Annotated in this window: 98 protein-coding genes and 4 pseudogenes; 67 read left to right on the top strand and 35 right to left on the bottom strand. The window is 71.4% G+C overall.

Going from position 1 to position 110,134, the window contains the following annotated elements; translation table 11 throughout:
* Positions 1-32: 32 nt before the first annotated feature.
* From ACFVYS_RS27760 to ACFVYS_RS27750, 3 genes are all read right to left on the bottom strand, one after another.
* Positions 33-1,103, bottom strand: a complete 1,071-nt coding sequence (locus ACFVYS_RS27760; protein WP_389506274.1) for an iron-siderophore ABC transporter substrate-binding protein — start codon at positions 1,101-1,103, stop codon at positions 33-35.
* A gap of 82 nt (positions 1,104-1,185) precedes the next feature.
* Complete coding sequence (locus ACFVYS_RS27755) at positions 1,186-2,901, bottom strand: ABC transporter ATP-binding protein (protein WP_389506272.1); 1,716 nt, start codon at positions 2,899-2,901, stop codon at positions 1,186-1,188.
* A gap of 143 nt (positions 2,902-3,044) precedes the next feature.
* Positions 3,045-4,793 (bottom strand): ABC transporter ATP-binding protein, encoded by a 1,749-nt coding sequence (locus tag ACFVYS_RS27750; protein WP_389506270.1) that lies wholly within the window; start codon positions 4,791-4,793, stop codon positions 3,045-3,047.
* Positions 4,794-5,004: 211 nt separating this feature from the next.
* Here ACFVYS_RS27750 and ACFVYS_RS27745 point away from each other — a divergent pair, with 211 nt between their 5' ends.
* The 3 genes from ACFVYS_RS27745 (at position 5,005) to ACFVYS_RS27735 (ending at position 7,255) form a co-directional block, all read left to right on the top strand.
* Positions 5,005-5,760: a cobalt-precorrin-6A reductase gene (locus ACFVYS_RS27745; protein ID WP_389506268.1), complete on the top strand. Its 756-nt coding sequence runs from the start codon at positions 5,005-5,007 to the stop codon at positions 5,758-5,760.
* Between the two features lie 296 nt (positions 5,761-6,056).
* Positions 6,057-6,971, top strand: a complete 915-nt coding sequence (locus ACFVYS_RS27740) for a HipA family kinase (protein ID WP_389506266.1) — start codon at positions 6,057-6,059, stop codon at positions 6,969-6,971.
* Positions 6,968-7,255 carry a SelT/SelW/SelH family protein gene (locus ACFVYS_RS27735; protein WP_389506264.1) on the top strand — a complete coding sequence of 96 codons (288 nt, stop codon included), beginning with the start codon at positions 6,968-6,970 and terminating at the stop codon, positions 7,253-7,255. The genes ACFVYS_RS27740 and ACFVYS_RS27735 overlap by 4 nt, the downstream gene beginning before the upstream one ends.
* A gap of 21 nt (positions 7,256-7,276) precedes the next feature.
* Here the strand turns inward: ACFVYS_RS27735 and aceB are convergent, their stop codons facing one another.
* A complete protein-coding gene (gene aceB, locus ACFVYS_RS27730) occupies positions 7,277-8,911 on the bottom strand; it encodes a malate synthase A (protein ID WP_389506263.1) in 1,635 nt (544 codons plus the stop codon).
* A 183-nt stretch (positions 8,912-9,094) separates the two neighbouring features.
* Positions 9,095-9,706, bottom strand: coding sequence for an NTP transferase domain-containing protein (locus ACFVYS_RS27725; RefSeq protein WP_389506261.1), 612 nt, complete (start codon positions 9,704-9,706; stop codon positions 9,095-9,097).
* A 169-nt stretch (positions 9,707-9,875) separates the two neighbouring features.
* On the opposite strand from ACFVYS_RS27725, the gene ACFVYS_RS27720 reads away from it, so the two are divergent.
* Positions 9,876-10,190 carry a DUF5955 family protein gene (locus tag ACFVYS_RS27720; RefSeq protein WP_389506260.1) on the top strand — a complete coding sequence of 105 codons (315 nt, stop codon included), beginning with the start codon at positions 9,876-9,878 and terminating at the stop codon, positions 10,188-10,190.
* A gap of 44 nt (positions 10,191-10,234) precedes the next feature.
* Here the strand turns inward: ACFVYS_RS27720 and ACFVYS_RS27715 are convergent, their stop codons facing one another.
* Positions 10,235-11,032: an IclR family transcriptional regulator gene (locus ACFVYS_RS27715; protein ID WP_389506258.1), complete on the bottom strand. Its 798-nt coding sequence runs from the start codon at positions 11,030-11,032 to the stop codon at positions 10,235-10,237.
* A gap of 269 nt (positions 11,033-11,301) precedes the next feature.
* Here ACFVYS_RS27715 and allB point away from each other — a divergent pair, with 269 nt between their 5' ends.
* Positions 11,302-12,639 carry an allantoinase AllB gene (gene allB / locus ACFVYS_RS27710; protein ID WP_389506256.1) on the top strand — a complete coding sequence of 446 codons (1,338 nt, stop codon included), beginning with the start codon at positions 11,302-11,304 and terminating at the stop codon, positions 12,637-12,639.
* Positions 12,640-12,725: 86 nt separating this feature from the next.
* On the top strand, positions 12,726-13,841 hold the full coding sequence (gene alc / locus ACFVYS_RS27705) for an allantoicase (RefSeq protein WP_389506254.1): 1,116 nt from the start codon (positions 12,726-12,728) through the stop codon (positions 13,839-13,841).
* A 233-nt stretch (positions 13,842-14,074) separates the two neighbouring features.
* Here alc and ACFVYS_RS27700 read toward each other — a convergent pair whose 3' ends face one another.
* Positions 14,075-14,821, bottom strand: coding sequence for an SDR family oxidoreductase (locus tag ACFVYS_RS27700; RefSeq protein WP_389506252.1), 747 nt, complete (start codon positions 14,819-14,821; stop codon positions 14,075-14,077).
* 147 nt (positions 14,822-14,968) lie between these two features.
* Between ACFVYS_RS27700 and ACFVYS_RS27695 the strand changes: the two genes are divergently transcribed.
* The gene (locus ACFVYS_RS27695) at positions 14,969-15,802 is read left to right on the top strand and encodes an AIM24 family protein (protein WP_389506250.1); all 834 of its coding nucleotides are present in this window, start codon (positions 14,969-14,971) and stop codon (positions 15,800-15,802) included.
* 182 nt (positions 15,803-15,984) lie between these two features.
* Here ACFVYS_RS27695 and ACFVYS_RS27690 read toward each other — a convergent pair whose 3' ends face one another.
* On the bottom strand, positions 15,985-16,371 hold the full coding sequence (locus tag ACFVYS_RS27690) for a ribonuclease domain-containing protein (RefSeq protein ID WP_020125489.1): 387 nt from the start codon (positions 16,369-16,371) through the stop codon (positions 15,985-15,987).
* 110 nt (positions 16,372-16,481) lie between these two features.
* Positions 16,482-16,682, bottom strand: a complete 201-nt coding sequence (locus tag ACFVYS_RS27685) for a hypothetical protein (protein WP_389506248.1) — start codon at positions 16,680-16,682, stop codon at positions 16,482-16,484.
* A gap of 201 nt (positions 16,683-16,883) precedes the next feature.
* Here ACFVYS_RS27685 and ACFVYS_RS27680 point away from each other — a divergent pair, with 201 nt between their 5' ends.
* The 3 genes from ACFVYS_RS27680 to ACFVYS_RS27670 all read left to right on the top strand — a co-directional run bounded on the left by ACFVYS_RS27680 (position 16,884) and on the right by ACFVYS_RS27670 (position 20,173).
* Entirely contained in the window at positions 16,884-18,146 is a 1,263-nt protein-coding gene (locus tag ACFVYS_RS27680) for a histidine kinase (RefSeq protein WP_389506246.1), read from the top strand.
* An 85-nt stretch (positions 18,147-18,231) separates the two neighbouring features.
* Complete coding sequence (locus ACFVYS_RS27675) at positions 18,232-18,912, top strand: response regulator (RefSeq protein WP_389506244.1); 681 nt, start codon at positions 18,232-18,234, stop codon at positions 18,910-18,912.
* Between the two features lie 76 nt (positions 18,913-18,988).
* Complete coding sequence (locus ACFVYS_RS27670; RefSeq protein WP_389506242.1) at positions 18,989-20,173, top strand: cytochrome P450; 1,185 nt, start codon at positions 18,989-18,991, stop codon at positions 20,171-20,173.
* 66 nt (positions 20,174-20,239) lie between these two features.
* Here the strand turns inward: ACFVYS_RS27670 and ACFVYS_RS27665 are convergent, their stop codons facing one another.
* On the bottom strand, positions 20,240-21,256 hold the full coding sequence (locus ACFVYS_RS27665) for a Gfo/Idh/MocA family oxidoreductase (protein ID WP_389506240.1): 1,017 nt from the start codon (positions 21,254-21,256) through the stop codon (positions 20,240-20,242).
* Positions 21,257-21,385: 129 nt separating this feature from the next.
* Between ACFVYS_RS27665 and ACFVYS_RS27660 the strand changes: the two genes are divergently transcribed.
* The 9 genes from ACFVYS_RS27660 (at position 21,386) to ACFVYS_RS27620 (ending at position 34,743) form a co-directional block, all read left to right on the top strand.
* Positions 21,386-22,123, top strand: a complete 738-nt coding sequence (locus tag ACFVYS_RS27660; protein WP_199876132.1) for a GntR family transcriptional regulator — start codon at positions 21,386-21,388, stop codon at positions 22,121-22,123.
* Positions 22,124-22,318: 195 nt separating this feature from the next.
* A complete protein-coding gene (locus ACFVYS_RS27655) occupies positions 22,319-23,323 on the top strand; it encodes a sugar ABC transporter substrate-binding protein (protein ID WP_389506238.1) in 1,005 nt (334 codons plus the stop codon).
* Between the two features lie 134 nt (positions 23,324-23,457).
* Positions 23,458-24,444, top strand: coding sequence for an ABC transporter permease (locus ACFVYS_RS27650; RefSeq protein ID WP_389506288.1), 987 nt, complete (start codon positions 23,458-23,460; stop codon positions 24,442-24,444).
* A complete protein-coding gene (locus ACFVYS_RS27645) occupies positions 24,441-25,256 on the top strand; it encodes an ATP-binding cassette domain-containing protein (protein ID WP_389506236.1) in 816 nt (271 codons plus the stop codon). The genes ACFVYS_RS27650 and ACFVYS_RS27645 overlap by 4 nt, the downstream gene beginning before the upstream one ends.
* A 309-nt stretch (positions 25,257-25,565) precedes the next feature.
* On the top strand, positions 25,566-26,714 hold the full coding sequence (locus ACFVYS_RS27640; protein WP_057606127.1) for an ROK family glucokinase: 1,149 nt from the start codon (positions 25,566-25,568) through the stop codon (positions 26,712-26,714).
* A gap of 72 nt (positions 26,715-26,786) precedes the next feature.
* Complete coding sequence (locus ACFVYS_RS27635; protein ID WP_389506234.1) at positions 26,787-27,380, top strand: sugar kinase; 594 nt, start codon at positions 26,787-26,789, stop codon at positions 27,378-27,380.
* A 147-nt stretch (positions 27,381-27,527) separates the two neighbouring features.
* A complete protein-coding gene (locus ACFVYS_RS27630) occupies positions 27,528-30,362 on the top strand; it encodes a DEAD/DEAH box helicase (protein ID WP_389506286.1) in 2,835 nt (944 codons plus the stop codon).
* 653 nt (positions 30,363-31,015) lie between these two features.
* Positions 31,016-33,175, top strand: coding sequence for an SWIM zinc finger family protein (locus tag ACFVYS_RS27625; protein WP_389506284.1), 2,160 nt, complete (start codon positions 31,016-31,018; stop codon positions 33,173-33,175).
* Between the two features lie 305 nt (positions 33,176-33,480).
* Positions 33,481-34,743, top strand: a complete 1,263-nt coding sequence (locus tag ACFVYS_RS27620) for a sulfite oxidase (RefSeq protein WP_389506232.1) — start codon at positions 33,481-33,483, stop codon at positions 34,741-34,743.
* A gap of 80 nt (positions 34,744-34,823) precedes the next feature.
* Here ACFVYS_RS27620 and ACFVYS_RS27615 read toward each other — a convergent pair whose 3' ends face one another.
* The 3 genes from ACFVYS_RS27615 to ACFVYS_RS27605 form a co-directional block, all read right to left on the bottom strand.
* On the bottom strand, positions 34,824-35,261 hold the full coding sequence (locus ACFVYS_RS27615; protein WP_384119341.1) for a Tat pathway signal protein: 438 nt from the start codon (positions 35,259-35,261) through the stop codon (positions 34,824-34,826).
* 115 nt (positions 35,262-35,376) lie between these two features.
* Positions 35,377-36,369: a helix-turn-helix domain-containing protein gene (locus ACFVYS_RS27610; protein WP_389506230.1), complete on the bottom strand. Its 993-nt coding sequence runs from the start codon at positions 36,367-36,369 to the stop codon at positions 35,377-35,379.
* A 153-nt stretch (positions 36,370-36,522) separates the two neighbouring features.
* Positions 36,523-37,557 (bottom strand): helix-turn-helix domain-containing protein, encoded by a 1,035-nt coding sequence (locus ACFVYS_RS27605; protein WP_389506228.1) that lies wholly within the window; start codon positions 37,555-37,557, stop codon positions 36,523-36,525.
* A gap of 352 nt (positions 37,558-37,909) precedes the next feature.
* On the opposite strand from ACFVYS_RS27605, the gene ACFVYS_RS27600 reads away from it, so the two are divergent.
* Positions 37,910-38,836, top strand: a complete 927-nt coding sequence (locus ACFVYS_RS27600) for a CPBP family intramembrane glutamic endopeptidase (RefSeq protein WP_389506227.1) — start codon at positions 37,910-37,912, stop codon at positions 38,834-38,836.
* A 378-nt stretch (positions 38,837-39,214) separates the two neighbouring features.
* A pseudogene (locus ACFVYS_RS27595) lies at positions 39,215-39,712 on the top strand (transcriptional regulator); the annotation flags it as partial.
* Between the two features lie 685 nt (positions 39,713-40,397).
* Here ACFVYS_RS27595 and ACFVYS_RS27590 read toward each other — a convergent pair.
* Positions 40,398-41,096, bottom strand: coding sequence for a response regulator (locus ACFVYS_RS27590; RefSeq protein ID WP_389506225.1), 699 nt, complete (start codon positions 41,094-41,096; stop codon positions 40,398-40,400).
* On the bottom strand, positions 41,093-42,262 hold the full coding sequence (locus ACFVYS_RS27585) for a sensor histidine kinase (RefSeq protein WP_389506223.1): 1,170 nt from the start codon (positions 42,260-42,262) through the stop codon (positions 41,093-41,095). Before ACFVYS_RS27585 ends, ACFVYS_RS27590 begins: the two co-directional genes overlap by 4 nt.
* A gap of 642 nt (positions 42,263-42,904) precedes the next feature.
* On the opposite strand from ACFVYS_RS27585, the gene ACFVYS_RS27580 reads away from it, so the two are divergent.
* On the top strand, positions 42,905-43,162 hold the full coding sequence (locus ACFVYS_RS27580; protein WP_389506221.1) for a hypothetical protein: 258 nt from the start codon (positions 42,905-42,907) through the stop codon (positions 43,160-43,162).
* Between the two features lie 62 nt (positions 43,163-43,224).
* Here the strand turns inward: ACFVYS_RS27580 and ACFVYS_RS27575 are convergent, their stop codons facing one another.
* Entirely contained in the window at positions 43,225-43,659 is a 435-nt protein-coding gene (locus ACFVYS_RS27575; RefSeq protein ID WP_389506219.1) for a nuclear transport factor 2 family protein, read from the bottom strand.
* A gap of 184 nt (positions 43,660-43,843) precedes the next feature.
* On the opposite strand from ACFVYS_RS27575, the gene ACFVYS_RS27570 reads away from it, so the two are divergent.
* The gene (locus ACFVYS_RS27570) at positions 43,844-44,743 is read left to right on the top strand and encodes a helix-turn-helix transcriptional regulator (protein ID WP_389506217.1); all 900 of its coding nucleotides are present in this window, start codon (positions 43,844-43,846) and stop codon (positions 44,741-44,743) included.
* A 434-nt stretch (positions 44,744-45,177) separates the two neighbouring features.
* On the opposite strand, the gene ACFVYS_RS27565 is transcribed toward ACFVYS_RS27570, so the two are convergent.
* The 3 genes from ACFVYS_RS27565 to ACFVYS_RS27555 all read right to left on the bottom strand — a co-directional run bounded on the left by ACFVYS_RS27565 (position 45,178) and on the right by ACFVYS_RS27555 (position 46,659).
* Positions 45,178-45,612, bottom strand: a complete 435-nt coding sequence (locus ACFVYS_RS27565; RefSeq protein WP_389506215.1) for a DUF2267 domain-containing protein — start codon at positions 45,610-45,612, stop codon at positions 45,178-45,180.
* Positions 45,613-45,725: 113 nt separating this feature from the next.
* Positions 45,726-46,121: a DUF2267 domain-containing protein gene (locus tag ACFVYS_RS27560; RefSeq protein WP_384119323.1), complete on the bottom strand. Its 396-nt coding sequence runs from the start codon at positions 46,119-46,121 to the stop codon at positions 45,726-45,728.
* A 103-nt stretch (positions 46,122-46,224) separates the two neighbouring features.
* Complete coding sequence (locus ACFVYS_RS27555) at positions 46,225-46,659, bottom strand: Hsp20/alpha crystallin family protein (RefSeq protein WP_389506213.1); 435 nt, start codon at positions 46,657-46,659, stop codon at positions 46,225-46,227.
* Between the two features lie 126 nt (positions 46,660-46,785).
* On the opposite strand from ACFVYS_RS27555, the gene ACFVYS_RS27550 reads away from it, so the two are divergent.
* Both ACFVYS_RS27550 and ACFVYS_RS27545 read left to right on the top strand, forming a co-directional pair.
* A complete protein-coding gene (locus ACFVYS_RS27550; RefSeq protein ID WP_389506211.1) occupies positions 46,786-47,436 on the top strand; it encodes a type III effector protein in 651 nt (216 codons plus the stop codon).
* Between the two features lie 695 nt (positions 47,437-48,131).
* Positions 48,132-48,482 carry an STAS domain-containing protein gene (locus ACFVYS_RS27545; RefSeq protein WP_389506209.1) on the top strand — a complete coding sequence of 117 codons (351 nt, stop codon included), beginning with the start codon at positions 48,132-48,134 and terminating at the stop codon, positions 48,480-48,482.
* Between the two features lie 322 nt (positions 48,483-48,804).
* Here the strand turns inward: ACFVYS_RS27545 and ACFVYS_RS27540 are convergent, their stop codons facing one another.
* On the bottom strand, positions 48,805-49,275 hold the full coding sequence (locus ACFVYS_RS27540) for an ATP-binding protein (RefSeq protein ID WP_389506207.1): 471 nt from the start codon (positions 49,273-49,275) through the stop codon (positions 48,805-48,807).
* 262 nt (positions 49,276-49,537) lie between these two features.
* Between ACFVYS_RS27540 and ACFVYS_RS27535 the strand changes: the two are divergent.
* Positions 49,538-49,642 (top strand): annotated as a pseudogene (locus tag ACFVYS_RS27535) (anti-sigma factor antagonist); the annotation flags it as partial.
* Complete coding sequence (locus ACFVYS_RS27530) at positions 49,640-49,867, top strand: hypothetical protein (RefSeq protein WP_389506290.1); 228 nt, start codon at positions 49,640-49,642, stop codon at positions 49,865-49,867. The pseudogene ACFVYS_RS27535 and the gene ACFVYS_RS27530, both read left to right, overlap by 3 nt.
* A gap of 93 nt (positions 49,868-49,960) precedes the next feature.
* On the opposite strand, the gene ACFVYS_RS27525 is transcribed toward ACFVYS_RS27530, so the two are convergent.
* From ACFVYS_RS27525 to ACFVYS_RS27515, 3 genes are all read right to left on the bottom strand, one after another.
* On the bottom strand, positions 49,961-50,800 hold the full coding sequence (locus ACFVYS_RS27525) for an RNA polymerase sigma factor SigF (protein ID WP_389506206.1): 840 nt from the start codon (positions 50,798-50,800) through the stop codon (positions 49,961-49,963).
* A gap of 294 nt (positions 50,801-51,094) precedes the next feature.
* The gene (locus tag ACFVYS_RS27520) at positions 51,095-51,448 is read right to left on the bottom strand and encodes a PRC-barrel domain-containing protein (protein WP_385557194.1); all 354 of its coding nucleotides are present in this window, start codon (positions 51,446-51,448) and stop codon (positions 51,095-51,097) included.
* A gap of 339 nt (positions 51,449-51,787) precedes the next feature.
* Positions 51,788-51,958 carry a hydrophobic protein gene (locus ACFVYS_RS27515; protein ID WP_067385923.1) on the bottom strand — a complete coding sequence of 57 codons (171 nt, stop codon included), beginning with the start codon at positions 51,956-51,958 and terminating at the stop codon, positions 51,788-51,790.
* Between the two features lie 176 nt (positions 51,959-52,134).
* On the opposite strand from ACFVYS_RS27515, the gene ACFVYS_RS27510 reads away from it, so the two are divergent.
* The 3 genes from ACFVYS_RS27510 (at position 52,135) to ACFVYS_RS27500 (ending at position 54,365) form a co-directional block, all read left to right on the top strand.
* Positions 52,135-52,311, top strand: coding sequence for a CsbD family protein (locus tag ACFVYS_RS27510; protein ID WP_389506204.1), 177 nt, complete (start codon positions 52,135-52,137; stop codon positions 52,309-52,311).
* A 319-nt stretch (positions 52,312-52,630) separates the two neighbouring features.
* On the top strand, positions 52,631-52,855 hold the full coding sequence (locus tag ACFVYS_RS27505) for a hypothetical protein (RefSeq protein WP_389506202.1): 225 nt from the start codon (positions 52,631-52,633) through the stop codon (positions 52,853-52,855).
* 331 nt (positions 52,856-53,186) lie between these two features.
* Positions 53,187-54,365, top strand: coding sequence for a PP2C family protein-serine/threonine phosphatase (locus tag ACFVYS_RS27500; RefSeq protein WP_389506282.1), 1,179 nt, complete (start codon positions 53,187-53,189; stop codon positions 54,363-54,365).
* 34 nt (positions 54,366-54,399) lie between these two features.
* Here the strand turns inward: ACFVYS_RS27500 and ACFVYS_RS27495 are convergent, their stop codons facing one another.
* Positions 54,400-54,690 (bottom strand): hypothetical protein, encoded by a 291-nt coding sequence (locus tag ACFVYS_RS27495; RefSeq protein WP_389506200.1) that lies wholly within the window; start codon positions 54,688-54,690, stop codon positions 54,400-54,402.
* Positions 54,691-54,695: 5 nt separating this feature from the next.
* The gene (locus tag ACFVYS_RS27490; protein ID WP_389506198.1) at positions 54,696-55,286 is read right to left on the bottom strand and encodes an isochorismatase family protein; all 591 of its coding nucleotides are present in this window, start codon (positions 55,284-55,286) and stop codon (positions 54,696-54,698) included.
* A gap of 357 nt (positions 55,287-55,643) precedes the next feature.
* Here ACFVYS_RS27490 and ACFVYS_RS27485 point away from each other — a divergent pair.
* Positions 55,644-55,767: pseudogene (locus ACFVYS_RS27485) on the top strand (helix-turn-helix domain-containing protein); the annotation flags it as partial.
* Positions 55,768-55,924: 157 nt separating this feature from the next.
* Here the strand turns inward: ACFVYS_RS27485 and ACFVYS_RS27480 are convergent.
* Together ACFVYS_RS27480 and ACFVYS_RS27475 are read right to left on the bottom strand one after the other, a co-directional pair.
* The gene (locus ACFVYS_RS27480) at positions 55,925-56,944 is read right to left on the bottom strand and encodes an NAD-dependent epimerase/dehydratase family protein (protein WP_389506196.1); all 1,020 of its coding nucleotides are present in this window, start codon (positions 56,942-56,944) and stop codon (positions 55,925-55,927) included.
* Positions 56,941-57,078 (bottom strand): hypothetical protein, encoded by a 138-nt coding sequence (locus ACFVYS_RS27475; protein WP_389506194.1) that lies wholly within the window; start codon positions 57,076-57,078, stop codon positions 56,941-56,943. Before ACFVYS_RS27475 ends, ACFVYS_RS27480 begins: the two co-directional genes overlap by 4 nt.
* A gap of 22 nt (positions 57,079-57,100) precedes the next feature.
* Between ACFVYS_RS27475 and ACFVYS_RS27470 the strand changes: the two genes are divergently transcribed.
* From ACFVYS_RS27470 to ACFVYS_RS27440, 7 genes are all read left to right on the top strand, one after another.
* Positions 57,101-58,948, top strand: coding sequence for an AMP-binding protein (locus tag ACFVYS_RS27470; protein WP_389506192.1), 1,848 nt, complete (start codon positions 57,101-57,103; stop codon positions 58,946-58,948).
* A 91-nt stretch (positions 58,949-59,039) separates the two neighbouring features.
* A complete protein-coding gene (locus tag ACFVYS_RS27465) occupies positions 59,040-59,345 on the top strand; it encodes an acyl carrier protein (RefSeq protein WP_389506190.1) in 306 nt (101 codons plus the stop codon).
* Positions 59,332-60,282 (top strand): acyl-CoA dehydrogenase family protein, encoded by a 951-nt coding sequence (locus tag ACFVYS_RS27460; protein ID WP_389506188.1) that lies wholly within the window; start codon positions 59,332-59,334, stop codon positions 60,280-60,282. Before ACFVYS_RS27465 ends, ACFVYS_RS27460 begins: the two co-directional genes overlap by 14 nt.
* Positions 60,283-60,311: 29 nt before the next feature.
* The gene (locus tag ACFVYS_RS27455) at positions 60,312-61,466 is read left to right on the top strand and encodes an acyl-CoA dehydrogenase family protein (protein ID WP_389506186.1); all 1,155 of its coding nucleotides are present in this window, start codon (positions 60,312-60,314) and stop codon (positions 61,464-61,466) included.
* A 21-nt stretch (positions 61,467-61,487) separates the two neighbouring features.
* A complete protein-coding gene (locus ACFVYS_RS27450; protein WP_389506184.1) occupies positions 61,488-62,747 on the top strand; it encodes an aminotransferase class I/II-fold pyridoxal phosphate-dependent enzyme in 1,260 nt (419 codons plus the stop codon).
* Between the two features lie 5 nt (positions 62,748-62,752).
* A complete protein-coding gene (locus tag ACFVYS_RS27445) occupies positions 62,753-63,898 on the top strand; it encodes a GNAT family N-acetyltransferase (RefSeq protein ID WP_389506280.1) in 1,146 nt (381 codons plus the stop codon).
* A 45-nt stretch (positions 63,899-63,943) separates the two neighbouring features.
* Positions 63,944-64,582, top strand: a complete 639-nt coding sequence (locus tag ACFVYS_RS27440) for a sterol desaturase family protein (protein WP_389506182.1) — start codon at positions 63,944-63,946, stop codon at positions 64,580-64,582.
* On the opposite strand, the gene ACFVYS_RS27435 is transcribed toward ACFVYS_RS27440, so the two are convergent.
* Together ACFVYS_RS27435 and ACFVYS_RS27430 are read right to left on the bottom strand one after the other, a co-directional pair.
* Complete coding sequence (locus ACFVYS_RS27435; RefSeq protein ID WP_389506180.1) at positions 64,546-66,795, bottom strand: MMPL family transporter; 2,250 nt, start codon at positions 66,793-66,795, stop codon at positions 64,546-64,548. The genes ACFVYS_RS27440 and ACFVYS_RS27435 overlap by 37 nt on opposite strands.
* A gap of 237 nt (positions 66,796-67,032) precedes the next feature.
* Positions 67,033-67,914: a helix-turn-helix domain-containing protein gene (locus tag ACFVYS_RS27430; protein ID WP_389506178.1), complete on the bottom strand. Its 882-nt coding sequence runs from the start codon at positions 67,912-67,914 to the stop codon at positions 67,033-67,035.
* 183 nt (positions 67,915-68,097) lie between these two features.
* Between ACFVYS_RS27430 and ACFVYS_RS27425 the strand changes: the two genes are divergently transcribed.
* The 9 genes from ACFVYS_RS27425 to ACFVYS_RS27385 all read left to right on the top strand — a co-directional run bounded on the left by ACFVYS_RS27425 (position 68,098) and on the right by ACFVYS_RS27385 (position 78,438).
* Positions 68,098-69,114: a zinc-dependent alcohol dehydrogenase family protein gene (locus ACFVYS_RS27425; RefSeq protein ID WP_389506176.1), complete on the top strand. Its 1,017-nt coding sequence runs from the start codon at positions 68,098-68,100 to the stop codon at positions 69,112-69,114.
* Between the two features lie 188 nt (positions 69,115-69,302).
* Positions 69,303-69,968 carry an SDR family NAD(P)-dependent oxidoreductase gene (locus tag ACFVYS_RS27420; RefSeq protein ID WP_389506174.1) on the top strand — a complete coding sequence of 222 codons (666 nt, stop codon included), beginning with the start codon at positions 69,303-69,305 and terminating at the stop codon, positions 69,966-69,968.
* A gap of 16 nt (positions 69,969-69,984) precedes the next feature.
* Positions 69,985-70,503, top strand: a complete 519-nt coding sequence (locus ACFVYS_RS27415; RefSeq protein WP_389506172.1) for a cyclophilin-like fold protein — start codon at positions 69,985-69,987, stop codon at positions 70,501-70,503.
* Positions 70,504-70,682: 179 nt separating this feature from the next.
* Positions 70,683-71,939, top strand: coding sequence for an MFS transporter (locus ACFVYS_RS27410; protein ID WP_389506170.1), 1,257 nt, complete (start codon positions 70,683-70,685; stop codon positions 71,937-71,939).
* Between the two features lie 66 nt (positions 71,940-72,005).
* A complete protein-coding gene (locus ACFVYS_RS27405; protein WP_389506169.1) occupies positions 72,006-72,773 on the top strand; it encodes an SDR family oxidoreductase in 768 nt (255 codons plus the stop codon).
* A gap of 544 nt (positions 72,774-73,317) precedes the next feature.
* A complete protein-coding gene (locus ACFVYS_RS27400; protein WP_389506167.1) occupies positions 73,318-73,968 on the top strand; it encodes a (2Fe-2S)-binding protein in 651 nt (216 codons plus the stop codon).
* A gap of 12 nt (positions 73,969-73,980) precedes the next feature.
* Entirely contained in the window at positions 73,981-74,961 is a 981-nt protein-coding gene (locus ACFVYS_RS27395; RefSeq protein ID WP_389506165.1) for an FAD binding domain-containing protein, read from the top strand.
* Positions 74,958-77,153 (top strand): xanthine dehydrogenase family protein molybdopterin-binding subunit, encoded by a 2,196-nt coding sequence (locus ACFVYS_RS27390; protein ID WP_389506163.1) that lies wholly within the window; start codon positions 74,958-74,960, stop codon positions 77,151-77,153. The genes ACFVYS_RS27395 and ACFVYS_RS27390 overlap by 4 nt, the downstream gene beginning before the upstream one ends.
* A 154-nt stretch (positions 77,154-77,307) precedes the next feature.
* Positions 77,308-78,438: an XdhC family protein gene (locus ACFVYS_RS27385; protein ID WP_389506161.1), complete on the top strand. Its 1,131-nt coding sequence runs from the start codon at positions 77,308-77,310 to the stop codon at positions 78,436-78,438.
* A gap of 109 nt (positions 78,439-78,547) precedes the next feature.
* On the opposite strand, the gene ACFVYS_RS27380 is transcribed toward ACFVYS_RS27385, so the two are convergent.
* A complete protein-coding gene (locus ACFVYS_RS27380) occupies positions 78,548-78,688 on the bottom strand; it encodes a hypothetical protein (RefSeq protein WP_389506159.1) in 141 nt (46 codons plus the stop codon).
* A 288-nt stretch (positions 78,689-78,976) separates the two neighbouring features.
* Here ACFVYS_RS27380 and ACFVYS_RS27375 point away from each other — a divergent pair.
* The 6 genes and pseudogenes from ACFVYS_RS27375 to ACFVYS_RS27350 form a co-directional block, all read left to right on the top strand.
* A pseudogene (locus ACFVYS_RS27375) lies at positions 78,977-79,228 on the top strand (transcriptional regulator); the annotation flags it as partial.
* 766 nt (positions 79,229-79,994) lie between these two features.
* Positions 79,995-81,305 (top strand): 4-carboxymuconolactone decarboxylase, encoded by a 1,311-nt coding sequence (gene pcaC / locus ACFVYS_RS27370; protein WP_389506157.1) that lies wholly within the window; start codon positions 79,995-79,997, stop codon positions 81,303-81,305.
* 43 nt (positions 81,306-81,348) lie between these two features.
* Positions 81,349-81,984, top strand: a complete 636-nt coding sequence (locus tag ACFVYS_RS27365; protein ID WP_389506278.1) for an MBL fold metallo-hydrolase — start codon at positions 81,349-81,351, stop codon at positions 81,982-81,984.
* Between the two features lie 39 nt (positions 81,985-82,023).
* Positions 82,024-82,803, top strand: coding sequence for an exodeoxyribonuclease III (locus ACFVYS_RS27360; protein ID WP_389506155.1), 780 nt, complete (start codon positions 82,024-82,026; stop codon positions 82,801-82,803).
* Between the two features lie 119 nt (positions 82,804-82,922).
* Positions 82,923-83,342 (top strand): DUF6278 family protein, encoded by a 420-nt coding sequence (locus ACFVYS_RS27355; protein WP_389506153.1) that lies wholly within the window; start codon positions 82,923-82,925, stop codon positions 83,340-83,342.
* Positions 83,343-83,458: 116 nt separating this feature from the next.
* A complete protein-coding gene (locus ACFVYS_RS27350) occupies positions 83,459-84,202 on the top strand; it encodes an amino acid ABC transporter ATP-binding protein (RefSeq protein WP_389506152.1) in 744 nt (247 codons plus the stop codon).
* Positions 84,203-84,250: 48 nt separating this feature from the next.
* On the opposite strand, the gene ACFVYS_RS27345 is transcribed toward ACFVYS_RS27350, so the two are convergent.
* Entirely contained in the window at positions 84,251-85,804 is a 1,554-nt protein-coding gene (locus tag ACFVYS_RS27345) for an alpha/beta fold hydrolase (protein WP_389506276.1), read from the bottom strand.
* A 98-nt stretch (positions 85,805-85,902) separates the two neighbouring features.
* Positions 85,903-86,649: a hypothetical protein gene (locus tag ACFVYS_RS27340; protein WP_389506150.1), complete on the bottom strand. Its 747-nt coding sequence runs from the start codon at positions 86,647-86,649 to the stop codon at positions 85,903-85,905.
* Between the two features lie 143 nt (positions 86,650-86,792).
* On the opposite strand from ACFVYS_RS27340, the gene ggt reads away from it, so the two are divergent.
* A complete protein-coding gene (gene ggt, locus ACFVYS_RS27335; RefSeq protein ID WP_389506149.1) occupies positions 86,793-88,604 on the top strand; it encodes a gamma-glutamyltransferase in 1,812 nt (603 codons plus the stop codon).
* Between the two features lie 45 nt (positions 88,605-88,649).
* Here ggt and ACFVYS_RS27330 read toward each other — a convergent pair whose 3' ends face one another.
* The gene (locus tag ACFVYS_RS27330; protein ID WP_389506147.1) at positions 88,650-91,205 is read right to left on the bottom strand and encodes an ATP-dependent Clp protease ATP-binding subunit; all 2,556 of its coding nucleotides are present in this window, start codon (positions 91,203-91,205) and stop codon (positions 88,650-88,652) included.
* A gap of 497 nt (positions 91,206-91,702) precedes the next feature.
* Positions 91,703-92,473, bottom strand: a complete 771-nt coding sequence (map, locus tag ACFVYS_RS27325) for a type I methionyl aminopeptidase (protein ID WP_389506145.1) — start codon at positions 92,471-92,473, stop codon at positions 91,703-91,705.
* A 32-nt stretch (positions 92,474-92,505) separates the two neighbouring features.
* Here map and ACFVYS_RS27320 point away from each other — a divergent pair, with 32 nt between their 5' ends.
* The 9 genes from ACFVYS_RS27320 (at position 92,506) to ACFVYS_RS27280 (ending at position 103,684) form a co-directional block, all read left to right on the top strand.
* Positions 92,506-92,757: a helix-turn-helix domain-containing protein gene (locus ACFVYS_RS27320; protein WP_020125510.1), complete on the top strand. Its 252-nt coding sequence runs from the start codon at positions 92,506-92,508 to the stop codon at positions 92,755-92,757.
* A 141-nt stretch (positions 92,758-92,898) separates the two neighbouring features.
* Complete coding sequence (locus tag ACFVYS_RS27315) at positions 92,899-94,443, top strand: hypothetical protein (RefSeq protein ID WP_389506143.1); 1,545 nt, start codon at positions 92,899-92,901, stop codon at positions 94,441-94,443.
* A 180-nt stretch (positions 94,444-94,623) separates the two neighbouring features.
* A complete protein-coding gene (locus ACFVYS_RS27310; RefSeq protein ID WP_389506141.1) occupies positions 94,624-95,466 on the top strand; it encodes a nitrilase-related carbon-nitrogen hydrolase in 843 nt (280 codons plus the stop codon).
* Entirely contained in the window at positions 95,463-96,746 is a 1,284-nt protein-coding gene (locus tag ACFVYS_RS27305; protein WP_389506140.1) for an aspartate aminotransferase family protein, read from the top strand. The genes ACFVYS_RS27310 and ACFVYS_RS27305 overlap by 4 nt, the downstream gene beginning before the upstream one ends.
* Before the next feature lie 30 nt (positions 96,747-96,776).
* Positions 96,777-98,360, top strand: a complete 1,584-nt coding sequence (locus tag ACFVYS_RS27300; protein ID WP_389506139.1) for a PucR family transcriptional regulator — start codon at positions 96,777-96,779, stop codon at positions 98,358-98,360.
* A gap of 180 nt (positions 98,361-98,540) precedes the next feature.
* Entirely contained in the window at positions 98,541-99,383 is an 843-nt protein-coding gene (locus ACFVYS_RS27295; protein ID WP_389506137.1) for a nitrilase-related carbon-nitrogen hydrolase, read from the top strand.
* Between the two features lie 124 nt (positions 99,384-99,507).
* Positions 99,508-100,911, top strand: coding sequence for a dihydropyrimidinase (hydA, locus tag ACFVYS_RS27290; RefSeq protein WP_389506135.1), 1,404 nt, complete (start codon positions 99,508-99,510; stop codon positions 100,909-100,911).
* Between the two features lie 11 nt (positions 100,912-100,922).
* Positions 100,923-101,942 (top strand): TIGR03842 family LLM class F420-dependent oxidoreductase, encoded by a 1,020-nt coding sequence (locus ACFVYS_RS27285; protein ID WP_362570578.1) that lies wholly within the window; start codon positions 100,923-100,925, stop codon positions 101,940-101,942.
* A 203-nt stretch (positions 101,943-102,145) separates the two neighbouring features.
* Positions 102,146-103,684: an NCS1 family nucleobase:cation symporter-1 gene (locus tag ACFVYS_RS27280; protein WP_389506133.1), complete on the top strand. Its 1,539-nt coding sequence runs from the start codon at positions 102,146-102,148 to the stop codon at positions 103,682-103,684.
* Positions 103,685-103,769: 85 nt separating this feature from the next.
* On the opposite strand, the gene ACFVYS_RS27275 is transcribed toward ACFVYS_RS27280, so the two are convergent.
* Positions 103,770-104,438, bottom strand: a complete 669-nt coding sequence (locus ACFVYS_RS27275; RefSeq protein ID WP_389506131.1) for a hypothetical protein — start codon at positions 104,436-104,438, stop codon at positions 103,770-103,772.
* Between the two features lie 391 nt (positions 104,439-104,829).
* On the opposite strand from ACFVYS_RS27275, the gene ACFVYS_RS27270 reads away from it, so the two are divergent.
* The 4 genes from ACFVYS_RS27270 to ACFVYS_RS27255 all read left to right on the top strand — a co-directional run bounded on the left by ACFVYS_RS27270 (position 104,830) and on the right by ACFVYS_RS27255 (position 109,955).
* Positions 104,830-106,656 (top strand): gamma-glutamyltransferase family protein, encoded by a 1,827-nt coding sequence (locus ACFVYS_RS27270; protein WP_389506129.1) that lies wholly within the window; start codon positions 104,830-104,832, stop codon positions 106,654-106,656.
* A gap of 201 nt (positions 106,657-106,857) precedes the next feature.
* Entirely contained in the window at positions 106,858-107,715 is an 858-nt protein-coding gene (locus ACFVYS_RS27265; RefSeq protein ID WP_389506127.1) for an inositol monophosphatase family protein, read from the top strand.
* 282 nt (positions 107,716-107,997) lie between these two features.
* On the top strand, positions 107,998-109,410 hold the full coding sequence (locus tag ACFVYS_RS27260) for a phytoene desaturase family protein (RefSeq protein ID WP_389506125.1): 1,413 nt from the start codon (positions 107,998-108,000) through the stop codon (positions 109,408-109,410).
* Positions 109,411-109,445: 35 nt separating this feature from the next.
* Positions 109,446-109,955, top strand: a complete 510-nt coding sequence (locus tag ACFVYS_RS27255) for an O-acetyl-ADP-ribose deacetylase (RefSeq protein WP_389506123.1) — start codon at positions 109,446-109,448, stop codon at positions 109,953-109,955.
* Positions 109,956-110,134 lie beyond the last annotated feature (179 nt).

The raw sequence follows: 110,134 nt of genomic DNA, 5'->3' as shown, positions 1-110,134 counted from the left end.
CGTCATGCCGTCGCGTATCGCCGTGGAGCCGGTCAGGACGCCGGCTGCTCCACCTCGGTGCCGGTCTTGCCGTCCACCGCCGCGGTGAGCTGCGGCACCAGGCGGTCGATGACGTAGGGCAGGCTCAGCACGGTCGACAGCGACACCGCGTTGCCGTAGTCGCCGGTCTCCTGGATGAAGACCTCACGGCCCTGCTTCACCACGTTCAGGTCGGAGTAGATCTTGTCGCTGTGCAGCTTGGTGACCGCCGTGGTGAGGTCCGGCACGATCCACACGGCGACGTCCTGGTCGAGCAGGTCGAAGCGCTCCTTGCTGATGTTGGCGCCGAACGTGTCCCCGATCACCTTGTCCAGGTCCTTCGGCAGGGTGAAGCCGAGGCCGGACAGGATCCGCGAGCGGGTGTCCTGGCTGCCGTAGACGAACGTGCCCTCGTACGGGGTCGCCATGACGGCCGTGGCCCCGGCGAAGGCGGGGTTGGCCTTCCTGGCCGCCGCGAACTTGTCCTCGACGCCCGACACGAGCGTCTTGGCCTCGGTCCCCTTGCCGAGCGCCTTGCCGATCTCCTCGGTCTGCTGCTGCCACGGCACGCCGTAGTCGTTGTACGCCTTCGGCTGGGCGACCACCGGCGCGAACTTCGACAGGCTCTCGTACTGGGCCTTGGTCAGGCCCGAGTACACGGCGAGGATGAGATCGGGCTTCAGCGCGGCGATCTTCTCCACCTGGGGGCCGGTGCCGGTGCCGGTGAGGACGGTCGGCGCCGCCGCGCCGCCCAGCTTGTCCTCGGCCCACGGGCCGATGGCGCCCTGGTAGCCGCCGAGCCACTCGGTCGTGCCGACCGGCACCTTGCCCAGCGCGAGGACGGCGTCCTGGTCGGTGAGACCGACGGTGACGATCCGCTTCGGCTCGGACTCGATCGTCGTACTGCCGTACTTGTGGCCGAGGGTCACGGGGAAGGCGCCGGCGGCGGACGAGGAGTCCGACCCCTTCGCGCCGGAGGACGAGGAACCGGAGCCGGAGTCGCCGCAGCCGACGGCCGCGACGGCGAGCAGGACTACGGAGGCGAGCAGGCCGGACAGCCGTGAGGCTCTGATGGCGCGGGGCATCGGATGATCCTTCTGTTCGTCGCGGTGCGTTCGGCGGGGGGTGGCCGGTTCCGGGGCGGGGGGATGGCGGGCAGGGTTCTCGTCAGGGGCCGTCCGGGGCGGGGGAGCGGCTGCCGGACCAGGCGTGCCACAGGGTGGCGTACGCGCCGTCGGCGGTGAGCAGTTCGTCGTGCGTGCCGCTCTCCACGACCCGGCCGTCACTGAGGACGACCACCCGGTCGGCGGTGGCGGCCTGGCTGAGCCGGTGCGCCACGACCAGCGCCGTACGGCCCCGCAGCGCCTGCTCGGCGGCCTCGTCGAGCTGGCGGGCGCCCGAGCTGCCCGCCTCGGCGGTCGCCTCGTCGAGGACCACGACCGGTGGGTCGGCCAACAGGAGCCGGGCCAGCGCGAGTTGCTGGGCCCGGTCGGCGGTGAGCCGGTGTCCGCCGTCGCCGACGACGGTCTGAAGGCCCTCCGGCAGCGCCTCGGCCCAGCCCAGGGCGCCCACCGTGGCCAGCGCCTCGCGCAGCTCCTCGTCGTCCGCCTGGGGGCGGGCCAGCCGCAGGTCGTCGGCGAGCGGCCCGGCGAAGACGTGCACCTCCTGCGTGACGAGCCCCACCAGGCGGCCGGACTCGTCCGGTTCGACGCCGCCGACGTCGATCCGTCCGCTCTCCGGCCGGTGCAGCCCCGCCACCAGCTTCGCGAGCGTCGTCTTGCCCGCCCCGGTCGTACCGACCAGCGCGACCCGTTCCTTGGGCCGGATCTCCAGATCGACGCCGTGCAGCACCGGGCGGCCGGGCACATACGCGTGGGAGACGGCGGTCAGTGTCACGGACGGGGCACCGGCGGCGGTCGAACGGTCCTCCGCGTGCCCGGCGAACGTGGACACCGGCTCGTCCACCACCCCGACCAGCCGGGCCAGTCCCGCCGTCGCCGACTGGGCGTCGTCGAGCAGCACGAGCGCGGTGTTCACCGGTCCGAAGAGGCTGTGGAAGTACAGCGCGGCGGCCGTGGCGGTGCCGACCGAGGCGGAGCCGGAGCGCACCAGCAGGAACCCGGTGACCAGGACGGCGCTGAGGCCCGCGTACTCGGCGATGTGCAGACGGCTGTAGAAGCGCAGCACCAGCTGCACCCCGCGCATCGTCAGTTCCACCGACGCCCGCGAGCGGTCGGTGACCCGCCGGGTGTGGCCGGCCTGGAGCCGGTACGCCCGTACGGTCCGCGCCCCGCCGATGGTGTCCAGCAGCTGCTGCTGCTGGGCCCCGGTGGCGATGCGCTCCTTGGCGTACAGGGGCACGGCGTTGCGCACGTACCACCGCGCGGTGTGCGCCTGTACGGGCAGGGCGACGAGCGCGGCCAGCAGGAACCGCCGGTCCAGCACGGCGAGGGCGCCCAGGGTCAGCACGATCGACAGCGCGGAGCGCGCCAGTTCGGGCAGGGCGCCGCGCACCGCGTCGGCGACCCGGGACACGTCCCGGGTGACCCGGGCGTTGAGGTCGCCGGAGCCCGCCTTCTCCAGCCGTCCCAGCGGCAGGGAGAGCGCACGTTCCACGAACAGCTCGCGCAGCCGGGCGAGCACGGTCTCGCCGAGCCGGGACACCAGCGACATGCCCAGCGCGGTCGTGACGCCCTGCACCACGGCGACCCCGGCCAGCGCGAGGACGGGCAGGGTCAGCGCGTCGGGGGAGCGCCGCTCGGTGACCACGTCGACGATGTGACCGAGCAGGGGCTGGGTGAGCAGCCCGACGGAGGTGGCGAGCACCATCAGCCCGAACCCGGCCCAGGCCAGCCCCCGATGCGGCCGCAACAACTCACGCACCGCGGCCCGGGTACGGGCGGGACTCGCCGTCGGCAGCAGGGCCCGATCGGCTTCCCCCTGCCCGGCCGCTGTCTGCCCTGTCTCTGTCCGCCCTGTCTCTGTCCGCGCGGCTTCCTTCCGCGCGGCTTCCGTCTGTTCCGTCGTCACGCCAGCACCGCCGTCCGGTAGGTCGCGTCGGCCTGTACGAGTTCGGCGTGGGTGCCTTCGGCGCCGACCCGGCCGCCGTCGAGGAGGACCACCCGGTCGGCGACGGCGAGCAGCGCCGGGCTGTTGGTCACCACGACCGTGGTGCGGCCGCGCCGGATCTCGCGCAGCCCCTCGGCGATGCGTGCCTCGGTCACCGCGTCCACGGCCGTCGTCGGATCGTGCACGACCAGGACGGGCGGTTCGGCGCGCAGGGCACGCGCCAGCAGGACGCGCTGGCGCTGACCGCCCGACAGGGACCGGCCGCCCTCGCCGACACCGGTCGCGGCGCCGTGCGGCAGGGAACGGGCCACCTCGTCGGCGTGCGCGGCGGCCATGGCACGCTCCGTCCGCGGATCCGCCGCCTCGTCCGCCGTCCCGCCCGCCTCGGCGTTCTCCGCCGGGCCGCCGCGCGACTCCGCTTCCGGAGTCACGTTCGCGGCCAGCGAGCCGTCGAACAGCACGGCGTCATGGGCGGCCACCAGCACCGCCGCCCGCAGCCCCGCCGGATCGAGTCGGGTCAACGGCACACCGTCCAGTTCCACCGAACCCGACTCCGGGTCGGTCTCCCGTCCCAGGCAGCGCAACAGGGCCTCGGCGGAGGCCGGATCCGTCACGGCGATCCCGGTCAGCCGCCCGGCCGACAGGTCGAGGTCGACGCCGTCCGGCCCGCCGAGCCGCACCCCGCGCAGCCGCAGCTCCCCGCGCACCGGGTCCGGCACCGGGGCCTGACCGCCCACCACGGCGGGTGCCGCGGCGAGGACCTCCGCGACCCGGGCGGCCGAGGCCCGGCCCTGCGCCAGTTCGGCGTTGACCCAGGCGAACGTCTCCAACGGCCCCAGCAGGAACAGCGCGAGACCCACCGCGGACACCAGCTGCCCGAGCGTGAGCGAGCCGTCGAGCGCCAGCCGTCCGCCGACCAGCGCTATCAGCGCGATGAACCCACCGGTCAGGGCGAGGACGAGCCCGGTCTGCCAGGACTCGGCACGTGCCGCGCGCAGGGTGGCCGCGAGCGAGGCACGGCTGGTACGGCGGTACCGCTCGACGGCCGCCTGCTGAGCGCCCAGCCCCTTCAGCACCCGGAGCCCGGCCACCAGGTCGGCGGCCACGCCCGAGGCGTGGGCGGCCCGGTCCTGCTCGGCCTCGCTGCGGCGCTCCAGAGGCTTGCTCAGCAGATGCCCCAGCCACAGCAGCACCGGCGTGCCCAGCAGCACGATCAGCCCGAGCGGCACGGACGTCAGCAGCAGCCACACGGCGCTGGCGGTCATGCCCGCGACCGCCCACATCCCGCTCATCAGCGCCATGTTCACCGCGCCGACGCGCTTGGCGTCCTCGGTGGCGACGTTGGCCAGCTCGCCGGGCAGCCGTCCCTCCTCGGCGCCGCCGCGGGCGTCGAGCACCCGGCGCACGATCGCCAGGCGAAGGGTGTGCGCGGCCTCTTCGGCACCGCGCTCACCGGCTCGCGCGCCCAGCCGGAAACTCCACGACAGTGCCACGTACATCCCGGCCAGGACGACCAGCCAGAGGGCGAGCCGCCCGGCGTCCTGTCCGGCCACGGCCTGGTCGATGACGACACCGATGAGCACCGGTACCAGGGCTTCCCCCAGTTGGTGCACACACCCGAGCGCCGCCCCGAGGCCGACGCGCCGCGCCTGCCCCCTGACCGAGCGCGTCAGGACGTCCCGCCCCGACTGTTCCCCTGATCTCACCAGCCACCCTCCGGAAACCGGTCAACTTAGGCAAGGCTACTCTAAGTAAAGGCGGGCGAGTCAATGCCCTGGCGGCCCGCCGCACCGCGCGGAGTGCTCCCGGGCGACGAGACCGGCGGGGCCGGGCCGGGAGCCGGTGTGCTTCAGTGGGCGCCGTGACCATCCCCGGCCGCGCCGCTCGGGCCCTGCTCTCCGGAAGGGACCGGACGCCGTGCACGTACTGATCCTGGGCGGGACCACCGAGGCCCGTCGCCTCGCCGAACTCCTGGCGGCCGACGCCGTGCCCGGGCTCCGCGTGACGACCTCCCTGGCCGGACGGGTGGCCGCGCCCCGGCTGCCGCCCGGCGCGGTGCGCGTGGGCGGCTTCGGCGGGGCCGAGGGGCTCGCCGTGTGGCTGGTCGAGCAGAAGGTCGACGCGCTCGTCGACGCCACCCACCCCTTCGCCGGGACCATCAGCCGCAACGCGGCGAAGGCCGCGGCCGACGCCCGGGTCCCGCTGCTCGCGCTGCGCCGCCCGGGCTGGGTCCCGGTGCCGGGTGACGTCTGGCACGAGACCGGTTCCCTGGCGGAGGCCGCCGCACTGCTGCCCTCGCTGGGCCGACGGGTGTTCCTCACCACCGGGCGCCTGGGGCTGGCCGCCTTCGCCGCCCTGGACGACCTGTGGTTCCTCGTACGCTCCGTCGACGCACCCGGGGCGCCGGTCCCGTCCCGCATGCAACTGCTGCTCGACCGCGGGCCCTTCACGCTCGACGGGGAGCGCGAACTGCTGCGCCGGCACCGGATCGACGTGGTCGTGACCAAGGACAGCGGGGGAGCGGCCACCGCCCCGAAACTGGCCGCCGCCCGTGCGGCGGGGCTGCCCGTGGTCGTGGTCCGCCGACCTCCGGTCCCCGCGGGAGTCCAGGTCGCGGCAGCGCCGGAGCAGGCCCTGCAATGGCTCAGGAACGCCGAACGGGGAGTCGGGTAGCGGACGCTGATGCCGCGTCAGAGGGACGGTACGGCGCCCAGGAAGCGTATGTGCGGGCGGTCGTCGGGGGCCGTTGGCGGGGAAGGCGACCCGGACGCCGTAGACGCCGGCGATGAGGGCCTCGGTGAGGACGTCGTGCGGGCTGCCGCAGGCCACCACGCGCCCCTCCCCGAGGATGACGAGCCGGTCCCAGTACATCGTGGCCAGGTCGAGGTCGTGCAGCACGACCGGCTCGGGTCCTCTCCTCGGCCGTCGGGCCTGGTTACTATGCTCATTCAGGCCAGAGGGAGTACGTCATGCTGACCGAGGTCACAGCGACCCGCTACCTCGCTCCGCTGCGGGCGGGCGGCTCCGTGCCCGCCGTCGTCGAGGCCGACGACCTGGGCACCTACGTCGTGAAGTTCACCGGCTCCGCGCAGGGCCGCAAGGCGCTCGTCGCCGAGGTGATCGTGGGCGAGCTGGCCCGCGCCCTCGGGCTGCGCTTTCCCGAACTGGTCCTGGTCCGGTTCGACCCGGCGATCGCCGAGCGGGAACCGCACCAGGAGGTACGGGAGCTGCACGCCGCGAGCGCGGGGATCAACCTCGGGATGGACTTCCTGCCGGGTGCCGAGGACTTCACGCCGGAGGTCGCCGAGGCCTTCCCGGTGGAGCCGCTGGAGGCCGGGCGGATCGTCTGGCTGGACGCCCTGACCGTCAACGTCGACCGGACGGTCCACAGCTCCAACCTGATGGTCTGGCCGACGTTCGGCACGGTCCCGCCCCGGCTGTGGCTCATCGACCACGGCGCCGCCCTCGTCTTCCACCACCGCTGGGACGGCGCCGACCCCGAGAAGCGCTACGACTTCCGCCACCACGCCCTCGGCCGCTGCGCCCCGGACACCCGGGCGGCCGACGCCGAGCTGGCGCCCAGGGTGACCGAGGAGCTGCTGCGCCGGATCGTGGCGGAGGTACCGGACGCCTGGCTGGCCGGCGAGGCGGGGTTCACGACGCCGGACGCGGTCCGGGAGGCGTATGTGCGCTACCTCCACGCGCGGGTGCGGGCCTCGGCGGCCTGGCTGCCCACCGACTTCCCCGCCCCGGAGGAGCTCGCCGCCGACGAGGCCCGGCGCGCGGCGAGGACGCTGCAGGGACGGCCCGACTGGCTCAAGCGGGTCCCGGACCTGCACGGCAAGCCGGCCGCGGAACAGGATTGGTCGGTGCACCTCGGATGAACGAGACGCGTGACGCGAGCGGGCGGGTCGAGATCGAGTACTGCACCCAGTGCCGCTGGCTGCCGCGCGCCGCCTGGCTGGCGCAGGAGCTGCTCACGACCTTCGAGGCGGAGCTGACGGAGCTCGCCCTGAAGCCCGGCAAGGGCGGGGTCTTCGTCGTCCGGGTGGACGACGAGGTGATCTGGGACCGCCGCGAACAGGGGTTCCCGGAGCCGACCGCGGTGAAGAAGCTCGTACGTGACCGAGTGGCCCCGGGGCGGTCCCTGGGCCACTCGGACAGGTGAGCTTCCGGTCGGTGCCGGTGTTCAGCCCTTGAGCTGCTCGTACGCCGGCAGGGTGAGGAAGTCCGCGTAGTCGTCGTCGAGGGCGACGGTCAGCAGCAGGTCGTGCGCCTGCTGCCAGTGGCCGGCCGTGAAGGCCTCCTCGCCGATCTCCGCGCGGATCGCGGCCAGTTCCGCGGCGGCGACCTCGCGGGCCAGCTCGGGCGTGGCCTTCACCGTGGTCCCGTCGCGCTCGAACTCCACCCCCGCGTTGATCCACTGCCAGATCTGCGAGCGGGAGATCTCGGCGGTGGCCGCGTCCTCCATCAGGTTGAAGATGGCGACCGCGCCCAGGCCGCGCAGCCAGGCCTCGATGTAACGGATGCCGACCTGCACGGCGTTGACCAGGCCCGGGTAGGTCGGCCGGGCCTCCAGCGAGTCGACTGCGATCAGGTCGGCGGCCTTGACGTCGACGTCCTCGCGCAGCCGGTCCTTCTGGTTCGGCCGGTCGCCGAGCACGGCGTCGAAGGAGGCCATGGCGATCGGCACCAGGTCCGGGTGGGCCACCCACGACCCGTCGAAACCGTCCTCCGCCTCGCGGTCCTTGTCCGCCTTCACCTTCTCGAAGGCGACCTTGTTGACCTCCTCGTCGCGGCGGGACGGGATGAAGGCCGCCATACCGCCGATCGCGTGCGCGCCGCGCTTGTGGCAGGTGCGGACGAGGAGTTCGGTGTACGCCCGCATGAACGGGGCGGTCATCGTGACCGCGTTGCGGTCCGGGAGGACGAACCTGGCTCCGCCGTCACGGAAGTTCTTGACGATGGAGAACAGGTAGTCCCAGCGGCCGGCGTTCAACCCGGAGGCGTGGTCCCGGAGTTCGTACAGGATCTCGTCCATCTCGTACGCGGCCGTGATCGTCTCGATGAGCACGGTGGCGCGGACGGTGCCCTGCGGGATGCCGACATGGTCCTGCGCGAAGACGAACACCTCGTTCCAGAGGCGGGCCTCCAGGTGCGACTCCGTCTTCGGCAGGTAGAAGTACGGACCCTTGCCGAGGTCGAGCAGGCGCTGGGCGTTGTGGAAGAAGTAGAGGCCGAAGTCGACCAGCGCGCCGGGGACCTGGCGGCCGTCGGCGTCGACGAGGTGACGCTCGTTCAGATGCCAGCCGCGCGGGCGCATCACGACGGTGGCGAGCTCGCCCGCGTCCTTCAGGGCGTACGACTTGCCCGACCCCGGGTCGGTGAAGTCGATGCTCCGGGTGTAGGCGTCGGCCAGGTTGATCTGGCCGAGGACGACGTTCTCCCAGGTCGGCGCGGAGGCGTCCTCGAAGTCCGCGAGCCAGACCCGGGCGCCCGAGTTGAGGGCGTTGATGGTCATCTTGCGGTCGGTCGGGCCGGTGATCTCGACCCGGCGGTCGTCCAGGGCCGCGGGGGAGGGGGCCACCCTCCAGGAGTCGTCCGCGCGGATGGCCGCGGTCTCCGGGAGGAAGTCCAGGGTGGAGGTGCGGGCGATCTCGGCGCGGCGCTCCGCACGCCGGGCGAGGAGTTCGTCGCGGCGCGGGGTGAACCGCCGGTGCAGCTCGGCCACGAAGGCGAGCGCCGCCTCGGTGAGGACCTCCTCCTGCCGCGGCAGGGGCTCGGCGTCGACGATGGCCAGCGGGGACGGCGCTGGTGCGGACATGAGCGGTCACTTCCTTCAGCGGTGGCACCGGGTGCCAGTCGAACCGAGTACGGCGGGCGGGGCCCCGGACGGGCCGGGCCCTTCTGATCAGTGGATACTAGTTTCCTCATCGTGGAACTTCAATGATTTGTTGATGTCGAGATTCTCCGCGTCGAGGCAAGGTGGCGCTCGGTGCCAGGCTCTTCACTCAAGGTGCGCGAGATCCTGCGGGGTGTCGATGTCGAAGGGGCGGGCCACGTCCCCGCACTCGACGAGCGTGATCGCCTCCTCGTGCTCCTTCAGATAGGCGCGTGCCCCCCGGTCGCCGGTGGCAGTCGCCGCGATGTCTCCCCAGTGGGCGGCTCCGAACAGGACGGGATGGCCGCGTACGCCGTCGTAGGCGGCGCAGACGAGCGAGGACTCGTCCGCGTACGCGGCCAGCACCCGCGCCACGGCCTGCGGCCCGATGCCGGGCTGGTCGACGAGGGAGACCAGGGCGGCCCGCGCCCCCGTTCCGGCGAGCGAGCCGAGCCCGGCCCGCAGCGACGTGCCCATGCCCTGCTCCCACTCCGGGTTCGGCACGATCACGCACCCCGCCAGCCGTGCCCGCTCCCGTACGGTGTCGGCGGCGGCCCCGAGCACCACATGCACCCGTGCGCAGCCCGCCGCGCGCAGCACCTGCACCGCGTGTTCGACGAGCGGCCGTCCCCGGTGTTCGAGCAGGGCCTTGGGGCGGCCGCCGAGCCGGCGGCCACCGCCCGCCGCGAGGAGCAGGCCGGTCACCTGGTCCGCGGTCCGGTCTTCCTTGTGCGTCATGCGTCCTGCATACCTGACGTGGCGTCGGCCGCGCGGTTCCGTGGGGCTGAATTTCGGTCCGCGCAGTGGCGCGCGCCGCGTCGGGTGGCGTTTACTGACCCGCGCGTCCTCCGGTGCCCGGTGCCGGTACCGCGGGGCCGCGGGCGGCTGAGCGCGCGTGGGGGGAGCTGTGTTGCGGAGCTTGAGGCAGAGGGCAGTGACCGGCAGTTACGAGGATCCGAGGGTGGCGGAACTGCGGACCGCGGTGTCCCGGCTGCGCCGCGAACTCGCCACGTATCCGGTCGAGTTCCCGGACCGCGCGATCGCCGAGGACGAACTCGCCGCGCTCGCCGCGATGGTGACCCATGGCATCCCCGAAGTCCCCCGGTTACGCCGCTCGTTGCTGCTGATCGCGGGCGCTATCGGTTCGGTGAGCGCACTGGCCCGGAGCCTGTCGGAGGTGCGCCACGCCGTGGAGCTGTTCGGGGAGACGCCGCGCCGCTGAACCCCGGCGGCCGCGGCCGTACACGGTGCGATCCGGAGCCCGGCCTAGACCGCGGGACCGGGGCTGGTCAGCGCCTGTGACAGTTCCACCGCGACCTGGCGCAGTACCGGCACGATCCTCTCCGTGGCCGACTCCGTGACGCGGCCCGCCGGGCCGGAGATGGAGATGGCCGCGGGGGTGGGGGAGTCCGGCACCGGCACCGCCAGGCAGCGCACGCCGATCTCCTGCTCGTTGTCGTCGACCGCGTAACCGGCCTGCCGTACGTCGGCGAGGGCCGCGAGGAAACCGTCCGGGGTGATGATCGTCTTGTCCGTGGCGGCGGGCATGCCGGTGCGGGCGAGCAGGGCGCGCACCTCGGCGTCCGGGAAGCCCGCGAGCAGTGCCTTGCCGACCCCCGTGGAGTGCGGCAGGACACGGCGGCCGACCTCGGTGAACATCCGCATCGAGTGCTTGGACGGCACCTGCGCCACGTACACGATCTCGTCGCCGTCGAGCAGCGCCATGTTGGCCGTTTCGCCGGTCTCCTCGACCAGGCGGGCCAGGTAGGGGCGGGCCCAGGTGCCCAGCAGCCGGGCGGCGGACTCGCCGAGCCGGATCAGTCGAGGGCCCAGCGCATAGCGGCGGTTGGGCTGCTGGCGGACGTAGCCGCAGGCCACCAGGGTGCGCATCAGGCGGTGGATGGTGGGCAGGGGCAGCCCGCTGCTCGCGGACAGCTCGCTCAGGCCGACCTCGCCGCCCGCGTCCGCCATCCGCTCGAGGAGATCGAAGGCGCGCTCGAGGGACTGGACCCCGCCGCTGGCGGACTTGGCGGAGTCGGTGGTGCTGGCGCTGGACGTCGGCACGGCGCGTTCCTTTCGAAACTGGCGGAAGGGGTGAAGCCTAACCCGGCGGTCGGTTGACTCCTCGCTTGCGCGTAGTTAGATTCTGCTGGCCGGAATATTAATTCCATCATGTGGAAATGTCCAGAGTGTCGGGGGTGGGTGCACTCTGGGGGAGTGGGCTCTTGACGGCGCGAGGGCAGGAGGGGAAGACTCCTTCAACAGAACGTTGAATTCCGTTACGTGGAAGTTTCTTCCGCGTGACCGGAGGAGAACGGAAGAGAGGGGCCCGGGTGTCCGAGGCTGAACTGGTGCTGCGCTCGACGCGCGTCATCACTCCCGAGGGGTCACGGCCCGCCGCGGTCGCGGTCGCCGCCGGCAGGATCTCGGCGGTACTGCCGTACGACGCCCCCGTCCCGGAGGGAGCCCGGCTGGAGGACCTCGGCGACGACGTCCTGCTGCCCGGTCTGGTCGACACCCATGTGCACGTCAACGACCCCGGCCGCACCCACTGGGAGGGCTTCTGGACCGCCACCCGCGCGGCGGCGGCCGGCGGCATCACCACCCTCGTCGACATGCCCCTCAACTCCCTCCCGCCGACCACCACGGTCGACCACCTCCGGGTCAAGCGGGAGGTCGCCGCCGACAAGGCGCACATCGACGTCGGCTTCTGGGGCGGCGCCCTGCCCGACAACGTCAAGGACCTGCGCCCGCTGCACGAGTCCGGCGTCTTCGGCTTCAAGGCGTTCCTCTCCCCGTCGGGCGTGGACGAGTTTCCGCACCTCGACCAGGACCGGCTCGCCCGCTCCCTCGCCGAGATCGCCGGATTCGACGGCCTGCTGATCGTGCACGCCGAGGACCCGCACCACCTCGACGCCGCCCCGCAGCGGGGCGGCCCCCGGTACGCCGACTTCCTGGCCAGCCGTCCCCGCGACGCCGAGGACACCGCCATCGCGCACCTCGTCGCGCAGGCGAAGCGCCTCCACGCGCGCGTGCACGTGCTGCACCTCTCCTCCAGCGACGCGCTGCCGCTGATCGCCGCCGCCAAGGCGGAGGGTGTCCGGGTCACGGCCGAGACCTGCCCGCACTACCTGACCCTGACCGCCGAGGAAGTCCCCGACGGCGCCAGCGAGTTCAAGTGCTGCCCGCCCATCCGCGAGTCCGCCAACCAGGATCTGCTCTGGCAGGCCCTGGCGGACGGCACGATCGACTGCGTGGTCACCGACCACTCCCCGTCCACGGCCGACCTCAAGACCGACGACTTCGCGACGGCGTGGGGCGGCATCTCGGGCCTCCAGCTGAGCCTGGCGGCCGTGTGGACGGAGGCCCGCCGACGGGGCCACGGCCTCGAGGACGTCGTCCGCTGGATGTCCGCACGCACGGCCGCCCTGGTGGGCCTCTCCCACAAGGGCGCGATCGAAGAGGGCCGCGACGCCGACTTCGCCGTCCTCGCCCCCGACGAGACCTTCACCGTCGACCCGGCGGCGCTCCAGCACCGCAACCGGGTCACTGCGTACGCCGGGAAGACCCTGTACGGCGTCGTGAAGTCCACCTGGCTGCGCGGCGAACGCATCGTCTCGGACGGCGAGTTCACCGAGCCGAAGGGCCGGCTCCTCACCCGCACCCCCTGACCCGAAGGAGTGCCCGACCTGCCCGTTCACCCGCACCCGCACCCGCATCCGCACCGGCCGACTCCCGAAAGGCAGACCTGATCACCGTGACGGCGATAGAGAGCTTCACCGGCGACGCGAACCCCTACGGCGGCGGCGACCCGTACGCGGACTACCGCACCGCCGACTTCCCCTTCACCCGGTTCGTGAATCTCGCCGACCGGCAGCTCGGAGCCGCGGTCGTCGCCGCCAACGACGAGTTCTTCGCCCAGCGCGAGAACCTGCTGGTGCCCGGACCCGCCGAGTTCGACCCGGAGCACTTCGGGCACAAGGGCAAGGTCATGGACGGCTGGGAGACCCGCCGCCGCCGCGGAGCCTCCGCCGACCACCCGTGGCCGACCGCCGAGGACCACGACTGGGCGCTCGTCCGCCTCGGCGCGCCCGGGGTGATCCGGGGCATCGTCGTCGACACGGCGCACTTCCGCGGCAACTACCCGCAGGCGGTGTCGGTCGAGGGCGCCTCGGTGCCGGGCTCGCCGTCCGCCGAGGAGCTCCTCGGCGACCATGTGAAGTGGACGACGCTGGTCCCGCGCACGCCGGTCGGCGGTCACGCGGCGAACGGTTTCTCCGTCTCGGTGGAGCAGTGCTTCACCCACCTGCGGGTCAACCAGCACCCCGACGGCGGCATCGCCCGCCTGCGCGTGTACGGGGAGGTCGTGCCCGATCCCGAGTGGCTGACGGCGCTCGGCGCCTTCGACGTCGTCGCCCTGGAGAACGGCGGCCGTGCCGAGGACGCGTCCAACCTCTTCTACTCGCCGGCGAGCAACACCATCCAGCCGGGCCGCTCCCGCAAGATGGACGACGGCTGGGAGACCCGCCGCCGCCGCGACCGGGGCAACGACTGGATCCGCTACCGGCTGGCGGCCCAGGCGAGCATCCGCGCGCTGGAGATCGACACGGCCTACCTGAAGGGCAACAGCGCGGGCTGGGCCTCGGTGTCGGTCAAGGACGGCGAGAGCGGCGAGTGGACGGAGATCCTCCCGCGCACCCGTCTCCAGCCCGACACCAACCATCGCTTCGTCCTGCCGGCCCCGGCGGTCGGCACGCACGCGCGCGTGGACATCTATCCCGACGGCGGCATCTCGCGCCTGCGCCTGTTCGGTTCCCTCACGGAAGCGGGTACGGCGGTGCTGACGGCCCGCCACCAGGAGCTCGGCGGCTGAACCGACCGCCACCACCGTGGACACTCCGGGCGGGAGGGGGTGTGCACGGCGCTGACGGCGCGACAGCGGCCCCGCGCGGCTCCGGCCCTCGGCGAGGCCGCCGGTGCGAGCCCCGCGCTACCGCCTCCCGCGCGAGCCCCGCCCGATGCCGACCCCGGTCCCGATCCCGATCCCGATCGGGATCCGATCCTGATGCGAATTCCGGCCCCGGATGCGGATCCCGATCCGGATCTCTAGGCCGCGTGCCCGCCGTCCACGGCGAACTCCGCGCCCGTGACGTACGCCGCCACCGCCAGGTGTGCGACCGTCGCGGCGACCTCCTGCGCCGTGCCGAAACGGCCCAGCGCGGTCATCGTCGCCTGGCCGGCCGCGTACGGGCCGTCCGCCGGGTTCATGTCCGTGTCGATCGGGCCGGGGTGGACGAGGTTCGCGGTGATCCCGCGCGGGCCCAGTTCCCGGGCGAGCGCCTTGGTCAGACCGATCAGGGCCGACTTGCTCATCGCGTAGAGGGTCCCGCCGGGGCCGGGCACCCGCTGGGTCATACAGGTGCCGATGGTGATGATCCGGCCGCCGTCCGCCATCCGCCCGGCGGCCGCCTGCGAGGCCAGGAACACCCCGCGCACGTTCACCGCGAGCACCCGGTCGACGTCGGAGAGGCCGAGCCCCTCCAGCGGTCCGAGGACGCCGACGCCCGCGTTGTTCACCAGTACGTCGAGGCCGCCCAGCGCCCGGGCCGTACGGTCCACCGCCCCGGCCGCCTCCCCGGGGTCCGCGGAGTCCGCGCGCAGCGCCACCGCCCGCCGTCCCAGCGCCTCCACGGCCGCCACGACGTCCTCGGCCGCCTCCTTGCCGTTTTCGTAGGTCACCGCCACGTCCGCGCCCTCCCGGGCGAGCCGCAGCGCGGTGGCCGCTCCGATGCCGCGGCTGCCGCCGGTCACGAGCGCCACCTTGCCGTTCAGGGTTCCTTCGGTCGTTGTCATGGGTCCATCCCAGCGGCCGGCGCCCCCGCGCGCTGGCGGCGAACGGACGTCGAGATCGCCCGGGGCGACAGGACGGCGACGGGCGCGCGGATCGCGCGGTCGGCGGAAGACCGGAACTCTTTCCTCCGCCTTCCGCGTTCTCCCCATGTGACCCTTCAGCAAGAAATCGTCGGCAACGCCATGCAGATGGCGGTCGTCAACCTGTCCCCCGGCCAGACCGTGTACTGCGAAGCCGGAAAGTTCCTCTTCAAGACGGTCAACGTGACCATGGAGACCCGCCTCGGCGGCCCCTCCGGCGGCGCGTCCGGTGGCGGTGGCGGGCAGCCCCAGGGCGGCTCGGCCGGTGGCGGCATGGGCGGCATGCTGCGCCAGGCCATGGGCACGGCCATGCAGGTCGGCCAGCGCGCCCTCGCGGGCGAGTCGCTGGCGTTCCAGTACTTCACCGCCCAGGGCGGCGAGGGCACGGTCGGCTTCGCGGGCGTGCTCCCCGGTGAGATGCGCGCCCTGGAGCTGGACGGCACGCGCGCGTGGTTCGCCGAGAAGGACGCGTTCGTGGCCGCCGAGTCCACCGTCGAGTTCGGCATCGCCTTCCAGGGCGGCCGCACCGGGATGAAGGGCGGCGAGGGCTTCGTCCTGGAGAAGTTCACCGGACGCGGCACGGTGGTCATCGCGGGGGCCGGCAACTTCATCGACCTCGACCCCGCCGACTTCGGGGGCCGTATCGAGGTCGACACCGGCTGTGTGGTCGCCTTCGAGGAGGGCATCCGGTACGGCGTCCAGCGGGTCGGCGGTCTCAACCGCCAGGGGGTCATGAACGCGGTGTTCGGCGGCGAGGGCCTGTCCCTGGCCACCTTGGAGGGCAGCGGCCGCGTCATCCTCCAGTCCCTCACCATCGAGAGTCTCGCCAACGCCCTGAGGAAGGCCCAGGGCGGCGACAAGCAGGGGCCGACCGGCGGACTGTTCTCGACGAACGCGGGCTGAGCCGACGAGTCGCGGGTGCCGGTGGGGCGGTGCGGGCGGAGGCCCGGGGAACAGTTCCGGCACGCCGGCGGCCTGATCACCACGCCGGGCGGCTCCGTCCGGACGTGCCTCGCCCCGCGGCCTGGAGACGTGGGGGGTCCGCGGGGCGAGGGTCTGTGGATCGGACGGGCGAACGGTGTCGGTCAGCAGCCGTAGTTGATCAGGTTGAAGGTGACGTAGTGGTCCGCGGTGTAGTAGTCCTCGGCGGACTTCTTCCCGGTCACGATGCGTCGCGCGCCGCGCGTGGAGGAGCCCGGGGTCTTCACCGTGTACTCGTGGTAGTAGCCGGACGTCTGGCTGGGCAGGACGCCTTCCCGGTTCTGGAAGACCGCTCCGTCCTGCGAGTACGGGAACGGCCCGCCCGCATCGATCAGGTCGAGCGTGTCGTACGCCTGGGAGGGCAGCTTCGTGTAGCAGACGCTGCCGACGGCGGCGTGGGCCGTGGTGGCGGAGACGGCGCCGCCGACGAGGAGGGCGGACAGGACAGCCGCCGACGTGACGGTACGAGTGATCCGTGGGGGGAATCTCATGGCCTCATGATGACGCGCGTAGACAGTGTCATGTCAATGACAAGGTGCGGGAATTTGCCTGCGGGCCCGAGAAGTTTTCACGGCGTTAACCGGAGTCCGGCCTCCTGCCCTCAGCGCGGCTTCCGGCTCTCCGAGGCGGCGAACAGGGCGAACGCCAGCACGATCAGCGCGACGCTCACGTAGACCTCGTAGCCGTCGAGGAAGCCGAGGCGCTGCACGAGGCCCACGTGCCAGCGGGTGAACTCGTGCAGCAGGCCCAGGGCACCCTGCACCAGGGCGAGGAATCCGAGTAGTCCGAGCAGTTCCTTCATGCTCGTGACTCTCACCCCGCGGGGCCCGCACGGGCCATCGGCCGGCGGGCGGGACCCGTGCGACGGAAGGCGGCGGACAGGTGGTCCGGCCGCGCCGAAAGTAGGCGGCGCCGCGACGGTGGTCGGTCCTTCCCCGCCTTCGGTAGGCGATGCGTGTGGACGGGGGGTGTCAGGGTCCCGCGCTGCGTAGATTTGTCGACCATGAGGGCAGACGACAACACGGCACCGCCGGCACCCGGGTTCACGGGACGTCGATGGCTGCTGCCGTCGGCCGTGGTCGCGGAACTCGCCCCGGAAGCCGGGCGTCCGGGCCGGCCGCACCGGCGCACCGCGCGCGACTGGGTCGTCGACTTCCTCTGTTTCCTCGTGGCCGTGGGCGTGGGCCTGGCGGTCGCGGACTCCTTCCCCGGCGAACGTGACCTCCCCGAGGTCGCCGCCGCGGCCGACCAGCTCCTGGGCGCCCTCGCCTGCGCGGCGGTCTGGCTGCGCCGCCGGTGGCCCCTCGGCCTGGCGATCGCGATGGTCCCCCTCGGCTTCCTGGCGACGACCTCGGCCGGCGCCTGCACGGTCGCCCTCTTCACCCTCGCCGTGCACCGGCCGTTCCGGTACGTGGCCTGGGTGGGCGGCGCCCAGGTGGCCCTGATCCCGCTGCTGGCCTGGGCCCGCCCGGACCCCACCCTGGCGTACGGGCCCTCGGTGGCGTGGAGCGTGCTGTTCACCGTCACGGCCATCGGCTGGGGCATGTTCGTGCGGTCCCGGCGGCAGCTGATGCTGAGCCTGCGCGACCGCGCCCGGCGCGCCGAGACGGAGGCCCGGCTGCGCGCCGAGCAGGCGCAGCGGCTGGCCCGTGAGGCCATCGCCCGGGAGATGCACGACGTGCTCGCCCACCGGCTGACCCTGCTCAGCGTGCACGCGGGCGGGCTGGAGTTCCGCCCGGACGCGCCCCGCGAGGAGATCGCGCGGGCGGCCGGCGTCATCCGCGAGAGCGCCCACGAGGCCCTCCAGGACCTGCGGGAGATCATCGGCGTCCTGCGGGCCGCCGAACCGGACGACGCCGGCCGCCCCCAGCCGACGCTGGCCGCCCTGGACACACTGGTCGCCGAGTCCCGCGAGGCCGGCATGAAGGTCACCCTCGACCAACGCGTCACCGACGCCGGAGCCGTCCCCGCCTCCGTCGGCCGCACCGCGTACCGCATCGCCCAGGAGTGCCTGACCAACGCCCGCAAGCACGCCCCGGGCGCGGAGGTCGCGGTCACCGTCACCGGCGGCCCCGGCGAGGGCCTCGACGTCAGCGTGCGCAACCCGGCCCCCGTGGGAGAGGTGCCGCCCGTGCCCGGCTCCGGTCAGGGCCTGATCGGCCTGACCGAACGGGCCGCCCTGGCCGGGGGGCGCCTGGCGCACGGTACGTGGGGGGACGGGGGATTCGAGGTACGGGCGTGGCTGCCGTGGCGGGCGACGCCCTGACGGGGGCCGGGCGGGACCGTCCGGGCCGGCCCGTTCGCCGCGAACCGTGAACCCGCCCGCCCGCAACCGTGATTACGTGAGGTCCATGACTGCGATCAGACTCCTTCTCGTCGACGACGATCCCCTCGTGCGGGCCGGTCTGGCTTTCATGATGGGGGGCGCCGACGACATCGAGATCGTCGGTGAGGCCGCCGACGGGAGCGAGGTCGAGGGGCTCGTGGAGCGCACCCGCCCCGACGTGGTCCTGATGGACATCCGGATGCCGTCCGTGGACGGACTCACCGCCACGGAACGGCTGCGCGGACGCGAGGACGCCCCGCAGGTCGTGGTGCTCACCACCTTCCACGCCGACGAGCAGGTGCTGCGTGCGCTGCGCGCGGGTGCCGCCGGGTTCGTCCTCAAGGACACCCCGCCCGCCGAGATCCTCGACGCCGTGCGCCGGGTGGCGGCCGGTGACCCCGTCCTGTCGCCCACGGTCACCCGGCAGTTGATGGACCACGCGGCCGGCACCACGGCCGACACCCGGCGTGCGCACGCGCGCGTGCGTCTCGCGGCCCTCGGCGAGCGCGAACGCGAGGTGGCGGTCGCGGTCGGCCGGGGACTGTCCAACGCGGACGTCGCCGCGGAGCTGTTCATGAGCGTCGCCACCGTCAAGGCCCACGTCTCCCGGGTCCTGGCCAAGCTCGGCCTCAACAACCGGGTACAGATCGCCCTGCTGGCCTATGACGCGGGGCTCCTGGAAGAGGGAGCGGACGGGCCCGGCTGACGGCCCGCGAAGAAGGCGGCACGGCGGGCACCGGGCGGGCGTCCCGCTCGTTGGAGTCATGACGGGAGGGGGAGGCATGACCGAGGTGATCGATCTGGGGGAGTTCGGCGACGGCTTCCGGAGGAACCCGCATCCGGTGTACGCGCGACTGCGCGAGCGCGGCCCGGTGCACCGGGTGCGGCTGCCCGTGCCCGACGCACACCATGTGACCTGGCTCGTCGTGGGACACGAGGAGGCGCGCGCGGCGCTCGCCGACCCCCGGCTGGCCAAGGACTCCGAACGGATCGGGGTCACGTTCCTCGACGAGCAGCTGATCGGCAAGCACCTGCTGACCGCGGACCCGCCCCGGCACACGCGCCTGCGCGCGATGGTCTCCCGCGCCTTCACCGCGCGCCGCGTGGAGGAACTGCGGCCGAGGATCCAGCAGATCACCGACGGCCTGCTCGACGCGATGCTGCCGCACGGCCGCGCCGACCTCGTGGAGTCGCTCGCCTACCCCCTGCCCCTGACGGTCATCTGCGAGCTGCTCGGGGTCCCCGAGGCGGACCGCGTGGCCTTCCGCGAGCTGTCGAGCGAGGCCGTGGCGCCGACCAGCGCGGAGACCGAGTACGACGCTTTCGTGCGGCTCGGCACGTATCTCACCGAGCTGATCGAGGACAAGCGGAACGCCGGGCCGAGCGGCGATCTGCTGGACGACCTGATCCGCACCACCGCGCGGGACGGCGACCGGCTCTCGCCCGGCGAGCTGCGCGGCATGGCGTTCGTCCTCCTCATCGCCGGACACGAGACCACCGTCAACCTGATCACCAACGCCGTCCACGCCCTGCTCACCCACCCGGACCAACTGGCCGCCCTGCGCGCCGACATGACCCTCCTCGACGGCACCGTCGAGGAGGCCCTGCGCTACGAGGGGCCGGTGGAGAACGCCACGTACCGGTTCGCCGCCGAACCGCTGGAGATCGCCGGCACCTCCGTCGCGCAGGGCGAGGCGGTGATGATCGGCCTGACCGCGGCCGACCGCGACCCGGGGCGCTATCCGGCCCCCGACGGCTTCGACATCCGCCGGGACAGCCGGGGCCACCTGGCCTTCGGGCACGGCATCCACTACTGCCTGGGCGCCCCGCTGGCCCGCCTGGAGGCCCGCACGGCGATCCGGTCCCTGCTGGAGCGCACCCCCGCCCTGGCCCTCGACGGCCCGCCCGGCGACTGGCTGCCCGGCCCGCTGATGCGCGGGATGCGCAGCGTCCCGGTGCGCTGGTAGCAGAGGGAGCCGCCCCGCCCGTCCACCTGCCGGCCGGGCCCGGTGTCCTCCGAGGCCGGGCCCCGCTCAGCCCGTCCCGGAGGTCGCCGGGATCTCCGAGAGCCACACCGCGCGGCGGTCCCGCCGGGACACCTCGCAGGCCTCGGCTATCCGCAGGGCCTCCAGTGCCTCACGGCCGTCGCAGGGGTTGGCCCGCTCGCCCCGCACCACGTCCACGAAGGCGTTCAGCTCCGCCGTGTAGGCGGGCTCGAACCGCTCCAGGAACCCGGTCCACGGTTTGTCCGCGGCCGGTGGACCGGTGGGTTCGGTGGACGCGATCGGGGTGCGGTCGTCCAGGCCCACGACGATCTGGTCGAGCTCGCCGGCCAGCTCCATGCGGACGTCGTAGCCCGCCCCGTTCAGCCGCGTCGCCGTCGCCGTGGCGAGGGTGCCGTCGTCGAGGGTGAGGACCGCGGCCGCCGTGTCCACGTCCCCGGCCTCGCGGAACATCGCGGGCCCGGCGTCGGAGCCGGCAGCGTACACCTCCGTCACCTCGCGGCCGGTCACCCAGCGCAGACAGTCGAAGTCGTGCAGGAGCGCGTCCCGGTAGATCCCGCCGGACACGGGCAGCCAGGCGGCCGGCGGCGCCGACTGGTCGGACGTCAGCGCCCGTACGGTGTGCAGCCGCCCGAGCCGGCCCGAGAGCACCGCTTCCCGGGCTCCCGTGTACCCCGCGTCGAAGCGGCGCTGGAAGCCCATGTGCAGGATCGTTCCGGCGGTCTCGACCTCGGCGATCGCCTGTAAGGTGCCCGCCAGATCGAGGGCGATCGGCTTCTCGCAGAAGACCGGGAGCCCGGAGCGTGCTGCCCGACCGATCAGTTCGGCGTGGGCCGACGTGGCCGTCGTGATCACCACGGCGTCCACACCCCAGCGGAAGATCTCGTCCACCCCTGGGGCGGCCGTCTCGCCCAGCCCATGCGCGAGCTCCTGGGCCCGCGCGTGGTCCGCGTCCGTCAGGATCAGGGATCCGACCTCGCGGTGACGGCTGAGTGTGTTCGCATGAATGGTGCCTATGCGGCCCGTCCCGATGACCCCGATGCGCATGAAACCAAAGTGACGTCGCAGGCAGGGCGCTGTCAATGCGTATGTCCGGACAACCGAACTACACGACTTCCCGTCAACCGGTCGCGGAGCTACGCTCGGGCCGTGCCGAAACCAGAAGTGGACCCGACCGTGCAGCTAGAACTACGTGTGGACCGAAGTTCTCCGGTGCCTTTGTACTTCCAGCTCGCCCAGCAGCTGGAGGCCGCGATCGAGCACGGATCGCTGACCCCGGGCAGCCTGCTGGGCAACGAGATCGAGCTCGCCGCCCGGCTCGGCCTGTCCCGGCCGACCGTCCGCCAGGCGATCCAGTCGCTCGTCGACAAGGGCCTGCTGGTCCGTCGCAGAGGCGTCGGGACGCAGGTCGTGCACAGCCAGGTCAAGCGCCCGCTGGAGCTCAGCAGCCTCTACGACGACCTGGAGGCCGCCGGGCAGCGTCCGGCGACGACGGTGCTGGTCAACACCATGGTCCCGGCGTCCGCCGAGGTCGCGGCCGCGCTCGCGGTGGCCGAGGGCAGCGATGTGCACCGGGTGGAGCGGCTGCGCCTGGCGCACGGGGAGCCGATGGCGTACCTGTGCAACCACCTGCCCTCCGGCCTGCTCGATCTGGACACCGGGCAGCTCCAGGCCACCGGTCTGTACCGGCTGATGCGGGCCGCCGGGATCACCCTGCACAGCGCCCGCCAGTCCATCGGTGCCCGCGCCGCCACCACCGCCGAGGCCGAGCGGCTCGCCGAGGAGGAAGGTGCCCCCCTCCTGACGATGCAGCGCACGACCTTCGACGACACCGGCCGGGCGGTGGAGTTCGGCGACCACATCTACCGGCCGACCCGCTACTCCTTCGAGTTCCAGCTGCTCGTCCGCCCCTGAGTCCTGTCCGTGCGATCGGCCCGCCTTGGTCGCATTGTCCAGACAATGTGACCGGATGTCCGGACAAGGTGAGTGATGGGCGGTCCCCGGGCCACAGGTGTGTGATCCCCGTGTTCGATAATGGGGCGTTTGTGTCCGGTGAGAGGTCACCGGATGCGGGCGTTCGACAGAACACGGCAAGAAGGGCACCGCCTCGTGGCACGGTTTCGGACCTGGGCAGGGATCGCTTTGGCGGGGGCACTCACCATGTCCCTGGCAGGGTGCAGCGCGACCGGCGGCAAACGCGCGGAGGACGCCCGCAAGGCCGCGGCGGCCCACGGCGGGGGCGCGGTGGACACGCCTCGCTGGACCTTCGCGATGATCACCCACTCGGGTGACGGGGACACCTTCTGGGACATCGTCCAGAGCGGCGCGGAGCAGGCGGCCGACAAGGACAACATCGACTTCCTGTACTCCCACGACGACGAGGCCCAGCAGCAGGCCCAGCTCGTCGACGCGGCGGTGGCCAAGAAGGTCGACGCGATCATCGTCACGCTCGCCAAGCCGGACGCGATGAAGGCGGCCGTGGCCCGCGCCGAGAAGGCCGGCATCCCGGTGATCACGGTGAACTCGGGGTCGGCCGAGTCCAAGGCGTTCGGCGCGCTCGCCCACGTCGGCCAGGACGAGACGATCGCCGGCGAGGCCGTCGGCGAGGAGCTGAACCGCCGGGGCCGCAAGAACGTGATCTGCGTCCTGCACGAGCAGGGCAACGTCGGCCACGAGCAGCGCTGCGCCGGCGTGGCGAAGACCTTCGCCGGCCAGGTCGAGAACCTCTACGTCAACGGCACCAACATGCCCGACGTGCAGTCCGCGATCGAGGCCAGGCTCCAGGCCGACACCTCGGTCGACGCGGTCGTCACCCTCGGCGCCCCGTACGCCGACACCGCCGTGCAGGCCGGGCGGGGTGCCGGCAGCGAGGCGGAGATCGACACCTTCGACCTGAACGCCAAGGTGGCCGCGGGTCTGCGGGACGGCACGCTCGGCTTCGCCGTCGACCAGCAGCCGTACCTCCAGGGCTACCAGGCCGTCGACCTGCTGTGGCTGTACAAGTACAACAGCGACGTCCTCGGCGGCGGCAAGCCGGTCCTCACCGGTCCGCAGATCATCACGAAGGACCAGGCGGCGGCGCTGGCGGAGTACACCGAGCGGGGCACCCGTTGAGCGAGACGACACGCGAGACGGCGCGGAAGCCCGCTCGCACGACAGCGGACGACACGGCTCGCACGACAGCTCACGCGACCGCCGGCACAGCCGCTCGCACGACACCTGGAGAAAGGTTTCTTCAGGGCTCGTCCCTGCGCCGGCTGCTTGGTCGTCCGGAACTGGGCTCCGTCGTGGGCGCGATCGCGGTCTTCGTCTTCTTCGCGCTGGCCGCCGACAGCTTCCTGCGCGCCGGCAGTCTCAGCACGGTCCTCTACGCGTCCTCGACGATCGGCATCATGGCCGTCCCGGTCGCGCTGCTGATGATCGGCGGCGAGTTCGACCTGTCGGCCGGGGTCATGGTCACGTCCTCGGCGCTGATCTCGTCGATCTTCAGCTACCAGGCGACGGCGAACGTCTGGGTGGGCGTCGGCGTGTCCCTGCTGGTCACCCTCGCGGTCGGCGCCTTCAACGGCTTCCTGCTCACCCGCACGAAGCTGCCCAGCTTCATCATCACGCTGGGCACCTTCCTGATGCTGACCGGCATCAACCTCGGCTTCACCAAGCTGATCGACGGCACGGTGTCGACGAAGACCATCGCGGACATGGAGGGCTTCCGGTCCGCGCGGGACGTCTTCGCCTCCACCCTCGCGATCGGCGGCGTCGACGTCAAGGTCACCGTCCTGTGGTGGATCGCCCTGGTCGCGGTCGCCTCGTGGATCCTCCTGCGCACCCGCGCCGGCAACTGGATCTTCGCGGTGGGCGGCAACAAGGAGGCCGCCCGCGCGGTCGGCGTCCCGGTGACCCGGACCACCGTCGGCCTCTACACGGGCGTCGCCCTGGGCGCCTGGATCTCGGGCCAGCACCTGCTCTTCTCGTACGACGTCGTCCAGTCCGGCGAGGGCGTCGGCAACGAGCTGATCTACATCATCGCGGCCGTCATCGGCGGCTGTCTGATCACCGGCGGATACGGCAGCGCGGTCGGCTCGGCGGTCGGCGCGCTCCTGTTCGGCATGACGAGCAAGGGCATCGTCTTCGCCGAGTGGAACCCGGACTGGTTCACGTTCTTCCTCGGCGCGATGCTGCTCCTCGCGACCCTGCTCAACGCCTGGGTCCGCAAGCGCGCGGAGGCCTCGAAGTGACGGCGACGCACGAAGCGAAGGAGACCGCGGTGCGCACGGCACTCGTCGAGCTGTCCGACGTCGGCAAGCGGTACGGCAACGTCCGCGCCCTCGAAGGAGTCTCCCTGGAGGTCCACGCCGGCGAGATCACCTGCGTCCTGGGCGACAACGGCGCGGGCAAGTCGACCCTGATCAAGATCGTGGCCGGACTCCACCGGCACGACGCGGGGGTGCTGCGTCTCGACGGCGAGGAGACCGCTCTGTCCTCCCCGCGCGAGGCACTCGACCGCGGGATCGCGACGGTCTACCAGGACCTGGCCGTGGTCCCGCTGATGCCGGTGTGGCGGAACTTCTTCCTGGGCTCCGAGCCGCGCAAGGGCACCGGCCCCTTCAAGCGCCTGGACGTCGACCTCATGCGCAGGACGACCCGCGCGGAGCTGCTGCGGATGGGCATCGACCTGCGCGACGTCGACCAGCCGATCGGCACCCTCTCGGGCGGCGAACGCCAGTGCGTGGCGATCGCGAGGGCCGTGTACTTCGGCGCGAAGGTCCTCGTCCTGGACGAGCCGACGGCGGCGCTGGGCGTCAAGCAGTCCGGCGTGGTCCTCAAGTACGTGGCGGCGGCCCGGGACGCGGGTCTGGGCGTCGTGCTGATCACCCACAACCCGCATCACGCGTACCTGGTCGGGGACAGGTTCGTCCTGCTGCGGCGGGGCACCATGGTGGGCGCTCACCCACGGGACGGGATCACCCTGGAGGAGCTGACGCGCCAGATGGCCGGTGGCAACGACCTGGACGACCTCCGCCACGAGCTGCGGCGGGCCCAGCCCTGACGTGCGGATCGGGTCGCGGGCCGGTGGCGGGACCGTCCACCGGCCGGCCGGTACCGCGTTCATGGTGACCGTCCGGCGCCGGTAGCGGGGTCCGGTGCGTGCCCGCGCAGGGCGGCGCGGGCACGCACCGGACCCCGCGTCCGTGGCGTCATCCACCCGAGAGGCTCCAGGGGAGCCCGGGGACCGCGCGCCGACGCGCGGCCGTAGCGGGTGCGACCGGCCACGACGCGCCGGGCACGCCGGAGGCCGCCCGCCCCCGCCGCCGCCCGGCTCGGCACCGGGCGGGAGGGTGAGGCAGAATCGGCGGCGATGAGCACCTACGGCAACTTCACCGCCCCCATCGGCTCCCGCCGCGCGCCCGCACTCCGCACCGTGGGCACGAGGGAGCGCCGATCGCACCTCACCGCACCCCGTGTGCCGACGGTCGGCATCGACATCGGTGGCACCAAGGTGATGGCGGGGGTGGTCGACGCCGACGGCAACATCCTGGAGAAGGTCCGCGCGGAGACGCCGGACAAGTCCAAGAGCCCGAAGGTCGTCGAGGACACGATCGTCGAGCTGGTCCTGGACCTGTCCGACCGCCACGACGTGCACGCGGTCGGCGTCGGCGCGGCGGGGTGGGTGGACGCGGACCGCAACCGCGTCCTGTTCGCGCCCCACCTGTCGTGGCGCAACGAGCCGCTGCGCGACCGCCTCTCCGGCCGTCTCGCGGTTCCCGTCCTGGTGGACAACGACGCCAACACCGCCGCCTGGGCGGAGTGGCGCTTCGGCGCCGGCCGTGGCGAGGACCACCTCGTCATGATCACGCTCGGTACCGGCATCGGCGGCGCGATCCTGGAGGACGGCCAGGTCAAGCGCGGCAAGTACGGTGTCGCCGGCGAGTTCGGCCATATGCAGGTCGTGCCCGGCGGCCACCGCTGCCCGTGCGGCAACCGCGGCTGCTGGGAGCAGTACAGCTCGGGCAACGCGCTGGTCAGGGAGGCCCGCGAACTGGCGGCCGCCGACTCCCCGGTGGCGTACGGGATCATCGAGCACGTCAAGGGCAACATCGGCGACATCACCGGCCCGATGATCACCGAGCTGGCCCGCGAGGGCGACGCCATGTGCATCGAACTGCTCCAGGACATCGGCCAGTGGCTCGGCGTCGGCATCGCCAACCTGGCCGCCGCCCTCGACCCGTCCTGCTTCGTGATCGGCGGCGGCGTCTCGGCCGCCGACGACCTGCTGATCAGCCCCGCGCGGGACGCGTTCAAGCGCCAGCTCACCGGCCGCGGCTACCGCCCCGAGGCCCGTATCGTCCGCGCCCAGCTCGGCCCCGAGGCGGGTATGGTCGGCGCGGCCGACCTGGCCCGCCTGGTCGCCCGCCGCTTCCGGCGCGCCAAGCGCCGCCGCGTGGAGCGCTACGAGCGCTTCGAACGGTTCACCGAGGCGGCCCGCCGTACCCAGGACACGGCGTGACCGCCGTACCGTCCCGCACGACCCAGGACACCGCATGACCGCCGCACCGCCCCGCACGACCCGGGACACCGCATGACCGCATCGCTGCCCCGCCAGGCCACATCCCCCGACGAGCCGGACCGCCCGCCGGAGGACCGCCGGCACGTGATCCGCCGCAGGGCGCTCACCCTGCTGATCATCGTGCTGCTCATCGGTGTCCCGGCCGGCTACCTGGTGATCTCCGCCAACCAGAGCCGCGACAGCGGCAAGGACAAAGAAGCGAAGTACTCGGCGACCGGCCTGACCGAGGGCTGGCCGTCGAAGGTCCAGCGCCGCCTGTACCAGGTGCCGATCCCGCACCCGTCGAACCAGGTCGCCTACTACGAGACGAACAACTGGAAGACCAGCCGCCTGTACGCGCAGTTCCAGACCACACAGGCGGGACTCGACGAGTTCCTCGCCGGCATCGGCGTCGACCGGGCCGACCTGAAGAAGGGCGAGATCACCATCAGCGCCCGAGACCAGGAGGTCACGGGCTGGAAGTTCACTGGCCCCGGCTCACGCCCCGGGGACGACTTCGGCATCGTCCACGAACAGAAGAAGCCCATGCCGACACTGGACGTGGTGGTGAACACCGGCAACGCGGTCTACCCCTTCGTCTACGTGGTCTCCCGCACGGTCCCCTGACCGGTCCGGGCCCGCCCGGAAGGCCGTGACCGGGCCGGAACGCCGTGACCCGGCCGACCGCCGGAACCGATTGTCAGACCCCGCCCGTAGAGTCGAAGACGACTGATCCGACATGCGGGCGGGAGGTGGACACACGGCATGAGCGTCATGGCCGACGGCACGGCCGCGGCGGAGCCCGGCTCCGCCTGCGTGCGACTCGCCGCCGTCTACCTGCCCGCGCCCCTCCCGCGCGAGGGCCGCGTCGCCTTCTGGGACCCGGCGGACGGCCCGCTGCCCACCACCGCGGACGCGGAGCGCACGGAGCTCACCGTCGTCCGGCGCCACGGCTCCGCCATCCGCCGCCAACAGGCGCCCGCCCTGTCCCTGCCGCTCGACAAGGCGCTCCCGCTGCTCGTGCGGGCCCGCCGCGACCCCGCCGCCCACCCGGCGGCCGCCTGCTGGGGCGCGGCCGCGCTGCACGCGCTGCGGCTCACCGCCCGCGGCCGTCTGCTGCCCGGCCTGACACCCACGGGACACGACGCCTGGCGGGCGGGCCCGCTGGACCCGGAGGACATCGCCCATCTGCGCGCGGTCGCCGCCGCGCTCCCGCACGAGGGCCACGCGGTGCCGCTCCCCGGCCCCGGGCCGCTCCTGCTGCCCCGGCCCGAGGCCCTGATGCGGTCCTTCCTGGACGCCGTGGCGGACACCCTGCCCCGCACCCCGGCCGCGCCGTACGCCTGCGGGAAGCCCTTCGCCGACCGCCGGCCCCAGCGGCTGCCCGGGGCGCACGACTGGGCCGCCGAGGTCGCCGCCGGCATGGACGCGGGCGTGCGGATCTCGCTCCGCCTCGACCTGTCCGCCTACGACATGTTCGACCGGCTCGACGACGGCGAGCGGGCGCGCCGCGCGGGCGCCGCGATCGTCCAGGTGCACAGCCTCGCCGACCCGACCCTGATGACCGACGCCGCGTCCCTGTGGGCGGGCGAGGCCGACGCCGCCTTCGGGGCCCGCGCACGCGTGGACGCCGCCCTCGCCGTCCGGCGCGCGGCCCGCGTCTGGCCGCCGCTCGCCCGGCTCGCCGAACAGGACGCGCCGGACGTCCTCGCCCTGTCCGAGGACGAGCTGAGCGATCTGCTCGGGGTGGCGGCCACCCGGCTCGCGACGGCCGGGGTCGCCGTGCACTGGCCGAGGGACCTGGCGCAGGACCTCAGCGCGGCCGCGGTGGTCAGGACCGCACCCGGCTCGGCGACCGACGGCACCGGCTTCTTCGAGAGCGAGGAACTGCTCCAGTTCCGCTGGCAGCTGGCGCTCGGCGGCGACCCGCTCAGCGAGGCCGAGATGGACACCCTGGCGGAGGCGCACCGCCCGGTGGTCCGGCTCCGTGACCAGTGGGTCCTGGTCGACCCGGCGCTCGTGCGCAAGGCCCGCAAGCGGGAACTGGGCCTGCTCGACCCGGTGGACGCCCTGTCCGTCGCGCTCAGCGGCACCGCGGAGGTCGACGGCGAGAGCGTCGAGGCGGTCCCCGTCGGCGCCCTGGCCGCCCTGCGCGACCGCCTCACCACCGGTGTGCACCCCGCCGATCCGCCCGCCGGACTGCACGCCACCCTGCGCGACTACCAGCTGCGCGGACTGGCCTGGCTGGACCTCATGACCTCCCTCGGCCTCGGCGGCTGCCTCGCCGACGACATGGGCCTCGGCAAGACGATCACCGTCATCGCCCTGCACCTGAAGCGGGCCCGCACCGAACCGACCCTGGTGGTCTGCCCGGCCTCCCTGCTGGGCAACTGGCAGCGCGAGATCAACCGCTTCGCGCCCGGCGTGCCGGTCCGCCGCTTCCACGGCACCGACCGCAGCCTGGTGGACCTCGGCGGCGGCTTCGTCCTCACCACGTACGGCACGATGCGCTCGGCGGCGCCCACCCTGGCCGGGCAGCCCTGGGGCATGGTCGTCGCCGACGAGGCCCAGCACGTGAAGAACCCCTACTCGGCGACGGCGAAAGCCCTGCGCACGATCCCGACCTCCGCGCGCGTGGCCCTGACCGGCACCCCCGTCGAGAACAACCTCTCCGAGCTCTGGGCGCTGCTCGACTGGACGACCCCCGGACTCCTCGGCCCCCTGAAATCCTTCCGCGCCCGGCACGCGCGCGCGGTCGAGAACGGCGAGGACGACCAGGCGGTGGAGCGCCTGGCCCGGCTGGTCCGCCCGTTCCTCCTGCGGCGCAAGAAGTCCGACCCCGGAATCGTGCCCGAGCTGCCGCCCAAGACCGAGACCGACCATCCGGTCCCGCTGACCCGCGAACAGGCCGCGCTGTACGAGGCGGTGGTGCGGGAGTCGCTGCTGGCCATCGAGACGGCGGACGGCATCGCCCGGCGCGGCCTGGTGCTGAAGCTGCTGGGCGCGCTCAAGCAGATCTGCGACCACCCGGCCCTGTACCTCAAGGAGGAGACCGCCTCCGTCGGCGACGCCCTGGCCGCCCGCTCCGGCAAGCTCGCCCTGCTGGACGAGCTGCTGGACACCCTGCTCGCCGAGGACGGCTCGGCCATCGTCTTCACGCAGTACGTCGGCATGGCCCGTCTGATCACCGCCCACCTCACCGCCCGCGCGGTCCCGGTCGACCTGCTGCACGGCGGCACCCCGGTCCCCGAGCGGGAGCGCATGGTGGACCGCTTCCAGGCCGGTGCCACCCCGGTGCTCGTCCTCTCCCTGAAGGCCGCCGGCACCGGCCTCAACCTCACCCGCGCGGGCCATGTCGTCCACTTCGACCGCTGGTGGAACCCCGCGGTCGAGGAACAGGCCACCGACCGCGCCTACCGCATCGGCCAGACCCAGCCGGTCCAGGTGCACCGCCTCATCACCGAGGGCACGGTCGAGGACCGCATCGCCGAGATGCTCCAGGCGAAGCGGGCCCTGGCCGACGCGATCCTCGGCTCCGGCGAGTCGGCCCTCACCGAACTCACGGACCGCGAACTGACCGACCTGGTCAGGCTGCGGAGGGAGGCGTGATGGGGGAGACGGAGAAGGACGAGACCGCCGCCGACACCGCCGCTGCCGCCCCGGCCGGGGAGCAACGGGAGAAGGGCACCGGCCCGGCCGACGAGGCTCGCCGAGCGCTGCGGGCGGCGCGGGAACGCTCGCTGGAACAGGAGCCGGCCCAGGCACCGCGCCGACCGTCGCAAGCACCGACACGAGCACCGTCACCCGACTCCACGGTGCGGCCAGGCGACCCCACCCCGAGGCCAGGCGACGCGGCCCGCGCGGCGCTGCGGCGCGCGGCGGAATCCGCGCCTGTGGTGGAACCGGCCCCTGCGGTGGAATCCGCGTCCGCGGTGGGACCGGCGCCTGCGGTGGAATCCGCGTCCGTCGGTGACGCGGCCCGTGCGGCGCTGCGGCGTACGGCGGAATCCGTGCCTGTGGTGGGACCGGCCCCTGCGGTGGAATCCGCGTCCGTCGGTGACGCGGCCCGTGCGGCGCTGCGGCGTACGGCGGAGCCCGCGCCTGTGGTGGAACCTGCGTCCGCCGGCCATGCGGCCCGCGCGGCCCTGCGACGCACGGCCGAATCCGCGTCCGCGGTGGAGCCCGGGTCGGTCGGTGACGCGGCGCGTGCGGCGCTGAGGCGTACGGCGGAATCCGTGCCTGTGGTGGAATCCGCGTCCGCGGTGGAACCCGCGTCCGTCGGCGATACGGCCCGCGCGGCCCTGCGGCGCACGGCGAAGCCCGTGCCCCCGGCGGAACCTGCGCCCGAGGCCGGCACCGAGACCGCGGCGGGCACCGAGACCCTGGCCGGCACTGCGCCCGCGGCCGGCACCGAGACTGCGGCGGGAACCCAGCCCGCAGCCGACCCCACGACCGTGGCGGACTCGCCCTCCAAGGAAGCCGTCCCGGCCGCCGACACCCCCGCCGACGCCGACACCCACGCGCCCGCCGACGCCGGCACCCACGCCGACGCCGTAGCGCCCCCCACCCCGGCGGCGGAGGCCTCGCCTGCGGAGTCCTCGTCGGCCGATGCCTCGCCGGTGGCCGCCGCACCGCGCGCCCCGCAGGCGGGCGCCGGCTCGCGCCCCGGGGACATCGCGCGGGAGGCCCTGCGCGCCGCCCGCGCGGAGGCACGCCAGAACCCACCCGAGACCCGGACCCGGGCAGGCCGAGGGGCCCCGCGCGGCGACGCCGGTCTCCGCCCCCGCCCCGACGCTCGCCCCACCGACGCCCGGCGGCACCCCGGCGCACCTGACCGGGTGGCCGACGAACGAGCGCGTGCTGTAAGGGAGTTGCTCGCGGGCGCCTTCCAGATGCCGTCGGAGGATTCGGCCGAAGCCGAGCCCGATCCCAACCCCAGGCCCGAGCCCAGGCCCAATCTCAGGCCCGAGCCCACGGCCAAACCCAGGCCCGAGCCCGATCTCACGGCCGAGCCCAGGACGGAGCCCGAGCCCACGGCCGAGCCCTGGATTGCCTCCGCCAACGCGATGACGGCGGACGGGAGTTCAGCCGAAGCCGCGGTCTCCGTGAGCCCTCTCGGAGGTGGACCTTCCCTGCCTGCCGAACCGCCCCGCAGCCCCCGCTCCATGGCCGCCCCCGCACGGGACGGTGACCACCGCCGTACCTTCCCCGCCTTCCCGCCGCGCACCGGCGGGAACTTCGCGGGCACCTGGTGGGGCAACGCCTGGATCGCCGCGCTGGAGGAGGGCGCCCTCGACGCCAAGCGCCTGGCCCGCGGGCGCGGTTACGCCGAGCAGGGAAACGTGGACGCGATCACCGTCACCCCCGGGCTGGTGCTGGCGTACGTGCAGGGCAGCCGCCCCCGCCCCTACCGCGTACAGGTACGGCTGCGCACCCTCGGCGCCGAGGACTGGGAGCGCTTCCTGGAGGCCGCCGTCGAGCGCCCCGGGCACATCGCCGCGCTGCTCGACAAGGAGATGCCCGAGTCCCTCGCCGAGTGCGGGGTGCCGCTGCTTCCCGGCCCCGGCGACCTCGAGCCGCAGTGCAGCTGCCCCGACCGCGGTCACCCCTGCAAGCACGCCGCCGCCCTCTGCTACCAGACCGCGCGGCTGCTCGACGCCGACCCCTTCGTGCTGCTCCTGCTGCGCGGCCGGGGCGAACGCGAGGTGCTCGACGCGCTGTCCCGCCGTAACGCCACCCGCGCGGCCCGCGCCGCCCAGGAGCAGGAACCGGAACCCCTGCCGGGCGTACGGGCCGCCGAAGCCCTCGCCGAGCGCCGGCTCCCGCCGCTGCCCGCCCCGCTGCCCGTGCCCCCGCACCCCGAACAGCCCCCGGCCTACCCGTCCGCGCCGAATGGCCCCGACTCCTTCGCGCTGGACCACCTCGCGACCGACGCGGCCGCCCGCGCCCACGCCCTGCTGGTCACCGGTCAGGACGAGATCGGCGAACTCACCCTCTGGCGGGACGCCGTACGGCTCGCCGCGTCCCGACCCGGTTCCGGGCTCACCGTCACCACCCGCGCCCTCTACGCCGCGCTCGCCACCGCCGTCGGCCGCACCCCGGTCGAACTGGCCCGCGCGGTGGCCGCCTGGCGGCAGGGCGGACCGGACGGGCTCACCGTGCTGGAGGAGACCTGGGACCCGCCGGCCGGCCGCTTCGACCGGGCCCGGCCGCTCCTCCTCGCCGCCGACCTCCCGGCCTTCCGCCCCCGCCGCAACCACCTCACCCACCCCCGCGGCCATGTCCAACTCCGCTTCGGCCGCGACGGGTTGTGGTACGCGTACGAGTCCGAACCAGGCCAGGACGACTGGTGGCCGCGCGGCACCCCCGACCCGGACCCGGTGGGCGCGCTGACCGGTCTGGGCGGCTCGGACGAGTTCTGAGGCGCCCGGACCCGACCCCATCGGCGCGCAGCGCGCGACGGCCGTTGCCCGCCCTGTCCGATGTCCGCGCCTCGCGGCCGCCCGACTCGCCCGATCCGCTCCCCACTTCTCCGCCCGCCTCGTACGATGAGGCCCGTGACTCTCGACGACCACCGCCCCGCCCCGCGGTACCGCGCGCTGCTCTCGCGCGGCTGTTGTTGATCCTCACCTCACCCCTCTCCGCCCTCCTGCCGTGGACGCGCCGCGCCTTCTGACGCCCTGATCGCGTCCCGGTCCAGGCACCCCGCTTCCGGAAAGGCCGGTCCATGCCCACGTCTCCCACGCCCGAATCCGCCTACGACCGCCGCAGACTGCACCAGTGGCTGGCCGGCGAGGCCCGCGCCGACGGCGTCTCCCGGCGTGACCTGCTCCGCCTCGCCGCTGCCGCTGGACTCGCCACCGCCGCGGCCCCGGCGTTCTCCGCGCCGGCCGCCGCGGCGACGTCACCCGGTATCGTCAAGGCGCTTCCCGACGACCGGTTCACGGTCCGGGGCACCAACGCCGAGACGAAGTTCGCCTCCCTCGCCGGGACCGGCTACCACACCCCCGCCGACCACTTCTTCGTCCGCAACCACACCTCCACCCCCGTGCTCGACGCCGCCGACTGGACCCTCACCGTGCACGGCGACGGCCTCACCCACGCCGCTCCCGTCGAGTTCACCCTCGACGACCTGAAGAGGTTCCCCGCGGTCACCCGCACGGCGTTCGTGGAGTGCGCGGGCAACGGCCGCGGCTTCTTCACCTCCCAGCAGGGCCAGACCGTCAGCGGCACGGCGTGGACCCTGGGCGCGATCGGCACCGCGCGCTGGCGAGGGGTCCGCCTCGCCGACGTCCTGCGACGGGCGGGGCTCTCCCGTCACGCCGTCGACGTCCTGCCCCGCGGCCTCGACCCCGACTACGTCACCGCCGACGGCACCGACCTCGGCCGGGTCCGTCGGCCCCTGCCGCTGTCCAAGGCGCTCGACGACGTCCTCCTCGCCTACGAGATGAACGGCGACCCGCTGCCGTACGACCACGGCTTCCCCGTACGCGTCCTGGTGCCGAACTGGATCGGCATCGCGTCGATCAAGTGGGTCGGTGACATCGAGGTGTCCGCGCAGCCCCTCTACTCGCCGTGGAACACCGATTTCTACCGGCTGTTCGGCAGTGCCCACCCCGACGGCGGCAGCGCGCCGCTGACCCGGCAGACCGTCAAGAGCGCCTGGGAGCTGCCCTGGGACGCGAGCCTCGGGGCGGGTGCCGTGCACCGCCTGACCGGACGCTCCTGGTCCGGCGCCGGCGCGGTCGTACGCGTCGACGTCAGCACCGACGGAGGGACCCGCTGGCGGCGCGCCCGGCTGCACGACGCCCCGCGCCGCGCGGGCTGGGTCCGCTGGTCCACCGACTGGCGCCCGTCGGCTCCGGGCGGGTACACCTTGCTGGCGCGGGCCACCGACAGCACCGGCCGCACCCAGCCCGACACTGCCGTCCCGAACACCCAGGGCTATCTGTTCGACGCCGTGGTCCGGCACCCCGTCCGGGCGGTGTAAACCACGTCGCCGCCACGCGGGAACGGCAGGACGTCCCGCTGCGCGAGCACGCCCTGGCCGTAGCCCGCTCCCCTAACCCGTCAAACCATCACACACGACGACGCGTCACCAACGAAGCAGACCCACAGCCGCACGTCGCGGACGCTGTACCCCTGCGAATTGGCGTAGCCGGGAGTGTCGTTGGCACCGTTGCTGTCCGAGCCGAGCTTGGTGTAGCTGTGCCAGTTCCAGGATCCGTTCTCCCACTTGTAGTACGTGGTGTAGAGCCCAGCGCCCTTGCCGTCGGAGCAGTTGTCCCAGATCGTGAAGTTCCAGCTCGTGTCGAAGACCTCGTAACCGCCGGCCGTTCCGACCTGCCACCAGTTGTAGTCGCCGTACACGGACGCACAGCCGTCGGACGTCTGCTGGTAGTAAGTGGCCGCCTGCGCCTGGCCGGAGAAGGCCACCACGATACCGGCGGCGGCAGCCGCGACCGCCAGCTTCCGACGGGCCCCGCTGAACGAAAAGCGTCGTGTCATGGTCATCCCCTGAGATCCGTGACGGTCTCCCCGTGAGTGCACGGGGAGCGGTTGATGCCCATGTTGCTTGACATGTTCATAGGGTTGTTGGCATTCCGTGACCGGCTGTTGGCACTCAGCGCACGGTCGGCATTCCGCGGTGCTGGCTCTGCTGCCGGTGGTCACGCGGTGTGATGCCGTACAGCGCCTTGAAGGCGCGGCTGAAGGATGTCGGTTCCGGCAAGCCCCAGCGTGCGGCGATCGAGCTGATGGACCGGGCGTCGAGGCGGGGGTCGGCCAGGTCGCGGTGGATGCGTTGCAGTCTGCTGCGGCGTATGCCGTCGGCGATCGTGGTCGCCTGGCCCTGGTAGAGCCGGTGGAGGTAGCGGACGGAGATCTGGTGGGCGGTGGCGATGGAGGCCGGTGTGAGGCCAGGATCCGCGAGGTGTTGCTGGATGAACGCGTCGACCCGGGTGCGCAGGACGGTTTGCTGCGTTTCGGGCGGCAGGAGGCCCTCGGTCCGGGCGGCCTGGGCGAGCATGGCGCTCAGCAGGTCCAGGGAGACGTTGGCCAGGCGGAGCGCGTCGCACTCCTCGTACTGCGGCGCGTGGTTCATCAGATCGGTGAGGTAGTGGCGGAACAGCGCGCCGATGCCCGTCTGCCCCTGAATGCGGGTCAGGGTGAGCCGGTCGAGGCTGTTGGAGTGCAGGGGCAGTCTGGCCCGGGGTATCTGCACGATCAGCGAGGAGACCTCCGGATGGTCATGGGCGGTGGTCCAGGCCTGGCAGGGCCGGGAGGAGTCGTAGAGCACCAGATCGCCCTCGCCGATGTCGACGTGCCGACCCGATTGGCTGAACCCGGCCTCTCCACGGACGGTGAGCCAGAGCTGACAGACTTCCGGATCGCTCTGCCGGATCATCGCCGGGGTTCGGCGCGCATGCATGGGCGGGTAGCTTTGCGCGAAGGTCTGGATGTCGCCAAGGTGCAGCGCATGGGAGCTGGCGAGGAAGTCATCCAGGTGATCGCTGGCCATCGTGGTGCGGAAGTGGGCCTGGGAGACGATCGAGTACCAGTAGTCGAAGCGCTCGGTCCCCGACAGGTGCTCCGTCGAAAACGCCGTCCAGATCATTGTCCCGCCAGTCCTCTCCCCAGAGGGCCCCAGCTCCCGCAGCCCCGCCCCAACGCCCCACAGGCGCCCCGATTTTTCCGAACCAACCACCCGCAAAACGCAGGACCGCACAATCGAATTCATGCAGGCCTGCAGGGCAACGGTACTTTTCTGCTATCCGGGCACGAGATCGTCCGGTCCGCTGGGTGCAGGTTGTTGGCGGTCGGTGCACTGTTCACCGTGGAGCGCCTCTTGCCGGTAGGCGCTCGGCGGGATTCCGTATGCCCTGCGGAATGCGCGGGTGAATTCGGAGGCATGGACAAAGCCCCAGCGTGCGGCCAGGAAGCCGATGGACTTGTCGCACAGTCGGAGATCGGCGAGGTCCCGGCGGCAGCGCTCCAGGCGCCGCTGCCGGATCCACGCGCTTACGGTGACACCCTGCGGCTGGAACAGCCGGTGCAGATACCGCACGGAGATGTGGTGACAGGCGGCGACTGCCGCGGGCGACAACTCGGGGTCGCCCAGGTTGCGTTCGATGAAGGAGTGAATGCCGGCCGTCAGCGCCTGCTGGCGACTCTCGGGTGGAACGCCGTCTTCGGTGCCCGCGTGGTGCGCGAGGAACGCGGTGATCAGGTCCGCCGTGACGCCGCCCAGACGTATCGCGTCCTGCGCCCGGCAGGAGTCGGACTCGGGTTCCAGCCGGGTCAGGAACTGTGACAGGAGGGCCCCCATGCCGGTACTGCCCGGCAGTGGCAATCCGAAGAGGCGGTCCACCTTCGCCGCGGAGAAAGGAATCGCCGCACGGGGCACGTTCACGACGATCCCCTCGACCGCGCCGCCGTCATCCGGGTAGGCCGAGGCGTCACACGGATGCGACGTGTCGTACAACAACAGGTCTCCGACCCCCACCAACGCGTCACGCCTGCCGTGGGAGATGCTCTGCCGACCGCTCAGCGTCAGGGCCAGGTGGTACAGCTCAGGGTCGGACCGACGCACCAACGCCGGCGTGCGACGCGAGCGCAGTGACGGGTAGGACAGCACCGACACCTGAACGGCCCCGAGATCCAGCTGCCGGATGCAGGCCCGGAAGTCATCGGCATGGTCGCTGGTGATCTCCGTGGGCATGAGCGTGTGTGACGTCAGCTCCCGCCACCACTCGAACCGATCAGTGACCGGTAAGTCCTCACTGCGCAACACGGTCTCGATCATTCCGCCCCCCACTTATCATGCCCTCATCAAGACGTCGAAGGAAGGATGGCACGTTCCGCGGATCTGCCATCCGCCGCACCCGGGAGCTGATGCGGGGGTGGGCCGACGGCCAGGTCGCACGCGCGGTGAAGTCCCTGCGCAAGGGAGCCCTCTTGCGTACCACAGCGCGCCCGACGGACGGGTCAGCTCCGCCTCAGAGGCCGTTAAGTCCTGGGGTGCAGGTGCCTGGTTGTCCCCCGTGCGAGCTACGCGCGATGTCCACCTGGAGGGGACGCCTCGGGGTGACGGCCGCACATAGCGTTCCCCTCAGTTGAAGGGGCGGCTCGGCCGTCGGTCAAGGATGGGAAACGTCATGTCTCCGTGGGACGCACCGTCGGTGCAGTGGTCGAAGCTCCAGTTCTCGCAGTCACCGTTCGAGCCGACGCGCCGGGTGCGGCCGGCCGGGGTGCGGCTGGCTGTGATGGTGGTGCTGTTCATCCTGGTGACCGGTCTCGCCGCCGGGATGCGGAGCATGGCGGGGGACAACCCGGTGCTGTCCCTGCTGTTCGGCGCGGTGGCCGCGGCAATCGCCCTGACGGTCTACGCGGCGGCGGTACGGTTCCTCGAACAGCGCCCCGTATCCGAACTGGACACCGCCGATGCCGGGCATGGCCTGCGCCGCGGCACCCTCGTCGGCCTCGGACTCTTCGCCGCGACGCTCGCGCTGATCGCTCTGTTCGGCGGATACGACACGAAGGGCGGAGTGTCCGTCGCCGGCGCGTTCACCATTCTCGGGATGATGGCGGGGATCGCGGTCGTCGAGGAGATCCTCTTCCGGGGCATCGTCTTCCGCCTGATCGAACAACTTACGGGTACGCGGGGGGCGTTGGCGATCTCGGGCGTGCTGTTCGGAGCGCTGCACCTGGTGAACTCGGGCGCCACTGTGTGGGGCGCGCTGGCCATCGCCATCGAGGCCGGCCTGATGCTCGGCGCGGCCTACGCGGCCACCCGCACCCTGTGGCTGCCGATCGGCCTGCACCTGGGCTGGAACTTCGCCCTGAGCGGCCTCTTCGGCGTCACGGTCTCCGGCAACGAGGACATGCCGACCGGACTGCTCCACGGTGTGCTGTCGGGCCCCACCGCGATCACCGGAGGCGACTTCGGACCCGAGGCCAGTGTCTTCGCGATCCTCGTGTGCACCATTCCCACGGTCATGTTCCTGCGCTCGGCCAGGCGCAGCGGGCACCTCTACACCCGCAGCCGGCTCCGCTCCGAGGGGACGGTTCGCTCGACGACGTAGCGGAGTCTGCCCAGGCCCTGGATGTTCGGGGTGCCCTTGCGGAAGACGGCCAGCAGGATCCGGCGCTTGCGCAGCTCGTCGCGGTTGGGGTTGTAGCCCTTGTCGCCGAGCAGGGCTTCAGGTCTTCGGCGTGGTCGGCCGGGGCGGCCGGCGATGGGCGGGATGCCGTCGACCAGGGCGAGGGCCTGGGTGACGGCGTTGACGCGGCCGCGGTGGTGATGACCCTGAGCGGGATGACCCGTCCGTCGCGGATCAGGTGGTGTTCGCTGCCCGTCTTCCGTCGGCCGACCGGCGACGGCCCAGTGTCGGCTCCCCCTCTTTCACGCGGGCGATACGGCCGAGCGTGCTGCGGCTGCTCCAACGACTGACCGATCTCCCTACGGGGTGTTGTCAGCCAAAGGCGACGTCCTGGCGCAGAACCCGATGGCATGTGCGCTCCTCGGCGATCTGAGCCGGTGGCCCGAGGAACGTCGCAACATCATCTGGCAGCGGATCCTGGGCACCGGCCACGCTCGCGTGACGCTCACCCGGAAAGAAGAGTCGGCGTGGATGCAGCAAGCGGTCGGTCTGCTGCGCACCGCACTCTCGCGCTACCCGGACGACCGGGACCTCGGTGGGCTGATCGAGGAGCTGACTACCGGCAGTGAGCGTTTCCGGGACATGTGGGAGGAGAGGCGCTCGACGGTGCACCGGTCGATGCACAAGATGATCGACCACCCCGAGGTGGGACGTCTCGTCCTGGACTGCGACACGCTGTTGCTTCCGGACACCGACCAGTCGATGATCGTCTACTCCGCCGCAGCCGGCACGCGGGAGGCATCGGCACTCGACGTACTACGTGTCATCGGCACCGAACGGATGTCGGCACTTCCCTAGTAGGACTTTGTTGCGTTGCTCTGGCGCTGTTGCTCTGGCTCTTGGGCTCGGGCTGGTGGTGGACGTTCTGGGCAGGGGGCGGTGGCAGGTGGTGCAGGTGCCGGTCCAGCAGTGCAGGAGGTTCTGCAGTGCGTCGAGGATTTGGTGGAGCATCAGGCTGCTGTGCGGCCCTCTGTGGCGTAGCGCCGCAGGGTGAGGAAGGCATGTGCGGTGGTGACGAGGGTGGCGCGGTGGTGGGAGATGCTTCTCAAGAGCCGCGACGCCGTCACCGACATCGACGGCATCTTGCATAACCGAGTGGGCCTGATCGATGAGCATCCCGCCGATGTCGGGGACCGACACGTTGAACCCGCGACGAGTGAACAACTCCGTCACGTCGTGCCAGTACACAGGACTGTGTCAGGCACTGTGAGGAGCGACAACGTCTTCCATCGGCTGTTCCTTCCGCGCGGGCATGCTGCCGACATTCAAGAAGATCGCCTCGTCCCATGGGCGTCCCGGCATCGTGGAAGGGGACCGGGCGTCACCTCGGCCACTTGACGAGATGCTCACGGAGTCCGCTGGATGCGATCGGGGGGCGGACAACCCACGGCACGTGTGGCCGCGGCCGGCTCTGCCCCGCGCTGGAGGAAGGGAGCACGGCCGTGGTCGCGCTCCCTTCCTTCCGAACGGGACCGCCGGTCGATCAGGCCCGGTCGCCGTTCCCTGCCAAGCCGGCCCGGTACGCCAGGACCACCGCCTGGACGCGATCGCGAAGGTCCAGTTTGGTGAGGATGCGGGAGACGTAGGTCTTCACGGTCTCGGGGCTGATGACCAGCTCGGCGGCTATCTCCGCGTTCGAAAGGCCCTCGCTGATCAGCAGGAGGACCTCGTGCTCGCGGCTGCTGAGAGCCTTGAGGCGTTCGCGGTCGGGGGACGCGGAGGTGGCGGCGGGACGCACGCGTTCGGCGTGGCGGCCGATCAGGGTGCGGGTGACGGCGGGGGCCAGGAGGGACTCGCCGCGGGCGACGGTGCGTACCGCGTTGATCAGCTCGGGCGGTGCGGCGTCCTTCAGCAGGAAGCCGCTGGCGCCGGCCCGCAGAGCCTCGTACACGTACTCGTCGACGTTGAAGGTGGTGACGATCAGGATCTTCGCGGGGCTGAGGGAAGCGGGGCCGGCCAGGTGGCGCGTGGCCTCGATCCCGTCGAGCAGGGGCATACGGATGTCCATGACGATCACGTCAGGCTTCAGCTCCTGCGCGCTGCGGATCGCCGCCCGGCCGTCCGTGGCCTCCCCGACGACCTCCATGTCGGGCTGGGCGGAGAGGATCGTGACGAAGCCGGCGCGCACGAGGGCCTGGTCCTCGCAGATCAGCACCCTGATCGCGGCGGGCGGAACACTCATGCGGCACCTCCTGTGGGGATGCGCGCGTGCACGCGGAACCCGCCCTCCGGGCGGAAACCCGCCGCGAACTCGCCGCCCAGCATCTCCACCCGTTCCCGCAGCCCGGTCAGGCCACGGCCGCCCGAGATGTGCGGGGCGCCGTCGCGGAGGGCGGCGGACTCGTGCGTGCCGACGGCCGTCCCGGCGGTGGTCACCTCGACCTCGGTCCAGCCGGGGGTGTGCGCGAGGTGTACCAGTGTCTCGTGGCCCGCGGCGTACTTCACGGCGTTCGTGAGGGATTCCTGCACGATGCGATAGGCCGCGAGCCGGGCGCCTATGGCCATGGCCGGCTGCTCCCCGTCCTCCACCAGCTCGACGGGCTGGCCGCCCGCGCGTGTCTGCTCCACCAGATCAGGCACCCGGCCCGGCATCGGCGTCCGCTCCGGTGGCTCCGCATCGCCGGTTGCCTCCAGCACGCCGAGGAGGAAACGGAGTTCGGCCAGAGCGCGGCGGCCGGTACCGTTGATGGCGTCGAGGGCGTCGCCCAGCCGGTCCGGCGACTCGGTGAGGTACCGAGCCGCGCCTGCCTGCACCACCATCGCGGTCACATGATGGGTCACCACATCGTGCAACTCCCTTGCCATACGACTGCGTTCCGCGGCGATCGCCACCTGCGCCGACAGGTGCCGACGCGCGGCCTCCTGTCCCCGCTGCCTGCGGACCAGGACGCCCAGCCCCCACACCGCCGCCAGGACCATGTAGATGAGCAGGTAGTCGATCAGGCCGGCGGGCGAGCCCAGCGTGTGCAGAGCGACGCCGAAGAGCAGGTACCCGCCCGTCGCCGCCAGTGGCACGGCCCGCCGGAGACGTTCCTGGTGAGCGCCCACGGAGTACAACGCGATGTACAGCCCCAGGCTGCCGAAGGTCGGAGGGCTGCCGAGGGACTGGTGGACCGCGAACGACGTGCCCGCCACCGCGAGGCAGCCGCCCGGCCACCGGGTCCGCACCGCGATCGGCAGGGTCTGCCCAAAGGTCAGCAACACACTTGCGACGGAGGCGCCGTGAACGGGAAGGTCACTGAACTGCGCCCCGATCCGCGACAGCGGCGACGTGAACGACAGCACCGTGAAGACGAGCGCGAACTCGCGGTCCTTGACGGCGGCGGGGCGTGCTTCCCACCACCGCACCAGCAGGCGCAGCCAGGCGGTCGCGGCGGCTGGCCGGCGCCCGCGCGCAAGGCCCCTGTCCTGTGCCGGTAACGCGGACCAGGCTCCGGAAGGGGACGCCGCCGGCCCGTCGGCCACCGACCGGCCCGGGTGGGGAGCGGAGTCCGTCCGGGCAGGCGATGCCGCATCCGATGGTTCACGAACCGCTTGGTCTTCCATCATCACCCATGATCGATCAAAGCCAGTGTTGAACGGTATGGGAACCGGGTCGTGGCCGGTGGCCCACGATCTCCCATCCGGTACGACCCATCCGGCATGCGCACCGCACGGCATCGCCCGGCCGGATGGGTCCCGCCCGGTGAATGTAGCGCCTGATGGTGGTGGGCCGTGGTCCGGGAGAGAAGCAGGCGCCTAGCTTCCTCGGGGGACAGCCGGACTTGGAATGCGCCCACTCGGTGGTGACGATACGCGGTGCGCACGGCCCGTAGTTTTCCGGTGCCGAAAGGGACAATCGCCCACCCCAGGCGGGCCCTTGAGGAGAAAGCCATGGCATCCAACCACCATCAGTCACTGACGCGGCCCGCCGGTCCCGTTGTGCACCGGACCGAACCGGCAGGGAAGACCACCGGGCATCCCGCGCGGTGGGCGTGAGCGCGTCTGCCGGTGCTGTTCGTACTCGTGCCGGCCGTGGGCGGCATCACCAGCATGATCAACGGCATCGCCGACGCCACTCCCTCGACCGCCCTGATCGCCGGGGTCGCCACCAGCGGGCTCGCCCTGTCCGCCTACACCTGGCTGGTGCGGTACCTGGAGGGCCCCAGGCCACAGGAGTTGTCGCTCGCTCAGGCGCGGCAGGGTTGCGCCGGGGGAGCGCCCTCGGTCTGGGCCTGTGCACCCTCACCGTCGCACTGGTCGCGATGACCGGCGGCTACTGCGAAGCGGGTCTCCGCGTGCACCCCTGGAAGACCCGAAGAGGGTCGTGGTCAGCGGGTGCCCGCCTCGGCGCGCGTGTAGAACGCGGCGAGTTCGTGGGGGTTCTTGGTGTAGACGTCGATCTTGCGGACCATGCCGTCCTCGACCTGGTGGATCTCAACCATGGTCAGCGGGAACTTCTCACCGGTGGTGTGGGCTGTGAGCGTTCCGGTGAGCGTTCCGATGACGCCGGCCGGGCCCTCGAATACCTCGGCATCGGTAATGGCGACGTTGGCGTAGCCCATCATCGCGCCGAGGACCGACTGCACGAACACCTCGCGGCCCTGGTGCACGCCGCCGTAGGGGAGCTGGTTCGGCTCATCGACGATCACCTCGGGGGCGAGCTTTGCCAGGACACCCGGCACATCGCCCTTGCTCAACGCGTCATACAGCCCTCGCACGACATCCGCGGGGCTCTCCGTCACCGTCTCGATCTGGTTGCTCATCTGGTGTGTCCTGTCAGTGTTCAGGTGCCGCCGACCGGGGCGCGTGCGTCCTCGCACCGGTCGGGCCCCGGGAGGATCGGGGCACGCACCATGCAACGCGAGACGGCCGTGACGGGGGAGTCCTTGCTGTGAGGGGTACTGGCAGGGCCCCTCACCTGTCACGCAGCCTGCCTACCCTGGCCTCATGGACAACAGGGACGCAGTCAGCGCATTCCTCCGCTCCCGACGCGACAAGATCACCCCAGAGCAGGCCGGTCTGCCGACGTACGGTCAGCGCCGGGTGCCCGGACTGCGCAGGGGAGAGGTCGCCGCACTCGCCGGCGTGAGCGTCGAGTACTACACGCGCCTGGAGCGCGGCAACCTCCAAGGGGTCTCCGACAGTGTGCTCGACACCCTCGCCCACGCCCTGCGCCTCGACGACACCGAGCGCATGTACCTGTACGACCTCGCCCGCGCTGCCGGACCGGCGCCGCAAACGCGGGCACCGCGGCGGGAGAGCCGACCGACGGTGCGGCCGAGTGTGGCGCGGATCGTCGATGGCATGCCGGAGCTGCCGGCGTACGTGATGAATAACCGCCTCGATGCGCTGGCCGCCAACCCGTTGGGCCGGGCCCTGTACTCGGAGATGTATGCCGACCCGACATGCGGGGCGAACGTCGTCCGGTTCGCGTTCTTCAACTCCGCAGCCAGGCGGTTCTACACCGACTGGGAGCGCATGGCCCGCTTCGCCGTGGGCGCGCTGCGCATCGAGGCGGGGAAGAACCCCTACGACCGGGAGCTGTCGAACCTGATCGGTGAACTGTCCACCCGCAGCGACGCCTTCCGCGTGATGTGGGGCTCGCACGACGTGCATGTCTTCCGCGAGAGCACCAAACGCCTCAACCATCCGCTCGTCGGCGAACTGGAACTCGATCAGGAGACCCTGAGCCTGCCGGACGAAAGCGGCCTGAGCGTTGTCGTCTACAGCGCGCCCCCCGATACCGCCGCGGAGGACGGCCTGAAGCTACTCGCCAGTTGGTCCGCCACGACCGGACAGGAGCAGGGCGCGCAATCCACGAGCAACCCGCCGCCCCGGCAGGCCTGACGGAACCGTACTGGCCCCTTTCCGGCGCTCAGCAGAGACTGTCACCCGGCGCGAGCAAGCCAGTGAGTTCGGCGATCGCCTCCGGTTACGGCTGGGTCGAAGGAGGAGATCCTCGCGCTGCACTAGCCGACTTCTCCGCCGCGGTCGCCGAACTCACCGACTGGGGCAAGCGGCAGCCCGCAGGACCCGAGACCCGACGCGAACTCCCGCGCCGCTACGCCGAGCTGACAGCCGGTGGCATCACGGCCGCGGCCCGCTTCGTGCAGGACAACGGAGGCGGCGCTGCGCAACCAGCCGTTCGCGGCCGAGGTGCAGCAGCACGTCATGACGCTCTTCGAGCTTTTGGCCGGGTCCGGCGCACGGTCCGGTGACGGTGCCCCGGCCGCATCGCTGCGTGTCCGCCTAGCCATCACCGCACTGCCTGCCCGGAACTGTCAGGCGGCCCGGATGAGTTCGGCGCGGCCGAACAGCAGGGCGTATCCGGACGGGAGCTGGTTGAGGATGCGGTCCAGGAGGTCGGGGCCGGCGAGGTGGCCTACGGCGGTGAGGACGGTTCCGGTGTCCCAACGGGCCATCGCGGGGGTGGCTCCCGTACGAGTGGCCAGGTCTTTGACGAAGCCCCAGCCGGTGAGCTGTTGGGGGTCGGGGATCTGGCTGGTGAATGCGAGGGCGGCCTCGGTGGGGAGGCAGGCGGCGAGTTCGACGCGTTCGTCTCCGGTGACTTGGCGGCCCAGGGCCCCCAGCACGGCGCGCGTGACGTCCTCGGCCCGCTCCCGGGTGGGATACGCGCCTTCGTACCGGACTCTTTCCAGCATCTGGTGAAACGTCATGCCGGGCCGGGCAGAGGCCGGTTCACGCAGCTGAAGCATCGGAAGTGACTGCCTTTCTTGTGCAAGGGCGCTTTCGCCGGTGGGAAGGGCCGACTGGAGGTGAGCGTCGGGCCGGCCCTGCTGATGGGTGAGCGGGTCACGCTTGCCTGGGCTCAGGCGGGTTGGGGATGGCCGAAGAGGAGGTCGTAGCCCGGGGGGAGCTGGAGCAGGATGCGGCGAGTGAGCTCCTCGCCCGCCGCATCGGCGGTCACGCTCAGTGCGGCGCTGACATCCCAGGCCGCGGTCTGTTCGGTGGCTCCCTCGATCCACGCCGCGGTCGCCCGTACGAACCGCTCAGGCGACAGCGGTTCGGTGGCCTGAAGCGGGTTGAGCAGAATCAGGGCGAAGGTCTCCGGGAGCCGGGCGGCCAGCTCGGCCCGGACCTCGCCCACCAGATGTGCGCCGAGCAACGCCAGTACGGTACGCGCAGCCCGTTCGGCTTCCTGGGGTGTGGCGTACTGGCCGCGTTCCTGAACGTGATCGAGGAATGCTTTCCATCGCATGGCCACCACTGCTCTTTACGTCGTCGGGTGAAGGACGTAGGGCACAGGACGGGACCAGAGGGGGGCGGTGCCCGTCCTCCGCTGTCGGCGCGGTCGGAGAACTGGCTCCTCAGCCGCTGATCTGCGGGCGCTCGGTCTTGTCGCCGATGGCGATCTTGCGGGGCTTGGCTCGCTCGGCGATGGGGATCCGCAGGGTCAGCACCCCTGCTTCGTAGTCGGCCGTGATGCGCTCGGTGTCCAGCGTGTCGGCCAGCACCAGCTGGCGGGAGAAGACGCCCAAGGGCCGCTCGGAGAGCTCCATGTGCACGTCGTCGGCCTTCTCGACCGGTCGGCGCTCGGCCTTGACGGTGAGCATGTTCCGCTCGACGTCGATGTCGATCGCGTCCCTCGCGACGCCGGGCAGGTCGAGGGCGATCACGTACACCTCGCCCTCACGGTAGGCGTCCATCGGCATGGTCGAGGGCCTCGTCCAGGTGCCGGCCCCACCCGTCAGCTGCTGGGCGAGACGGTCGAGTTCGCGGAACGGGTCAGTGCGCATCAACATCGCGATAACACCTCCACAGGTCTGGCAGGAACTGCCAATGCGCTTCGTCTGACACTGTTGTAGCATGTCATCCGAACGATGACAAATGAAGGTGTCATCAAAAGGGTGACACCAGAGAGGATCTTCATGACCGCCTCCCCCGCGCCGCATGACCCCGCCTCGTTCTTCGCTGCTGCGACGGCGCTGAACGCGATCAGCGAGGCGGTCCGCACCGCCCACGACCCGCAGACCGCAGTGCACCCCCAGGACGGACCGGCCAGTGCGGACCAGGCACTGGCCGCACTCCTGCTGTTGCGTGAACTACGCGACGAACTCGCAGGATGGGAACCGGGGCTGATCGAGGCAGCCCGCGCCGCAGGCTCGAGCTGGGCGGACCTTGCCCACCCCCTGGGTGTCGCCAGTCGGCAGGCCGCCGAGCGCCGTTACCTGCGCGTACGCCCCGGAACACCCGGCGCCACCGGCGAACAGCGCGTACAGGCCATCCGCAACCGCCGGGCCGCCGACCGCACCATCAGCGCCTGGGCCCGGACCAACGCCGCCGAACTGCGCCAGATCGCGGGTCAGATCACGGCACTGACCGACCTCCCCACTCCTTCCCGCACATCTCTGGCACGGCTCGCCGACGCCCTCGCCGACAACGACGCCGCCGCCCTCATCGATCCACTCGCCGACACCCACACCCACCTCAAGGCCAATCACCCCGACCTTGCAGCTCGCATCGCCACGATCACCCACCACACGGACCGACTCCGCCAGGCCGGCGACGACAAGCACTGAACGGCGGACGGTCATTTCGCTGCCTGATCAGCGGTTGCCTTTGATCCGCGAACGGGCCTTCCCCGGGGCGATGCACTGCACGAGCTGAATGAACAGCTCCACCAGCGAGTCGTGGCACAGCGTGGCCAGCAGCGTGTACCGCATCGGCCCAGCTGCCGCCCGCAGGTCCGAGGGGGTGCTCCCTCGCCGCCCGCGCCCGCCGGGCCGCGACCAGCTTCTCCGGCACGTCCGCGAACAGCTCCGGTGGAAGCTGGAGCCTGCGCTCCCATCACCGGACCCAGCCACACCACACCCGCACCTCACACCGGCCGGCTGCACTCGAGCACGTGGAACCACGAGGCGCGGCCGATGACGCCGGGGCCGGACCTGCCGGGGACGCGGTCGACGGCTGCTTCGGCCATCAGCCGGGTCACACGGGTGCTATGGGCGGCGGGCGCGGTCGGCCACCGTGCTGTCAGCCCGGCCACCCAGCAGACGCTGCCCCCGGGGGTCTTCTCGGCTGCCTCGCGTCCTTGATCAACAGGGAACCGCAGGCCGAGGGCCTCACTGGCCCTCGTCACCAGCCCGCGCCGTCCCAAGAAGTGGTGCGGTATACGAACCCGGATTTTGTTGACGCTGCAACCGCTCATGCGCTTGCGTGGGGGAGGACACCGACTCCGTTTCATGGATCTCCGGAGGAAGAACGAGGTGGTCCCATGGACGTATCCCCCCTGGCCGTCTCCCAGCACACCACCCCTGCCGGCGTGCACGTCCTGACGCTGAGCGGGGAGATCGACCGCAGCAGCGTGCCCTTCCTGGGCTGGGCGTTCGACAGCGGCGCGGGCGAGGAGTGCGCACCCCGCACGGTCATCGACTTCGAGAACGTCACCTTCATGGACTGCAGCGGCATCTCCTTCCTCGTCTACGCCCACCGTGCCGCGCAGGACAGCGACGGCTGGCTCCGCCTGGCCAACGTTCCCGCACCCGTGCAACGGCTCCTGCGCCTCGTCGGCCTGGACGACCTCATGCCGATGTATGCCACGCTCCAGGCCGCCCTCCCCTCCTGAAGAAACCGGCCAGGCACGCAATAGCTGCATACGTCGCAAGGATTCCCTCACGTATCCCTGCCGCCGCCGGCCCCCGAGCTCCCGTCCCGGCTCGGCTCGGTGCACACGGGACGGAACCCGATTCCCCGTCTTCCCAGCAGCCCGGGCGTAGCGCGCAGCACGCTGCAATGTGCCTGGCCGGCCGCGCATGAGCAGCAGCTTCGGACCAGAACCGTCGGGGACATTGGCTGCGGCCACTGGACCGCGCGCTCCGAGACATCGACGACATGGGCCGCTTCGTGCGGATCCACGCCCGACCGGATCCGCCGGGGTGACTGCTTATTCAGCGGCGGGCGGTGCCATGGCCAGGTGTGCCGGTCAGGGCGATGCGGGCCGTGATGCGTTTGCCGACCGGCTCCTGCGCGATGAACAGGTTCTCGGTGACGGCCTTGACGATCTCCAGGCCGTGCTGGCCGATCCGGTCGGGATCGGCGGGCCGGGCCGCGGGGACGGCGGGATCGCTGTCCCACACGACGACATCCACGGCACCGACGGTGATGCGCAGCTCCATCAGGACGGGCCCGGGAGCGTACTTGAGGGCGTTGGTGACCAGTTCGCTGACCACCAGCTGGGTGAGGTCCCGCGCCCTGGCGGACACCGGCAGGCGATGGTCGGTGTGGGCCCGGTCGAGGAAGGCGACGGCGTGGTGGCGGGCGTCGGCGATGCAGCCGTCTTCTCCGTCCAGGGCATAGCCGGCCCGCAGCAGGTGCTCGTCGGGTTCCGTGCAGCCGTCGTCGTCGGCGTGGGATCGCAACTGGCCTCGCCCTCATTCCCCATTTCAGGCGCGCCCCTACCCCCGATCCCGTGGTGCATGTCAGAGGCATGTTGTCAGCACACCTGCCCGAGAGTATGTGGCCGCGGCCCCGGGACAGAATCGTCCGTGCACGCCCTGCCCCGGGGCAACTGAGCGCAGTTGAGGAGACGGGGACCCGCATCGAGCAAGCGGACCGGCCGGACCGGTTCTCCGCCGTCCACCGCATGGCCGGCGGCGTGCGCGTCGTCACCGTGCAGGCGAGATCGACCACGACGTAAAAGAGATACTCAGCGCAGCCCTGCTGTCCGGGTACGGCACGGAGCCGCCGTCGCGGATCGTGGTGGACCTCAGCAGGGTGACCTTCATGGACTCCAGCGGCATCAACGTCTTCGTCGCCGCCCTCAAGGCCGTCAGCAGGAACGGGGCTCCTCGAAGCGGGGACGGACCCGGACGCGGCGTGAGCGCCGGCCTCACGCTGCACTACCACAAGGGCCGCGCCGAAGGCGTCAACACCCGCACCAAGAGGATCATGAGACAGAGGCATGGGCGCACCGGATTCGACCTCCTCCGCCACCGCAGCCTCCTACGCTGACGGACACCCAACGTCACCACCGACCACGGGCCGGCCCCGTTCATCTGACAGACCCCCGTGATGCGAACCGGCGGTGTGTTCGGGCGGATGCGGTCAGTTGGTGGTGAGCATGCCTTCGCGGAGTTTGGCGAGGGTGCGGTTGAGGAGGCGGGAGACGTGCATCTGGGAGATGCCGAGGTGTTCGCCGATCTGGGCTTGGGTGAGTTCGTCGACGAAGCGCATGTGGATGATGCGCCGTTCGCGGTCGTCGAGATTGGCGATCATCGGTGCCAGGGCGTTGAAGTCCTCGACGAGTTCGAGTGCGTTGTCATCGATGCCGATGAAGTCGGCCAGGGCTGCTTCACCGTCCTCGCTGGAGCTGACGGCGGCGTCCAGGGAGGAGGAGTTGTAGCCGTTGGAAGCCAGGCGCGCTTCGTTGACTTCCTCCTCGCTCAGGCACATCAGCTGCGACAGTTCCTGGACGGTAGGCATGCGGCCGAGCCGGCTGCGGAGCTCCTCGGTGGCTTTGGCGAGCTGAATGCGGGCTTCCTGAAGGCGGCGCGGGACGTGGACGGCCCAGCTCGTGTCGCGGAAGAAGCGCTTGATCTCGCCGACGATGTAGGGGACCGCGAAGGAGGTGAACTCGACTTCGCGGGACAGCTCGAACCGGTCGATGGCCTTGATCAGTCCGATCGTGCCGACCTGGACGATGTCCTCCATCTCGTCCTGGCTGCGGCTGCGGAAGCGCCCGGCCGCGTACTGGACGAGGGTCATGTTCATCTCGATGAGAGTGTTGCGCGCGTACTGGTACTCGCGTGTGCCTTCTTCGAGCACGGCGAGTCGGTCGAAGAACAGCCTGGACAGCTGCCGTGCGTCCCTGGGGGCGACCTGCGAGGGGTCCGCAATCTCGGGCAGCACCACGGTCTGTGCCTCTACCGTCTTCGCCACTGTCATGTCAGGCCCCTCCTGTGCGATCCAGCCTTCGGCCACCAGCCCTTGCGCGCCGGCAGCAGATGGCCTACCCGGGTTCGAAAAATGCATGCGGGGCGATTTTAGGGTGGACCCGGTGCACCCAGCCCAGCCCAGCCCAGCCCAGCCCAGCCCAGCCCAGCCCAGCCCAGCCCAGCCCAGCCCAGCCCAGCCCAGCCCAGCCCAGCCCTGGCCTGGGCCTGGCCAGGCCCAGGCCACGAGAAGTGGGGCCCACCGGAGGGTCTCCGGTGGGCCCCACTTGTGGGCGGGTGCGTACGGTCAGATACCTCGGTGGGTCTGGTAGTAGCTGCCGACCTGCTCGTGGTACCCGGCGTCGCCGACATGCTTGTCCTTGTCGAACTCGGGGGAGTCCTTGATCTGCTCCTTCGTGAGGCCGACATAGATCTTTCGCTCGGCCAGGTCGACCGTTTTCACGGTCCCGGCCGGCAGCAGAACCTGCTTGCCGAAGATCCACACGCCGGTGTCGACGACGAGGTACGAGGAGTTGACGTCGTCCGAGTGCTTGTCGACCTTCCCGATGCTTCCGTCGGTGGCCTCGACCTTCCATCCGATCAGGTCAGTGCCCGCGGTGTAGCCGGTGGTCGGCTGGTAGCCCCAGATGCTGTCACTCATGAAGAGCGGCTCCCTTATCGAGATTCCTTGCTACTGCCGTAGCCGAACTGTGAATTCGTACAGACGTCATCGAATTCGATGACGCTTCCTCAGAAAGCCGGGTGCCCCGGTCTCTCGGACCCCACACATTCATGCCGAGAAGAAATATGGATGGCCGGAGGCGCCGAGCTGGAGGCCATGATTCCTGGCGTCACGGCTGCCTCCGGCCGTGACCTCCCAGTACCCCGAATCGACAGAATCACCACCTTCGTCCCTGCCGCAACAGGGGCATGGAATACGGGTGGGGCCCGACGTCGCGGCGTCGGGCCCCACCCGTATCGGTGCGCTGTTCAGGCCCGCTCACCAGCGGTACCAGCGGCCCCGCTTGCCGCCGCTTGCCGTGGGGCGGATCACGAAGCCGAGGACCCACACGATCAGCACGATGACAGCGATCCACCACAGAGCCTTGAGTGCGAAACCGGCGCCGAAGAGGATCAGGGCGAGCAGAAGAACAAGAAGAATAGGAACCATGGTTATCAACCTCCGAGCCCTCGTGTGCCCTACGGAGCGATCTCCACTCCTGTGGAGCTTATGTTTTTTGGGGTCCTGAGCTGCGAGAAATCCGTGCGGCAGCAGCCCGGTTTGGGGGTTGAATCTGCGGTGAGACGGGGGGTGAACTATTTCGAGTGAGACAGGGGTGAGTGGTTGTGGCTGCGGACGAGAAGGGTCAGGCCCAGGGGGAGCAGGCCAAGGGCAAGCTCAAGAAGGTCGCAGGGGGCGCGGCGGGTAACGAGTCCCTGAAGGCCGAGGGGCAGGTCGAGGAATCCAAGGGTGACCTGCGCGCGGCCAAGGAGAAGGCCAAGGACGCGATCAAGCCCAAGTAGGCGCACCACCCCGAATCCCGGCAGTCCGATGACTGCCGGGATTTGTGCCGTCTTGCGCCCGACTGCCGCGCGTTCCCTGCAGAACGCAGCAGACTTGCCAGCTGCGCCGCAGTACACCGATCTGTTTCTCCAGCCGCGCTACACCATCGAACTCCCATCGCTGGAGGAGGAAGACAGCTTCTCGCCGCCTCCGCCCGCACAAGGGCGACGCGGCGCGGCGCGAAGCCGTTGACTGCCGCCCGGCCGGCTCCGCCGTGCCCAGCGATCAGCCCGGTGTGCTGGGCTGCGCCCACCTGGGAGAAGGGGCACCCTGGATGTTGTGGAAAGCGCCTTGATCGTTGTGCACCGGCCGTCTGAAAGGGGCGGTCGGCGGGTGAGCGTGAACCGAGGCGGCCAGGACGAGATTCTGGGCCTGGCTCACTCCGACCACGACCTGGTCGTGTTCCTTGAGGCTGCCGGACTGTCCGATCCGGACGAGCTGCTTGACGATCCCGGGCGGGTGGAATGGCGGGGCGGCCGCCCCCGTCAGTGGGACGCCGCATAGACCCGACGCCGCCTTGACAGGCATCACGTCCGCTCTGTGCGGCACCCCACCATCGCTGCCCGTCCTGGTGCACGGCGACGGCGCGCGAGCCATGAGCTGTACGTTGCCCCCCCCCGCACCACCTCCGCGACCGGACGTCCGCAGGCGGACGCCCGGACTGATTCATCTCTGTGAACGCATCACGTGTTCACCCGCCGTGACCGCTCACGGATTGACGCCCACCGTGGGGGTTCCCATGCTGGTAGGGGGGATGGTGGAAGGGACCGTGGCCGTGAGTGGTGGGCAGAGTGCACTTCCCCGGCTGCTGACGGCAGCGGAGACGGCGGCGCCGGTGGCTGCCGTCGACGTGGTCGCCGAGGACCTGCGGCGGCGTTTCGAGGCCACGAAGGTCTCCTTCCTCATCGTGGACCTGACGGGAAAGACGGTAGTGCGGCTGTCCACCGCGGAGGCGGTGCAGGGTGGGCGGGAAGCGGAGCGGATTCCCATGTTCGGCAGCGTCTACGAGGAGGTGATCTGCACCCAGCGGCTGTACCAGGAGGCGAGCAGCCAGGGACAGCGGGTGATCGTGCCGGTCACCAACCGGGGGGATGCGATCGGGCTGCTGGAACTGCTCCTGCCGGCCGCCCCTGGTGAGGACGTCCTGGAAGCGGTCGGGGAAGCCGCCCACGCCCTGGCCTACATAGTGATCGCCAACGGACGCTTCACCGACCTCTACACCTGGGGCAAACGCTCCAGACCCCCCACGCTGGCAGCAGAGATCCAGTACCAGCTGCTGCCCGCCTCACTGTCGTGCGAGGCCGCACAGTTCACCCTGTGCGGGAGCCTGGAGCCCTCCGAAGACCTCAGCGGCGACACCTTCGACTACACCCTGGACCGTGACACCCTGCATGTGTCGGTGACCGATCCCATGGGGCACGACATCGATGCCGCACTGGCCGCCACCGTCCTGGTGGCCGCCCTGCGCGGCGCCCGCCGAGCAGGAGCCGGTCTGGCCGAGCAGGCCCATCGTGCCGACCAGGCCCTGGCCGACCACGGTCACGGTCACGCCACCGGGCAGTTGCTGCGCATCAGCCTCCGCACCGGGCGGGCCCAGCTGGTCAACGCCGGCCACCCCTGGCCCCTGCGCATGCGCGAGGGGACGGCGGAGGAGGTCACCTGCGAGGTGGACCAGCCCTTCGGGCTGTCCGAGTCCGCGCCCCACTCCTACCGCGTTCAGGATATCGATCTGCGCCCCGGCGACCGTCTGCTCATGCTCACCGACGGCATGCTCGAACGTCATGGGGGGACGGTCGACCTGCCCGCCCTGCTGGAGCACACCCGGGATCTGCACCCGCGGGAGGTCGCGCTGACACTGACGTCCGCAGTCCGCGACGCTGCCGGCGGCCGGCTCGAAGACGATGCCACCGTGATGTGCCTGGACTGGTACGGCCCGCAGGAGACCCAGCGGCACGTCAGCTCCGGCGCGGACACGCGGCAGGCTTCAGCCAGCCGCACGAAGCCGTGGCCATGAGCCGTCACTCAGGCAGATCCGGTGCGGTTGCCGCTCATGGCGCGCCGCAGGTCGTTCGGGTGGCGTCGAAGCGGATGTTCCCGGATGCGACGGCATCCAGTAATCGCGTCACGGCGGGGAGCGAGCGGAGTGCGTCGACGAGCGGGGCGATCATGCCCTGGGAGTGGACGCGCATCGTCCGGTGCGACGATGCCGCCGGCAGGCATTGGCCGGGGTCGGCCGTCAGCAAGCTGACGGCCCCTGGGAAACGATCGAGGCTGGTGATGCGCTCACCCGATACAGCCACCCGTCCGCGCTTGCCTCCGGCCGTTCCCGCACCGGCCATGGAGACTATTCCGCGGGCGCCGCGCCGGAGACGGCGACGCCGGCCCGGCGGAAGTCGTCCAGAGCCGCGGATGTGGTGTCCGGGGCGACCCCGACGGAGTAGTCCAGGCGTACGCGTGCACGGAAGCCGGCCTTCACGGCGTCCAGTGCCGTGGCCCGGACGCAGTGGTCCGTGGCGATGCCCACTACGTCGACGTGCTTCACCCCGCGGGCGCGCAGCCAGTCCGCCAGGGAAGTGCCGTGTGTGTCAGATCCTTCGAAGCCGCTCTTGGAGGCGCTGTGCGCGCCCTTGAAGAAGACGGCATCGACCTTGCCGCCGGTGACTGCGGGGGCGAAGCCGGGGTGGAATGCGCCGCCCTCGTCTCCCGCCACGCAGTGGACGGGGAAGCTGTCCTGGAAGTCGGGGTTGTCGGAGAAGTGACTTCCAGGGTCGATGTGGTGGTCACGGGTGGCAACGACGTACTGGTAGTCGCCCCCTGCACTCCGCTCGACCAGGTCCGCGATCGCCGTGGCGATCCGCGCACCGCCCGCGACGGGAATGCTGCCTCCTTCGCAGAAGTCCTTTTGCACATCCACGACGATCAAGCCTCGACTCATCACGAACACCCTTCGGTATGAGGGAACGACTCCGGCGTTCTACCGGCTGTCTCACGCCCGCCGAAGACATGACGGGCTCTGCTCACCCGCACGGCCGCACACCTTCACCGCAGGAACGATTCACATCCCGCCGAAGCGGTGAAGTACGCGGGCCGCGCCCAGCTTGGGGGCGTGGTGCCGCCGACCGTCAGAACTTCACCTCGGATTCAGGTCCGGCAGACAGCACGCTCGGTTACGGTGACGCGGGCACCGGCTTCCCGGTCGACGTGAAGTCGGCGGCGACGGGGTCGAGGACGTGGGAACGGGCGGAGCCGGCATGGCCGTGCCGGGCGGTGGTGTCGCCGGCGAACAGCGCGCGTGCACCGGCGGCTGCTCGTCGAACGAGTCCGCGCGGGCTGCCCGGTTGCTCGTGTCGCCGCCGAAATGGGCATCTCCCGTGCCACGGCCCGCGAGTCGATCCGCCGCTGGCGAGCCGAGGGCGTCGCGTCGGTGTCTGGCTCTGCGTCGCCGATGGCTTCGCCAGGGCATCGCGTTGGGGCAGGCAGGGGCGACCCCGCCGGCCGGTCCCGCACCGGCTGGAAGCGTGCCGCGTTGTGACGCGTAGGGGCTCTCCGGGCGGTCTCGCGCCGCCGGAGCGCTCAGCCCTCGAGGGTGGCGGCAATTCCCTCGGCCAGTGGGATCGACGGAACGAATCCGAGGTCGGCGCGGGCCCGTTCGGCCGAGCACGTCCATGCTGTGCAGCGTAGTTCGCGGGTCTTGTCCCGGTTGAGTGGTGGTACGAAGCCACCCAGCCGCCCCAGTGCCTCGGCGCACTCGGCGACGGCTCGCGTAACGGCGTGCGGGACGGGGAGCACCAGCGGAGGGCGGCGGCCCAGCGCGTCGGTCACTGTCCGGCAGATCCCGTGCCAGGTGTGTTCCGTGCCGTCCGAGACCGTGTAGACACCCGAGTCCGGGACGTCGGGGCACATCGTCCTGCCCCGAGTTGCGGCCGCGAGCAATGCAGTGCACAGGTCGTCGACGTGGATGACGGAGTAATGCCTCGGCCCGAAGCCGCTTTTGACGACGATCCCGCTGCGGATCATCGGCAGCAGCGACGGCAGAAACGCCGGGTCGCCGGGCCCGTACACGATGGGCGGACGGATCGCGACCACTGCCAGGCGGTCGGCGAGTTCTCGGACGGCGAGTTCTCCGGCGAGCTTGCTGCGTCCGTAATGCGAGACGGGGGCAGGTGGTTCGTCCTCGGTTCGCGGCTGCCCCGGCCGTGCGGGACCGCCGGCGGCCAGTGAGGAGCACACGACCAGGCGCGGCGGGGAGGCAAGCGACGCCAGCGCCTTGGCGAGTCGTCCGGAGCCTGCTGAGTTGCAGCGCCAGTAGCCCTCGGCGGAGCGGGACTTGACCACGGCGGCGAGATGGAACACGCAGTCCGCGGCGGCGGCCGCCTCGCGCACCGCCTCGGCGCCCTCCGCGGTGGTGAGATCGCCCACGGTCAGTTGCGCGTCGGAGGGGAGGCCGTCTCGGACGGAGGTTTCTCGCACCAGGGCCGTGACCCGGGCGCCTTGTGCGGTGAGTCGGGCGCACAGGCGCCGTCCGACGAAGCCGGTGGCCCCGGTGATCAGAAACCGTTGTCCGGCGAGATCTTCGAAGCCGTGGCGGGTCACTGTACGACTTCCTGCTCGAAGTCCGCGCTGTGGCGGTGGTCGGCGGCCTCGGCGGCTTGGTGCGCCTCGGTTCTGCGGGGGGTCGGACTCCGCACCATGCCTGCCTTCGGGGTGGTCGTCACCAGGAACGGCACCGTATCACCGTAATTACGGTATGTGTGTGGCCTGTTACTTTCGGTGTCTGAACTCGTTGAAGGGGAGGCAGTCCTGAAAGCGGTCGAGGAGGACCAGTTGGTGGCGTACGACGGGGACCCTGCGCATCCGTGCGCGACGTTGACCGAGGTTCTTCGCGCGCACGCTCGTTCGGGGGTGTCGGCCACGGTGGGGGCGGCGGGGGACGCGGAGATGTCCTATCCCGAGTTCTGGGCGCGGGTCGTGGAGCGCGCCGCATGGTTCACCGGCCACGGGGTGAAGCGGGGCGACGCTGTCGCACTCGAGATGGACAGCACCACGGTGGCGATGATGGCGTCCTTGGCGATCCCGCTCTGCGGGGCTGTCCTGGTGCCGACCGGTGTACCGCGAGGGCTCGGCGCCCATACCCAGGAGCGGCTCCGGGCCCTGGCCGCGCTGCGGGTCGGCGGAGCGCGCTGGTATGTGTCGGACGGCGCACCGATGATCGGCCCGGAAGAGAGTCGCGCCGCCGGACTGAGGGTGGCGCATCTGTCCCTGGCAGAGGTGCCGGAGCGGGTCGCCGCCCACGAGGTGGAACCGACGCCCGATCCGGACGACGTCGCAGTGGTCCAGTTCAGTTCGGGCAGTCTCGCCGCCCCCAGAGGAATCGTCCTCACCCACCGCAACCTGGCCGTGAATCTGCGCGCCATCACCGAGCGCATCGGGCTCATGGCAGCCGGGCGCGCGGTGACGTGGCTCCCGCTCTCCCACGACATGGGCCTGATCGGCAGCTTCTGGGCCAGCCTTTACGCGGGATTCGCCTTCCGGGCGCTGTCGCCGGGTTCGTTCGTACGTGATCCACTGCGCTGGATCGAGCAGTTGGGCGACTTTCGCGCCACGCACACCACCGGCCCTCCCTTCGCCTACGAGATGGCCGCTCGCGCCGCGGGGCGTGCGCCCGCCCGGCTGACCGGTGTCGACCTGTCCGCGCTGAGCGTCGCCGTCATCGGCGCGGAGCGTGTCGCGCCGCGGCTCTGCGAGCGGTTCGAGAAGACGTTCGCCGGGCAGGGGATGCGCCGCCATGTGCTGCTGCCTGCTTACGGGTTGGCCGAGAACTGTGTCGCGGTCGCCTGCCGGGCACCGCTGGTCGGCTCGGTGGTGCGCCGCTTCGACACGGCCGCTCTGGAGCGCGGACACCTTGTCCCGCTGCCGCAGCCTCGATCCTCAACGGAGTCAGTCGACGGCAGCGGTGGCGGTGGCGTGCGGGAACTCATCGGCCACGGCGCCCCGTTGCCCGGCACCGAGGTGCGGATCGTCGCCCTGGACGGGCGAGAACTGCCCCAGGGACGAGTCGGCGAGATCCGGATCGGCGGAGCGTCGGCGGCCCGCTGGACGATCGGCCCCGACGGCGTACGACGCCCGGCGGCCGGGGACGACGGCCTCGTCCCGACCGGGGACCTCGGTGCGCTGGCCGACGGCGAGCTCTTCGTGATCGGGCGTTCGAAGGAAGCCGTGAAGTACGCCGGACGGCTGCTGGCCCCGACGGACATCGAGCAGACGGTTCTCGACGCCTCGCCGGAGACACTCGCCGCGGTCGCCGCGGTCGCCGTGGCGCGGGAAACAGCGGCGACCGAGGACCTCGTACTGTTCCTGGAGCTGGCGGATGCCCGGAGGACAGCCACAGGGGCGGCCGGCGAGGCCGCTCTGGTGAACAGTGCCCGGCTCGCCGTACTTCGTGAGTTCCGGGTGCCGGTGAGCGAGGTCTACATCGCACGGCGAGGCGCGCTCCCGCGGACGGCCAGCGGCAAGGTACGACGGCTCAGCCTGGGCGCCGCCGCCACGGCGGGAGAGCTTCCGCCCGGAGTACGACTGGCCGTCCCGGTGGAGTCCTGAACCCTCGGCGTCCCGGCCGCTCGGCCTGACCCGCACTGATTCCCGCCCCCGCTACCACGCGCAGACCGAACAAGGCAGAGAAGAGGACACCGTGGATACAGCGTCGACCTCGGCCGAGACAGTCCGTCAGGTCCCGGACCGGGAGGACCTCAAACAACGTCTCGCCGCTCGGCTGCGTATCGACGTGGCGGTGCTCTCCGAGAAAGCCACGCTTGATCAACTCGGTCTCGATTCACTGCTGTTGGCGGAGACGGTGGCCGACGTCGAGACCCGCTACCACGTGGAGTTCGACATGGCGGTCTTCGCCGAGAGCCTCGTACCCACTCTCCCTCTCGGCGCGTTCCTCGATCTGCTGGGCGAGGGAACGAGCCGGGGTTCCTTCCATGCCCGCGCCTGACCGGGGCATCGACGCGGGGCTCGGCGGGGCCGTGCTCAAAACCGTCGCCCGACGGCTGACCCGGCACCTGCTCGACCGTTTGGTATCGGACGCCTCGGCACGGCCGGACCGGGTGAGTACCGCACTGGGCCATGCGACCGCCCACGGCCTGTTGGGCACCCACTGCGACATCGCATTGCACGGGCCCCCGGGGCGCCTGGAGGCACACGGACACGCGGATCAGGTTCTCGGTCTGCCCGACGCCCGGGCAGTGCTCGCCGAGGGCATCCGCCGACATGACGACCGTCCCGTACTGCTTCTGCTGCCCCTCGACGCGGCGCACACGCAGGTACGGGAACAGCGGTTCGGCGCCTTGGCCGGCGTCCGGTTCGCCAGGCTGGAGGTGACCGCTCTTCCCGTGCCCGATCATGCGCTGCTGGGCACCGTGGAGCAGCATGCTCCGTTGCTCGGCGACGCCGTGGCGGCCACCCGGCTGGCCCTCGCACAGCTGCTGACCGACCTGGCCCAGCAGTCCGTCTCGGATGTTCTCGGGTACGCGAGCCGCAGGCCGTTCCAGGGCGGTGCCCTGGCGGACCGCCAGGCATTCCTGCACGCCGTGGCCGAAGCCACCGCCGAGGTGCGCATGTGCCGCGCGGTGACGCGTCGCGCAGCCACCGCGGGCGGACCCGCCCAGTGGGACCGTGCTGTGCGGGCCGGGGTGTTCGTCTCCCGGGCCGTACCCCGGGCGGTGGGTACCGCCTGTCGGCTCTTCGGCGGGCGGGGGTTCATGGACGGGCATCCGATCGCTGCGGCCTACCGCGCGGCGGTCTTCGCCCCGGTGCTGCTCGGCGGAGAGCAGCGGCTGGTGCACAGCATGCGCGAAAGGCTGGCGGGCGAGGCGTCCTTTCCGCAGACGGTCGGGCGGCCCGGTCAGCCGGTGGCGGGGAGTCTTCGGTGAGGCGTGCCACGCCGTTGCGCGCTGCGACGATGCTCGATCCAAGCTCTCCCGCCGCGTTTCGCGAGTCGGCACGTGTCCTGGTCGACGCCGAGATCACACCGTATCTGGCACGTTGGGGACGGCAGGCGACGGTGACGCGTTCCCTGTTCGAAGCCATGGGCCGGGCCGGGGTGTTCGGCATCGGCGTACCCGTGGACCAGGGCGGACTGGGGCTGGACCTCGCCCATGGCATCGCGTTCGGCCGCGCCGTGATGCGTGAGCCGGCCGCCGGAGTGTGCACCAGTCTGTCGGTGCTGACGCACTTGGTAGCCCCTCTGCTGGCCGGCCACGGCACCCCCGGACAACGGGACAGGTGGCTGCGCCCGATCCTCGCGGGCGAGGCCGTCGCCTCGGTCGCGTTGACCGAGCCAGGCGGCGGCTCCGATCTGGTCCGCTCCGTTGCCGCGACGGCCCGGTCCGAACCGGACGGGTGGGTCCTGCGGGGCGAGAAGACATTCATCACCAACGCGCCTCTCGCTGATGTCCTGATCGTCCTGGCCCGCACCACCCCCGGAGCCTCCGCCCTGGGTCTGACCCTGTTCCTCGTACCCGCTGATCTGCCCGGGGTCGTTGTCACGCCGCTCACGACGGCAGGGCTGCACGCCTCCCCGACCGGACGGGTGAGCCTTGAGGACTGCCGGCTGCCCCGCGAAGCGGTGCTCGGACGCCCTGGCCTGGCCCTGGCCCTCCTGGCGGGAATCCTCCCGCAGGAGCGTCTGGCGATCGCGGCGGGAGCCCTGGCCTGTGCTCGCTGGGCACTGGAACGAACGGCACGTCTGGTGGGTCCGACGGGCCAGGCGATGGCCGAACTTGCTTGGTGGGACGCCGAACTCGAGGCAGCCGAGACTTTCGTCGACGTCACCGTGGAACAGATCGGAGGCGCCGACGACCAGCTGGACGCCGCGTTGGCCAAGACAGCCAGTGCCCGGCTGGCCCAGCGGGTCGTACAGGAATGCGCCCGGCTGTCCGGCCCCGACGCCTTCCGGGACGACGAGTCCGCCCCCGGCATGCTGACCGTGCTGCGTGATGTCCGCGTCTTCAGCGTGTACGGCGGCAGCTGCGAGACGGTCCGGGACATGGCCGCCACAGAGATCCTCCGAGGCGCACGCGCCACCGGGCAAGGCCCGCACCACGCACAGGAGTGAGAAAGCGAGATGAGACCGCCGATGGAATTCGGTCCCGCACACAGCAGCATGCTCGACCTGGTGGACCGCTGGCAGCAGGAGGACACCTATCCGCTGTTTCCGCTGATCACGGAGGCCGCGACGACCCGGGCCCGGATCGGGGTGCCGCACGCCCGTCCCGGCTCGGGGAATGCCCACGGCCGGTCGGTCACCGTCTTCGGGTCCGCCGACTATCTCGGGCTTGCCCGGCATCCGCAGGTGCTGGAAGGCGCGCTCGCGGCCACCCGCCGGTTCGGCACGGGCACGTACGGAACGCAGGCCGTCGGCGGATACACCCAGCTGCACCAGGAGTTGGAAGCCGCCGTGACCGCCTGGTCCGGGCGCCCGGCCGCGCTCCTCTTCCCGACCGGGATGCAGGCCAACCTGGGCGTACTCGGCACCCTGGCCGGACCTCGTGACCATGTCTTCACCGACCGCTTCAACCATCAGTCGATCACCATGGGGATCCGACTGTCCGGAGCCACCGCGCACGTCTTCCGCCACAACGACCACCGACATCTGGCGGAGTTGCTCCGTGCGGCGCCCCAGCCGCAAGGGTCGGGGCGGCGGCTGATCGCCGTGGACGGCCTGTTCAGCGCCGACGGCGATCTCGCCCCCCTGACGGAGATCGCCGATCTGGCCGAACAGTACGAAGCCCTGCTGGTGGTGGACGAGGCACACAGCGCGGGCACGCTCGGCCCTCAGGGGCGCGGCGTCGCCGAGTCGCTCGGTGTGCTGGACCGGGTCGATGTCATCACGGGTACGTTCAGCAAGGCGTTCGCCTCCACAGGAGGGTTCGTCTGTGCCGACGCCGACGTGGTGACGCTGCTCAGGCACTCGGCGGACGCCTATCTGCTGTCCCTGGGCCTGCCGCCCGGCACGGTCGGGGCAGCACTCGCGGCGTTCTCGGTGCTGGCGGAAGAAGGGGCTGAGCGGCGGCGCAGGCTCCATGACAACGCGCGTACGCTGCGCGCCCGGCTGCATGCCGTCGGCGTCGCTACGGCCGACTCCGCCGCCCATGTGGTGGTGGTGCCGGTGGGCACCATGGACCGCACCGCGCGTGTCACCCGGCGACTGGCCGAACGCGGCCTGCTGGTCTGCCCGTTGTTCCCGCCGGCCGTGCCGATCGGAGGAGCCCGGCTACGGCTCGGCGTCTGCTCGGAGCACACCGAGGAGGACATCGACCACGCGGTCGGCCTGATCGCCGCAGCCCTCACCGAGGACGAGGATGCGCGCGCGGAACCGATCAAGGGGACGGTGTGACGGCCATGTCACGCGCCCTGGCCGATCCGCCCCGTGTCACGGTGGTGCGCAATGCCGCGCGGCGCCGGGAGTTCATCCGGCTGCCGTACCGGTTGTACCGGGGCGACCCCTGCTGGGTGCCGCCCCTGGAGAGCGAGCGCAAGGCGTTCCTCGACCCGCGGAAGAACCCCTTCTTCGAGTTCGGCGACGCAGAACTGTTCCTCGCTCACCGGGGAGACCAGGCCGTCGGACGCGTCGCCGCCGTCCACAACCCCCGACACAACACCCACCACGGGGACAGCGACGGATTCTTCGGGCTCTTCGAGTGCGCGGACGATCCCGACGCGGCCCAGGCGCTGTTCGAGGCCGTCGGTGACTGGCTGCGCGGGCGCGGGCTCACCTCGTCGGTGGGGCCGGTGAGCTTCTCGACCAACGGCGAATGCGGCACGCTCGTCGAGGGTTTCTCCACGTCGCCGACTGTCCTGATGCCGTACAACCCGCCCCATCACGACAAGTTGCTGCTGTCCTGCGGATTCACCAAGGCCAAGGACCTGTGGGCCTGGGAGTGGACCACGCAAGCGCCGGTGGACGGCGCCGTCACCCGGCTCGCGCAATGGGCGCAGGAGCGCGATGGCGTCCGCGTACGACCGCTCGATCTCAGCGACTTCGACGCCGAGGAGCGACGGCTGCGGGACATCTACACGCACGCCTGGGAACGGAACTGGGGCTTCGTACCCCCCACGGAGCGCGAGTTCCGCCACCTCACGGCACAGCTTCGGCGAATCGTCCGGCCCGAACTGGTTCTGGTCGCGGAGGTGGACAGGGACCCGGCGGCATTCTGCCTGGCCGTCCCCGACGCCAACCAGGCGCTGAAGGCGGCCGGTGGCCGACTGACCCGATACGGGCTGCCCATCGGCCTGATCAGGGCCACCAGAGCCGCCCGCAGGATCGACCGGTGCCGACTGATCGCCCTGGGAGTGAAACCGGAATACCGGAACCGGGGCCTCGACGCGCTGCTGTACACGCGCCTCGCCCAGGCCGGACGCCAACTCGGCTACAAGGCGGGCGAGTTGTCATGGGTCCTGGAGGACAACTCCGCCATGAACCAGGCCATCGCGCGGATGGGAGCGCAGCGGTCCAAGACCTATCGGATCTATCGGCGGCCTCTGTGATCAGAGGGCCGAGGCACACGCTGAGGCACACGAAGGTGAGACACGATGACAGCGAATGAGCCACTGCGGTGTGAGGAGAGTGCCGGGCGGGCGGACCGGCTGCGCGCGTCTCCGCCCATGTTCCGCTCACGCTTCCTCGACCGCTTCACCCGTGTGCATCCCGCCGTACCCCCGTTGTTGTACGGCCCGGCCGTCCTGCTGCTGCTCGCCTGGGCGGTCCGGCACACCGGGGCGCTCCTGCTCCTGGCGTACGTTCTGCTCGGCTACGGAGTATGGACGCTGACCGAGTACTGGGTGCACCGGATGCTGTTCCACTTCACCCCGCGCAGTGCGTGGGGACGCCGGGCGCACTGGATGGTGCACGGGGTCCACCACGACCACCCCAACGATCCCCGGCGGCTGGTCATGCCCCCCTCGGTCAGCGTCCCCGGCGCATACGGCGCCTACGAGCTGTTTCAGCTACTGGCCGGAGCGGGGCCGGGCGCCGCTCTGACCGGCGGATTCGTCGCGGGCTACGTGGTGTACGACGTTTTGCACTTCCACATGCACCACCACCGCCCGTCCACGACTCTGGGCCGGCGCCTGCGCAACCGCCATCTGCGCCACCACTTCCAGGACGAACGGCGTGGGTTCGGCGTGAGCTGCCCCTACTGGGACCACGTCTTCGGTACCGCCCCGCGCTGAAGGCCTCCCCGCCAGGTCGGCAGCCACCAGTTCACCCTGCCCGCGAGCTGCATCACAGCGGGTACGAGCAGTGCACGTACCACCGTGCAGTCCACCAGAACGGCCACCGCGAGGCCGACGCCCACCACGCGCAGATGCAGCAGCCCGGACAGCGCCAAAGAGGACATGGACACGGCGAAGACCAGCGCGGCGGAGGTGAAGAGCCGTCCCGTCCGCTGGAGGCCGGTCGCCACGGCGAGCGGGGTGGGGCTGCCGCGCCGGTGTTCCTCGAGGATCCGTGAGAGCAGGAAGACCTCGTAGTCCATGGAGAGACCGAACGCGACAGCGAACATCAAGGGGATGAGCACATCGGTGATTCCCGCAGGAGACACACCGGGAAACCAGCCCTCCTGGAAAACGGCGACCAGGATTCCGAAGGTGGCGGCCAGACTCAGCATGTTCAGCAGCACAGCCTTCACCGGCACGAGCAGACTGCGGGTGTAGAGCAGCAGCAGGAGGAAGGTCCCACCGCAGGCGAGTACCGCGACGAGCGGCAGCCGGTCCGTCATCACCTTCTCGGTGTCCGCCAGCCGGGCACCCGGACCACCGACGAGAGCCGGAACCGGCGCGGGGACCCGGCGGAGCCGCTCCACCAGCCGGCTCCCCTCGGGAGTGAGCGGCGCGCGGGCGTACGCCTGAGGGGTCACCGCCAGCCGACTGGCGGACGCGGCGGTGAACGACGACGCCCGGGCTGCCGGCAGCGGAGACCGGTTCCCGTCCTGGTAGACCCCTGTGACGGTGTCCACCCGGGCCACTCCAAAGACGCGGGAGAGCCTGCGGGCGTATCCGTCGAGCGCTGCCCGCTCCCGTGAGTCCGCCTCCGCGTTCAGGCCGGGCAACACGACGGAGGGGGCGCCCGACGCGGCCGAGCCGAACTCGGTGCGCAGGGTCCGGGCGGTCGCGGCGACCGGCGAGGAACCCGGGAGCGTCGCATCGGCGTACACACCGAACCGCACCTGAAACGCCGGTACGGCAAGGAGGACCAGGAACGCGAAGCCCGCGAGGGCGACGGCCGCCGGCCGCCTCACCACCCAGCGTGCAAGCCGGGCCCAGGAGTCGCTCTCCCGGCGCCCGCCGCGCGGTCGGCGCAGCCGGGCGAAGACGTCCCCGCGGTCGATACGGGCTCCGAGCACCACGAGCAGCGCGGGCACGACAGCCAACGCCCCCACGACGGAGGTGACGACGATCGCGGTTCCGCCGAAGGCGAGAGACCGCAGCAGCGGTAGCGGGACGACCAACAGCGTGCACAGAGCAGCCACCACGGTGGCGCCGGAGAACGCCACGGCGCGTCCGGCGGTGCGCAGCGTCACCTTCACCGCCGCGTCCGGGGTGTTGCCCGCGGCGACCTCCTCCCGGTAGCGCGAGAGGAGGAGCAGGCTGTAGTCCACGGCCAGCCCGAAACCCAAGGCGGTGGTGACACTGACGCTGAAGGCAGACACCGGCACCACACCGTCCAGCAGCCGCAGGCATGCCCCGGCGACCACCACGGCGAACGCGCCCACCACCACCGGAAGCAGCGCGGCCACGGCACTGGCGAACACCCACAGCAGGATCAGGAGAATCACGGGCGCCGCGATGAACTCGGCCAGCAGCAGCCCGCGTTCGCTGAGCCGTTCGCTCTCGGAGAGGACCGCGTCCTCGCCCCCGGCGGAGACCTTCAGCACTTCACCGGGCCCGGTCTTCCCGGTGTACCGGGCCACCACATGATTCGCCGCGGTGCGCACGGCCCGCTCGTCTCCCCGGAAACGCACCAGTACCAGCGCGCGCCGCCCGTCGGCCGCACGGAACTCGGGGAGCCGGAGCGGCCAGTACCCCCGGACCCACTCGGTGCGCGGATCGGCGGCGAGACCCTCGAGGAGTTTCCGGCCGGCCCGGGTGGAGCGCGGGTCGTCGACCGATCCGGAAGAGGTGGCCACCAGCGCCAGATGAGGCTCACCGGTTGTGAACCGGGAGGCCAGGAACTCGTCGGCGCGAAGAGACTCGGCGGTGGGCGGCGTCCAGCTCTCGGGGGAGGGACGGCTGCCGACACCGAGGAGGACCCCGATCGCACAACAAGCGGCCAGGCAGGCGAGGACGAGCACCCCGGCCGCACGGCGTTTCGCAAGCTGTGCCGGGACCGTCTGTTCACCGGACCGCAGGACTGTCGTATGCCCCTCCTGAGGGGCGGTCTTCACCACGCCCGGGGCAACGACGCCACGGGCCAGGCGTCACCGGGCTGGTCACGATTTCTGCCTGCACCGATACGGGCGCTCGCCGATAGGCGGTGATCTCGGTGCGCGCCGACCGAGGAGGCGGGGATCTCCATCGGCTGCGGAGGGCATCGCCCACACCGACCAGGCACGGGCAGCCTCCCTCTGTGCCAGACGACCGGCGCGATCAACCGGCCACCCCATGGCCGCGGACCGTCGCGGTCAGCTGAGAGGGGAGGAGGCCGACAGATCCTGATCGGCTGCCCAGGAGGCCAGGATGCGCAGCCGTTCGTGGGTGGGGGAGCCGGGTGCGGCGGTCCAGACGGTCAGGTGTTGGTCGGGGTCGGTGTTGGCGGTGAGGGTGTCCCAGTCGAGGACGAGTTCGCCGACGACGGGATGGTTGAGGGTCTTCGTGCCCACGGTGCGGGCGGCGACGTGGTGGTCGCCCCACCACCGCGCGAACTGCTTGTCCCGCATCGACAGTTCACCGACCAGCTCGACAAGGCGCGGGTCCTCCGGATACTTCGCGGCCTCCATCCGAAGCTGGGCCACGGAAATCTGCGCGGAGGTCTCCCAGTCGGCGTACAGGGTGCGCATCACCGGATCCGTGAAGATGATCCGCGGATAGTTGCGGTGCCTTTCCGGGACGCGGGAGAAGTCGGTGACCAGGGCTGCGGCCAGTGCGTTCCAGGCCAGGATGTCCCCACCCCGGCCCTGCACGACGGCCGGGGTGGCGGTCAGGTCGTCCAGAACCCGTTGCAGCTGCGGCTGGACCTTCTGCCGACTACGGCGCCGGGTGCGGGTGGTGGTCTTGCCCGCGAGCTGGAAGAGGTAACCGCGCTCGTCGTCGCCCAGATGGAGTACCCGGGCGAGGACATCCAGCACGGGCGCCGATGCCTGCATGCGGCCCTGTTCGAGGCGGGTGTAGTAGTCGGTGCTGATGCTGGCGAGCTGGGCGACCTCCTCGCGGCGCAGCCCGGCCACCCGGCGGGGCTTGCCGGTCTCGGGCAGTCCGACCGTGCGCGGGCTCAGCTCCGAGCGGCGCTTCTTGAGGAATTCTCCCAGCTCATTGAGGGGGACGTTGGCGGTCATGCTTTCCAGCATGACACCGATCCCACCTGGGAAAGGGGGGAGAATTTCCTCCCTGGATGTTTCCGTCCCGGGATGAATTCCTCCGCTTTTCGCGCTCGCCCTCGCGTGTGAGGCTCGATATCGAGCAGCCGATCCCGATCCCGATCCCAACCCCGGCTGCGCGCTCACCGATCCCCGCACCGAAGGAAGCCCCCCATGCGCGGAGCAGTCATCTACGCCCCCGGCGACGTGCGCTTCGAGAACCTCGACGACCCGAAGATCCTCCACCCGACCGACGCGATCATCCGCACGGTCGCCACCTGTGTCTGCGGCTCGGACCTGTGGCCCTACCGCGGCGCGGAACCCATCGGCGACCCGCACCCGATGGGGCACGAGTACGTCGGCATCGTCGAGGAGGTGGGCAGTGAGGTCGCCAACGTCAGGCCGGGCCAGTTCGTGGTCGGTTCCTTCGCCACCTCGGACAACACCTGCGCCAACTGCCTGGGCGGCTGGCAGTCCTCCTGCCTGCACCGGGAGTTCATGAGCACGTGCCAGGCCGACCACGTGCGCATCCCCAACGCCCACGGCACCCTGGTCGCCACCGACGAGCACCCGGACGCCGAGGCGGTGCCCGGCCTGCTGGCCGTCTCCGACGTGATGGGCACCGGCTGGTACGCCGCCCTCGCCGCCGAGGTCAAGCCCGGCTCCACCGCCGTGATCGTCGGCGACGGAGCGGTCGGCCTGTGCGGTGTCATCGCCGCCAAGGAACTGGGCGCCGAGCGGATCATCGCCATGAGCCGGCACGAATCAAGGCAGAAGCTCGCCCTCGAATTCGGCGCCACCGACATCGTCAGCGAACGCGGCGATGAAGGCGTCGCCCGCGTCAAGGACCTCACCGGCGGCATCGGCGCGGACTCCGTGCTGGAGTGCGTGGGCACCGCCGAGTCGATGCGGCAGGCCCTGCAATCGACCCGGCCCGGCGGCAACGTCGGCTTCGTCGGCGTACCCCACGACGTGGCCATCGACGGCCAGGAACTGTTCTTCTCCCACGTCGGCCTGCGCGGCGGCCCCGCCCCCGTGCGCCGCTACCTGCCCGACCTGATCGACCGCGTCCTGTCCGGCCGTATCAACCCGGGCAAGGTCTTCGACCTCACCCTGCGCCTGGACCAGGTCGCCGAGGGCTACAAGGCGATGGACGAGCGCCGCGCCATCAAGGCACTCCTCAAGCCCTGACCCCCAGGCCGGTGACCGGCCGCCCCTGTCGAGCACCACAGCGCGTACGGCCGGGCCCGACGGCGCCGGGCGCACATTGTCACCGGCCCTCGGCCCTCTCTCGCCCCGCACCCACACCGTCGGGCCGCATCACCGGCAGCGCGGATGCGGGCGGGAGCCACCGCCTCACACAAGGAACGACGAATCCCATGACGACCTTCGCGCTCATCGGCGCCGGCCCCGGTCTCGGGCTGGCCTCCGCCCGCCGCTTCGGCGTCGCCGGCCACGCCGTCGCCCTCATCGCACGCAACGCCGGGCGCCTGGAGGAGATGACCGCCGAGCTGGCCCGTGACGGCATCCAGGCTCGCGGCTTCACCGCCGACGTCCTCGACATCGAGTCCCTGACCACGGCCCTGCACGCGGCTGCGGCCGATCTTGGCCCCATCGAGATCCTCCAGTACAGCCCCGTGCCCCGCGCCGACTTCATGAAGCCGGTTCTCGACAGCGGCGCCGACGACCTCGACGCGCCCCTCGCCTTCTCCGTCAAGGGCTCCGTCACCGCGGTGAACGCAGTCCTGCCCGGCATGCGTGCCCTCGGCCGCGGCACCGTGCTGTTCGTCAACGGCTCCAGCGCGGTACGACCCAACCCGGACGTCGCCGGCACCTCGATCGCGTTCGCCGCCGAGAGTGCCTACGCCCGCATGCTGCACGACACGCTCGCCGGGGAGAACATCCACGCCGCGCAGCTGATCATCCCCGGAGCCATCCGGCCCGACGCCGAGCACAGCAGCCCCGATGTGCTGGCACAGCGGCTGTACGACATCCACCAGCAGCGGGATGGATTCCGCCACTACGCCGAGCCCCTGCCCGACTAGCCCCTGGACGACGCCCATGAACCCGGCCGCCCTCCGTGTCCTCGCCCGTGCCGTCGCGGCCACCGCTCTCGTACTGACCGGGGCGGCCTGCACCGACACCTCCCCAGCCTCCCCGTCCGCGACCACCACCGGGCAGCTGACGCCTACGTCAGAGGCACGCACCGCGGCATCCGACAGGAACACCGCCATGGACATCCGGGTCACCCTCGACGGCCGCCCCGTCGACGCCACCTTGAACGACAGCCCTGCCGCCCGTGACTTCGCCGAGCTGCTCCCGCTCACTCTGGACCTGGAGGACTTCCACCAGACGGAGCGGATCGCCGACCTGCCGCGCAGGCTGACCACCTCCGGAGCTCCCGAGCCGGCCGCGCCCAAGGCCGGTGACCTGACCTACTACGCGCCCTGGGGCAATCTGGCCCTCTTCTACCGCGACGGGGACTCCGTCTCCGACGACCTGCTGATCCTCGGCAGCATCGACGCCGATGCCGACAGGCTTGCCGGGGCCGACCGCATCACCATCGAAGCCGCGCCCTGACCCGCCCACCGCGCGCCCGTCACGGAGAGCGCCCGAAAGGAGGGGGGAGGTGATTCTCCCCTTTTCGGATGGTTCGGTCCATGGAACCGTGAAGGACGTGGCCGCGCCGTCCGCTGTCTGCCCGACGGCTCCAGCCGCCCCATGATCCGCCGAATTCCACTCAAGGAGAGATCACACGTATGCCTTCCGCATCCGGGACCACCCCCGGCAAGCTTCCCTTCGTCGTCTGGGTGCTCGCCGCCGGCACGTTCCTGATGGGGACCACCGAGTTCGTCGTCGCCGGCCTGCTGCCGGAGCTGGCCGGTGACCTCGGAGTCAGCGTCTCCCACGCCGGTCTGCTGATCACCGCGTTCGCCATCGGCATGATCGTCGGCGCGCCGACCATGGCCATGGCCACCCTGCGCCTTCCTCAGCGGCAGACGTTGATCCTGGCCCTGTCCGTGTTCTGCCTCGGACATCTCGTCGCCGCACTCAGCGCGTCCTTCACGATCGTCCTCCTCGCCCGCGTCGTCACGGCCTTGGCCACCGGAGCGTTCTGGTCCGTCGGCTTCGTCGTCGCCACCACCGCCGCAGGCCCGCACAACGCCACCCGCGCCACGGGCGTCATGATCGGCGGCCTGACCCTGGCCAACGTCGTCGGCGTGCCGATCGGCTCCTTCGCCGGCCAGTTCACCGGCTGGCGCGGCCCCTTCTGGGCCCTGGCCGTCCTCTCAGGGCTCGCCGCCGTGTTCATCGGCCGCTTCATCCCGGCCCGGGAACAGCGCGCCGAGGTGTCCCTCCGGGCCGAGGTCCGGGCTCTGCGCCAGGGCCGGCTGTGGCTGGCGCTCGGCGCCGCGATGCTGATCATGGGCGGTGTCCTGGCGACGTACACCTACGTCACCCCGCTGCTGACCGACCGCGCAGGCATCCCCGCGGGCGCCGTACCGCTCGTCCTCATCGCCTTCGGCGTCGGCGCCCTGGGCGGCACCACCACGGGCGGCCGCCTGGGCGACCGGCGTCCGATGGTCACCACCATCACGGCCGCAGCGGCCACCGCCCTGGTCCTGCTCCTGATGATCCCGCTGTCCGGCAACCCGGTGACGGCCACCCTCCTCGTCTTCCTCATGGGCCTGACCGGCTTCACGGTCAACCCGGTCGTCACCGCCCTCGCCATGCGCTTCGCGGGCGACGCGCCCACCCTCACCTCGGCGCTGACCACCTCCGCCTTCAACACCGGTATCGCCGCGGGCTCGGTGATCGCCGGTGCGGCCCTGGACTCCTCCCTCGGCCTGACCGGCCCGCCTCTGGTCGGCACCGTCATCGCAGCTCTCACGCTGCTGCCCCTGATCGCCCTCGCCGCCCACGGATCGTCCCGAAAGGGCCGGATCGTGGCCCGAAGCAGCGCTCCCACGCACACGCGGCACGACGAACCCGCGCAGGTGTCGTCGCGGCACTGACTCAAGCCCGGATCGGCGTCCTGCCGACACGAACCCGACGTACCAGCATGCGAGAGGAATCTGCTCATGACTGTGAACAGCGCGGACTTCACCGGCAAGGTGGCCTTCGTGACCGGAGCAGGCTCCGGCATCGGCCGCGCGACCGCCGTCGCCTTCGCCCGCGCGGGCGCTCGCGTCGCCCTCGCCGACCGGTCGCCGGACGGCCTGCGGGAGACCGCACGGCTCATCGAGGAAGCGGGCGGGCAGGCTTTGGCCCTCGCCTGTGACGTCACCAGCGAGGGCGACGTGAAGTCCGCCCTGGAAGACACTGTTCAGGAATTCGGGCGCCTGGACGTCTCCTTCAACAACGCCGGCGTCGAGCAGCCGGTCAAACCGGCCGCGGACATCGCGAAGGACGAGTGGGACCGCGTCATCGGCGTCAGCCTCACCGGGATGTTCCTGTGCGTGAAGCACCAGATCCCTCTGATGCTGCAACAGGGAGGCGGCGCGATCGTCAACGCCTCCTCAGGCGCCGGCGTCAAGGGTTTCAAGGGACAGGCGGCCTACGCCGCGGCCAAGCACGGCGTCATCGGCCTGACGCGCTCGACCGCCCTCGACTACGCGTCGTCCAACATCCGCGTCAACGCCATCTGCCCCGGCATCATCGACACCGAGATGATCCAACGCTTCGCCGAAAGCACCCCCGGAGGACGGGACGCCCTGATCGCGGACGAGCCGATCGGACGGCTCGGCACGCCGGAAGAGATCGCAGCCGCCGTGCTCTGGCTCTGCTCGGACGCCGCCTCTTTCGCCACCGGCCACGCCCTGGTCGTCGACGGCGGCCAAACCGTCTGACCGGCCAGACCGTCCGACGGCGGCCCATGGCAAGGCGTCGTGCCGCCGCAGCCCTTCCGGGCAGCCCCCACGCCACTCGCGCCACCACACCTCTGCACTCGCCGGTCACCGACCGGCAGTACAAGGGTCCCCGCACCCGCAACCGGTAGTCCCGGCCCATCGATCACGCGACCCGGGCTCGCTCAGGACGTCAGGGGATCCGGGATGAGGGCCGTGTCAGTGCTCTGCCGGACCGGACGATCAGTCCCCCACGCACAACGACATGGTGAGTGACGAGGACGCAACCGTCATCGGGGAGGCGACGCGGCTCTGTCTTGCCTCTCCCGCGCGAACGTGCCCCCAGTGATGTCGGCTGGTCGCTCCTGGTGGAGCTCAAAGGGGGAGGAAAGTCTCCCTGCCACGAGTGTTGCCGGTGGTGCAAGACTTCCCGCGAGACCAGCCCCCTGTCGAGGTGAGCGGTCACCGATGCCCGTGGTGGCGCCGATCCCGCCTGCTGTCCCTCTGTCGTGCACGACGGATCCGTCCGTGATGCGAAGGCGTACGTATGTCTGCTGAACTCCCTGAATCTGACTTTCCTCCCCCCACCGGCGCCGGCGAGCCCTCCCCGGCACCCACTCGGCGCACGTTCATCGCCGCAGGCACCGCGGTCGGCGGTGCCGTGGTCGCGGGCGGTGTGATCGGCGGGACGATCCTCGCCGACGCGCAGGAGGTGAGCGCTGCGGAGGCGCCGCCCTCCAGTCGCGTCTCCCTGACGGTCAACGGCACCCGCCGGACCGTGACGGTCGACAACCGCACCTCTCTGCTGGACCTGCTCCGTGAGCACCTCGGCCTCACAGGCTCGAAGAAGGGCTGCAACGCCGGGGCCTGCGGGGCTTGCACCGTCCTGGTCGACGGACAGCGGCACAACGCCTGCCTGACGCTCGCGGTGCGGCTGGAGGGCGCGGAGGTCACCACGATCGAGGGCCTGGCCGAGGGTGATCAACTCCACCCGCTGCAGCAGGCGTTCATCGACCAGGACGCGTTCCAGTGCGGCTACTGCACCCCCGGCCAGATCGTGTCCGGCGTCGGCTGCATCCAGGAGGGTCACACCGGTTCGCCGGAGGAGATCCGGGAGTGGATGAGCGGCAACATCTGCCGCTGCGGTTGCTACGTCAAGATCGTGCGCGCGGTGGAGCAGACCGCGCGCCGGAAATGAGGATCGGCCGCCATGCATCCCTTCTCCTACACCCGCGCCTCCGACACCCGTGAAGCCCTCAACGCCGGTGGGCGCGGCGGGCGTTACATCGCCGGGGGTACCACCCTGGTCGATCTCATGCGCGAGACGGTCGAACGCCCCGAGACTCTGGTCGACATCTCCGGCCTGCCGCTGAGCGCGATCACCGTCACCGAGCGCGGGGGCTTGCGCATCGGCGCCCTGGTGACCATGTCCGAGGCCGCCGCCCACACCAAGGTGCGCACCCTGTATCCCGTCGTCTCCGAGGCGCTGGAGCTGAGTGCTTCGGCCCAGCTGCGGAACATGGCGACCATCGGCGGCAACATCATGCAGCGCACCCGGTGCACGTACTTCCGGGACGTGACCGCCGACTGCAACAAGCGTGAGCCCGGCTCGGGCTGCGCCGCGCTGCACGGCTTCAACCGCACCCACGCGATCCTCGGGACCTCCGACGCCTGCGTGGCCACGCACCCGTCCGACGCGGCCGTGGCATTCGCCGCCCTGGAGGCCCGAGTGCACCTGCTGGGCCCGGACGGGACACGCCAAGTCCCCTTCGCTGAGTTCCTGTTGCCGCCCGGCAGTACGCCGCGGCGCGAACAGGCCCTGCACAAAGGTGAGTTGATTACCGCGGTGGAGATCCCCGCTCTTCCGCGCCCGCTCAGGTCCGGCTATCTGAAGGTGCGTGACCGGCAGTCGTACGAGTTCGCCCTGACGTCGGCGGCCGTGGCGCTGCACATCCGCGGCGGGGTGATCCGCGAGGCCAGGGTCGCCGCCGGGGGCGTGGGCACCGTGCCGTGGAAGCTGCCCGCCGTCGAACAGCACCTCGTCGGTGAACGTCCCTCGCAGGCCCTCTGGTCGGCCGCTGCCGCGAAGGCGGCGGACGGCGCCCGTCCCCTTCAGCACAACCGGTTCAAGGTCGAGCTGCTCAAGCGCACTGTCGAACGTCAGCTGCGCGTCGTAGGAGGTACCAAGTGAGTCCCCAGCCGCAGGCAGCCGTGGGTGCGCCGCTGTCCCGGGTGGACGGCCGGCTCAAGGTCACGGGCAAGGCGTCGTACGCCGCCGAGCACGATGTCGACGGGACCGGGCACGCCGTGATCGTCGACGCGAGCATCGGCCGCGGCCGCATCACGTCGATCGACACCGGCGCCGCCGAAGCCCTTCCGGGCGTACTGAAGGTGATCCACTACCGCAACGCACCGAAGCTGCCCTACCGCGACAACTCGGCGTCGAACAACCCGCCCGGCCGACGGCTTCGCGTCTTCCAGGATGACCGCGTCCTCTTCCACGGCCAGCCGGTCGCCGTCGTGGTGGCCACCACCCTGGAGGCCGCACAGCACGGTGCGAGTCTGGTCGAGGTCGGCTATGACGCCGAGCAGCCCTCGACCGACCTCGCCCAGGCCGAGCCGGACGAGCCGACCGGATACGCGCGCGGCGACGCAGAAGCAGCCCTGCGCTCGGCGGCCGTACGACTGGACCTGACCTACCGCACAGCGCGCAACCACCACAACCCGATGGAGCCGCACGCCACCATCGCCCGCTGGGACGGCGGCAGGCTCACCGTGTGGGACAAGACTCAGTGGGTGGTGGGCACGCAGACCGAACTCGCGGCGGTGTTCGGCCTGGGCATGGACGCGGTGCGTGTCATCTCGCCGTTCGTCGGCGGCGGTTTCGGCACGGCGCTGCGCTGCTGGCCGCACGTGGTCGTCGCCGCGCTGGCCGCCCGCGAGACGAAGCGTCCGGTCAAGCTGGTCCTGAGCCGCAAGCAGATGTACCTCGGTACCGGTTTCCGGCCCTCCTACGAGTACCACCTGCGCCTCGGTAGCGACCGGCGCGGCCGGCTGTCCGCCGCGGTCCACGAGCTGGACGCCGAGACGTCGTCGTACGAGACGTTCACCGAATCCATCCTGGCGGCCGGGCAGATGCTCTACAGCACGCCCAACGTGACCCAGACGTACCGGACGGTGCCGCTGGACCTGCCTACGCCGCTGTACATGCGCGGCCCCGGCTTCCAGACGGCCTCCTTCGTCATCGAGTCGGCCATGGACGAACTCGCCCACGAACTCGGCGTCGACCCGATCGAGCTGCGCCGGCGCAACGAGCCGTCGGAGGACGAGTCGTCGGGGCTGCCGTTCTCCACGCGCCGGCTGCGTGAGTGCTACGCCGTCGGCGCCCGCGAGTTCGGCTGGCGACTCCGCGCCCCCGAGCCCCGCTCCACGCGCGAGGGCGACTGGCTCATCGGCAGGGGCATGGCCGCCGGCGTCTACGACACCGCGCGCATGCCCGCCCAGGCCCGGGCCCGTCTGGACGCCGACGGCACCGCGCTGGTCGAGGCCGCCGCCACCGACATGGGCCCGGGTACGTACACCTCGCAGACCCAGGTCGCGGCCGACGCCCTCGGGCTGACCGTGCGCACGGTCACCTTCCGGCTGGGAGACTCCCTCTACCCGCCGACCCCACCGCACGGCGGTTCGATGACCATGGCCAGCGTCGGCTCCGCCACCCTCGACGCCTGCAACAAGGTCCGCCGTCAGGCGATCGGACTGGCCGTCCAGGACCGCGAGTCGCCGCTGTACGGGGTGGCCGCCGACGATGTCGTGGTACGCAACGGCCGACTGCACGTGAAGAACAATCCGGCCCGCGGTGAGACCTACCGGCGGCTGCTGGCCCGCAACGACCGAACCCACCTGGAAGCGGACGGCTCCTTCGCGCCGCCGACGGGCCCGGAGCGGCACTCCTTCTACGGCTACAACGCCACCTTCGCCGAAGTGGCCGTCGACGCGACCCTGGGCCTGGTGCGGGTGCGGCGTGTGCTGGGCGTGTACGACGCGGGACGCATCATCAGTCCCAAGCTCGCCGACAGCCAGGCCCTGGGCGGCATGGTGGGGGGTATCGGCACGGCCCTGCTGGAACACACGGTCACCGACCACCGCGACGGGAGGATCGTCAACGCCAATCTCGCCGACTACCTCGTGCCCGTCAACGCCGACGTCCCCGACCTCAAGGCGATCTACCTGGACGGTGAGGACCGCGAGGCGGACCCGCTCGGCGTCAAGGGACTCGGAGAGCTCGTGATGATCGGGGTGGCACCCGCCATCGCCAACGCGGTCTTCAACGCCACCGGCCGCCGTGTCCGTGAACTGCCCATCACCGCCGAGGCGTTGCTCTGACCTACGCGCCTCGGGCCGAGGAAGCACCCCGCTCGTCCGGCAGCCTCTCCCGTCAGGCTGCCGGACTTCCCGGGGCCGCCGCCGCGTGACGTTTCCCCGTCGTCGTGGCGGCGGCCCGCCCACTTTCCGACTGGTCCCGCCGTGGAGAACTGCCATGCTGAACATCGCGGACACGCTGCACCGCTGGTGCCGCGAGGCACGCCCCTTCGCCCTGGCCACCGTCGTCGGCGTGCACGGCAGCGCCCCTCTGCCGGTCGGTACGTCGGTCGCGGTGGACGAGGACGGCGACGCCGTCGGCGGTATCTCCGGCGGCTGTGTCGAGGGAGCGGTCTACGAGCTGTGCCGACAGGTGCTCCGTGACCGGGGCGCTCCGCAGCGCGCCTGGTTCGGCTACTCCGACGACGACGCCTTCGCCGTCGGCCTGACCTGCGGCGGCGAACTCGACGTCTTCGTCCAGCGCATCGATCCCGCAGCACAGCCGCACCTGTCCACGGCCCTCTCCGAGATCGGCCGAGGGGGACCGGTCGCCGTGGCGCGGGTCGTGGACGGCCCGGAGCACCTCCTCGGCTCCACGCTGAGCGTGCTCGGCGGTGACCGTGCCGTCCACGGGCGCGTGGACGGCGGCCCGGCGGACCGGGTGGTGGCCGACCAGGCCAGGGCCCTGCTGCGGGCCGGCCGCACCGCCCGCGTCGACATCGGCGGGAAGGAAGACGAATGCCCCGAACGGCTGTCCGTCCTCGTCCACGTCCATGCGACCCGGCCGCGCCTGCTGGTCTTCGGCGCCGTCGACTTCGCCGCCGCCCTCAGCCGGGCCGGCCGCTTCCTGGGCTACCACGTCACCGTGTGCGACGCCCGCCCCGTCTTCGCCACACCCGCCCGCTTCCCGCACGCGGACGACCTGGTGGTCGACTGGCCCCACCGCTACCTGGAGCGCACGAGCGTGGACGAGCGCACCGCCGTATGCGTCCTCACGCACGACGCCAAGTTCGACATCCCCCTGCTGCGCCTGGCACTCGACCTGCCCGTCGCCTACGTGGGGGCCATGGGCTCCCGGCGCACCCACGAGGAGCGCCTGCGGCTCCTGCGCGAGGAGGGGGTCACGGCCGACGGGCTGGCCCGGCTGCGTTCCCCGATCGGCCTCGACCTCGGAGCCCGCACGCCCGAGGAGACGGCCGTCTCCATCACCGCGGAGATCATCGCCCAGGCCAACCAGGGCACGGGCCGGCCCCTGACCCGGATCACCGGCCCGATCCACCGGCCCCCGAGGTTGACGAGCTACCGGTAGACCGGACTCATGGACTTCGCCTTCGTTTCACATCGAGCCTCGGTTCTGCCTCAACGTCTGTTGTCTCCCTGCCGCTTCATCAGTTTGTCCGGCAAGCACCGGGTACCGCTCAGCGGTAGTCGCTGAGCATGGCCAGGACTTCGTCGTAGGTACCCTTCGCCGCCGCGTTGAGTTTCACGGCCTGGGCCGTGCGCGCGGCGGCGAAGCTGGCCTGCGGACGCTGAACGGGTCGTGGGCCGAGCGCAGCCATGGGTGGGTCGCCAGAGCGGCGGCCAGCCGCCTGCACTCTTCCCCGGGCTGTGAGCCACCGCTCTCGGACCCACCCGCAGCGGATTCTCCGTCCGACGCACCGTGCCACGAAGGCAACGACGCCTCTCCCTGGCAGCCGACTGGCGAAGGGTGTCGAAAGCCGAGGATGCATGCAGGGAAGACGAGGAGCAGCCAGGCGCGGGTGATCACCCGGCGGCGGAAGTGCCCCACGTCGGCGTAGAAGAGCCTCGGCGCCGGTCACCGCGGCACGAGGGCGGCCGGCAGCACGGACTTCCGCACCCGCTGGGCCCGCTACGACGTACGCCGCCACACCACCGGCTTGAAACACCTCCACCACCGCGCCATCGGCACCCTCCACCTCACCTTCGAGGCGATGGCACTCGTCGCCGGCGAGGACCTGACCCTCCTCGCCTTCGGCGCCGAACCCGGCACCGCCTCCGAGGACGGCCTGCGCCTGCCGGCCACCTGGGCGGCCACCCACGACCAGCAGCGCGCGGTCCCTGCAGCCGACGAGACCTGAGCGATTGGTTTCCCCGTCGAACGCCCCGGGGTCGACTCACCTGTCGCTGTTGCGCCGCCCGCAAGGCAATGCAGCGCGTGGCTACCCGGCACTCCGGCAAGCCGTTTCGGGGCTGACCTCCGCGACCCCGTACCGGCCATCAGCCCGCCTCGCCGCACTGTGTGCATGGCCAGTCTCAGGCTGCTGTCAGAAGGGGGAGATCCAGGTTGAAGCAACCTGAACCAAGATGTCGGCTTCTGTGCCGCAAAACGATCTGCCGGAGTCAGAACCAGGATGTGTCTGGGGCTGGGACTGGGCATGCTCAGTGTTTCTGGGTGGGGATGCTGTGACGGGCGGGAGGATGGGCGGGTGCTGTCCCGGGTCCGCGGTCTGACTCATGACACGCCTGACCGAAGTGTCCTGGTCTCACAGTGTCGGCCGTTGGCCGGGGATGGTGCGTTGTCGGTGCCGGGCCGGCGGGGCGTGTCCCGACAGGGGCCTGCCGATCAGTTGTGGCGTCTGTGGCGTCCTCACGATGCTGACCGCCCGATGCGGCCCGGTACCGGCAACGTGACGCGCCATCGGACCGGAAGGGGGACGGGAATGTCCAGTAAGCCGCCTGCCTCGCGGACTTGTCGTCGACGCTCTGCGGGATACCGTGATCTGCTGAAGCAGGCCGGGAAGTGGCGAGCCGTGAGGCTGCCCGGGAGGTCTTCCACCTGGTCAGACAGTTACAGTCAGGGCCCCGCTCATAGGGGCTGTTGTGACAGATGAGAGGCTCGGACGGGTGAGCGAGACACCACCGAACACCCTGCAGTACCGCTTCGACGGGCCAGAAGACGCCCCGGTCCTGATCCTGGGGCCCTCCCTGGGTACCACATGGCACATGTGGGACCGTCAGGTTCCCGAGCTGGCCCAGCAGTGGCGGATCTTCCGCTACGACTTGCCCGGCCACGGCGGCGCCCCGGCCTACCCGGTCGGATCCGTCTCCGACCTGGCCGGGCGGCTGCTCGCCACCCTCGACGCGCTCGGCGTGCAGCGCTTCGGCTACGCGGGCTGCGCGTTCGGCGGCGCGGTCGGCGTGGAGCTGGCGCTGCGGCACCCGGAGCGGGTCGCCTCCCTCGCGCTGATCGCGGCCTCGCCCCGGTTCGGCACGGCCGACGAGTTCCGGCAGCGGGGCGTGATAGTCCGCACCAACGGCCTCGACCCCATCGCCCGCAGCTCGCCCGACCGCTGGTTCACCAGCGGTTTCGCGGCCGCGCAGCCCGCGATCACCGAGTGGGCCGTGCAGATGGTGCGCACCACCGACCCCGGCTGCTACATAGCGGCCTGCGAGGCGCTCGCCGCCTTCGACGTGCGTGCCGAGATCGGTCTCGTGGGTGTGCCGACGCTGGTCCTGGTCGGCTCGGACGACCAGGTCACCGGACCCGCCGAGGCGCGCACCCTGGTGGCCGGCATCCCGGACGCCCGGCTGGCCGTCGTACCGGGCGCCTCGCACCTGGTCCCGGTGGAGCAGCCCGCGGCCGTGACCGACCTGCTGGTCCGCCACTTCTCCACCGCCTGGCAGCCCGCCTACGACTCCGGCACCGGGCAGACGGCCGTGCCGGGCATCCCCGTCCGGGCGGTCCTGACCGTGCCCCAGCAGCCTCCGCAGCCGGTGGCCATCGCGGAGATCGCGCCCGCCCCCGTCCTCGAACCGGTGCAGGCCATGGGCCGCCCCGATCCGTACGACGCCGGTCTGAAGGTGCGCCGTGAGGTCCTCGGGGACGCCCACGTCGACCGGGCGCTGTCGCAGGCCGACGACTTCTCCGGGGAGTTCCAGGAGTTCATCACCCGCTATGCCTGGGGCGAGATCTGGGACCGGCCCGGCCTCGACCGGCGCTCCCGCTCCTGCGTCACGCTCACCGCGCTGGTCGCGGGCGGCCACCTGGAGGAGCTCGCCTTCCACATCCGCGCCGCGCTGCGCAACGGCCTCACCCCGGACGAGATCAAGGAGGTGCTGCTCCAGGCGGCCGTCTACTGCGGCGTACCTGCGGCGAACAGCGCGTTCAAGGTGGCACAGCAGGTCATCCGGGAGGAGACCACCCCCACCGAGTGAGCCGTCCACCGGAGGCGGGGGCAGGATGGGTCTCATGACGGCTGTGAAACTCACCAAGATGTCGCACGCGTGTGTGCGCCTGGAGAAGGACGGGCGCACGCTCGTCCTCGACCCCGGCGGGTTCAGCGAGGCGGATGCCGCGCTCGGCGCGGACGCGATCCTGGTCACCCACGAGCACCCCGACCACTTCGACGAGAAGCGGCTGCGGGCGGCCCTCGAGGCCGACCCGGCCGTCGGGATCTGGACCCTGGGGTCCGTCGCGGAGAAGCTCTCCGCCGCCTTCCCCGGCCGGGTGCACACGGTCGGCCACGGCGACACGTTCACCGCCGCGGGCTTCGACGTCCAGGTCCACGGCGAGCTGCACGCCGTCATCCACCCCGACCTCCCGCGCGTCACCAACGTCGGTTTCCTCCTCGACGAGGGCCGCGTCTTCCACCCCGGAGACGCGCTCACCGTCCCCGGGCTCCCGGTGGAGACCCTGCTGGCCCCGGTCCAGGCCCCCTGGAACAAGATCTCCGAGGTCATCGAGTACGTCCGCGAGGTCCGGCCGCAGCGCGTCTACGACATCCACGACGCCCTCCTCACCGACCTCGCCCGCCCGATCTACGACACCCACCTGGGCAACCTGGGCGGTGCCGACCACGGCCGGCTGGCGCCCGGGGCCTCCGCGGAGATCTGAGCGAGGGCGTTGTCGGACCCGCCGGGTAGGTTGTGAGGCATGCGTATCGCGACCTGGAACGTCAACTCGATCACCGCCCGCCTGCCGAGGCTGCTGGCCTGGCTGGAGAGCAGCGGCACCGACGTGCTGTGCCTCCAGGAGGCCAAGGTCGCCGAGGCGCAGTTCCCGCTCGACCAGCTGCGCGAACTGGGCTACGAGGCGGCGGTGCACGCCACGGGCCGGTGGAACGGCGTGGCGGTGATCTCCCGCGTCGGTCTGACGGACGTCGTCAAGGGCCTGCCCGGCGACCCCGGCTACGACGGGGCGCCGGAGCCCCGCGCCCTCTCGGCGACCTGCGGCCCGGTCCGCGTCTGGTCGGTGTACGTGCCGAACGGACGCGAGGTCGACCACCCGCACTACGCCTACAAGCTCCAGTGGTTCGAGGCCCTCAAGGCCGCCGTCGCGGGCGACGCGGCGGGCAGCCGCCCCTTCGCGGTGCTGGGCGACTACAACGTGGCGCCGACCGACGACGACGTGCACGACGTGGCCGCCTTCGAAGGCCTCACCCATGTCACCCCGGCCGAGCGCGCCGCCCTGGCGTCGCTGCGCGAGGCGGGCCTGTCGGACGTCGTCCCGCGCCCCCTGAAGTACGACCACCCCTTCACGTACTGGGACTACCGCCAGCTCTGCTTCCCCAAGAACCGCGGCATGCGCATCGACCTGGTGTACGGCAACGAGCCGTTCGCCAAGGCCGTCAAGGACGCCTATGTCGACCGCGAGGAGCGCAAGGGCAAGGGCGCCTCGGACCACGCTCCGGTCGTGGTCGACCTCGAGGTGTAGCGGGAGCCGCCGGTGCCCGTCCGTCTACGCGCGATGCCCGCCCGGACCGGGACCCCGGCCCTCGGCATGTGCCAGCGCGCCTGTGGTGCGCACGCCGGTGCGAATGTCACGCTGGGCTTATGAACATCCCTTTCCTGGGCAACAGGAGCAAGAAGTACCGTGCGGCGGTGCTCGCCGAGGACCCCGAGGGGATCGCCGAACTCCTCTCCGAATGCGAACTGTTGCGTTCCCAGGCGGCCCGGGAGGGGATCGGACTCGACGACACGGCCGCCTCGTTGGAGGCACTGGACCAGCTTCCGCCGCGCTGGCGCGAGGACGAGGAGACCTTGCCCTGGTTCGGTCACGACGCCGGGCTCTACCTGGGGACGGTCGTCGTGCGTACGGTGCCCGGTTCCGTCTGGGTGGTCTGGCCCGGCGGGGAGCCGGTCGTCCGGCTGGCGTCCGGCCGGGAGGTCGACGTGGTCACCGCGGGCCGCGAGTGGGCCGCGACCGGGACCCCCGAACTGTCCCAGTTGTACGCCGAGGTCGCCGAGAACTGAAGTGCGAGCGCGTAAATACGGCTAATGACAGAAAAGTGCGTGTCGTGCCTCAACTCCAGTCTTGGGTGGATAGTTTGCGGCAACCACGACACACCTGAAAGTGAGTAGGGCTGCGCATGGCCGTCGATCCGTTGATCGAGCTGCGTGATGTCAACAAGTACTTCGGGGAGCTGCATGTCCTCCAGGACGTCAACCTCACCGTCGGCAGGGGGGAGGTGGTCGTGGTGATCGGCCCTTCGGGGTCGGGGAAGTCGACACTGTGCCGCGCGATCAACCGGCTGGAGCCCATCCACTCCGGTTCGATCACGCTCGACGGACAGCCGCTGCCCGAGGAGGGCAAGGCGCTGGCGGGACTGCGTTCCGAGGTCGGCATGGTCTTCCAGTCCTTCAACCTGTTCGCCCACAAGACCGTGCTCGCGAACATCTCGCTGGGCCAGGTGAAGGTACGCAAGCGCAAGAAGGACGAGGCCGACCGGCGCTCCCGTGAACTGCTCGACCGGGTGGGCCTCGCCGACCAGGCCGACAAGTTCCCCGCCCAGCTCTCCGGAGGCCAGCAGCAGCGCGTGGCCATCGCCCGCGCCCTCGCCATGGACCCCAAGGCGCTCCTGTTCGACGAGCCCACCTCCGCCCTCGACCCCGAGATGATCAACGAGGTCCTGGAGGTCATGCAGCAGCTCGCCCAGGAGGGCATGACCATGGTCGTGGTCACCCACGAGATGGGCTTCGCCCGCTCGGCCGCCAACCGTGTGATCTTCATGGCCGACGGCCGTATCGTCGAGGACCGCACCCCCGAGGAGTTCTTCACCGCCCCGCGCAGCGACCGCGCCAAGGACTTCCTGTCCAAGATCCTCAAGCACTGAGCGACGGCGCCAGCCGCAGAACCCACCCGCCCCGGCGGCGGCCGGAGATCACTGCCCGCGCAGCGGAACCGACATGTACGACGGGTCGTTCGCCGGCGAGGAGAAGGTCAGCCGCGCGCCGGACGGGTTGTGCTCGATGTAGAGCGGGTCGACCGTGTCGACCACCAGGGCGAGCCGGTGCCCCGCCGGGACGTCGTAGGCCGTGGAGACCAGATCGAGGTCGAGACCGAACGGCCGGCCCGGCGTGCGCCCGTGGAAGGTGTACGGCGCGTTGGTGACCAGTCTGCCGACGCCGAGCGGTCCCACGTCGTAGAGATAGGCGACGAGGGTGCCGCTCTCCTCGGTCGGGGTGACGGTGGTGTGCACCTGCGCGGTGCCGCGCACCCGCTGGGCGGTGGCGTACTTCCCGGACTGCCACACGGCGGCCCAGCGGCGGGGGAGCAGGGGGATCGCGGCCACCGGGGGCAGCTTCGCCACCTGGTCGAGGATGCTGGACAGGAAGACGATCCCGCCGTCGGCGCCCGAGTCCACGTTGGTGTGGATCGTGGTGGAGCCGGCGAGGGCGATCTTCTGCCGGGTGGCGTTCACCGACTTCCAGTCCGGATATCCCTCGTAACCGCTTGTGGAACGGGACTTGAGCCGGACGGGCTGCTCACGGTCGATGCCGTTGTCCTCGCCCTTGAGGTAGTGGTCGAACCAGCGCTCGGTGTCGGTCCACACGTCGTTGGGCAGCCCGAACAGACCGGTGAGCTCGGCGGTCGCGTGGTCGCCGGGGCGCAGTTCCAGCCGCTTCGGACCGGTCAGCCGCTCGTAGAAGGCGGCGGACTGGTTGGGCGGGAAGATCGTGTCGCCCCAGGCGCCGGCGAGCATGATCGCCGCGCCGTTCTGGTTGAGTCGGTCCAGGTAGGTAGCGGGGGAACGTTTCTGCCCCCAGGCGACGATGTCCTTCTCCTTCGACAGGTCGGAGGAGTAGAAGGCCGAGAAGACCTCCCGGGACTCGGCGCTCTGACGGCCGGTGACCGTGCCCACGGTGTCGAGCACGGCGGCGGCCTGGACGTGCTGGGTGCGACCGGAGTAGATCGAGTCGATCAGGTCGCCCCAGCCGCTGAGCGAGGCGACGGCCTTGACGCGCGGGTCGTGGGCGGCGGCCAGCAGGCTGATCCCGGCGCCGTACGAGACGCCCGCCATGCCGACGTTCTCCGGATCGCTCGGGGTGTTCGCGAGGGCCCAGTCGACGACCTTGGCGGCGTCGGCGACATCGTGCGGCCCGGCCACGTCGATCTCGCCACCGGACTGCCAGAAACCGCGCACGTTGTAACCGAGCACGACATAACCGGAGTCGGCGAGCCGCTGCGCCTGGGCGAGATACTCGACCTGCGGGAACCCCCAGCTCGTCGGCAGCACGATCAGCGGGTGGCGCCGGGTGCCGTCCGCGTCGGCGGGGGTCACCACGTTGGCCTTGAGGACCGTACCGCCGTCCCCGGCGATGTCGACGTACCGGACCCCGCCGGTGGCGGCCTGCGCGCCGGGTGCCAGGCCCAGTACCCCGCCGGCGACCAGGGTCGCGGAGACGGCGCCCATGGCGGTCGTACGAAGGGCCATGCGGTGCGGTCGTCCCACGGGTCACTCCTCTTGCCTGCGCCATCGCAAAGTGACCCGACGGTAACCGCTGCACCCCGGCCGAGGTAACCGTCGGTAAGTTACGTCGCAGTAACAATTGTCGTGTCCGGCAGGGGCGCCTGCGCCGCCCGGGTCACGTCCGCGACCAGTTCGACCACATCGGGGCCGTACACCTGGGAGTTGATGACCTTCAGGAGCAGTACGAAGGAGTCGTACCCGTGTTTGCGGGCCAGTCGTTCGTGGTTGCGGACCAGGTAGCGGGTGGCGGCCTGGTTGTTGATCGCGCGCTGGCCGCAGAACAGGAAGACCGGCCGCGCCTCGCGCCGCCGGCCGGCGGTGAGCCGGGCCAGCAGGACGTACTCGGTGACGCCCGGTTCCATACGGTGGTGCTCGCTGCCTATCTGGAACGCCAGTCGGTCAGGCCCCGGTTCCCGGTCGGTGTTGATGCGCACCCCGGGCAGCATGGCCTGGATATGGGCCGCCATCCGCCGGTTCGACCCCGGACCGCCGACACAGAACTCCGTCCGCTCTCCGAAACCCTGGCGGGCCGCGTCCTGGGTGACCACCTCGGCGCCCGCGCCGCAGTCCTTGATGAGCGCGGCGAGTTCCAGGAGCGCGAACACGTCGTGGCGGTGCACGGCGAGGTCGGGGCTGCCCGCGTCGCGGTTGACGACCAGCAGGCACTCCGAGTTCTCGGGCAGCCCGAAGAAGGCCTGCTTGCGCCGGAGTCTGCGCTTCCACAGGTGGGTGCGGGTCAACCAGCCGAGCGCGGCACTGATGCCGGCCGCGACCACGCCCAGGACGATGTTGCGCACGTCGTCGTTCATGGGCGCGCATGCTAGCGGGCGAGCACGGCCGGGGCGTACCCATGTTCGAGGTGTGGCAGTCGTATGACAGTGCCCGGAAGGAGGCTGTCGGGGCCCCGTGAATGTGGTTACGCTGCGCGGACGGTTCTGGACTGGAGGTACGGATGCGTCGCCCTGTCGCGCGGAAACTGTCGGTCCTGGCGGTCTCGGCCGCCGTGGTCACGGTGGGGGCCGCGGCGCCACCCGCCGCTGAGAGTGCCACTGTTGCGAAGGTACCGGTCGCCGTCGGCTACGGCGGTGCGGTCGCCAGCGTCGACGCGGACGCCTCCGCGGCCGGCGTCGAGGTACTGCGCAAGGGGGGCAACGCCGTCGACGCGGCCGTCGCCACCGCCGCCGCCCTCGGCGTCACCGAGCCCTACTCCTCCGGTATCGGCGGAGGCGGCTACTTCGTCTACTACGACGCCGAGTCCCGTGCGGTGCACACCATCGACGGCCGTGAGACCGCGCCGCTGTCCGCGGACTCCGGTCTCTTCCTGGAGAACGGCAAGCCGCTCGCCTTCGCGGACGCCGTCAGCAGCGGCCTGGGCGTCGGCACGCCGGGGACCCCCGCCACCTGGGCGACCGCGCTGAGGGAGTGGGGCAGCGAGAAGCTCGGCACGGTCCTGAAGCCCGCCCAGCGCATCGCCCGCGAAGGCTTCACCGTCGACGACACCTTCCGCACCCAGACCGCCGCCAACGAGACCCGCTTCCGCTACTTCCCCGACACGGCGAAACTGTTCCTGCCCGGGGGTCAACTCCCCGTCGTGGGATCGACGTTCAAGAACCCCGACCTCGCCCGCACCTACGAGGAGATGGCCCGCAAGGGCGTCGGCGCGGTCTACCGGGGCGACCTCGGCGAGGACATCGTCTCCACGGTGAACAAGCCTCCCGTGGACCCGGGTTCGGGCTGGAACGCCCGGCCGGGCGAGCTGTCCGCCAAGGATCTCGCCGCCTACCGGGCCAAGCTCCAGGCGCCCACCAGGACTTCGTACCGCGGCCTGGGCGTCTACTCCATCGCACCCTCGTCCTCGGGCGGCACGACGGTCGGCGAGGCCCTCAACATCCTGGAGAAGACGGACCTTTCGAAGGCGAGCGAGGTCCAGTACCTGCACCACTACCTCGAGGCCAGCCGGATCTCGTTCGCCGACCGCGGGCGCTGGGTCGGCGACCCCGCCTTCGAGGACGTCCCCACGAAGCAGCTGCTGTCGCAGAAGTACGCCGACTCCCGCGCCTGCCTCATCAAGGACGACGCGGTCCTCACCAGCCCGGTGGCGCCCGGCGACCCGCGCCACCCGGCCGCCTGCGGCACGGGCGGCACGGCGGCGCCGACGACGTACGAGGGCGAGAACACCACGCACCTCACCGTCGCCGACAAGTGGGGCAACGTGGTCTCCTACACGCTCACCATCGAGCAGACGGGCGGCAGCGGCATCACCGTGCCCGGCCGCGGCTTCCTGCTCAACAACGAGCTGACGGACTTCTCCTTCGCCCCCGCAAGCCCGGCGGTCCACGACCCCAACCTGCCCGGCCCGGGCAAGCGGCCGCGCTCGTCGATCTCGCCGACGATCGTCCTCGACCGCCACAACAAGCCGGTGGTGGCGCTGGGTTCGCCCGGCGGCGCGACCATCATCACCACCGTGCTGCAGACCCTGACCGAGTTCGTCGACCGCGGACTGCCGCTCGTCGACGCGATCGCCGCCCCGCGCGCCAGCCAACGCAACGCCGCGCAGACGGAGTTGGAGCCCGCGCTCTACAACGACACCAGCCCCGACGGGCTGCGGGCCCGACTGGAGGCCATCGGGCACTCCTTCAAGCTCAACCCGGAGATCGGCGCGGCCACCGCCGTGCAGCGGCTGCCGAACGGCAAGTGGCTGGCCGCCGCCGAGACCGTACGACGCGGCGGCGGCTCGGCACAGGTGGTGCGTCCGGCGCCCTAGGGTCCGGAGCGGACAGCTCGGGCGCCCGACGTCGGGCGGCGGGCGTCAGAGCTCGGGGGCGGGTGGTTCACCGGTACGCGTGCGGAACGCGAGCCGTCCGTCCTCGACCTCCACCGTCACCCGGTCGCCCTCCTCGACCCGCCCGTCGAGGAGCAGCCGGGACAGCTGGTTGTCGACCTCGCGCTGGATCGTGCGGCGCAGCGGGCGGGCGCCGTACTCGGGCTGGTAGCCGCGCTCGGCGAGCCAGTCGACGGCCGCGTCGGTGAACTCGGCAGTGATGCCCCGGGCTTGCACCAGCCGCCGCGTCCGCTCCAGCAACAGGTCGGTGATCCGCCGCAGTTGGTCACCCGTGAGCTGCCGGAACACGACGATCTCGTCGATCCGGTTGAGGAACTCCGGCCGGAAGTGCTCGCGCAGCGGCCGCAGGATCTGCTCGCGCCGCGCCTCCTCGTCGGCGTCCGCGCCACCCGGTCCGAAGCCGATGCCGGCACCGCGCCGGGTGATCGCCTCCGAACCCAGGTTGCTGGTCATCACGATGACCGTGTTGGTGAAGTCGACCGTGCGCCCCTGGGAGTCGGTGAGCCGGCCGTCGTCGAGGACCTGGAGCAGGATGTTGAAGACATCCGGGTGCGCCTTCTCCACCTCGTCGAGCAGGAGCAGCGAGTACGGGTGCCGGCGGACGGTCTCCGTCAGCTGCCCGGCCTCCTCGTGGCCGACGTAGCCGGGCGGAGCGCCGACCAGCCGGCTCACGGTGTGCCGCTCCTGGTACTCGCTCATGTCGAGCCGCACCATGCGCTCCTCGCTGCCGAACAGCGACTCGGCGAGCGCGCGGGCCAGTTCGGTCTTGCCGACGCCGGTCGGACCGAGGAACAGGAAACTGCCGATCGGCCGGTCCGGGCTGGCGAGCCCGGCGCGCGAGCGCAGCACCGCGTCCGCGACGACCCGTACGGCCTCCTCCTGGCCGACGACCCGCTCGTGCAGGTGCTCCTCCAGGGCCAGCAGGCGGTCCTTCTCCTCCTGGGTGAGGCTGGCGACGGGGATGCCGGTCTGCCGGGACACCACCTCGGCGATCGCCTCCGCGGTGACCTCCAGGTGCCGGCCCTCGTCGGAGGTGACCTCACCGGTCGCGTCCGCGATGCGCTGCCTCAACTCGACGATGCGGTCGCGCAGGCGGGTGGCCTGCTCGTACTGTTCGTCCGCGACCGCCTGGTCCTTGTCGCGGGCCAGTTCCTCGGCCTCGCGTTCCATCGCCCTCACGTCCGTGCCCTTGGTGCGGGCACCGAGCCGCACCCGGGCGCCGGCCTGGTCGATCAGGTCGATCGCCTTGTCGGGCAGGCGGCGGTCGGTGAGATAGCGGTCGGACAGCTCCACGGCCGCGACGAGCGCCTCGTCGGTGTAACGGACCTGGTGGTGGGCCTCGTAGCGGTCGCGCAGCCCGCGCAGGATCTCCAGCGCGTCCGCGACGGACGGCTCCGGGACGAGGATCGGCTGGAAACGGCGGGCGAGCGCCGCGTCCTTCTCGATCCGCCGGTACTCCTCCAGCGTCGTCGCGCCCACGATGTGCAGCTCGCCGCGGGCCAGGGCCGGCTTGAGGATGTTGCCGGCGTCCATCGACCCGCCGCCCTCGCCACCGCCGCCCGCGCCGACGACGGTGTGCAGCTCGTCGATGAAGACGATCAGCTGGTCGGAGTGGGCGCGGATCTCGTCGACGATGGTGGTCAGCCGCTCCTCGAAGTCACCGCGGTAACGGGTGCCCGCGACCACGGCCGTCAGGTCCAGGGCGACCACGCGCCGCGCGACGAGGACGTCCGGCACGTCCCCGTCCGCGATCCGCTGGGCCAGTCCCTCCACGATGGCGGTCTTGCCGACGCCGGCGTCACCGATCAGCACCGGATTGTTCTTGCCGCGCCGGGAGAGCACCTCGATGGTCTGCTCGATCTCGTCGTCGCGGCCGATCACCGGGTCGATCCGGCCCTCACGGGCCAGCTCGGTGAGATCGGTGCCGTACTTGTCCAGGGTGGGCGTGCCGGTGGGCCGCTGCCGGTCGCCGGAGCGGGGTGTCTGCGCGGTGTCCGGGGGCTCGCTCGGCAGGCCCGCGGCGGCGAAGCGGGCCGCGTTGAGGATGTGCCCGGCGGCGGAGTCCGGGTTCGACGCGAGGGCGCTCAGCACGTGCTCCGGGCCGATGTAACCGGCCCCGCGCGAGCGGGCCAGGTCGTGCGCGTCCAGCAGGGCGCGTTTGGCGGCCGGGGTCAGCGACAGCGATGTGGGCGGTGGCACCTCGCCCGGCGGGTGCTGGACCGGACCCGAGCGCTCGTCGATCTCCGACGCGAGGGACTCGGGGTCGGCGCCGGCCCGGCTGAGCAGCGTGCGGGTCGGCTCCGCGCCGAGGGCCGCGCGCAGGAGATGCTCGGTGTCCAGGTCGCGGCTGCCGTGCTCGGCCGCGTACTGGGCCGCGCCGCGCACGAGCTCCCTCGCGGGACGGCTGAGGAGCTGGCCGATGTTGATCTGCCGGGGGCCGGGGCGGGGCCCGCCGAAGAAGCGGGCCAGGAACTCGCCGAAGGGGTCGCCGTACCCCTCCGGGCTGGAGAAGCCGCTGGTCATGGCGTTCCGTTCGATCGACTTGCGCTGCCGGTGCGGACGGGTGCCCTGTCCGTCCCGGGCTACACCACGATGGCACGATCCGCAGGGCGCGGCATGTCCTGGACCCGCACGGCGCACGACGGCCGACCCGGTGAGTGGTCGGTGGCGCCAGCGGGGCGGAGTGGTAGTGCGGTAGGGCCTCAGGTCGGTACGGCCTCGCACCTCTCGGCGGGACCGGCCGCGGGCCGTGCGTGTTCGGTGGCGCCCTCGGGGCGCAGCCGCAGGCAGGCAGGGCCTTGCGCCTGCGGGCGGACCGTTCGCGGGTCGTGCGTGTTCGGTGGCGCCTGCTCCGCGGGCTGTGCGTGGGCGGTCGTGCCCGTGGGGCGAAGCCGCAGGTCGGTTCGGCCTCGCGCCTGGCGGCGGAAGCGGCCGTGGGGCGTGTACGAGCGGTGGCGCCCACGGGGCGGAGCCGTGGGTCGATGTGATCGATACGGCCCGCGCCCGTCGGCGGGACGGTCCTACCGGCGCTCGGTGAGGACCCTCGGTCCGCTTTCCGTGATCGCCACCGTGTGTTCCGCGTGGGCCGCTCGCGAACCGTCGTTCGTGCACAGGGTCCAGCCGTCCGGTGCCTCGTGGTAGCCGTCCTTGCCGCTCGCGATCAGCATCGGTTCGATCGCGATGACCATGCCGTGGCGCAGGGGATAACCCCGGCCCCGGCGGCCCTCGTTGGGGACCGCGGGGTCCTCGTGCATGTGGCGGCCGATGCCGTGGCCCCCGAAGCCCTCCGGGATGCCGTAGCCCGCCCTCCGGCACACCGTGCCGATCGCGTGCGCGATGTCGCCGATGCGGTTGCCGACGACCGCCGCCTCGATACCGGCCGCGAGGGCCCGCTCGGCGGTCTCGATCAGCCGGAGGTCCGCCGGGCGCGGCGTGCCCACGGTGAAGCTGATCGCGGAGTCGCCGGCCCAGCCGTTCAGGGTGGCGCCGAAGTCCGCCGAGAGGAGGTCGCCGTCGCGCAGCCGGTAGCCGGTGGGGATGCCGTGCACGATCGCGTCGTTCACGGACGCGCAGAGCACCGCCGGGAAGGCCGTCGTGGCGAAGGACGGGCGGTAGCCGAGGAAGGGGGACGTCGCCCCCGCCTCCCGCAGCACGTCGTGTGCCAGTTCGTCCAGCTCCAGCAGGGATACGCCCACGTCGGCGGCCTCGCGCACGGCCGTCAGCGCCCGTGCGACGACCTGTCCCGCCTCGTACATTGCCTCGATCGATGTGTCTGTCTTGAGCTCCACCATGCCAATTACTATACCGGTATTAGAATGGGGGCATGGTACGCACCCCCCTCACCCCGGAAGAGCGCGAACGCGGCGAACGGCTCGGTCTGTTGCTGCGTGAGGCCCGCGGCGGCCGGAGCATGGCCGACATCGCGGCCAGCGCCGGCCTCTCCGCCGAGACCCTGCGCAAAATCGAGACCGGCCGGGCCCCGACGCCGGCGTTCTTCACCGTCGCCGCGCTCGCCCGCGTGCTCGGTCTGTCGATGGACGAGCTGGCGGGGCTGTGCGTGCCCGCCCCCGCGTGACACCCTGGGGTCGCTGTCCGCGCCCGTTCGGGATCGCGCACAGGTCGTCGCGTCGGTTTCGAAAACTGGCTGTAGCCGCGCTGTAACACGGTTGGTGTTTTCTACGAACCGGAGTGTTCCGGTCGGGGCGGGAGTCGAGCGATGGCTGTGGATCAACTCCCGGGCCGAGTACGGGAGTTCGTGAGCTACCTGAACGGACTGCTGGCACGCCTCGATCAGGGTGCCGGCTGGTGCGCGGTGTTCTGGCAACGCGATCCCGACGGTATGCAGGCCTGCCTCGACGGCCGCGAGGTGCCGCCCTGGGACGTGGTGGAGGCGGTGCTCCAGGACCTCGCCGCCGAGTACGGGACCGCGGTCGCCGCGCAGCAGGCGGAACGGGTCCGGCCCCTGCACGCCGCCGCCCTCGCCGCCCACGACGCCCGGCCCGGTGGCCGCGACGCCCTCGGGGACCGGCTGGACGTGATGCTCCGCGAACAGCGTTACGCCGCCGAACGGCTGGCCGAACTGGGGCGCAGGCTCCCGTCCGCGGCCACCCACGAGCAGGCCGAAGCCATCCGTCTCGACCTCGCCTGGGCCCACGACGACCATGAACGGGCCACCGCACGGTGCGCCGAACTCCGCTACCGGATGGCGGAGTCGGACCGGCTCCCGTCGGCGGGCGCGAGCCCCGGGGCGGCCCCGCACACTGCCGCCGACCCCGCCGCCGACCCGGCCTACGAGACGGCTGCCGGGTACGACGCCCCCGCTGGATACGAGGCTCCTGCCGGGTACGACACGCCTGCCGGGCATGATGCCCCTGCCGGGTACGGCGCCGCCGGGTCCCCGGCCGGAGCGCCGGTCGACGCGTACGAGGCCGGAGCGTCGGCGGCCGAAGCCCCCGCCTCCCGGCCTGCTCCCGCCGAGGAAGCCCCCGCCCCCGCCCCCGCCCCCGCCCCGGCCGTCGTCCCCAAACAGCGCAAGCGCCGCCGCGGCAGCGCCCGGTTCGCCGGTATGGACGACGAGGAGGACGCCGCCTCCCTGGCCGTACCGCCCGCCGCCGAACGAGTGGCGCCCGCGCCCGCCCCGACCGGGCGCCGCACCCCGCGCGGCGCCCGCTTCGCCGGGGCCGCAGCCGAGAAGGTCGAGCGGTCCGAGCCGCGGCGCGAGCCGCTGGACACGGCGGCCCGGCGGGAGACCGTCGAGACGGTCGAACGGCTGGTACGCCTGCGCGGCGAAGGCCGCAGCGGCGAGGCGCACGCCCTGCTCGTCGAACTCGCCTACTGGCCGGCCGCCCGCATCCCGCTGCTCGCGGCCGAACTCCAGCGCGCCGGGCTCACCGCCGACTGGACCACCCTGCTCTGGGAGGCCGCCTCCCTTCCCGCCGACCGTCTCGTCGCGGCGGCCGACGCGCTGGTCGCGGTGGGGCGTACGGCGGACGGCGAGCAGATCCTGCGCCAGGGCGTCGCCCGGCCGGCCGCCGAGATCGGGCAGGCCGTCCTCGGCCTGGTCGAGGAGGGCCGGCGGCGCGAGGTCAGCGCGCTGCTCGACGCCTACGTCCGGGTCCGCACCCCCGAGGAGGCGGCGCGCAGCGTCGCCCCGGCCCCGGGGACCCTCGTCCCCCTCGTGCTGGAGGCCGCCCGGACGGTCTCGGAGGAACGCCACTGGGACCTGGTGCACGCCCTCAGGGTCGCCGGTTTCACCGCCTGACCCGGGCCACGCCCTTACGCCGTACGCCCGGCGACTCACCCACCGGAGTGTGAAACGCGATCGACTCGGCGGGTTAACGACGATGGTCTTGGCAAGCCCGTCCCGGAGGCTTACGTTCGTCCCTCTACGACCTTCGTCTACGGGCGTAGAGGCTCTGACGTCCCGTCGAAGGAGCAGCTCATGGCCAACGTCGTACGTGCCGCACTGGTCCAGGCCACCTGGACCGGCGACACCGAGTCCATGGTGGCGAAACACGAGGAGCACGCCCGCGAGGCGGCCCGCCGGGGCGCGAAGATCATCGGGTTCCAGGAGGTCTTCAACGCTCCCTACTTCTGTCAGGTCCAGGAGCCGGAGCACTACCGCTGGGCCGAGCCGGTCCCCGACGGGCCGACCGTGCGTCGTATGCAGGAGCTCGCGCGCGAGACGGGCATGGTCGTCGTCGTGCCGGTCTTCGAGGTCGAGCAGTCCGGTTTCTACTACAACACCGCCGCCGTGATCGACGCCGACGGCTCGTACCTCGGCAAGTACCGGAAACACCACATCCCGCAGGTAAAGGGTTTCTGGGAGAAGTACTACTTCAAGCCCGGCAACATCGGCTGGCCCGTCTTCGACACGGCCGTCGGCAAGGTGGGCGTCTACATCTGTTACGACCGGCACTTCCCGGAGGGCTGGCGGCAACTCGGTCTCAACGGCGCGCAGCTGGTCTACAACCCGTCCGCCACCCACCGCGGCCTCTCCGCCCACCTCTGGCAGCTGGAGCAGCCCGCGGCCGCCGTCGCCAACGAGTACTTCGTCGCCGCGATCAACCGGGTCGGCGTCGAGGAGTACGGGGACAACGACTTCTACGGGACGTCGTACTTCGTCGACCCGCGCGGGAAGTTCGTCGGCGAGGTCGCGAGCGACAAGGACGAGGAACTCGTGGTCCGTGACCTCGACTTCGACCTGGTCGAGGAGGTCCGGCAGCAATGGGCCTTCTACCGCGACCGCCGTCCCGACGCCTACGACGGGCTGGTGCGGCCGTGAGCGACCTCCACGCCCGTCACCGCAAGGTCCTGCCGGACTGGCTCGCCCTCTACTACGAGGACCCGCTGGAGATCACCCACGGCGAGGGCCGGCACGTCTGGGACGCCGAGGGCAACAAGTACCTCGACTTCTTCGGCGGCATCCTCACCACCATGACCGCGCACGCGCTGCCCGAGGTCACCAAGGCGGTGAGCGAGCAGGCCGGGCGGATCAACCACTCCTCGACGCTCTATCTCAACCGGCCCATGGTCGATCTCGCCGAGCGCATCGCCCACGTCAGCGGCATCCCCGACGCCCGCGTCTTCTTCACCACCTCGGGCACCGAGGCCAACGACACGGCGCTGCTGCTCGCCACCACCCACCGGCGCAGCAACACCGTGCTCGCGATGCGCAACAGTTACCACGGCCGTTCCTTCAGCGCGGTCGGCATCACCGGCAACCGCGGCTGGTCGCCGACCTCGCTGTCCCCGCTCCAGACGCTCTACGTGCACGGCGGGGTACGCGGACGCGGACCGTTCGCCGCTCTCGGCGACGCCGAGTTCATCGAGGCCTGCGTCGAGGATCTGAAGGACCTGCTCGGTCACACCCGCGCGCCGGCGGCCCTGATCGCCGAGCCCATCCAGGGGGTCGGCGGGTTCACCTCGCCGCCCGACGGACTGTACGCGGCCTTCCGTGAAGTGCTGAACGCACACGGGATCCTGTGGATCGCCGACGAGGTGCAGACCGGCTGGGGCCGCACCGGCGAGCACTTCTGGGGCTGGCAGGCGCACGGCCGCAGCGGACCGCCGGACATCGTCACCTTCGCCAAGGGCATCGGCAACGGCATGTCCATCGGCGGTGTCATCGCCCGCTCCGAGATCATGAACTGCCTGGACGCCAACAGCATCTCCACCTTCGGCGGCACCCAGGTCACCATGGCGGCCGGCCTCGCCAACCTCTCCTACCTGCTGGAACACGACCTCCAGGGCAACGCCCGACGGGTCGGCGGCCTGCTCATCGAGCGGCTGCGGGCCGTCGCCGCCCAGGACCCCGGGGTACGGGAGGTGCGCGGGCGCGGGCTGATGATCGGCGTCGAGCTGACGAGACCCGGCACCGACCAGGCGGACCCGGACCGGGCGGCCGCCGTGCTGGAGGCGGCCCGCGCCGACGGGCTGCTGATCGGCAAGGGCGGCGGTCACGACACCAGCGCCCTGCGGATCGCCCCACCGCTGTCCCTCACCGTCGCGGAGGCCGAGGAGGGCGCCGCGATCCTCGAAGGCGCGCTGAGGAGCACGCAGTAGCGCAGGCCTGAGCCAAGGGAACACAACGCCATGACCATCACCCTGGAGCCCTGGGGGCCCGTAGAGCCCCTGGAACCCGCCCTGTCGGTCCGTCAGGTCCTGGCCCTGGAACGGGTACTGGCCGGGGAACCCGAGGTGGTGGCCGGCGCGGGCCAGCTCGACCGGCCGGTGCGCTGGGTGCACGTCGCCGAGGCCGCGGACGTCGGCGTGATGCTCAGCGGCGGGGAGATGGTCCTCACCACCGGAGTGCTGCTCGCCGGCGACGAGAACGCGCAGACCGAGTACATCCAGTCCCTGCACCGCGCGGAGGCCGCCGCCGTGGTGCTGGGACTGGGACGGGCGTTCCCCGCCCCGCCGGACGTGATGCGGCGCGCCGCCGAACGGTGCGGACTGCCGATGGTCGTACTCCACCGGCCCTTCCCCTTCGCCGAGTTGACCGAGGTGGTCCAGTCCCGGCTGGTCCAGCGGAAGTTCGCCGCCGTCAGCCTGTCGGAGGCCGTACGGACCGCCCTCACCGGTCTGATCACCGCGGGTGCCCCGCTGCAGCTGCTGCTCGACGAGGTCGCCCAGCACGCCGCCTGTCCCGTGGTCGTCACCAACCTCGCCCACCGGGTGCTGGCGACGGCGGGGGAGCGGTCGGCGGTCGACGACGTGCTGCGGGACTGGGAGCGCATCGCCCGCCAGGCCGGCGGCAGCGAGGGCGACGGCTGGATCCGCGCCGAGCTGGGCGGCCGTGGCGAGCGCTGGGGACAGATCATGCTCTGCGGCCACCGCGGCGACACCGCCGGCGGACGGCTCCTCGCCGACCGGGCCGCCGAGGCCCTCGTCCTGCACCGCATGCTCGGCGGCACCTCCGCCCACACCTGGGAGGAGCAGTCCGCGCAGAGCCTGCTCACCGACCTGGTCTCCGGTGTCGTGCCGGCCAGGCAACTGCTGCCCCGGGCCCGGGCGGCCGGGCTCCCCGTCAACCGGCGCACCTTCGTCCCCCTGGTCGTCCGTGACGGCGATCCCGCCCAACTGGAGCGCATGCTGCGCCTGTTGGGAATGACCGGGCTGGTCGCCGAGCTCGCCGACGGGGCCACCGCCGTGCTGCTCAGCCTCGCCCGCGACCAGGACGCCCAAGCGCTCACCGCGCACTTCGCCGCCCGGCTGCGGACCGAGTCCGGGGAGAGCCGTACGGTCGTCGCGGCGGCCGCCCCGCGCATCGTCTGGGACGACGTGTCCGCCGGGCTGCGCGAGGCCCAGCATGTCGCGGACGCCGTGGCCGACTCCTCGGCCGCCCTCGACCTCCCGGCCGTCGTCCGCCTCAAGGACGTCCATCTGCGCGGCCTGGTCCGGCTGCTGCGGGACGACCCGCGTGTGCAGTCATTCGCCGAGCGGGAGCTGGACGGGCTGCTGTGCGCGGCCGGGGACGACCTGCTCGCCGTACTGCGGACGTATCTGGCCACCGGCCGGAACAAGTCCCGCACCGCCCAGCTCCACCACGTCTCCCGTCCCGCGCTGTACCGCCGGCTGGAGGCGATAGAGGGACGGCTGGGCGTGGACCTCGACGACTTCGAACAGGCCGCCTCGGTGCACATCGCGCTTCTCGCGCACGACGCGCAACAGGGCTGACCGCAGCGGGCGGAAACAGCCAGGAAACATGGAACGACCAGGGAAAACGGTGGTGAAACATGGGTCCGGAAAGACGTGACACGGTGACACGCCGGACGCCCGCAGGCGTGACACCGTGCAACTCAAAGCAGGCTCGCCGGCTTCCTAGGCTCCTCGTACACCGAGCGACCGGAGGTCCCGATGAGCAGAGTGATCCGTGCCGCCGTCTTCCAGACGGCCTGGACCGGCGACAAGGAATCGATGATCCAGGTCCACGAGCAGGCGGTCCGCGACGCGGCCGCGCAGGGTGCTCAGGTCCTGTGCTTCCAGGAGCTGTTCTACGGACCGTACTTCTGCCAGGTCCAGGACCCGCAGTTCTACGAGTACGCCGAGCAGATCCCGGACGGCCCGATCGTCAAGCGTTTCCAGGCGCTCGCCAAGGAGCACGGCATCGTCCTGGTGCTGCCGATGTACGAGGAGGAGCAGCCGGGCGCCCTCTACAACACCGCCGCCGTGATCGACGCGGACGGCTCGTACCTCGGCAAGTACCGCAAGCACCACATCCCGCAGGTAAAGGGTTTCTGGGAGAAGTTCTACTTCCGGCCCGGGAACGTGGGCTGGCCCGTTTTCGAGACGGCCGTCGGGAAGGTCGGCGTCTACATCTGCTACGACCGCCACTTCCCGGAGGGCTGGCGCGCGCTGGGACTGGAGGGCGCCGAGATCGTGTTCAACCCCTCGGCGACCTCGCGTGGTCTGTCCGCGTACCTGTGGCAGCTGGAACAGCCGGCCGCGGCCGTCGCCAACGAGTACTTCGTCGGCGCGATCAACCGGGTCGGTGTCGAGGAACTCGGCGACAACGACTTCTACGGGACCTCGTACTTCGTGGACCCGGAGGCCCAGTTCGTCGGCGAGGTGGCGAGCGACAAGGAGACCGAACTCGTCGTCCGCGACCTCGACATGGCCAAGCTGCGCGAGGTCCGCGACCGCTGGCAGTTCTACCGGGACCGCCGCCCGGAGGCCTACGGCCCGCTGACCGCACCGTAAGACCCGAGGCCCCCGCGTCCCTCTCCGGGGCGCGGGGCAGCGTCCGTGTGCGGCTCCGCCGCGGGGCGCGACCGGCCTCGAACGACCCGCACGTCACGACCACAACCCAGCGGAGCGTCCACGCATGAGCACCCGTACCGTCATCCGCGGCGGCCTCGTCGTCACCGCGTCCGACGAGATCCACGCCGACGTCCTGATCGAGGACGGCCGTATCGCCGCCCTCGCCGCCTCCGGTACCACGGCCGCCGAGGCCTGGACCGCCGAGAGGGTCATCGACGCCACCGGGAAGTACGTGATCCCGGGCGGGGTCGACGTCCACACCCACATGGAGCTGCCGTTCGGCGGCACCTTCGCCTCCGACACCTTCGAGACCGGCACCCGGGCGGCCGCCTGGGGCGGCACGACGACCATCGTCGACTTCGCCGTGCAGAGCGTCGGACGCAGCCTGCGCGACGGGCTGGACGCCTGGCACGCGAAGGCCGAGGGCAACTGCGCCATCGACTACGGCTTCCACATGATCGTCTCCGACGTGAACCAGGACACGCTGAAGGAGATGGATCTGCTGGTGGCTGAGGGCGTCACCTCCTTCAAGCAGTTCATGGCCTATCCCGGCGTCTTCTACAGCGACGACGGTCAGATCCTGCGCGCCATGCAGCGCTCCGCCGAGAACGGCGGACTGATCATGATGCACGCGGAAAACGGTATCGCCATCGACGTCCTGGTCGAGCAGGCACTGGCCCGCGGCGAGACGGATCCGAGGTACCACGGCGAGGTCCGCAAGGCCCTCCTCGAAGCCGAGGCCACCCACCGCGCCATCAAGCTCGCGCAGGTCGCGGGTGCTCCGCTGTACGTGGTGCACGTATCGGCGATGGAAGCGGTTGCGGAACTGGCCCGGGCGCGCGACGAGGGGCTCAACGTCTTCGGCGAGACCTGCCCGCAGTACCTGTTCCTGTCGACGGACAACCTCGCGGAACCCGACTTCGCGGGCTCGAAGTACGTGTGCTCGACGCCGCTTCGGCCCAAGGAGCACCAGGCCAAGCTGTGGCAGGGCCTGCGCACCAACGACCTCCAGGTCGTCTCCACCGACCACTGCCCCTTCTGCTTCGTGGGCCAGAAGGAGCTCGGCCGGGGCGACTTCTCGAAGATCCCCAACGGTCTGCCGGGGGTCGAGAACCGGATGGACCTGCTGCACCAGGCCGTCGTCGACGGGCACATCAGCCGCCGCCGCTGGATCGAGATCGCCTGCGCCACCCCGGCCCGCATGTTCGGCATGTACCCGAAGAAAGGCACCATCGCGCCGGGCGCCGACGCCGACGTCGTGATCTACGACCCGCACGCCGAGCAGATCATCTCCGCGGACACGCACCACATGAACGTCGACTACTCGGCGTACGAGGGCAAGCGGCTCACCGGCCGCGTCGAGACGGTCCTGTCGCGGGGCGAACTCGTCATCACCGAGCGGGAGTACACCGGACACGCCGGTCACGGCGCCTACACCCCGCGCTCCACCTGTCAGTACCTCAACTAGGAGCAGCGCACATGGACTTCGGACTCGTCCTGCAGACCGATCCGCCGGCCTCGAAGGTCGTCGAGCTGATGAAGCGCGCCGAGGGCAACGGCTTCACGTACGGCTGGACCTTCGACTCCGCCGTGCTCTGGCAGGAACCGTTTGTGATCTACAGCCAGATCCTGGCGAACACCAGCAGGCTGACGGTGGGCCCGATGGTGACCAACCCGGGCACCCGCACCTGGGAGGTCACCGCCTCCACCTTCGCCACCCTCAACGACATGTTCGGCAACCGCACCGTGTGCGGCATCGGCCGCGGCGACTCCGCGATGCGCGTCGCGGGCCGGGCCCCGAACACCCTCGCCCGGATCAGTGCGGCCATGAAGGTCATCAGGGCGCTCGGCTCGGGCCAGGAGGCGGATCTCGGCGGCACGGTCGTCAAGTTCCCGTGGATCAAGGAGGACGCCCAGCTCCCCGTCTGGATGGCCGCGTACGGCCCCAAGGCGCTGAAGATGACCGGCGAGGAGGCCGACGGCTTCATCCTCCAGCTCGCCGACCTCTACCTCACCGAGTACATGGTGAAGGCCGTCAAGGACGCCGCCGTCGCCGCCGGCCGTGACCCCGCCGAGGTGAAGATCTGCGTCGCCGCCCCGGCGTACGTCACCGAGGACGACTCGCCCGAGGCGCTCGCCCACGCCCGTGAGCAGTGCCGATGGTTCGGCGGGATGGTCGGCAACCACGTCGCCGACCTCGTGTCCAAGTACGGCGAGCACTCCGCCGCCGTACCGGACGAACTCACCGACTACATCAAGTCCCGTGAGGGGTACGACTACTCGCACCACGGGCGGGCCGACAATCCCGACACCGCGTTCGTGCCCGACGAGATCGTCGACCGGTTCTGCCTCGTCGGACCGGTCGAGAAGCACATCGAGAAGCTCGAGGCGCTGCGTGCGCTGGGCGTGGACCAGTTCGCCGTCTACGACATGCACGACGCCCAGGAGGCCACCATCGACGCCTACGGGGCGAGGGTGATCCCGGCCGTCAACGGCTGACCCGCGCACCGGCCGCCGTACGGCGCACGGACCGCCGTACGGCAGCACGGACCCGCCCCGCCGTACGGCGGGGGAAATCCGTAGTAACCGCTCAACTCCCCAACCCCCCACTCCAGTTCTCCCCTCCTCCGGCATCCCGGAGGAGGGGGCCGGAGACCCCGCACGGCCTTTCCGGATCCGCCCCTCGTTTGATTGGCCTGCCCATGACCGACACCGCTCCCACGGCCATACCGCCGACTTCTCAAGTCACCCTCGCCGACGGCAGGGTGGAGATCGCCCCTGGTTCGCCGCAGCCCAGCGGCCCCTACGCCAACGAGGACCTGCTTCCGGTCCCCGTGGAGAAGCGCACCTGGACCACGTACAACTTCTCCGCGCTGTGGGTCGGCATGGCCCACAACACGGCGTCGTGGACGCTCGCCTCCGGTCTGATCGCCGTCGGCATGGACTGGAAGCAGGCGGTGCTCACCATCGCCCTGGCCAACGTCATCGTGCTGGTCCCGATGCTGCTCACCGGGCACGCCGGGCCGAAGTACGGGATCCCCTTCCCGGTCTTCGCCCGCGCCTCCTTCGGCATCCGAGGTGCCAACCTGCCCGCCGTCGTAAGGGCGTTGGTGGCCTGCGGCTGGTTCGGCATCCAGACCTGGATCGGCGGCGAGGCGATCTACTTCCTGGCCGGGAAACTGATCGGAAACGGCTGGAGCGACGCCGGTGAGATCGGCGGCTACGCGTGGACGATGTGGCTGTCGTTCGCGATCTTCTGGGCGCTCCAGGTCGCGATCATCTACCGGGGCATGGAGACGATCCGGCGCTTCGAGAACTGGGCGGCGCCCTTCGTCCTGGTCGGCGCGCTGGTGATGCTGATCTGGATGAGCAACAAGGCAGGCGGTTTCGGCCCGTTGCTGGACCAGCCGTCCAAGCTCGGCTGGGGTGCCGACTTCTGGAAGCTGTTCTGGCCGTCCCTGATGGGCATGATCGGTTTCTGGTCGACGCTGTCGCTGAACATCCCGGACTTCACGCGGTACGGAAAGTCGCAGAAAGCGCAGACCTGGGGTCAGGCGCTCGGCCTGCCCACCACCATGACGCTGTTCGCGCTGCTGTCGGTGATGGTCACCTCCGGTTCGCAGGCGGTGTACGGCGAGACGATCTGGGATCCGGTACAGCTCGCCGCCAAGACCGACAACGTCTTCGGTCTGCTGTTCGCGCTGGTGACCGTGCTGGTGGCGACCCTGTCGGTGAACGTCGCCGCCAACCTGGTCTCGCCGGCCTTCGACTTCTCCAACATCGCGCCCCGGAAGATCAGTTTCCGTACCGGCGCCCTCGCCACCTGTGTCCTCGGGGTGCTGATCTTCCCGTGGAAGCTGTACTCCGACCCCCAGGGCTACATCTTCACCTGGCTCGGACTGGTCGGCGGTCTGCTGGGCACGGTCGCCGGCATCCTCATCGCCGACTACTGGGTCCTGCGCCGCGGCAAGCTCGACCTGACCGATCTGTACCGCACGGGCGGCCGTTACTGGTACGACGGCGGCTGGAACTGGCGGGCCGTGGTGGCCTTCGTGACCGGCGGAGTGCTCGCCGTCGGCGGCGCCAGCTTCAAGCCGCTGGTCGACGGACGGCCGATCCCGGCGCTGGAATCCCTCGCCGACTACGGCTGGGCGGTCGGGCTCGGCACCTCGATGGTGCTGTACCTGGCCCTGATGCTGCTGCTGCCCGCAGGGCAGGAAGAGCACGCGGACGCCGTCTGACGTGTGGCGCGAGAACGGCCGGAAGAGCGAGTGTGCTCTTCCGGCCGTGGCGCGTCCTGGTCCGGGCGGTGCGCGGTGGGAGCGCTCAGCTCTTCTGGCCGTTCGACAGGGCGGCCACCACTTCCTTCGCGGCCTTGATCGCACCCTTGTTGATCTCGTCGGTGCTGGGCGCCTTCTTCGTCTCGAAGTCGCTGCCGTTGTAGTTGACGACCACCAGCGCGTTGGACACCCGGGCGATGACGACGCCCTCACGCGTCTGCTGCTTGTCCTCGGTCGTGAGGTTCACCACCGAATAGCCCTCGTCGCCGAGCCCGGGGACCGCGCCGCCCCCGCTCTTCTCGCCGGTCCGCTCCTTGTACGACGTCTGTGCCGCGTCGTCCGACTCCGTGATCTCGAAGGAGACGTCGAGCCACCGGTAGTCGTAACCCTTGAGCGCGTTCCAGGAGCAGGTCCGGCGCAGATCGGTGTCCGTGGAGGGGATCTCCTTGCCCGCCGTCTTGGCGCCCGGCACGAGTGCGGTGACCGTCTTCGCGGCGATGCTGGTGCACGGGGCGGGCGCGGCGGCGTACGTCTTGGACACGGCCGTGGAGGAGGGGCCGGACGCCTTCTCGGACTGGGTCTTCTGCGTTTCCTTCGCCGCGGTGTCCTGCTTTTCGGTGAGCGGGCCGGACGACATCGCCCAGCCCGCGCAGGCGAGCACGACCACGGGGGTCAGACGCGCGGTGAGGGCGAGCGGCAGTGGGAGTGAGCGCACGGCGCACTTTCGTGGGGGACGGTGCGGACGGAGTCCGCAGTGCGGACAGTGGACGCCAGTGTCACACGACTCCCTGTGGGGCGGAAGTGTGAACTCGCTCCGTGGCTGCGCGGTGACGAAGGGGCCCGGCCCAACCGGGACATCACGGCCCTTCATGCGACATCTTCACGAGACGCCTCCGGGCGGCACCTTCACGCAACAGCCGTAGAGGACACCCGTATGCCACACCTTCTTGCGGCGCCCGTATGCAACACCTTCTTGCGGCGCCCCAGTAGGGCCCCCTCGTACGGCTTCCGCACGCGGCCGCTTCCTGGGGCATGGGACGGGGCGGGTGCCCGGCGGGTGGGTACGTACGATCCCGGGAACGGCCGCAGCGCAGTGAGGAGCCCCCGTGTTCACCACCCGCCCCACCCTCCAGGGCACCTTCGGCATGGTGTCGTCCACGCACTGGCTGGCCTCGCAGTCGGCCATGGCCGTCCTCGAGAGCGGCGGCAACGCCTACGACGCCGCCGTGGCCGGGGCCTTCGTGCTGCACGTCGTCGAACCGCATCTCAACGGCCCCGCAGGCGAGGTGCCCATCCTCCTCGCCCCGGCCGGCGGCGAGGTGCGCGTGCTGTGCGGGCAGGGAGTTGCGCCGGCGGGCGCGACCGTCGCCCACTACCGGGCACTCGGCCTGGACCTCGTACCCGGCACCGGACCGCTGGCCGCGGCCGTGCCCGGCGCGTTCGACGCCTGGATGCTCCTCCTGCGCGACCATGGCACCAAGTCCCTCGACGAGGTGCTGCGGTACGCCATCGGGTACGCCGAACACGGGCACGCGCCCGTGGAGAACGTCGGCGCGACCGTCGAGACCGTACGGGAGCTCTTCGAGACGGAGTGGACCTCGTCGGCGGAGGTGTACCTGCCGGGCGGGAAGCCGCCGCGCCCTGGCGCACTGCTGCGCAACCCCGCCCTCGCCGGCACCTGGAGGCGCCTGCTCGCCGAGACCGCGGGGGCGGGCGGCCGGGAGGCGCGGATCGAGGCCGTGCGAGAGGTGTGGCGGTCCGGGTTCGTCGCCGAGGCCCTCGTCCGGCAGGCGGCCCGGCCCACCCTGGACACCAGCGGGGAGCGCCACACCGGCACGCTCACGGCCGCCGATCTCGCCGCCTGGTCCGCCTCCTACGAGGCGCCGGCGACGTACGACTGGAACGGCTGGACGGTGTGCAAGGCCGGCCCCTGGAGCCAGGGCCCGGCCCTCCTCCAGCAGCTCGCCCTGCTCCCGCCCGAACTGCCCGCGTACGGCTCCGCCGACTACGTCCATCTCCTGATCGAGGGCTGCAAGCTCGCCATGGCTGACCGCGAGGCCTGGTACGGCGACGCGGCCGAGGTCCCGCTGGACGAGCTGCTCGCCGCCGGCTACAGCGCGGAGCGGCGGCGGCTGATCGGCGACAAGGCGTCGTACGAGCTGCGGCCCGGCAGCCCCGGCGGCCGTACCCCGCGGCTGAGCACGCACGCGTACGTGATCGCCGACGACGACCCCTCCTTCGACCCCATGGGCGCAGGCGAGCCGACGGTCGCCAAGCACACCACGTCCCCCGTGCCGGGCGAACCGGAGGTGGGCGCGCAGGGGGCCACCCGGGGCGACACCTGCCACCTCGACGTCGTCGACCGCTGGGGCAACATGGTCGCCGCCACGCCCAGCGGCGGCTGGCTGCAGTCCAACCCGGTGGTGCCCGAGCTGGGCTTCCCGCTCGGCACCCGGCTCCAGATGACCTGGCTGGAGGAGGGCCTGCCGAACTCGCTGACGCCCGGCCGCCGCCCCCGCACCACCCTCACCCCCTCGATCGCCCTGCGCGACGGGGTGCCGGTGCTGGCGTTCGGCACCCCCGGCGGCGACCAGCAGGACCAGTGGCAGCTGCACTTCCTGCTGGCCGTGGCGCTGCGCGCGCGGGTGCGCGGCGGTCTCGACCTCCAAGGCGCGATCGACGCCCCGAACTGGCACAACGACGCCTTCCCCGGCTCCTTCTACCCGCGCGGCATGCGGCCGGGCAGCGTCACCGTGGAGTCCCGGATGCCGGCCGGGGTGGTGGAGGAGCTGCGGCGACGCGGCCATGACGTGACGATCGGCGACCCCTGGTCCGAGGGCCGGCTGTGCGCGGTCGCCCGCGACCCGGAGACCGGGATCCTGCTCGCGGCCGCGAACCCGCGCGGGATGCAGGGGTACGCGGTGGGCCGCTGACACCGGACGCGGCTCGGGTCGACGGCGCGCGTGCGCGGTGGGTCGCTGACCTGCGCTTGCGGGTAGGTCGCTGACGTGCGCGTGCGGGGTGGGCCGCTCACGCCGGAGAGCGGAGGGACGCGTTCCTGTTCTTCATCCCGATTCCACCCGGGATGCACCGGGCAGGTGGGGACTGTCAGTGGGGCGTGCTCTCATGGAGGCATGATCGAAGACACGGAAACCATCGACGAGTTTCTCGCCCGCCACTCGGCCGACGTGGAGGAAGCGGTCCGCGAGGCCGCCGCGGCCGAGATCATGCCCCGCTTCCGGCAGCTCGGCGCGCACGAGGTCGACCAGAAGAGCGGACCGCACGATCTGGTGACGGACGCCGACCGGAACGCGGAGCTCTACCTCACCCGGGCCCTCGGCGCCCTGCTGCCCGGCTCGGTCGTCGTCGGCGAGGAGGCCGTGCACGCCAACCCGGCCACGTACGAGGCGATACAGGGAGACGCGCCGGTCTGGATCGTCGACCCCGTCGACGGGACACGGCAGTTCGTGCACGGCGACGACGGCTTCTGCACCCTGGTCGCGCTCGTCCGGCACGGCGTCCTGCTCGCCTCCTGGACCTACGCCCCGGCCCGCGATCAGCTGGCCACGGCCGTCCGCGGCGGCGGCGCGTTCCTGGACGGCGAGCGACTGTTCGCCGGCCCGCCCGAGCCCGGCCGCGACCTGGTGGTGGCCACCTCCCACCCCGACTACACGACCGACGAGCAGAAGAGTGCCCTGCTGGGGGTCTGGACGGACGGGGTCGCACCGCGCGCGTGCGGATCGGCCGGACTCGAGTATCTCGCCATAGCCCGGGGTGAGTTGGACGCCACGGCGTTCTCCTGGGAGGCGGCCTGGGACCACGCGGCCGGCCTGCTGCTGGTGGAGGAGGCGGGCGGTGCCCATCTCACCCTGGACGGCGGACCGTTCCGGGTCACGGGCGGCAACTCCCTGCCCTTCACGGCGGCCCGGGACGCGGCGACGGCCCGTCGCGTGGCGGGACTGCTGTCGGGCGTCGGACCTCGGCCGAGGTGAGGCGGACCGGGGAGGTGCCCGTTCCGGGAACGCGACGGGACCGCAGCCACTCCGGCCGGGCGCGAGCGAGGCACAGCCGCGTCGAGAGACCCTGGGCCGCGTCCGGCCGCCGACACACAGGCCGCTCCGGCGGACGCCCTGCGGGGACGGTTCGACCGAGGCATTCGGGGATGTTTCGAGGGCCCCGCGCCGCAGGTGTTGTCGTACCCCCGGCATATCCTGCTTGTGGGGGCCACCGGTCTACGGAGGTCACCGGCTGACGAAGGGGTCGAAGTGCCGTCGATGCTCGATGCGGTCGTGGTGGGAGCGGGGCCCAACGGGCTGACCGCGGCGGTGGAGCTGGCCAGGCGTGGCTTCTCCGTGGCGCTCTTCGAGGCGCGGGACACCGTGGGCGGGGGAGCGCGCACCGAGGAGCTCACCCTGCCGGGCTTCCACCACGACCCGTGCTCCGCCGCACACCCCCTCGGCATCAACTCACCCGCGTTCCGCGCACTGCCCCTGGAGCGCTACGGCCTGGAGTGGCTGCACGCCGAGCTGCCCATGGCCCACCCCTTCCTCGACGGCAGCGCCGCCGTGCTGTCGAGGTCGGTCGCCGAGACGGCCGCCTCCTTCGGGCCGCGCGACGCGGGCACGTACCGTCGGCTGGTCGAGCCCTTCCTGCCCAAGTGGGACACCCTGGCCCGCGACTTCATGTCACTGCCGCTGACCGCGCTCCCGCGTGACCCGGTCACCCTGGCCCGCTTCGGCCTGGTCGGACTGCCGCCGTCCAGCTGGCTCACCCGCCGCTTCCACGACGAGCGGGCCAAGACCCTGTTCGCCGGACTCGTCGGGCATGTCATGGCCCCACTGAGCGGCTTCGCCACCGGCGCCATCGGCCTGGTCTTCGCCCTCGCCGCGCACGCCCGCGGCTGGCCGGTGGCCCGGGGCGGCTCCCAGTCCATCTCGGACGCCCTCGCCGCCTACCTCAAGGACCTCGGCGGCAGCATCCACACCGACTACGAGGTCAAGCGCCTCGACGACCTGCCGCCGGCCCGCGCCTACGTCTTCGACACCTCGCCCACCGCGCTCGGCCGCATCGCCGGCTTCGGCAACTACTACGAGGGCTACCGGTACGGACCCGGCGTCTTCAAGATCGACTACGCGCTCGACGGGCCGGTCCCGTGGACCGCGAAGGAGGCCCGCGCCGCCGGCACCGTGCAGATCGGCGCGGACAGCGCGGAGATCGGCGCCGCCCTCAGAGCGGTCTCCCGGGAGGACCGGGCACCCGACCGGCCCTTCATGATCACGGTGCAGCCCGGTGTCGTCGACCCGAGCCGCGCCCCGGCCGGCCGGCATGTCTTCTGGGCGTACGGCCATGTGCCCAGCGGCTGGACCGGCGACCTCACCGACGCCATGGAACGCCAACTGGAGCGCTTCGCACCCGGGTTCCGCGATCGCGTCCTCGCCCGGGTGACCGCGGGCCCGGCCGAACTCGCCGCCCGGAACGCCAACTACGTGGGCGGGGACATCGCCTCCGGAGCGGTCTCCGGGCTCCAGATCCTGCTGCGGCCCAAGCTGACGCCCTTCCCGTACGCCACTCCGCACCCGGCCGTCTTCCTCTGCTCCTCGGCCACCCCGCCCGGCCCCGGCGTGCACGGCATGTCGGGCCACAACGCGGCGAAGGCCGTATGGCGGAGGCTGCGGCAACAAAGGTGACCGGCCGTCCGCTGTCTTTGGGTATACACGCGGACATGACCACGATCACGCTCGTCCAGGGCGACATCACCCGGCAGTCCGTGGATGCCGTCGTCAACGCGGCCAACTCCTCGCTGCTCGGCGGCGGTGGCGTCGACGGAGCCATTCACCGCCGGGGCGGCCCAGCGATCCTCGCCGACTGCCGACGGCTGCGCGCCTCGCAGTACGGCAAGGGCCTGCCCACCGGCCGGGCGGTGGCCACGACCGCGGGGGAACTGGACGCCCGCTGGGTGATCCACACCGTGGGCCCCGTGTACCAGGGCTCCGGCAGCGACCCCGCCCTGCTGGCCTCCTGCTACCGCGCGTCCCTGGAGGTCGCGGACGAGCTGGGCGCGCGTACCGTCGCGTTCCCGGCCGTCTCCACCGGGGCGTACGGCTGGCCGATGGCGGATGCCGCCCGTATCGCGGTCGAGGCGGTGCGCGCGGCGGAGACGGCGGTCGAGGAGGTGCGGTTCGTGCTGTTCGACGAGCAGGCGTACCGGGTGTTCGCTGAACTGCTCCGCTGACCGGAGGGACGGAGTGCCGGAAGGTCGGAGGGCTGGAAGGTCGGCTACCGGCTACCGGCTACCGGCTACCGGCTACCGGCTACCGGCTACCGGGCGACGGGCGGGACCGCGGGGACGCACCGACGGGCGGCGCGGTGGGCGCCTCGACGAACGGCAGGTCCGCGGGGGGCAGGGTGACC

The organism is Streptomyces sp. NPDC058295 (genome assembly GCF_042880655.1).
Lineage (GTDB): Bacteria > Actinomycetota > Actinomycetes > Streptomycetales > Streptomycetaceae > Streptomyces > Streptomyces coriariae.
This window is presented reverse-complemented; position numbering and strand designations above follow the sequence as displayed.

Coding starts and splice junctions, on each gene's coding strand:
- ACFVYS_RS27445 (WP_389506280.1), top strand. CDS start 62,753: ATGTCACGCGCCCTGGCCGATCCGCCCCGTGTCACGGTGGTGCGCAAT.
- ACFVYS_RS27530 (WP_389506290.1), top strand. CDS start 49,640: ATGGACTCCAGCGGCATCAACGTCTTCGTCGCCGCCCTCAAGGCCGTC.
- ACFVYS_RS27665 (WP_389506240.1), bottom strand. CDS start 21,256: ATGCGCATCGGGGTCATCGGGACGGGCCGCATAGGCACCATTCATGCG.
- ACFVYS_RS27400 (WP_389506167.1), top strand. CDS start 73,318: ATGTCTGCTGAACTCCCTGAATCTGACTTTCCTCCCCCCACCGGCGCC.
- ACFVYS_RS27395 (WP_389506165.1), top strand. CDS start 73,981: ATGCATCCCTTCTCCTACACCCGCGCCTCCGACACCCGTGAAGCCCTC.
- ACFVYS_RS27690 (WP_020125489.1), bottom strand. CDS start 16,371: ATGAGATTCCCCCCACGGATCACTCGTACCGTCACGTCGGCGGCTGTC.
- ACFVYS_RS27430 (WP_389506178.1), bottom strand. CDS start 67,914: ATGCTGGAAAGCATGACCGCCAACGTCCCCCTCAATGAGCTGGGAGAA.
- ACFVYS_RS27615 (WP_384119341.1), bottom strand. CDS start 35,261: ATGACACGACGCTTTTCGTTCAGCGGGGCCCGTCGGAAGCTGGCGGTC.
- ACFVYS_RS27640 (WP_057606127.1), top strand. CDS start 25,566: ATGAGCACCTACGGCAACTTCACCGCCCCCATCGGCTCCCGCCGCGCG.
- ACFVYS_RS27265 (WP_389506127.1), top strand. CDS start 106,858: ATGATCGAAGACACGGAAACCATCGACGAGTTTCTCGCCCGCCACTCG.
- ACFVYS_RS27310 (WP_389506141.1), top strand. CDS start 94,624: ATGGCCAACGTCGTACGTGCCGCACTGGTCCAGGCCACCTGGACCGGC.
- ACFVYS_RS27380 (WP_389506159.1), bottom strand. CDS start 78,688: ATGGCTGCGCTCGGCCCACGACCCGTTCAGCGTCCGCAGGCCAGCTTC.
- ACFVYS_RS27735 (WP_389506264.1), top strand. CDS start 6,968: ATGAACGAGACGCGTGACGCGAGCGGGCGGGTCGAGATCGAGTACTGC.
- ACFVYS_RS27405 (WP_389506169.1), top strand. CDS start 72,006: ATGACTGTGAACAGCGCGGACTTCACCGGCAAGGTGGCCTTCGTGACC.
- ACFVYS_RS27575 (WP_389506219.1), bottom strand. CDS start 43,659: ATGAGCAACCAGATCGAGACGGTGACGGAGAGCCCCGCGGATGTCGTG.
- ACFVYS_RS27410 (WP_389506170.1), top strand. CDS start 70,683: ATGCCTTCCGCATCCGGGACCACCCCCGGCAAGCTTCCCTTCGTCGTC.
- ACFVYS_RS27260 (WP_389506125.1), top strand. CDS start 107,998: ATGCTCGATGCGGTCGTGGTGGGAGCGGGGCCCAACGGGCTGACCGCG.
- hydA (WP_389506135.1), top strand. CDS start 99,508: ATGAGCACCCGTACCGTCATCCGCGGCGGCCTCGTCGTCACCGCGTCC.
- ACFVYS_RS27700 (WP_389506252.1), bottom strand. CDS start 14,821: ATGACAACGACCGAAGGAACCCTGAACGGCAAGGTGGCGCTCGTGACC.
- ACFVYS_RS27610 (WP_389506230.1), bottom strand. CDS start 36,369: ATGATCTGGACGGCGTTTTCGACGGAGCACCTGTCGGGGACCGAGCGC.
- ACFVYS_RS27680 (WP_389506246.1), top strand. CDS start 16,884: ATGAGGGCAGACGACAACACGGCACCGCCGGCACCCGGGTTCACGGGA.
- ACFVYS_RS27685 (WP_389506248.1), bottom strand. CDS start 16,682: ATGAAGGAACTGCTCGGACTACTCGGATTCCTCGCCCTGGTGCAGGGT.
- ACFVYS_RS27455 (WP_389506186.1), top strand. CDS start 60,312: ATGCTCGATCCAAGCTCTCCCGCCGCGTTTCGCGAGTCGGCACGTGTC.
- ACFVYS_RS27355 (WP_389506153.1), top strand. CDS start 82,923: ATGAACATCCCTTTCCTGGGCAACAGGAGCAAGAAGTACCGTGCGGCG.
- ACFVYS_RS27565 (WP_389506215.1), bottom strand. CDS start 45,612: ATGCTTCAGCTGCGTGAACCGGCCTCTGCCCGGCCCGGCATGACGTTT.
- ACFVYS_RS27350 (WP_389506152.1), top strand. CDS start 83,459: ATGGCCGTCGATCCGTTGATCGAGCTGCGTGATGTCAACAAGTACTTC.
- ACFVYS_RS27315 (WP_389506143.1), top strand. CDS start 92,899: ATGGCTGTGGATCAACTCCCGGGCCGAGTACGGGAGTTCGTGAGCTAC.
- ACFVYS_RS27635 (WP_389506234.1), top strand. CDS start 26,787: ATGACCGCATCGCTGCCCCGCCAGGCCACATCCCCCGACGAGCCGGAC.
- ACFVYS_RS27300 (WP_389506139.1), top strand. CDS start 96,777: ATGACCATCACCCTGGAGCCCTGGGGGCCCGTAGAGCCCCTGGAACCC.
- ggt (WP_389506149.1), top strand. CDS start 86,793: ATGCGTCGCCCTGTCGCGCGGAAACTGTCGGTCCTGGCGGTCTCGGCC.
- ACFVYS_RS27605 (WP_389506228.1), bottom strand. CDS start 37,557: ATGATCGAGACCGTGTTGCGCAGTGAGGACTTACCGGTCACTGATCGG.
- ACFVYS_RS27345 (WP_389506276.1), bottom strand. CDS start 85,804: ATGGCCCTTCGTACGACCGCCATGGGCGCCGTCTCCGCGACCCTGGTC.
- ACFVYS_RS27490 (WP_389506198.1), bottom strand. CDS start 55,286: ATGAGTCGAGGCTTGATCGTCGTGGATGTGCAAAAGGACTTCTGCGAA.
- ACFVYS_RS27570 (WP_389506217.1), top strand. CDS start 43,844: ATGGACAACAGGGACGCAGTCAGCGCATTCCTCCGCTCCCGACGCGAC.
- ACFVYS_RS27600 (WP_389506227.1), top strand. CDS start 37,910: ATGTCTCCGTGGGACGCACCGTCGGTGCAGTGGTCGAAGCTCCAGTTC.
- ACFVYS_RS27740 (WP_389506266.1), top strand. CDS start 6,057: ATGCTGACCGAGGTCACAGCGACCCGCTACCTCGCTCCGCTGCGGGCG.
- ACFVYS_RS27520 (WP_385557194.1), bottom strand. CDS start 51,448: ATGAGTGACAGCATCTGGGGCTACCAGCCGACCACCGGCTACACCGCG.
- ACFVYS_RS27525 (WP_389506206.1), bottom strand. CDS start 50,800: ATGACAGTGGCGAAGACGGTAGAGGCACAGACCGTGGTGCTGCCCGAG.
- ACFVYS_RS27725 (WP_389506261.1), bottom strand. CDS start 9,706: ATGACGCACAAGGAAGACCGGACCGCGGACCAGGTGACCGGCCTGCTC.
- ACFVYS_RS27460 (WP_389506188.1), top strand. CDS start 59,332: ATGCCCGCGCCTGACCGGGGCATCGACGCGGGGCTCGGCGGGGCCGTG.
- ACFVYS_RS27760 (WP_389506274.1), bottom strand. CDS start 1,103: ATGCCCCGCGCCATCAGAGCCTCACGGCTGTCCGGCCTGCTCGCCTCC.
- ACFVYS_RS27550 (WP_389506211.1), top strand. CDS start 46,786: ATGACCGCCTCCCCCGCGCCGCATGACCCCGCCTCGTTCTTCGCTGCT.
- ACFVYS_RS27330 (WP_389506147.1), bottom strand. CDS start 91,205: ATGACCAGCGGCTTCTCCAGCCCGGAGGGGTACGGCGACCCCTTCGGC.
- ACFVYS_RS27420 (WP_389506174.1), top strand. CDS start 69,303: ATGACGACCTTCGCGCTCATCGGCGCCGGCCCCGGTCTCGGGCTGGCC.
- ACFVYS_RS27425 (WP_389506176.1), top strand. CDS start 68,098: ATGCGCGGAGCAGTCATCTACGCCCCCGGCGACGTGCGCTTCGAGAAC.
- ACFVYS_RS27675 (WP_389506244.1), top strand. CDS start 18,232: ATGACTGCGATCAGACTCCTTCTCGTCGACGACGATCCCCTCGTGCGG.
- ACFVYS_RS27450 (WP_389506184.1), top strand. CDS start 61,488: ATGGAATTCGGTCCCGCACACAGCAGCATGCTCGACCTGGTGGACCGC.
- ACFVYS_RS27320 (WP_020125510.1), top strand. CDS start 92,506: ATGGTACGCACCCCCCTCACCCCGGAAGAGCGCGAACGCGGCGAACGG.
- ACFVYS_RS27255 (WP_389506123.1), top strand. CDS start 109,446: ATGACCACGATCACGCTCGTCCAGGGCGACATCACCCGGCAGTCCGTG.
- ACFVYS_RS27630 (WP_389506286.1), top strand. CDS start 27,528: ATGGCCGACGGCACGGCCGCGGCGGAGCCCGGCTCCGCCTGCGTGCGA.
- ACFVYS_RS27440 (WP_389506182.1), top strand. CDS start 63,944: ATGACAGCGAATGAGCCACTGCGGTGTGAGGAGAGTGCCGGGCGGGCG.
- ACFVYS_RS27385 (WP_389506161.1), top strand. CDS start 77,308: ATGCTGAACATCGCGGACACGCTGCACCGCTGGTGCCGCGAGGCACGC.
- ACFVYS_RS27590 (WP_389506225.1), bottom strand. CDS start 41,096: ATGAGTGTTCCGCCCGCCGCGATCAGGGTGCTGATCTGCGAGGACCAG.
- ACFVYS_RS27340 (WP_389506150.1), bottom strand. CDS start 86,649: ATGAACGACGACGTGCGCAACATCGTCCTGGGCGTGGTCGCGGCCGGC.
- ACFVYS_RS27295 (WP_389506137.1), top strand. CDS start 98,541: ATGAGCAGAGTGATCCGTGCCGCCGTCTTCCAGACGGCCTGGACCGGC.
- ACFVYS_RS27360 (WP_389506155.1), top strand. CDS start 82,024: ATGCGTATCGCGACCTGGAACGTCAACTCGATCACCGCCCGCCTGCCG.
- aceB (WP_389506263.1), bottom strand. CDS start 8,911: ATGTCCGCACCAGCGCCGTCCCCGCTGGCCATCGTCGACGCCGAGCCC.
- ACFVYS_RS27285 (WP_362570578.1), top strand. CDS start 100,923: ATGGACTTCGGACTCGTCCTGCAGACCGATCCGCCGGCCTCGAAGGTC.
- ACFVYS_RS27545 (WP_389506209.1), top strand. CDS start 48,132: ATGGACGTATCCCCCCTGGCCGTCTCCCAGCACACCACCCCTGCCGGC.
- ACFVYS_RS27280 (WP_389506133.1), top strand. CDS start 102,146: ATGACCGACACCGCTCCCACGGCCATACCGCCGACTTCTCAAGTCACC.
- ACFVYS_RS27515 (WP_067385923.1), bottom strand. CDS start 51,958: ATGGTTCCTATTCTTCTTGTTCTTCTGCTCGCCCTGATCCTCTTCGGC.
- map (WP_389506145.1), bottom strand. CDS start 92,473: ATGGTGGAGCTCAAGACAGACACATCGATCGAGGCAATGTACGAGGCG.
- ACFVYS_RS27670 (WP_389506242.1), top strand. CDS start 18,989: ATGACCGAGGTGATCGATCTGGGGGAGTTCGGCGACGGCTTCCGGAGG.
- ACFVYS_RS27495 (WP_389506200.1), bottom strand. CDS start 54,690: ATGGCCGGTGCGGGAACGGCCGGAGGCAAGCGCGGACGGGTGGCTGTA.
- ACFVYS_RS27620 (WP_389506232.1), top strand. CDS start 33,481: ATGCCCACGTCTCCCACGCCCGAATCCGCCTACGACCGCCGCAGACTG.
- ACFVYS_RS27415 (WP_389506172.1), top strand. CDS start 69,985: ATGAACCCGGCCGCCCTCCGTGTCCTCGCCCGTGCCGTCGCGGCCACC.
- ACFVYS_RS27555 (WP_389506213.1), bottom strand. CDS start 46,659: ATGTTGATGCGCACTGACCCGTTCCGCGAACTCGACCGTCTCGCCCAG.